The organism is Acinetobacter schindleri CIP 107287 (assembly GCF_000368625.1).
Lineage (GTDB): Bacteria > Pseudomonadota > Gammaproteobacteria > Pseudomonadales > Moraxellaceae > Acinetobacter > Acinetobacter schindleri.
Window position 1 is genome coordinate 906,639 of the sequence record NZ_KB849576.1, and the last position, 115,343, is coordinate 1,021,981.

General features: G+C 43.1%; 105 protein-coding genes and 1 riboswitch (1 of these 106 only partly in view). Of the genes, 42 read left to right on the plus strand and 63 right to left on the minus strand.

Annotated features, from left to right (window positions below; all coding sequences use genetic code 11):
• The 5 genes from F955_RS11790 to betI form a co-directional block, all read right to left on the minus strand.
• Window positions 1-1,044, minus strand: the 5' end (the start) of a protein-coding gene (locus F955_RS11790) for an OsmC domain/YcaO domain-containing protein (protein WP_004894810.1). It extends 1,158 nt beyond the left edge of the window; only the first 1,044 of its 2,202 coding nucleotides appear in the window; its start codon is at window positions 1,042-1,044; the stop codon falls past the left edge of the window.
• A gap of 341 nt (window positions 1,045-1,385) precedes the next feature.
• Complete coding sequence (locus F955_RS11795) at window positions 1,386-2,156, minus strand: TorF family putative porin (RefSeq protein WP_004894816.1); 771 nt, start codon at window positions 2,154-2,156, stop codon at window positions 1,386-1,388.
• Between the two features lie 127 nt (window positions 2,157-2,283).
• Window positions 2,284-3,939, minus strand: coding sequence for a choline dehydrogenase (betA, locus tag F955_RS11800; RefSeq protein ID WP_004894819.1), 1,656 nt, complete (start codon window positions 3,937-3,939; stop codon window positions 2,284-2,286).
• An 11-nt stretch (window positions 3,940-3,950) separates the two neighbouring features.
• Window positions 3,951-5,426, minus strand: a complete 1,476-nt coding sequence (betB, locus tag F955_RS11805) for a betaine-aldehyde dehydrogenase (RefSeq protein WP_004894820.1) — start codon at window positions 5,424-5,426, stop codon at window positions 3,951-3,953.
• Window positions 5,423-6,028: a transcriptional regulator BetI gene (gene betI / locus F955_RS11810; protein WP_004894821.1), complete on the minus strand. Its 606-nt coding sequence runs from the start codon at window positions 6,026-6,028 to the stop codon at window positions 5,423-5,425. The genes betB and betI overlap by 4 nt, the downstream gene beginning before the upstream one ends.
• 270 nt (window positions 6,029-6,298) lie before the next feature.
• On the opposite strand from betI, the gene F955_RS11815 reads away from it, so the two are divergent.
• A complete protein-coding gene (locus F955_RS11815; protein WP_004894824.1) occupies window positions 6,299-8,335 on the plus strand; it encodes a choline transporter in 2,037 nt (678 codons plus the stop codon).
• Window positions 8,336-8,363: 28 nt separating this feature from the next.
• Window positions 8,364-8,972, plus strand: coding sequence for a MarC family protein (locus F955_RS11820; RefSeq protein ID WP_004894827.1), 609 nt, complete (start codon window positions 8,364-8,366; stop codon window positions 8,970-8,972).
• A gap of 8 nt (window positions 8,973-8,980) precedes the next feature.
• On the opposite strand, the gene F955_RS11825 is transcribed toward F955_RS11820, so the two are convergent.
• The gene (locus F955_RS11825; RefSeq protein ID WP_004894830.1) at window positions 8,981-9,184 is read right to left on the minus strand and encodes a hypothetical protein; all 204 of its coding nucleotides are present in this window, start codon (window positions 9,182-9,184) and stop codon (window positions 8,981-8,983) included.
• A gap of 91 nt (window positions 9,185-9,275) precedes the next feature.
• On the minus strand, window positions 9,276-10,289 hold the full coding sequence (locus F955_RS11830) for a M48 family metallopeptidase (RefSeq protein ID WP_004894832.1): 1,014 nt from the start codon (window positions 10,287-10,289) through the stop codon (window positions 9,276-9,278).
• A 406-nt stretch (window positions 10,290-10,695) separates the two neighbouring features.
• Between F955_RS11830 and F955_RS11835 the strand changes: the two genes are divergently transcribed.
• Window positions 10,696-11,034, plus strand: a complete 339-nt coding sequence (locus tag F955_RS11835; protein WP_004894835.1) for a P-II family nitrogen regulator — start codon at window positions 10,696-10,698, stop codon at window positions 11,032-11,034.
• A 150-nt stretch (window positions 11,035-11,184) separates the two neighbouring features.
• Here F955_RS11835 and F955_RS11840 read toward each other — a convergent pair whose 3' ends face one another.
• The 15 genes from F955_RS11840 to F955_RS11910 all read right to left on the minus strand — a co-directional run bounded on the left by F955_RS11840 (window position 11,185) and on the right by F955_RS11910 (window position 28,659).
• Window positions 11,185-11,388, minus strand: a complete 204-nt coding sequence (locus F955_RS11840) for a hypothetical protein (RefSeq protein ID WP_004894837.1) — start codon at window positions 11,386-11,388, stop codon at window positions 11,185-11,187.
• Window positions 11,389-11,662: 274 nt separating this feature from the next.
• Window positions 11,663-12,865, minus strand: a complete 1,203-nt coding sequence (locus tag F955_RS11845; protein ID WP_004894840.1) for an MFS transporter — start codon at window positions 12,863-12,865, stop codon at window positions 11,663-11,665.
• An 84-nt stretch (window positions 12,866-12,949) separates the two neighbouring features.
• Window positions 12,950-13,606: an ATP-binding cassette domain-containing protein gene (locus F955_RS11850; protein ID WP_004894843.1), complete on the minus strand. Its 657-nt coding sequence runs from the start codon at window positions 13,604-13,606 to the stop codon at window positions 12,950-12,952.
• Window positions 13,606-14,292 carry a molybdate ABC transporter permease subunit gene (gene modB, locus F955_RS11855; protein ID WP_004894845.1) on the minus strand — a complete coding sequence of 229 codons (687 nt, stop codon included), beginning with the start codon at window positions 14,290-14,292 and terminating at the stop codon, window positions 13,606-13,608. Before modB ends, F955_RS11850 begins: the two co-directional genes overlap by 1 nt.
• A gap of 12 nt (window positions 14,293-14,304) precedes the next feature.
• A complete protein-coding gene (gene modA, locus F955_RS11860) occupies window positions 14,305-15,060 on the minus strand; it encodes a molybdate ABC transporter substrate-binding protein (RefSeq protein ID WP_004894849.1) in 756 nt (251 codons plus the stop codon).
• A gap of 14 nt (window positions 15,061-15,074) precedes the next feature.
• Window positions 15,075-16,322: a molybdopterin molybdotransferase MoeA gene (locus F955_RS11865; protein ID WP_004894853.1), complete on the minus strand. Its 1,248-nt coding sequence runs from the start codon at window positions 16,320-16,322 to the stop codon at window positions 15,075-15,077.
• Complete coding sequence (gene moaCB / locus F955_RS11870; protein WP_004894855.1) at window positions 16,319-17,242, minus strand: bifunctional molybdenum cofactor biosynthesis protein MoaC/MoaB; 924 nt, start codon at window positions 17,240-17,242, stop codon at window positions 16,319-16,321. The genes F955_RS11865 and moaCB overlap by 4 nt, the downstream gene beginning before the upstream one ends.
• Window positions 17,243-17,287: 45 nt before the next feature.
• A complete protein-coding gene (locus tag F955_RS11875) occupies window positions 17,288-17,854 on the minus strand; it encodes a molybdenum cofactor biosynthesis protein MoaE (RefSeq protein WP_004894857.1) in 567 nt (188 codons plus the stop codon).
• 1 nt (window position 17,855) lies between these two features.
• Window positions 17,856-18,122, minus strand: a complete 267-nt coding sequence (locus F955_RS11880; RefSeq protein ID WP_004809395.1) for a MoaD/ThiS family protein — start codon at window positions 18,120-18,122, stop codon at window positions 17,856-17,858.
• Between the two features lies 1 nt (window position 18,123).
• Window positions 18,124-19,185 (minus strand): GTP 3',8-cyclase MoaA, encoded by a 1,062-nt coding sequence (moaA, locus tag F955_RS11885; RefSeq protein ID WP_004894859.1) that lies wholly within the window; start codon window positions 19,183-19,185, stop codon window positions 18,124-18,126.
• Window positions 19,186-19,411: 226 nt separating this feature from the next.
• Window positions 19,412-20,035 (minus strand): NTP transferase domain-containing protein, encoded by a 624-nt coding sequence (locus tag F955_RS11890; protein WP_004894861.1) that lies wholly within the window; start codon window positions 20,033-20,035, stop codon window positions 19,412-19,414.
• Window positions 20,035-22,812 carry a nitrate reductase gene (locus tag F955_RS11895; protein ID WP_004894864.1) on the minus strand — a complete coding sequence of 926 codons (2,778 nt, stop codon included), beginning with the start codon at window positions 22,810-22,812 and terminating at the stop codon, window positions 20,035-20,037. Before F955_RS11895 ends, F955_RS11890 begins: the two co-directional genes overlap by 1 nt.
• A gap of 280 nt (window positions 22,813-23,092) precedes the next feature.
• The gene (gene nirD / locus F955_RS11900) at window positions 23,093-24,703 is read right to left on the minus strand and encodes a nitrite reductase small subunit NirD (protein ID WP_004894865.1); all 1,611 of its coding nucleotides are present in this window, start codon (window positions 24,701-24,703) and stop codon (window positions 23,093-23,095) included.
• Between the two features lie 24 nt (window positions 24,704-24,727).
• Window positions 24,728-27,274 carry a nitrite reductase large subunit NirB gene (nirB, locus tag F955_RS11905; RefSeq protein WP_004894868.1) on the minus strand — a complete coding sequence of 849 codons (2,547 nt, stop codon included), beginning with the start codon at window positions 27,272-27,274 and terminating at the stop codon, window positions 24,728-24,730.
• Window positions 27,275-27,309: 35 nt separating this feature from the next.
• On the minus strand, window positions 27,310-28,659 hold the full coding sequence (locus F955_RS11910; RefSeq protein ID WP_004894869.1) for an MFS transporter: 1,350 nt from the start codon (window positions 28,657-28,659) through the stop codon (window positions 27,310-27,312).
• A 401-nt stretch (window positions 28,660-29,060) separates the two neighbouring features.
• Between F955_RS11910 and F955_RS11915 the strand changes: the two genes are divergently transcribed.
• On the plus strand, window positions 29,061-29,639 hold the full coding sequence (locus F955_RS11915; protein ID WP_004894872.1) for an ANTAR domain-containing response regulator: 579 nt from the start codon (window positions 29,061-29,063) through the stop codon (window positions 29,637-29,639).
• 10 nt (window positions 29,640-29,649) lie between these two features.
• Window positions 29,650-30,654, plus strand: coding sequence for an ABC transporter substrate-binding protein (locus F955_RS11920; RefSeq protein ID WP_004894875.1), 1,005 nt, complete (start codon window positions 29,650-29,652; stop codon window positions 30,652-30,654).
• A 66-nt stretch (window positions 30,655-30,720) separates the two neighbouring features.
• On the opposite strand, the gene mtlD is transcribed toward F955_RS11920, so the two are convergent.
• Window positions 30,721-32,847: a bifunctional mannitol-1-phosphate dehydrogenase/phosphatase gene (gene mtlD, locus F955_RS11925; RefSeq protein WP_004894877.1), complete on the minus strand. Its 2,127-nt coding sequence runs from the start codon at window positions 32,845-32,847 to the stop codon at window positions 30,721-30,723.
• 308 nt (window positions 32,848-33,155) lie between these two features.
• On the opposite strand from mtlD, the gene F955_RS11930 reads away from it, so the two are divergent.
• The 6 genes from F955_RS11930 (at window position 33,156) to F955_RS11955 (ending at window position 38,392) form a co-directional block, all read left to right on the plus strand.
• Window positions 33,156-34,100, plus strand: coding sequence for an ABC transporter permease (locus F955_RS11930; RefSeq protein WP_004894881.1), 945 nt, complete (start codon window positions 33,156-33,158; stop codon window positions 34,098-34,100).
• Complete coding sequence (locus F955_RS11935) at window positions 34,100-34,993, plus strand: ABC transporter ATP-binding protein (RefSeq protein WP_004894885.1); 894 nt, start codon at window positions 34,100-34,102, stop codon at window positions 34,991-34,993. The genes F955_RS11930 and F955_RS11935 overlap by 1 nt, the downstream gene beginning before the upstream one ends.
• A gap of 11 nt (window positions 34,994-35,004) precedes the next feature.
• On the plus strand, window positions 35,005-35,334 hold the full coding sequence (locus F955_RS11940; RefSeq protein ID WP_004894887.1) for a DMT family transporter: 330 nt from the start codon (window positions 35,005-35,007) through the stop codon (window positions 35,332-35,334).
• A 68-nt stretch (window positions 35,335-35,402) separates the two neighbouring features.
• A complete protein-coding gene (locus tag F955_RS11945) occupies window positions 35,403-36,479 on the plus strand; it encodes an isopenicillin N synthase family dioxygenase (protein WP_004894890.1) in 1,077 nt (358 codons plus the stop codon).
• A 3-nt stretch (window positions 36,480-36,482) separates the two neighbouring features.
• Window positions 36,483-37,496, plus strand: a complete 1,014-nt coding sequence (locus F955_RS11950; RefSeq protein ID WP_004894893.1) for an NAD(P)-dependent alcohol dehydrogenase — start codon at window positions 36,483-36,485, stop codon at window positions 37,494-37,496.
• Window positions 37,493-38,392 carry a YncE family protein gene (locus F955_RS11955; RefSeq protein ID WP_004894896.1) on the plus strand — a complete coding sequence of 300 codons (900 nt, stop codon included), beginning with the start codon at window positions 37,493-37,495 and terminating at the stop codon, window positions 38,390-38,392. The genes F955_RS11950 and F955_RS11955 overlap by 4 nt, the downstream gene beginning before the upstream one ends.
• A gap of 65 nt (window positions 38,393-38,457) precedes the next feature.
• Here F955_RS11955 and F955_RS11960 read toward each other — a convergent pair whose 3' ends face one another.
• The 6 genes from F955_RS11960 to F955_RS11980 form a co-directional block, all read right to left on the minus strand.
• Complete coding sequence (locus F955_RS11960) at window positions 38,458-39,483, minus strand: ABC transporter substrate-binding protein (protein ID WP_004894899.1); 1,026 nt, start codon at window positions 39,481-39,483, stop codon at window positions 38,458-38,460.
• 55 nt (window positions 39,484-39,538) lie between these two features.
• Window positions 39,539-40,561 (minus strand): ABC transporter substrate-binding protein, encoded by a 1,023-nt coding sequence (locus F955_RS11965; protein ID WP_004894903.1) that lies wholly within the window; start codon window positions 40,559-40,561, stop codon window positions 39,539-39,541.
• Window positions 40,558-42,366 carry an allophanate hydrolase gene (gene atzF / locus F955_RS11970; RefSeq protein ID WP_004894904.1) on the minus strand — a complete coding sequence of 603 codons (1,809 nt, stop codon included), beginning with the start codon at window positions 42,364-42,366 and terminating at the stop codon, window positions 40,558-40,560. Before atzF ends, F955_RS11965 begins: the two co-directional genes overlap by 4 nt.
• An 11-nt stretch (window positions 42,367-42,377) precedes the next feature.
• Window positions 42,378-42,821, minus strand: coding sequence for a CopG family ribbon-helix-helix protein (locus F955_RS11975; RefSeq protein WP_004894906.1), 444 nt, complete (start codon window positions 42,819-42,821; stop codon window positions 42,378-42,380).
• The gene (locus F955_RS16995; protein ID WP_004647016.1) at window positions 42,814-42,945 is read right to left on the minus strand and encodes a hypothetical protein; all 132 of its coding nucleotides are present in this window, start codon (window positions 42,943-42,945) and stop codon (window positions 42,814-42,816) included. The genes F955_RS11975 and F955_RS16995 overlap by 8 nt, the downstream gene beginning before the upstream one ends.
• Window positions 42,946-43,434: 489 nt before the next feature.
• Entirely contained in the window at window positions 43,435-43,809 is a 375-nt protein-coding gene (locus tag F955_RS11980; protein ID WP_004894907.1) for a type III-B CRISPR module-associated protein Cmr5, read from the minus strand.
• Between the two features lie 183 nt (window positions 43,810-43,992).
• On the opposite strand from F955_RS11980, the gene F955_RS11985 reads away from it, so the two are divergent.
• Complete coding sequence (locus F955_RS11985; RefSeq protein ID WP_004894909.1) at window positions 43,993-45,855, plus strand: AAA family ATPase; 1,863 nt, start codon at window positions 43,993-43,995, stop codon at window positions 45,853-45,855.
• A 21-nt stretch (window positions 45,856-45,876) separates the two neighbouring features.
• Here F955_RS11985 and uca read toward each other — a convergent pair whose 3' ends face one another.
• The 4 genes from uca to F955_RS12005 all read right to left on the minus strand — a co-directional run bounded on the left by uca (window position 45,877) and on the right by F955_RS12005 (window position 52,135).
• A complete protein-coding gene (gene uca, locus F955_RS11990; protein ID WP_004894911.1) occupies window positions 45,877-49,482 on the minus strand; it encodes an urea carboxylase in 3,606 nt (1,201 codons plus the stop codon).
• 3 nt (window positions 49,483-49,485) lie between these two features.
• Window positions 49,486-50,148, minus strand: coding sequence for an urea amidolyase associated protein UAAP2 (locus F955_RS11995; protein ID WP_004894915.1), 663 nt, complete (start codon window positions 50,146-50,148; stop codon window positions 49,486-49,488).
• 11 nt (window positions 50,149-50,159) lie between these two features.
• Window positions 50,160-50,897, minus strand: a complete 738-nt coding sequence (locus F955_RS12000; RefSeq protein WP_026056742.1) for an urea amidolyase associated protein UAAP1 — start codon at window positions 50,895-50,897, stop codon at window positions 50,160-50,162.
• A gap of 29 nt (window positions 50,898-50,926) precedes the next feature.
• Window positions 50,927-51,038: riboswitch (guanidine-I (ykkC/yxkD leader) on the minus strand.
• Between the two features lie 203 nt (window positions 51,039-51,241).
• A complete protein-coding gene (locus tag F955_RS12005; protein WP_004894919.1) occupies window positions 51,242-52,135 on the minus strand; it encodes a LysR family transcriptional regulator in 894 nt (297 codons plus the stop codon).
• A 281-nt stretch (window positions 52,136-52,416) separates the two neighbouring features.
• Between F955_RS12005 and F955_RS12010 the strand changes: the two genes are divergently transcribed.
• Window positions 52,417-53,127 carry an HAD family hydrolase gene (locus tag F955_RS12010; protein WP_004894922.1) on the plus strand — a complete coding sequence of 237 codons (711 nt, stop codon included), beginning with the start codon at window positions 52,417-52,419 and terminating at the stop codon, window positions 53,125-53,127.
• Between the two features lie 81 nt (window positions 53,128-53,208).
• On the opposite strand, the gene F955_RS12015 is transcribed toward F955_RS12010, so the two are convergent.
• From F955_RS12015 to F955_RS16745, 5 genes are all read right to left on the minus strand, one after another.
• Entirely contained in the window at window positions 53,209-53,559 is a 351-nt protein-coding gene (locus F955_RS12015; protein ID WP_026056741.1) for a hypothetical protein, read from the minus strand.
• A 390-nt stretch (window positions 53,560-53,949) separates the two neighbouring features.
• Window positions 53,950-55,113 (minus strand): fatty acid desaturase family protein, encoded by a 1,164-nt coding sequence (locus F955_RS12020; RefSeq protein ID WP_004894927.1) that lies wholly within the window; start codon window positions 55,111-55,113, stop codon window positions 53,950-53,952.
• 27 nt (window positions 55,114-55,140) lie between these two features.
• Window positions 55,141-56,163, minus strand: a complete 1,023-nt coding sequence (locus F955_RS12025; RefSeq protein WP_004894929.1) for a flavin reductase family protein — start codon at window positions 56,161-56,163, stop codon at window positions 55,141-55,143.
• Between the two features lie 316 nt (window positions 56,164-56,479).
• Window positions 56,480-58,135 (minus strand): long-chain-fatty-acid--CoA ligase, encoded by a 1,656-nt coding sequence (locus F955_RS12030; RefSeq protein WP_004894931.1) that lies wholly within the window; start codon window positions 58,133-58,135, stop codon window positions 56,480-56,482.
• Between the two features lie 258 nt (window positions 58,136-58,393).
• The gene (locus F955_RS16745; RefSeq protein WP_004894933.1) at window positions 58,394-58,561 is read right to left on the minus strand and encodes a hypothetical protein; all 168 of its coding nucleotides are present in this window, start codon (window positions 58,559-58,561) and stop codon (window positions 58,394-58,396) included.
• Between the two features lie 185 nt (window positions 58,562-58,746).
• Between F955_RS16745 and F955_RS12035 the strand changes: the two genes are divergently transcribed.
• Window positions 58,747-60,159 (plus strand): aminotransferase-like domain-containing protein, encoded by a 1,413-nt coding sequence (locus F955_RS12035; RefSeq protein WP_004894935.1) that lies wholly within the window; start codon window positions 58,747-58,749, stop codon window positions 60,157-60,159.
• 38 nt (window positions 60,160-60,197) lie between these two features.
• On the opposite strand, the gene F955_RS12040 is transcribed toward F955_RS12035, so the two are convergent.
• The 3 genes from F955_RS12040 to F955_RS12050 form a co-directional block, all read right to left on the minus strand.
• A complete protein-coding gene (locus F955_RS12040) occupies window positions 60,198-61,532 on the minus strand; it encodes a DcaP family trimeric outer membrane transporter (protein WP_026056740.1) in 1,335 nt (444 codons plus the stop codon).
• 92 nt (window positions 61,533-61,624) lie between these two features.
• Complete coding sequence (locus F955_RS12045; protein ID WP_004894940.1) at window positions 61,625-62,995, minus strand: MFS transporter; 1,371 nt, start codon at window positions 62,993-62,995, stop codon at window positions 61,625-61,627.
• A 415-nt stretch (window positions 62,996-63,410) separates the two neighbouring features.
• Window positions 63,411-64,325: a LysR family transcriptional regulator gene (locus tag F955_RS12050; RefSeq protein ID WP_004894943.1), complete on the minus strand. Its 915-nt coding sequence runs from the start codon at window positions 64,323-64,325 to the stop codon at window positions 63,411-63,413.
• A gap of 114 nt (window positions 64,326-64,439) precedes the next feature.
• Here F955_RS12050 and F955_RS12055 point away from each other — a divergent pair, with 114 nt between their 5' ends.
• The 12 genes from F955_RS12055 (at window position 64,440) to pcaD (ending at window position 75,661) form a co-directional block, all read left to right on the plus strand.
• Window positions 64,440-65,549: a muconate/chloromuconate family cycloisomerase gene (locus tag F955_RS12055; protein WP_004894944.1), complete on the plus strand. Its 1,110-nt coding sequence runs from the start codon at window positions 64,440-64,442 to the stop codon at window positions 65,547-65,549.
• A 23-nt stretch (window positions 65,550-65,572) separates the two neighbouring features.
• On the plus strand, window positions 65,573-65,863 hold the full coding sequence (catC, locus tag F955_RS12060) for a muconolactone Delta-isomerase (protein WP_004809440.1): 291 nt from the start codon (window positions 65,573-65,575) through the stop codon (window positions 65,861-65,863).
• Between the two features lie 162 nt (window positions 65,864-66,025).
• Window positions 66,026-66,946, plus strand: coding sequence for a catechol 1,2-dioxygenase (gene catA, locus F955_RS12065; protein ID WP_004894948.1), 921 nt, complete (start codon window positions 66,026-66,028; stop codon window positions 66,944-66,946).
• A gap of 75 nt (window positions 66,947-67,021) precedes the next feature.
• A complete protein-coding gene (gene benA / locus F955_RS12070) occupies window positions 67,022-68,410 on the plus strand; it encodes a benzoate 1,2-dioxygenase large subunit (RefSeq protein WP_004894951.1) in 1,389 nt (462 codons plus the stop codon).
• On the plus strand, window positions 68,407-68,898 hold the full coding sequence (gene benB / locus F955_RS12075) for a benzoate 1,2-dioxygenase small subunit (protein ID WP_004809446.1): 492 nt from the start codon (window positions 68,407-68,409) through the stop codon (window positions 68,896-68,898). Before benA ends, benB begins: the two co-directional genes overlap by 4 nt.
• A gap of 93 nt (window positions 68,899-68,991) precedes the next feature.
• A complete protein-coding gene (benC, locus tag F955_RS12080) occupies window positions 68,992-70,008 on the plus strand; it encodes a benzoate 1,2-dioxygenase electron transfer component BenC (RefSeq protein ID WP_004894952.1) in 1,017 nt (338 codons plus the stop codon).
• 17 nt (window positions 70,009-70,025) lie between these two features.
• The gene (gene benD / locus F955_RS12085; protein ID WP_004894955.1) at window positions 70,026-70,811 is read left to right on the plus strand and encodes a benzoate diol dehydrogenase BenD; all 786 of its coding nucleotides are present in this window, start codon (window positions 70,026-70,028) and stop codon (window positions 70,809-70,811) included.
• 58 nt (window positions 70,812-70,869) lie between these two features.
• On the plus strand, window positions 70,870-72,090 hold the full coding sequence (gene benE, locus F955_RS12090) for a benzoate/H(+) symporter BenE (RefSeq protein WP_004894958.1): 1,221 nt from the start codon (window positions 70,870-70,872) through the stop codon (window positions 72,088-72,090).
• Window positions 72,091-72,127: 37 nt separating this feature from the next.
• Window positions 72,128-72,799 (plus strand): 3-oxoacid CoA-transferase subunit A, encoded by a 672-nt coding sequence (locus F955_RS12095; protein ID WP_004894960.1) that lies wholly within the window; start codon window positions 72,128-72,130, stop codon window positions 72,797-72,799.
• A 19-nt stretch (window positions 72,800-72,818) separates the two neighbouring features.
• Window positions 72,819-73,475 carry a 3-oxoacid CoA-transferase subunit B gene (locus tag F955_RS12100; RefSeq protein WP_004894963.1) on the plus strand — a complete coding sequence of 219 codons (657 nt, stop codon included), beginning with the start codon at window positions 72,819-72,821 and terminating at the stop codon, window positions 73,473-73,475.
• A 133-nt stretch (window positions 73,476-73,608) separates the two neighbouring features.
• Window positions 73,609-74,814: a 3-oxoadipyl-CoA thiolase gene (gene pcaF, locus F955_RS12105; RefSeq protein ID WP_004894966.1), complete on the plus strand. Its 1,206-nt coding sequence runs from the start codon at window positions 73,609-73,611 to the stop codon at window positions 74,812-74,814.
• Window positions 74,815-74,881: 67 nt separating this feature from the next.
• Complete coding sequence (gene pcaD, locus F955_RS12110; RefSeq protein WP_004894968.1) at window positions 74,882-75,661, plus strand: 3-oxoadipate enol-lactonase; 780 nt, start codon at window positions 74,882-74,884, stop codon at window positions 75,659-75,661.
• A 69-nt stretch (window positions 75,662-75,730) separates the two neighbouring features.
• Here the strand turns inward: pcaD and F955_RS12115 are convergent, their stop codons facing one another.
• From F955_RS12115 to ureE, 9 genes are all read right to left on the minus strand, one after another.
• Entirely contained in the window at window positions 75,731-76,618 is an 888-nt protein-coding gene (locus tag F955_RS12115; RefSeq protein WP_004894971.1) for a DMT family transporter, read from the minus strand.
• Window positions 76,619-76,718: 100 nt separating this feature from the next.
• Window positions 76,719-77,840 carry a hypothetical protein gene (locus F955_RS16890; protein WP_004894972.1) on the minus strand — a complete coding sequence of 374 codons (1,122 nt, stop codon included), beginning with the start codon at window positions 77,838-77,840 and terminating at the stop codon, window positions 76,719-76,721.
• Between the two features lie 167 nt (window positions 77,841-78,007).
• Window positions 78,008-79,708 carry an urease subunit alpha gene (gene ureC, locus F955_RS12125; RefSeq protein WP_004894973.1) on the minus strand — a complete coding sequence of 567 codons (1,701 nt, stop codon included), beginning with the start codon at window positions 79,706-79,708 and terminating at the stop codon, window positions 78,008-78,010.
• Window positions 79,709-79,723: 15 nt separating this feature from the next.
• Complete coding sequence (locus F955_RS16895) at window positions 79,724-80,032, minus strand: urease subunit beta (protein ID WP_004894975.1); 309 nt, start codon at window positions 80,030-80,032, stop codon at window positions 79,724-79,726.
• 9 nt (window positions 80,033-80,041) lie between these two features.
• Window positions 80,042-80,344 (minus strand): urease subunit gamma, encoded by a 303-nt coding sequence (gene ureA / locus F955_RS12135; protein ID WP_004894978.1) that lies wholly within the window; start codon window positions 80,342-80,344, stop codon window positions 80,042-80,044.
• A 353-nt stretch (window positions 80,345-80,697) separates the two neighbouring features.
• The gene (locus tag F955_RS12140) at window positions 80,698-81,579 is read right to left on the minus strand and encodes an urease accessory protein UreD (protein WP_004894980.1); all 882 of its coding nucleotides are present in this window, start codon (window positions 81,577-81,579) and stop codon (window positions 80,698-80,700) included.
• Between the two features lie 30 nt (window positions 81,580-81,609).
• Window positions 81,610-82,224, minus strand: a complete 615-nt coding sequence (gene ureG, locus F955_RS12145; protein ID WP_004809476.1) for an urease accessory protein UreG — start codon at window positions 82,222-82,224, stop codon at window positions 81,610-81,612.
• A 17-nt stretch (window positions 82,225-82,241) separates the two neighbouring features.
• Window positions 82,242-82,907 (minus strand): urease accessory protein UreF, encoded by a 666-nt coding sequence (locus tag F955_RS12150; protein WP_004894984.1) that lies wholly within the window; start codon window positions 82,905-82,907, stop codon window positions 82,242-82,244.
• Window positions 82,894-83,376: an urease accessory protein UreE gene (gene ureE, locus F955_RS12155; RefSeq protein WP_026056813.1), complete on the minus strand. Its 483-nt coding sequence runs from the start codon at window positions 83,374-83,376 to the stop codon at window positions 82,894-82,896. Before ureE ends, F955_RS12150 begins: the two co-directional genes overlap by 14 nt.
• A gap of 317 nt (window positions 83,377-83,693) precedes the next feature.
• On the opposite strand from ureE, the gene F955_RS12160 reads away from it, so the two are divergent.
• Together F955_RS12160 and F955_RS12165 are read left to right on the plus strand one after the other, a co-directional pair.
• Complete coding sequence (locus tag F955_RS12160; protein WP_004894986.1) at window positions 83,694-84,785, plus strand: zinc-binding metallopeptidase family protein; 1,092 nt, start codon at window positions 83,694-83,696, stop codon at window positions 84,783-84,785.
• Between the two features lie 210 nt (window positions 84,786-84,995).
• Complete coding sequence (locus F955_RS12165) at window positions 84,996-85,601, plus strand: TetR/AcrR family transcriptional regulator (protein WP_004894988.1); 606 nt, start codon at window positions 84,996-84,998, stop codon at window positions 85,599-85,601.
• Window positions 85,602-85,643: 42 nt separating this feature from the next.
• Here F955_RS12165 and F955_RS12170 read toward each other — a convergent pair whose 3' ends face one another.
• The 4 genes from F955_RS12170 to cysK all read right to left on the minus strand — a co-directional run bounded on the left by F955_RS12170 (window position 85,644) and on the right by cysK (window position 90,134).
• Complete coding sequence (locus F955_RS12170) at window positions 85,644-85,838, minus strand: heavy-metal-associated domain-containing protein (protein WP_004809486.1); 195 nt, start codon at window positions 85,836-85,838, stop codon at window positions 85,644-85,646.
• Between the two features lie 28 nt (window positions 85,839-85,866).
• The gene (gene cueR, locus F955_RS12175; protein ID WP_004809488.1) at window positions 85,867-86,298 is read right to left on the minus strand and encodes a Cu(I)-responsive transcriptional regulator; all 432 of its coding nucleotides are present in this window, start codon (window positions 86,296-86,298) and stop codon (window positions 85,867-85,869) included.
• Window positions 86,299-86,302: 4 nt separating this feature from the next.
• A complete protein-coding gene (locus F955_RS12180; RefSeq protein ID WP_004894991.1) occupies window positions 86,303-88,987 on the minus strand; it encodes a heavy metal translocating P-type ATPase in 2,685 nt (894 codons plus the stop codon).
• A gap of 148 nt (window positions 88,988-89,135) precedes the next feature.
• Window positions 89,136-90,134: a cysteine synthase A gene (gene cysK, locus F955_RS12185; RefSeq protein WP_004894993.1), complete on the minus strand. Its 999-nt coding sequence runs from the start codon at window positions 90,132-90,134 to the stop codon at window positions 89,136-89,138.
• Between the two features lie 283 nt (window positions 90,135-90,417).
• On the opposite strand from cysK, the gene F955_RS12190 reads away from it, so the two are divergent.
• From F955_RS12190 to F955_RS12210, 5 genes are all read left to right on the plus strand, one after another.
• Window positions 90,418-90,729, plus strand: a complete 312-nt coding sequence (locus tag F955_RS12190; protein WP_004809492.1) for an ArsR/SmtB family transcription factor — start codon at window positions 90,418-90,420, stop codon at window positions 90,727-90,729.
• Window positions 90,730-90,929: 200 nt separating this feature from the next.
• Window positions 90,930-92,681, plus strand: a complete 1,752-nt coding sequence (locus tag F955_RS12195; RefSeq protein WP_004894995.1) for a SulP family inorganic anion transporter — start codon at window positions 90,930-90,932, stop codon at window positions 92,679-92,681.
• 310 nt (window positions 92,682-92,991) lie between these two features.
• Window positions 92,992-94,188, plus strand: coding sequence for a serine/threonine transporter SstT (gene sstT / locus F955_RS12200; RefSeq protein ID WP_004894997.1), 1,197 nt, complete (start codon window positions 92,992-92,994; stop codon window positions 94,186-94,188).
• Between the two features lie 46 nt (window positions 94,189-94,234).
• Window positions 94,235-94,909, plus strand: coding sequence for a YoaK family protein (locus F955_RS12205; protein WP_004894999.1), 675 nt, complete (start codon window positions 94,235-94,237; stop codon window positions 94,907-94,909).
• Window positions 94,910-94,925: 16 nt separating this feature from the next.
• On the plus strand, window positions 94,926-95,462 hold the full coding sequence (locus F955_RS12210; protein ID WP_004895003.1) for a DUF2058 domain-containing protein: 537 nt from the start codon (window positions 94,926-94,928) through the stop codon (window positions 95,460-95,462).
• 74 nt (window positions 95,463-95,536) lie between these two features.
• Here F955_RS12210 and F955_RS12215 read toward each other — a convergent pair whose 3' ends face one another.
• Together F955_RS12215 and F955_RS12220 are read right to left on the minus strand one after the other, a co-directional pair.
• Complete coding sequence (locus F955_RS12215) at window positions 95,537-96,184, minus strand: ParA family protein (protein WP_004895007.1); 648 nt, start codon at window positions 96,182-96,184, stop codon at window positions 95,537-95,539.
• A 155-nt stretch (window positions 96,185-96,339) separates the two neighbouring features.
• On the minus strand, window positions 96,340-97,119 hold the full coding sequence (locus F955_RS12220) for a hypothetical protein (RefSeq protein ID WP_004895009.1): 780 nt from the start codon (window positions 97,117-97,119) through the stop codon (window positions 96,340-96,342).
• Window positions 97,120-97,478: 359 nt separating this feature from the next.
• Here F955_RS12220 and F955_RS12225 point away from each other — a divergent pair, with 359 nt between their 5' ends.
• The 6 genes from F955_RS12225 to F955_RS12250 all read left to right on the plus strand — a co-directional run bounded on the left by F955_RS12225 (window position 97,479) and on the right by F955_RS12250 (window position 104,324).
• Window positions 97,479-98,735, plus strand: coding sequence for a mechanosensitive ion channel family protein (locus tag F955_RS12225; protein ID WP_004809506.1), 1,257 nt, complete (start codon window positions 97,479-97,481; stop codon window positions 98,733-98,735).
• A 254-nt stretch (window positions 98,736-98,989) separates the two neighbouring features.
• Window positions 98,990-100,834, plus strand: coding sequence for an ABC transporter ATP-binding protein (locus tag F955_RS12230; RefSeq protein WP_004895012.1), 1,845 nt, complete (start codon window positions 98,990-98,992; stop codon window positions 100,832-100,834).
• Window positions 100,835-100,837: 3 nt separating this feature from the next.
• A complete protein-coding gene (locus F955_RS12235) occupies window positions 100,838-101,287 on the plus strand; it encodes a MaoC family dehydratase (protein ID WP_004895014.1) in 450 nt (149 codons plus the stop codon).
• 152 nt (window positions 101,288-101,439) lie between these two features.
• Window positions 101,440-102,468, plus strand: coding sequence for an AraC family transcriptional regulator (locus tag F955_RS12240; protein ID WP_004809513.1), 1,029 nt, complete (start codon window positions 101,440-101,442; stop codon window positions 102,466-102,468).
• A gap of 72 nt (window positions 102,469-102,540) precedes the next feature.
• On the plus strand, window positions 102,541-102,915 hold the full coding sequence (gene gcvH, locus F955_RS12245) for a glycine cleavage system protein GcvH (RefSeq protein ID WP_004809515.1): 375 nt from the start codon (window positions 102,541-102,543) through the stop codon (window positions 102,913-102,915).
• 230 nt (window positions 102,916-103,145) lie between these two features.
• Window positions 103,146-104,324 (plus strand): MFS transporter, encoded by a 1,179-nt coding sequence (locus tag F955_RS12250; protein ID WP_004895016.1) that lies wholly within the window; start codon window positions 103,146-103,148, stop codon window positions 104,322-104,324.
• A gap of 58 nt (window positions 104,325-104,382) precedes the next feature.
• On the opposite strand, the gene F955_RS12255 is transcribed toward F955_RS12250, so the two are convergent.
• The 5 genes from F955_RS12255 to F955_RS12275 form a co-directional block, all read right to left on the minus strand.
• A complete protein-coding gene (locus F955_RS12255) occupies window positions 104,383-105,588 on the minus strand; it encodes a PilT/PilU family type 4a pilus ATPase (protein WP_004895019.1) in 1,206 nt (401 codons plus the stop codon).
• A 410-nt stretch (window positions 105,589-105,998) separates the two neighbouring features.
• Window positions 105,999-107,177 carry a PilT/PilU family type 4a pilus ATPase gene (locus F955_RS12260; RefSeq protein ID WP_004895021.1) on the minus strand — a complete coding sequence of 393 codons (1,179 nt, stop codon included), beginning with the start codon at window positions 107,175-107,177 and terminating at the stop codon, window positions 105,999-106,001.
• Between the two features lie 244 nt (window positions 107,178-107,421).
• A complete protein-coding gene (locus F955_RS12265) occupies window positions 107,422-108,471 on the minus strand; it encodes a 3-deoxy-7-phosphoheptulonate synthase (RefSeq protein WP_004809523.1) in 1,050 nt (349 codons plus the stop codon).
• A gap of 521 nt (window positions 108,472-108,992) precedes the next feature.
• Window positions 108,993-109,523, minus strand: coding sequence for a hypothetical protein (locus tag F955_RS12270; RefSeq protein ID WP_004809525.1), 531 nt, complete (start codon window positions 109,521-109,523; stop codon window positions 108,993-108,995).
• A 205-nt stretch (window positions 109,524-109,728) separates the two neighbouring features.
• Window positions 109,729-110,841 (minus strand): S-(hydroxymethyl)glutathione dehydrogenase/class III alcohol dehydrogenase, encoded by a 1,113-nt coding sequence (locus F955_RS12275; RefSeq protein WP_004895024.1) that lies wholly within the window; start codon window positions 110,839-110,841, stop codon window positions 109,729-109,731.
• A 123-nt stretch (window positions 110,842-110,964) separates the two neighbouring features.
• Between F955_RS12275 and F955_RS12280 the strand changes: the two genes are divergently transcribed.
• The 3 genes from F955_RS12280 (at window position 110,965) to F955_RS12290 (ending at window position 113,798) form a co-directional block, all read left to right on the plus strand.
• A complete protein-coding gene (locus F955_RS12280; RefSeq protein WP_004895026.1) occupies window positions 110,965-112,521 on the plus strand; it encodes a phospholipase D-like domain-containing protein in 1,557 nt (518 codons plus the stop codon).
• A 186-nt stretch (window positions 112,522-112,707) separates the two neighbouring features.
• Window positions 112,708-113,145, plus strand: a complete 438-nt coding sequence (locus tag F955_RS12285; RefSeq protein WP_017401702.1) for a hypothetical protein — start codon at window positions 112,708-112,710, stop codon at window positions 113,143-113,145.
• Window positions 113,146-113,270: 125 nt separating this feature from the next.
• Window positions 113,271-113,798, plus strand: a complete 528-nt coding sequence (locus F955_RS12290; protein WP_051005992.1) for a hypothetical protein — start codon at window positions 113,271-113,273, stop codon at window positions 113,796-113,798.
• A gap of 143 nt (window positions 113,799-113,941) precedes the next feature.
• Here the strand turns inward: F955_RS12290 and F955_RS12295 are convergent, their stop codons facing one another.
• Both F955_RS12295 and F955_RS12300 read right to left on the minus strand, forming a co-directional pair.
• A complete protein-coding gene (locus tag F955_RS12295; protein WP_004895032.1) occupies window positions 113,942-114,526 on the minus strand; it encodes a uracil-DNA glycosylase family protein in 585 nt (194 codons plus the stop codon).
• A 35-nt stretch (window positions 114,527-114,561) separates the two neighbouring features.
• A complete protein-coding gene (locus F955_RS12300) occupies window positions 114,562-115,272 on the minus strand; it encodes an SGNH/GDSL hydrolase family protein (RefSeq protein WP_004895034.1) in 711 nt (236 codons plus the stop codon).
• Window positions 115,273-115,343 lie beyond the last annotated feature (71 nt).

Genomic DNA, 115,343 nt, shown 5'->3' on the forward strand with positions numbered 1-115,343 from the left:
CTCAAAAATTTCAGACAAACACTGTACTTGTGCTTCAGCCAGTGTATTACCAGCACTCATCCCGTTACTTAAGTAAAGGTTTTCGATCAGATTCGACGGGAAATAAACGGTTTCACCATCAGACTGACGTACAAATGGCAATGAACAGATACCGCGAGCCTTGTTCCCCGAATTAGTATCATAAAGATGGGTACCCAATAACTCATCTTCTGGATCATAAATTTCACGGGTATGTTCATCTAAAACTTCTGCTGGCAACTCGCCATTTGGACCTGGCTGGAACCATTTTTCATCTGGATAATGCACAAATTCTGCATTGGCAATATCTTCACCCCAGAACTGGTCATTATAGAAGAAGTTACAGTTCAGACGCTCAATAAATTCACCCAAAGCAGATGCCAGCGCACTTTCTTTGGTTGAACCTTTACCATTGGTAAAACACATTGGCGACTGCGCATCACGGATATGTAGCGACCACACATTCGGCACGATATTACGCCAAGAGGCAATTTCAATTTTCATGCCAAGCCCTGCTAGAATGGCAGACATATTGGCAATGGTTTCTTCCAGCGGAAGGTCTTTACCTGGAATAAACGTACTGTTTTCAGAAGCTAGACTTGGCATTAACAAGGCTTGAGCATCCGCATCAATACTTTCCACTTCTTCAATGACAAATTCAGGACCGGTTTGAATTACTTTCTTGACGGTACAACGGTCTATCGAACGTAAAATTCCTTGGCGATCTTTTTCAGAAATATCAGCCGGCAGTTCAACCTGGATTTTAAAAATCTGTTTATAGCGGTTTTCAGGATCAACAATATTGTTTTGCGAAAGGCGGATATTATCGGTTGGAATGTCACGTGCTGCGCAATAGACTTTGACAAAATAAGCCGCACAAAGTGCCGACGACGCCAGAAAATAATCGAATGGGCCAGGTGCCGAACCATCGCCTTTATAGCGGATCGGCTGATCGGCAATCACCGTGAAGTCATCGAACTTGGCTTCCTGGCGTAGATTATCGAGATAATTGACCTTAATTTCCATGTGGATACCTAAATATTCTTATGTGCCGTCACGGACAGATAAGATGCTGAATCTGAATATACAAGCCGGTTCACGGAGGAGAACTTGAATGAAAAATAGAAAATGGTCAGGTTATGCCATTTGACTAAGTGTCTGGATAACGCTGCCGAGAATGGCCGCTATTATAGAATTATTTTATGAAATTGATAATGTTTGTCTGAAATTCTGGCAGATTAAACTAGGCCCTCAGTCTTTCCTGAGCTACAGGAGCATGAATCTACTTCAAGTCATGAATTATATGATCAATCAAGGTTGCGGATGAGGCAGATTTTCACCTGCCTAGTCTGAATGATTTCATAATTTTAAAAATCATAACTCAGTGCAACTACTGCAAGATTACGCTGCTTGTCATCATAACGGTCATAACCGCCAAAGATATATTCACCAGACAAGGTCAACTTCGGCGCAACTTCATAACTCAATCCGGCATAAGCATAACGAAAGGCAACCTGCTTTTCGGTATCGCCCAGTTCACCACCCTCATATTTGCCTTCATCGTTAAAATAGCTCCCTGCTGCCGTAACGCTGGCATTCAGACGATCATTTAACTGGTGGCTCAGATTCAGCGTATAAAAGGTATCGCCCTGATTGGCATAAGCCACATCATACAGATAGGTCGATACGCTGGCGCCGATACTGGTCTGATCATTCAATGCACGACTTACATTTAAGCCCAACTCATTTCCAGTGGTGTTCTCACCGCCCGGATAATAATAGGTAGCATTCCATAAATCCCAGTCATAGTTTTCGCTGCTATGGGTATAACCCAGCAAAAAATCATGCTCGAATTTGTCTGAACGATGTCCCGAACGTCCCTGCACTTCTGCATAAGAGTATCCAAGCGTAGATCCCCAATATCCGACATAAAAATTGCCATAAGCCAGATTCAATGCTGCCTGCACAGCAAGGTCGTCATTTTCAGGTGCATTGGTTAAACCACGGGAGACGTACTTGGAGACCACACTCAAGTTTCCGCTTGCTTCTATTTTTTTTACTTCCGCATCATCGGCATAACAGTAAAGACTTGAAACAGCAGCACAGCCAAACAGCACTGCTTTATATAACATTTTCATAAAATATAAATTGTATTAAGCACAGGCTAAATAAGACCTAAACCGGTGACGGCCTTATAAAGCTTGAGGTAAAGTAAATTTTGCTTTATTCCTGTTTGCATTCGGCAACAGAAAATTAAGCTATGAGTTAAGCGTGAGATGCCTTGTAGAAAGGTGCAGATGAAGGCGTAAGAGCAGGCTTGCCACGAATATGATCTGCCAGTTTTTCAGCGATCATAATTGTAGTTGCATTGAGGTTACCGGTAATGATCAAAGGCATGATCGAGGCGTCAATCACACGCAGACCCTGCATTTCATGTACGCGTCCATAACCATCGACAACCGCCATGTCATCCTCACCCATTTTACAGCTACACGATGGATGATACGCGGTTTCTGCATGATTACGAACAAATTCATCAATTTCAGCATCTGTTTGTAGATGTTTTCCCGGACTGATTTCTTCACCGCGATAAGGATCAAGTGCCGGCTGCTGCATAATTTCCCGGGTGATCCGGATCGCATCGCGGAACTCGCGCCAGTCCTGTTCCGTACTCATATAGTTAAACAGAATACTTGGATGCTCAAACGGGTCTTTGGATTTCAGACGGACACGGCCACGCGACGGCGAACGCATTGAACCAACATGAGCTTGAAAACCATGCTCATGAATGGCATTGGTGCCATTGTAGTTAATCGCAATCGGTAAAAAGTGATACTGAATATTCGGCCATTCAAATTCATCTGAAGAGCGGATAAAACCACCTGCTTCAAACTGATTGCTCGCGCCAATGCCCTTACCCAAAAATAACCATTCTGCCCCAATCATCGGCTGGTTATACCATTTCAAAGCCGGATATAAGCTCACCGGTTTTTTGCACTGATATTGCAAGTACATTTCCAGATGGTCTTGCAGGTTTTCACCCACTCCCGGTAAATCCTGAACTACAGGAATATCCAGACTTTTTAACAGTTCAGCCGAACCCACACCAGAACGTTGCAGGATTTGCGGTGATGCAATTGCACCAGCACAAAGTAGCACTTCACGATCGGCAAACACCTGAATCGGCTGCAAGGTATTTTGCCCCTCAAAATATTCCACACCAATCGCCTGATTACGATTAAACAGAATACGGTTGGTCATAGCGTGGGTAATAATCGTGAGATTATCCCGACCTTTGGCCATATCGAGATAACCACGTGCTGTACTGGAACGACGGCCTTGCGGCGTCACAGTTCGATCCATCGGACCGAAGCCTTCCTGTTGGTAACCGTTCAGATCATCGGTACGTGGATAACCGGCCTGTACACCCGCTTCGATCATGGCATGAAACAGTTCATTATTGCCCTGTTTAGGCGTTGCCACCGAAACCGGTCCAGAATCGCCATGATAATCATTGCCACCAATATCACGGCTTTCCGCTTTTTTATAATATGGCAGACATTCGGCATAGCTCCAGTGTTCAAGCCCCTTCAGGCTGGCCCACTGTTCCAGATCCATGGCATTACCGCGAATGTAGCACATGCCGTTAATTAACGAAGAACCACCCAAGCCTTTACCACGACCGCATTCCATCCGACGGTTATTCATATGTGGTTCGGGGTCGGTCAGGTAGGCCCAGTTATAGCGTCGTCCCTGTAATGGATAAGCCAAAGCGGCTGGCATCTGGGTTCTAAAATCCAGCCGATGATCCGGACCACCCGCTTCCAGCAACAAGACTTTGATCTCTGGATCTTCCGTTAAACGCGCTGCCAATACATTACCCGCAGAACCTGCACCAATAATAATATAGTCGTAATTCATTCATCCTCCCCTTATGCGTTAAACACGGATTGGAAAGGACTCAATTCCACCTGAACTGATTTGGTCTGGGTATATTGCTGTAGTGTGACAATACCGTTTTCGCGACCGACACCCGAATGTTTATAGCCACCCACTGGCATTTCTGCTGGAGATTCACCCCAGGTATTGATCCAGCAAATACCGGCTTCGATTTGATGAATAATACGATGCGCACGTGCCAGATTTAGTGTCACGACACCAGCGGCCAGACCATACTCGGTGTCATTGGCGCGACAAATAGCCTCTTCTTCTGAGTCATAACTCAAAATACTCATGACTGGACCAAAGATTTCTTCACGGACAATCGTCATGTCGTCACGGCAATCGGTAAATACCGTGGGTAGCACATAAGCGCCTTGGGCAAATTGATCATCTTCGGCACGGCCACCACCACAAAGTAAACGAGCGCCTTCTTTTTTGCCCTGTTCGATATAATCCAGCACTTTTTCCATATGAGAGAAGCTGGACACTGGACCAAAATTGGTGTCAGGATCAAGTGGATCCCCCATACGGATATAAGGAATGCGCTGCAGAATCTTTTCTTCGAATTCTGCTTTTAAGGCTAAAGGTACAAATACGCGGGTACCATTGGTACAGACCTGACCGGAACTGTAGAAGTTGGCCATCATGGCTATATCTGCTGCCAGATCCAGATCGGCATCTTCGCAGATAATCAGCGGGGATTTTCCACCGAGTTCCATGGTGACTTCTTTCAGACTGGAATTCGCAGCTTGGGCCATGACTTTTTTGCCGGTGGCAACACCACCAGTAAATGAAACTTTAGCTATGTCCGGATGTGAGGTCAGATAAGCACCAATTTCACTGCCACCTGTTACCACATTAAATACACCATGCGGAACACCGGCTTCAGTATAAATTTCTGCCAGTTTTAACGCAGTTAAAGGTGTTACTTCACTTGCCTTAAAGATCATGGCATTGCCCGCTGCCAGTGCAGGAGCTGATTTCCATAAAGCAATTTGAATCGGGTAATTCCATGCACCAATTCCGGCCACCACACCCAGAGGTTCACGACGGGTATAAATAAATGATGTTTCTCGTAGTGGAATTTGCTGGCCTTCGAGTGCTGGCAAAATACCCGCATAGTATTCGAGCACATCAGCGCCCGTTGCAATATCGACAGTTGAGGTTTCACTAAAAGCCTTGCCGCTATCCATAGTTTCAATACGGGCCAGCTCGTCATTACGTTCACGAAGAATAGCGACAGCCTTGTTTAAGATACGGGAACGTTGAATCGCCGTCATTTCTGCCCAGACTTTCTGGCCTTGCTGAGCAGATTTTACTGCACGGTCGATATCGTCTTTGCTGCAAATCTGGACTTCCGCCAGAACTTCGCCGGTCGCCGGATTAATTGTTTCAAATGTGCTGTTGGATATAGCATCGACAAATTGTCCGTGGATATAAGGACGTTGCAGATTAAAGTGTGTCAATGGGATTCCCTCGCAGTTGAGTCATTCTTGAGTTGCTGTCGGATATAGTCACTACAAAGTTCTATCGGCATTTCAGGGTCAAGTTCTTCATTAATCAGTGCACCCCTTAACCAGAAGCCATCAATCAGCGCAGCCAGACCTTGAGCGGCTTTTTCAGCTTGTGCCTTAGGCAGCGCTTTCATGAATTCGTACTTGATATTGGAATGCAGGCGGTAATGATTGATCTGCTGTAACCGATGTAACTCAGGTTGATGCAAACTGCTAGCCCAGAACGCCAACCAGACTTTCATGGCCGCCTTGTCGGTTTGTGGAGCAGCAAAATTACCACGTACGATCGCCAGTAAGCGCTGCTCCGGTAAGTCATCAACCTGTATCTTTATCTGTGCAACAGATTTACCCAATTGCTGCAATAAGTAACGCATTGTGGCTTCAATCAAGCCATTTTTACCTCGAAAGTAATGACTTATGATGCCGGTTGAGACACCTGCTCTCTGGGCAATCTGACTAATTGAAGCTTCTGCAAAACCTAGCTCATTCACTGCAGCTAAGGTGGCATCGATCAGTTGCTGACGACGGATCGGTTGCATACCAACTTTGGGCATAGGACTAACCTGAATAACGGATGTAACAATAAAAAATCACTCTGCTAAAGCAAATAGCTGAATGATGTAACAATTCATAAACTCTTTTTTAATTGAACGTTCAATTAATAAAAATTATAGTGCCAGCTCACTCTTGATGTACAGCGCAGTTTGTTTTGGATTTGCAAAAGTTTGTAATTCACGAAAACAAGGAAGCTTTACCGCAGGCTTTTGCTTTTAAATCACACTGCACTGTAGATCATCCGGCAACAAAACGATGGTCATGGATTTATGCAAAAGAAAAACGAAGAGGTGCAAGATAGTCTGAATAAAGTGGTCTTTTATTTTTCGGCAACGCTTATTCTGCTGTTTTCTATCATCACCATTTTATTTAATGAACAGGCCAATCAGGTTATTACCAATATTTTAAACTGGGTCAGTGCGACCTTTAGCTGGTACTACCTGTTGGCGGCAACACTGTATCTGGTCTTTATCCTTTTTATCGCCTGCTCACGTTATGGCGAAATTAAATTGGGTCCTAAACATTCCAAGCCAGAATTTAGTCTACTGAGTTGGTCGGCGATGCTATTTTCTGCCGGAATCGGGATTGACCTGATGTTTTTCTCGGTGGCAGAACCGCTTTCCCATTATATGCATCCACCGGTGGGTGAAGGCGAAACCTTTGAGGCTGCACGTCAGTCCATGGTCTGGACGCTGTTTCACTATGGTTTAACCGGCTGGAGTATGTACGCACTGATTGGGGTCGCACTGGGCTATTTCAGTTATCGTTATAACCTGCCACTGACCATCCGTTCGGCACTCTATCCCATCTTCGGTAAAAAAATTAATGGTCCAATTGGACATACAGTAGATACTGCTGCGGTACTCGGGACGATTTTTGGTATTGCCACCACCTGCGGTATTGGCGTCGTACAATTAAATTATGGTCTGCATGTGCTGTTTGGTTTACCGGAAAATCTCTGGGTCCAGACCGCTTTAATTCTGGTGGCCGTGATTATTACTATTTTTTCTGTCGCTGCGGGGGTCAACAAAGGTATTCGCATTCTTTCAGAGATCAATATTTACGTATCGATCGGATTACTGCTGTTCATTCTATTTGTCGGCAATACCGAGTTTTTACTGGGTGCCTTGATCCAGAACTTTGGCGACTACATCAGCCAGTTTCCTCAACTGTCTTTGACCAGTTTTCCTTTTGAGCAGCCGAAAGAATGGATGAATAGCTGGACCTTGTTCTTCTGGGCCTGGTGGATCGCCTGGTCACCTTTTGTGGGGCTGTTCTTGGCACGGATTTCACGTGGTCGTACCATTCGTGAATTTGTCACTGGGACTTTGGTTATTCCATTGTTATTTACCCTGACCTGGTTATCTATTTTTGGTAACAGCGCCTTATATAGCGTTATTTTTGATGGTAATACTCAGTTAGCAGCGACCGTTCTCGATAACCCGGCCCACGGTTTTTATGATCTGTTAGCCCAATATCCCGGCTCTATGTTTACCGCAGGCGTGGCCACGATTACCGGTTTATTATTCTATGTGACCTCGGCAGATTCTGGAGCATTGGTATTAGGCAATTTCACCACTAAATTTAGCAATATCGAGCATGACTCTCCACGCTGGCTCAGTATTTTCTGGGCGATTGCGATTGGCTTGCTGACCTTGGCGATGCTGATGGCCAATGGCGTGACAGCATTACAGAACACCACGATTATTATGGGCCTGCCCTTTAGTTTCGTGATCTTCTTTGTGATGGCAGGTTTATATAAATCTTTGCGACTTGAAGATTTCCGTCAAGCCAGTACCAGTCTGAATGCAGCGCCTGTGGTCGGCAATGTCGATATTTTTAACTGGAAGAAACGCCTGAGTCGGGTCATGCTGCATCCCAGCTTGAACCAAACCCGAAACATGCTGGATGACGTGTGTAAACCGGCAATTCAGGCTGTAGCCAGCGAGCTGATCAGCAAAGGGATACAAGTCGATGTACAGGAAAAACCGGTTGATCATGAACCTGAACTTTATCATCTGGATCTGGTTATTCAGCTAGATGAAGAAGAAAACTTTGTCTATGCCATTTGGCCAGTACGTTATGACACGCCAAACTTCAGTGCCCGCGGGAAACGTACCAAACGCTATTACTACCGTCTGGAAAGTTACCTATTTGAAGGTTCTCAGGGCAATGATCTGGTGGGTTATAGCAAAGAACAGGTGATCAATGACATTCTGGATAAATATGAACGTCATATGATGTATCTGCATATCAACCGGATTAGTCCGGGTAAACGCCCACTGTTTCCGGATCGCGAATCTTAGGATAAGACCCATTAAAAAGGATTGAATAATGTCAGAAACTTTAAATGCCTTTGCCCTATTTTTCTCCCTGCTCAATCCTTTTTTGATGAGTATTTACATGCTCGGAATTATCCGTAATTCCGAGGCTAAAGTATTCAACATGGCATTGATTCAGGGCAGTCTGATCAGCTTTATTGTGTTCATCATTTTTGCAAAAACTGGTGAAGCCTTCTTTCAGGAAGTGCTGCATGTCCGCTTTGAATCCTTTCAGATTTTTGGCGGTATTATCTTTCTGGTGATTGGCTATCGTTATGTATTTGAAGGTGCCGATACGATTGGGGTCATGCGTGGTGCACCCAGTCATCTGGCGGGCACCATTGCCATGCCCTTTATGATTGGTCCGGGAACCATTTCGGCATCCGTGATTACCGGCATTCAGCTCAGTTTATGGCAAACCATTCTGGTGATTTTCTCTACCCTTTTTCTGACATGTAGCCTGTTAATTCTAATGAAATATTTACATGATCATTTACAGCATAAATACTCTAACTACATCGATTTATATGTCGATATTGTCGGTCGTGTTGCTGCGCTGCTGATTGGGACAATTGCGATTGATATGATTGTCACGGGCGTCAGTGGCATCATGCAGGGTTAATCCAATCATTATAAAAGCCGTCTTAACTGCTTGTTGCGCGTCACCAGCCCTAAGACTTTTCGGCGTGCCATAATATCTTCTTGACTGCATTTCAGCATTTCAATGAGTTGTTCAATAGGTAAATTATTATTTTCAATCAGTATAATGTCCTGCTCACGTGTCCAATGAGCCGTGAGCAATTTAGCGGTTAATTTCTTGGTATTTACTCTCATTCATTTCAACGCATCATCAATCAATTGATTTCAGTTTAAAACACTATAAATCATATGCTGTTGAAGTCTGGTAAATCCCATGTTTATCAAGTTATAGCACCCTTTTTACTGTGCTCAAGGCGTCTTTTGGCTGACTCACTGGACTCTGACTGGTAACGCTGGTTTGCACATTCGATTTGAGTACATAATGGAGCTTGCCTTCTGCATCCTTGGTGATCGACTCAATATCAATATTACGTACCAGTTGACCATTAATCAGTAACCTCGTATTTGGATCTTGTTTGATTTCAATCAGATTTTTAGAGCTCAACTGTTCCGTAGTGCTTTTATCATAAAGCGCCATCGGACTATCCAGATTTTCTTCGGCATATTTTAAACGCTGCTTTAAAGATGGATGCCGTTGCATAAATGCAGGTAATTTGCTTTGTATCGGGTATTCTTTCAGAAAAGTCGGATAGAACTGAGCGAATACTGCAATTCCCTGTTTAGGGTTATATCCTGCTCTTGCCATAAGTTCGAGTCCCAACAAATCTGCTTCTTTCTCCATGCGGCGCTGATAGGTACTGCCATACCCATCATGTAATACGCCCGTAATCAGTGCTGAAGTTCCTGCTGTTGCCCAAGCAGTTCCCACTAAAATTGGACTTACAATATATTTCCAGCTCTGTGTTTCGCGCTGATGCTCACGAATAACATGTGCCATTTCATGCGCCAAAATGTACGCCAGCGCTTCATCATCCAGCATCGCACGATTTACCATCTTGTAGCTCATGAAAATCATGCCATTAGCCAAGGCACCTGCATTGGATTTGTCTGAATGATAAAGATGAACGCCCCATTTAATTGTTCGATCTGCTGAAATGTAATGATCCGTATAAGGAATTATCCTGTTCATAATTTTAGCGCAACGTATTTCAGCTTCACTTAAATATTCTTTTTCGATAAGTCCCGTTTTTTGGGTAAATTTACGCTTCGCCTGTTCAACGACCTGATCTTGAGATAACAACATGAGTTGTTTACGGTCAGCTCCGTGTCCCATATGAGTGGTATTGATACAACCCGTTAGAGCCCCAACAGCAATGAGTGCTGAAAATAAATTTTTCATACAAAAAATTACATTTTATTAACATTTGATTGTAGTTTTAGCGGAGTTCTTTTGAATTGTGAAGTTGTATTTAATAAATGTTTGGTCACTATTCCATTGCTAATCACTTAGAAAATAATTTTTTAAACTAAGTTTCTGAATTAATTATTTTTATATTAAAAATGAGGATTGGTTAAGGTTAAATCAGGATAAGCAGAATTAAAGCAAAGAAATAAGATTAAAAAAAGTAACAGTACTCATTTCTAACTTAATCCTCCCTTTTATTCATATAAAAGCAATCTGAAAAATCATTCATGCGGATTTCGTGTCTATGAAGTGAATTTGAAACAGTAAATACATATTTAAATTGTATCTCTCTTCAATGGCTTCTATTTTTAAAGAATTAAGATAAGCCAAGGAGATCGAGATGAAATTAATAACAGCAATTATTAAACCATTCAGACTCGATGATGTACGTGCTGAACTTTCTCATCAGGGTGTTCATGGTTTGACAGTCACTGAGGTAAAAGGTGCCGGACGCCAGAAAGGTCACTCTGAAATGTATCATGGTGCTGAGTATAGTGCTGAATTCCTTCCGAAAGTAAAAGTAGAAGTTGCCGTCCCAGATGAAAAGGTAGATCAGGTGATTGAAGGTATCATTAAAGCGGCATGTACCGATAAAATTGGTGATGGCAAAATTTTTGTCACGCCTTTAGAGCAGGTCGTGCGAATCAGAACCAGCGAAAATGGAGTAGCAGCAATTTAGGCATCTTTTGTAGAAGTAAAAATTTATCTCTATAGAAATGCTGTTTATGAATCTATGCAAATTATATGTCAGTTAGTGGATCTATATAACTTGCAGAACAGCTCACCTATCTCATGATGGAGTGAGCTTTATTCTGGAAAGCTTAAATATTTATTTTTGAATTTTAGCTTCGACTGTTTTGGCATGTAAGACTTCGCTATCTGCTACCGTTACTTTCTTTTTCTCAAGATATTCTGCTGCCTTAGCAATATTTTTTTCTGCAAAATGCAAACCACCCTCACCTGCCATAGTGACGGTCGTAAACATGCAAATGCCGCCTAATAATGCGAGAGTAAATATTATTCTTACTTTCATCACTTCCCCTCCAAATTTGTAATTACTGAATTGATTTTTTCTTTGTTTTAGATCAAGCAATTATTATTTCAATTCTTAAATAGGATATATTTTATTTATTATAATCTAACATAATATTTATTAAATAAAGAAATGTAATATCAATCACATATTTTTACCTAATCTTCTCTTTATAAAGTTTAGATCAAATATAAAGGAAACCTCAAAAATGCTTCATCTTTGAGGTTTTAAGATAGGTAATATTCTGTTTTGAACGTAGGTCTTGATCCTGTTTTTATTTTTGAGTTTTAGGCAGGAAGAAACTCAGTATGCCCAATAATGGCAGGTATGAACATAACTGGAATACCCAGGCAATGCTGGTATGGTCTGCCACATAACCCAATCCTGCTGCTGCGATCCCACTGATGCCAAACATTACGCCAAACATCAAACCGGCAATCGTACCCACACGGCCTGGTACTGCTTCCTGAGCATACACCACCATCGCTGAAAATGCTGATGATAAAATCAGGCCAGCGAAAATTGAAAAGATACAAGTCCAGAATAAATTGGCATACGGCATGAGTAAGGCAAATGGTGCCATACCTAAAAAGGAAAACCAGATCACTGCATTACGGCCGATCCGGTCGCCGATCGGCCCGCCAAAGAAAGTGCCCAAAGCGACGGCGCCCAAAAAGGCAAATAGATAGAGCTGCGCATCTCGGATTGAGATACCAAATTTATCAATCAGGTAAAAAGTAAAATAATTACTGATGCTCACGGTATAAGTAAATTTGGCGATCATCAGGATACCAATGACACCAAGCGCACGGATTAAAGTGATTCCATGCAGTTTGGACGCTGCTGTAGCACCCATCTTTTTCAGTTGTGTCTGGCTATTTGTGATGGTCCAGCGGCTAACCTTAAATAATACAAATATGCCAAAAGCAGCAAACAGCATCAGCCATGCCGAAGACGCTTGTCCATTTGGAATAATAATCAGTGCAGCCAGTAACGGTCCTATTGCAGAGCCACTATTGCCACCGACCTGAAAGGCTGATTGTGCAGTACCGAGCTTGCCACCAGAAGCCATACGCGCTACACGCGATGCTTCCGGATGAAAAGTCGAAGAACCGATCCCGATAATTGCAGCGGAAACCAATAGCATTACAAAACTCTGAGATAGAGCTAACAGCAGAATCCCAAACAGGGTAAAGCCCATACCGATCGGTAAAAGATAAGGCTTTGGATATTTGTCAGTATAGAAGCCCACCCAAGGTTGTAATAAAGACGCCGTCAATTGATACACGAGAGAGATTAAGCCGATCTGACCAAAACTCAGGTCATAATTAGTTTTCAATAAGGGATAGATGGCTGGTAAACAGGCTTGAATCAGGTCATTTAAGAAATGTGCAAGGGCAACAGCAAAGACAATGGGTAAAACCATTTTTGAGGCAGACCGCGTTACTTCGGTCTGTGCAATATCCGTCATATTCATCCATGTAGTATCCGGTAATGGCTGAAGATTATACGCCAAGGCAAATTACTTGAAATTTATTTTATTTTCTATTTATAAGTATTCTTAAAAAAGGTATTTCAGTGAATTACTTAGCTGATGATCCTGTAATTCAATAATTTCTGCATCCAGCTGTTCCAGCTCTTCATGATGATGGGTCACATAAATCATCGGCACCTGTATTTCATCGCGGATGCGAGTAAAAAATGGCAGGATCTGCTGTTTCAGTTTGGTATCTAGGCCAGTCAATGGCTCATCCAAGAGCAGTAATTCAGGACTGGACAACAGCGCCCGCCCGATCGAAATACGCTGTGCTTCCCCACCCGATAATTGCTGAACCCGACGCTGCAATAGATGATCAATTTCCAATAATTCAGCAATCTCCTTTAATTGGAATTTTTCCTGTTCCAATTTGCCCCATTTTTTGGCGTAAAGCAGGTTCTGTTCAACATTCATATTTGGAAACAGCATCGCCTGCTGAAATACCAAGGCGATTTTGCGTTGATGGATTGAAATATGAATTTTCTGATTTGTATCAGTCAGGATCTGTTTATTTAAATGAATATAGCCAGATTGTGGTTGATAGAGCCCAAGGAGTAATTTAAGAAAAGTAGTTTTTCCTGCTCCCGAAGGTCCAACAATTCCCATGACAGAATTCTGCATCTGGACTGCTGCATCTAAACTAAAGGCATCCTTTTGATAATGAAACTTACACTGCAGCATTAGCGCTCCTGAATTTTCTGCTGATATTTTTGCATAATCCAGTAATTCGCCAATAAGGCTGCAAAAGCCAGACCTAGAGATAAAAGCACCAGTCGTAAAGCCATCTGTTCGCCAGCAGGTTGCTGTAATAGGGAATAGATCGCAATCGGAATAGTGCGGGTTTCATCAGGAATGTTGCCAACAAAGGTGATGGTGGCACCAAACTCGCCCAGACTACGGCTAAAACAGAGAATACTGCCAATCAGAATACCGGGCAACGCCAGCGGTAAGCTGATACTGCAAAAAACTTTATAGGGCTGAACACCCAAAGATTTTGCTACCTGTTCCAGTTGCGGATTAATCATCTGAAAGGACAACCGGATCGGTTGCACCATTAAGGGGAAAGCCACAATCATGGCGGCCAGCACTGCACCTTTCCAGTTAAAAGCCAGCTGAATGCCCCACTGCTGCAACCATTGTCCAATCCAGCCATTGCCACCAAAGACAATCAATAATAAATAGCCCAATACCACAGGCGGCAAAACCATCGGCAGGTGTAACAGTGCTTCCACCACATATTTCAGGCGAAACTCATAACGTGCCAGAATCCATGCCAATAAAATGGCAAACGGCAAACTGATCGCTGTGGCAAAACCTGCAACTTTTGCTGACAGATACAATGCACTGAGTTCCTCAGGTGTCAGCATACTGGAACCATCCTAGAGTTTAAAACCATAGTGCTGATAAATCTTTTTCGCCTCGGTATGCTGACTCATAAAACGCATGAAATTGACTGCATCGGTATTTTTACTGCCCTGCTGAGTCAAGGCAATTGGATAGACAATCGGGCTATGCGTATGAGCTGGAAAGACCCCAGCAATTTTCACTTTTTTACTCTGTAACGCATCGGTCTTATACACAATCCCGGCCTGACATTCACCACGTTCCACAAAAGCCAAGGCCGAACGAACACTATCTGTTCCGACAATGCGGCCTTGCAGACCCTTTAACCATTTCAGATTGGTTAGACTCTGTTTGGCATATTTACCGACAGGCACAGATTCCATTTGTCCGGTACATACATACCCCTGAAAGGACTGGGCAAAATTAAATTGAGAACTGGCCTGAAAGCTTTGCTGACGCTGTAGAGGACTGATTAATACCAGTTCATTGCTTAATAAGGGCTTTACTTGAGATCTAGCTATTTTTTGTTTTTTTACCAGATAATTCATCCAGTCCTGGTCGGCAGAGAAAAAAATATCAGCCGGTACGCCAGTTTGAATTTGTCGGGCGAGCGATGAAGACGCTGCAAAGACCAGCACTACTTTGATTGAGGGATACTGTTTTTCATAACGTCTGGCAATCTCCGTCACCGCATTGCTCAGACTGGCGGCTGCATAGACTCTGACGGTACTGCCAGCCTGGACTGAACAGGACAGGAAAACTGCACTGAATAAGATCAATCCCTTTTTCATCGGTGACATATTCCTTAAATAAACAGACCTTGCAGGATCTGACCGGCCTGGATGCTTTGCGCTGCCGGAATACGGACAATACAATTGGCCTGCATCAGGTTACTCAGCATATGCGACTGTTGCTTCGGCAAGCTGGAAAGTTTTAGCATTCCCAATTCAAAACTTACTGCCATACGCAAAAAACGTTCCCGGCTATCGGCTTGCAAGTCATGACTTATTACTGCACTAAACCATTGCAGTAATTGCTTTTGACCTTGTAACGTACTGATTAAGGTTGATACATAGACCTGCATGCCTATATAGACTGCAGCCGGATTACCCGGCAAGCCGAGTAAATAACATGGACTTTGATCGGGTCGCTCAGATTTGGCGAAGAACATTGGCTTGCCAGGTTTCTGTTTGACTTTCCAGAATAACTGTTCAAAACCCAGTTTTAGTGCGACCGGACGGACAAAGTCATAATCTCCTACCGATACACCACCGGTGGTCAGAATCAGATCGTACTGGGTTCTCAGCCTTTGAAATAGCGCGCTGACCGCCTGTTCGGTATCGGCAACATGCATGATCTCAACCTGCTGGTTTCTGGACTGGAACCAGGCTTGAATTAAAGGAGCATTGGCATCGAAAATTTTGCCGGAATTCAGGTATTCCACAGTGTCAGCCACTTCATCCCCAGTAATCACCACTGCAATTTTAGGATAGCGATAAACTGAAACTTCCCGGATACCTGCCATACTTAAGGCTGCAATTGTCCCAATACTGAGCTGCTGCCCCTGAACAGCCAGGCATTGGCCCATGCAAATTTCTTCACCGGCTTGACGGATATCAGCATCCAGTCGCAAGGCTTCAGTCAAGATAATGGTCGAGTCCCTGAGCTGTACAATTTCCTGTCGTGCCACCGTCGTGGTCTGCAACGGAATTTTCGCACCAGTAAAGATGCGTACTGCCTGACCTGGTTCAAGTATCAGATCAGCTCCCTGTCCAGCACGAATTTCACCGATCAGCTCAAAACTACTTTCTGCTGGCATGTCCATATCCATACAGATGGCATAACCGTCTACAGCACTTTGCGAGAATATCGGCAGCTGAGTTTTTGAATAAATATCTTCGGCTACGAAACGGTTCAGTGCCTGACTTAAGGGCAGTGTTTCAATGGCTAAATGATCAGTATGATCTAGAATCATCTGCAGAGCCTGATCGACAGAAATTAGGCCGGGTTCACTGCCACAGGTGGAATGTTCTGTCGTTACAGCAGAGTTCATTCATAGCCTCCTGCATGGGGAATATTTTTCTGTACATCAAACAGATGTACGAGTGCAGGTAAAATCGCCACTAAAGATTCTTTAGCCCCTTGGCGGCTACCCGGTAAGGTAAGGATCAGGCTGTTTTCAATATAACCTGCGACACCACGGCTCAGTGCTGCGTAAGGTGTACGACGTTGACCAAAACTGCGTGCAGCTTCCATCAGTCCCGGAATTTCACGGGTTAGCAAGGGTTGAATAGTTTCCACTGTCAGATCTTTAGGGCCAAGTCCCGTACCACCCACTGTCAGAATTAATGGATAATCATTTTTTTGCTGTTCAATTAAAGCTTTTAGCTGTTCAGGGCTGTCCGGAATCACCTGATACTGGATAAAGCCAAAATTAGCTTCTTCCAGAATTTCCATCACATTCTGCCCGGCTGTGTCGGCTTTCTTGCCAGATACCACGGTATCAGAAAGTACAATGACAGAGGCTGGTAAAGGTTCTTTCAAAACACGGGTGAAATGTGATTTTCCACCCTTTTTTTGCCCCAGTTTAACCTGATCCAGACATAATTCTTCCGGCTCACAATGTGGTTTCAGCATATCGTAAAGGGTCAAACCTGCCAGACTGACTGCTGTCAGTGCTTCCATTTCCACACCCGTTGGACCAATCGTTTCCACTACCGCAGTAATCACTACATGGGCTTCTTCAAGCTCATATTCCACATCGGCCCGATAAATTGGCAGTGGATGACATAGAGGAATGAGTTCATCAGTACGTTTTGCGCCTAAAATCCCTGCGATCCGGGCGGTTTTTAGCGCATCACCTTTGTCGGTATTACCATTACGCAGTAATTCAATGCAGTGTGGCGGCGCATGCAGAATTCCGGTGGCAATAGCAGTGCGGTAACTCTCCGGTTTCATGCCGACATCTTTCATGGCTTATCCTTCTTGAATCTTTTCATTTTTTACTCAAACTTCAATTTATAGCGGCCATTGATAAACAGGAACATCTGGCTGGATCAGGTTTAAAGGCAATTTTTCCGATTTATGTGCATCAGTACAGTTATGAGTATGCGCATGCTTTCTATGAGTGTGATGATCTGAACCCTGGTCACGACGAATGCAGCAACCTTCGACATATTGACTACTGCCATCCATATAGAATTCTTCTTTCCAGACCGGTACCTCATGCTTGACCCGTTCCACGGCTTCTTCGCAGGCTTGAAAAGCTTCCCTACGATGTGGTGCATAGGCCATGGCAATAATGGCGATATCACCAATATCCAATGAACCGATACGATGTACAACTCGGACATAGGACACGTCATATTCAGTCTGAATTTCCTGCTCGATCTGGCGAATCATCTTTTCAGCAACAGGTGCATAAGCGGTATATTTCAGTGCTTTAACCGCTTTACCCTCATGATGATTTCGTACTGTTCCAATAAAAATACCGATTCCCCCACATTCAGGAAAATATTGAATCCCATCAAATACGTCCTGTTGCAGCGGTGTGTCCTGAATACGGGCAAATTGTTTCTGTTCCATCTCAACCTCCTGCGACCGGTGACAGCAACACTAGAGTACTGTCCTGGTTTAATCGGGTCTGACGAGAAATAATGTCTTCACCGATGGCACAGGCACAACGCTCTAACAAGTTGAAAGCTTCTGGAAAGGACTGAATGACTTTATTGAGTACATCGGCGACCAGACTGTCTATCTGACATTGCACAGTTAAATCTTGAGGCAACTGACGTTCGATCGCACCGAAAGATTCGATTTTGACGGTAATTGATGATTGAAGTTTCGTAGTCATCTTAGCCTCCTATCATATGCATGCTGATTTTTCGGAAATTTGAAGGGGTTTTATGGGAGGGATTGAACAGTCTTTGCTGAGCCTGAATGGCATGAAAGCCAGCAGCTTTATTCCAGATATAGGGTTGCAGCTGTTGTTGCAGCATGTATTCAGCTGATGCAAGGTGCTGTCTTAACTGTTGAATACTGTTTTTGAGTTTTAGACCTTGAGTTGAGAATAAGCAGTTAAAGAATTCACCTTGAGCATTCAGTCGCAGTCGGTCACAGTTACCACAGAATGAATTGGTAATCGTTGAAATAATGCCGATCGACATACCGTCAATGTAATAGCTTCGTGCTGGATTAGCCCCCTGACCTTGTCTGATCTTTACTTCAAATGCTTGTGCCAGTTGATCCAGAATGTCCTGCTCGCTAACCACATGATCACGTGACCAGTTTTGGTCGCCATCGAGTGGCATAAACTCGATAAAACGCAATTCAACTTGTTCGCATTTGGCCCAGTGTGCCAAAGATAGAATCTGGTCATCATTGATGCCTTTGATGAGTACTGTATTAATTTTGATTTGAAAGCCAGCCTGTTGGGCTGCTTGGATGCCTTCTAATACGGGTTGCAGTTTTTTTGCAGTTAATTGTTCAAACTGCTTTGCATCCAGGCTGTCCAGACTGATATTCAGGTCATCTAGCCCGGCCTGCTTTAATTCTGCTGCATATTGTTTGAGATAATGACCATTCGTAGTCATTGAGATACGTTTCAGGCCGCTTTTTTTCAGTTGTTGTAATTCAGCAATAAAATGCACCACACCTTGGCGCATTAAGGGTTCGCCACCAGTAATCCGGATCTGTTCAATACCACGGCGAACCATGAATTCACAAAAATGATAGAGTTCTTCAAAGCTGAGTAAATCGTGTTTTTTCATCCATTCCGGATGTTCTGGCATGCAATAAACACATTTAAAATTACAGCGATCCGTCACAGAGATACGGAGCTTACGCTTATTGCGTCCAAACTGATCCTGAAATACCGGGACTGGTTCAGCCTGCTGTAAAGGATTGATGTGGTTCATTGCTTATTCCATCAGGGTCGATCATCAACTTTGTTTCTAGCCAAATTTTTGCTGACCGATGCCCTATTAAATTGCTATTGCTCTAGGGTTAAATTGCAATAAGTGTTCCAACTTTGCGCAGAAATTGCGGTTTTTTAATATTTGAGTGCGATTTATTGGAATTTAATAAAAATAAGGGTTTGAAACAGGTGTATTGCCCTACTTTTAAGCACTACTCAATCAGCACTTAGAGAAAATGCAGTTGCTGATGCTGCTGCAATTCATCAAAGGAATTAATGCTGTGAAAAAACAGTGCATGATTTTTAAATCGCGCCATTTGCATGTGCATTTTCGCAAAACAATGTCTTAAGCTGCGCTGATTTTGTTCAAGATGCTGAACCAGTGTCGGCAAACTGCTTCGTTTAAGTAAGCAGAATGGATACAACGCTATATCATTTATTTCCACTACAGCCACTTCACAAAGAGGATCTCGCTGCATGGCCCGATGTAATCCAGAAATAACCTTTTTTGGAATGTAGGTCACATCGCATGGTACAAATAGCACATAGTCAGACTGCACATGAGACCAGGCACTTTTCATGCCCATCAAGGGTCCGTGAAAGCCCGGTTCATCATCCTGAAAATAACGGATTGATGGAATAAGGCGTTCATAAATGGAGTGATCACGGTGGCTGTTGATCCAGACCTGACCAACACGCGATCTAAGCTGCTGGTGAATCTTGATCAGTTGAATTTCATCATCAAACTTTTGCAGCAGCTTGTTAATGCCATTCATCCGACGCGCCTGACCACCGGCCAGGATGACTAAATCGGTGGGTGGATAATTCATATTCTTATGGATTCTTTTCATTATACGGACTCCGTCTGACAAGCTTTAATCAGGCCACGAATTTCAGGTAAGCAGGAACCGCAGTTGCCGCCGGCTTTTAGACATGCGGTCACCTGTTTTTCATTGGTGATATTTTTTTCTTTAATCGTCTGGATGATGCGGTTTTTACCGACTTTGAAACAGCTGCACACTAGCGCACCTTCACTCTTGCTCATTGAGATCGCCTGACCAGCCAGCAACGCTTTACGGTGTATGGCACTGAGTCGTTCACGCTGAAATAGCCCCGATAACCAGTCGCGATCTGGCAACAGCTCTTTTGGTGCGATATATAGACTGGCGATCAGCTTGCCATCCTGTAATACCACGCTATGACTGATATGTGCAGTCTGGTCATCCAGATTCAGCCATTCAAAATCTTCTTCAGTAAAAGGCAATAAGTTCTTTAACTGTTGGGTTGTGGTATTGAATTTCTGACGATCCGCAATTTCATAACGTGTCGCACGAATAGCCTTTACCTTGGTCCACCAGATGGTTTTATCAATAAAGGGTTGCACATAACTTTCATAACCTTCACGTACATACAGCACACCCTGCCACTGGGTATGGAATGGCTGGATCAACACTGGCGTATGCTTAAACTCAGGCTCGCCAGAAATGGCATCGACCACCGGATTCACCAGCTTGCCGATACGTGCATCGGATGCCACCTGATCATTCCAGTGGATTGGTGCAAAGACCTGACCACGACGGATATTGTCACTAACCTGAGCACGTAAAATACATTGTCCCCATTCAGAACGAACTTCGACCAGTTCACCATCCTGAATCCCGTATTTCAGTGCATCATTCGGGTGAATTTCACAGTAAGGTTCGGCACGATGTGTGCTGAGATTGGCAGATAATCCAGTGCGGCTCATGGTATGCCATTGGTCACGAATCCGGCCGGTATTCAGAATTAAAGGATATTCACTGGAAATCTGATTTACGGGATCAATCGCAGTAGTCGTAATAAATCTCGCTTTACCATCAGCATGACTGAACTGGCCTTGGGCAAATAATCGTCCTACAGATTGAGCAGGTTGCTGTTTATCCCAAACCGGCCATTGCACTGGTTCCAGGTTGTCATATTCTTCTGCGGTTAAATTACTCAAGCCTTGCAGATTAAAATAACGGAAATATGGGGTTTCTAGACGTTGGGAAATTTCTACATTTTGACAGGCAGAGAGTCCGGCATGTTCTTTAAAAATTTCATGGCTATTGTGAAAATCAAACCCTCTGAAGCCCATTTGCTTCGCCACCTGTGCAATCGCCCACCAGTCGGATTTGGCTTCACCCGGCGCATCTAAAAAGGCATGTTGCCGTGAAATACGGCGTTCCGAATTGGTGACGGTTCCATCTTTTTCGCCCCAGGCTAAAGCTGGAAGTAATACATCAGCATATTGAGTAGTATCCGTATCCTGACAGATATCAGAGACCACTACGAATTCACATTTATCCAGAGCACGCTTCACCTGATCAGCATCGGGCAAACTGACGACCGGATTGGTTGCCATGATCCAGATGGCTTTGATCTTGCCGCTTTCGACTGCCTGGAATAGATCAACTGCCTTAAAACCCGCTTGCTTGGCAATATATGGACTTTGCCAGAATTTTTGCACCAGCTGTTGATGCTCCGGATTTTCTAAATCCATATGGGCTGCCAGCATATTGGCCAGACCACCGACTTCACGTCCGCCCATCGCATTTGGCTGACCGGTCATAGAGAATGGGGCTGCACCGAGTCTGCCAATTTTTCCGGTGAGCAAATGGCAGTTAATAATACTGTTGGCTTTATCGACGCCACGGGATGACTGATTTACGCCCATGGAGAACAATGTCATGACTTTGTCAGTCTGGGCAAATTTTTCAAAGAATTGAGTCAGCTTAGCAGCTGAAATACCGGTGCGTGCCGCAACATTTTCAATCGAAGCTTCCGCAGTACTGCTGGTCAAGGCCTGTTCCAGCCCTTGGATATGTGCAGCAACAAATTCCTGATCTACATCACCATGCTGATATAAGTACTGTAATAGGCCATTAAATAGTGCAACGTCTTGCCCTGGCAGAATAGGCAGATGCAAATCTGCTGCTTCACAGGTACTGGTAAAACGTGGATCAACCACAACCACGAACAGGTCACGCTGTTCCTTGGCTTTCATGATGCGCTGGTAGAGCACCGGATGACACCAAGCAGTATTGGAACCCACCAGCACCACCATGTCAGTATGTTCAAAATCTTCATAACTGGCTGGAACCAGATCTTCACCAAAGGCACGCTTATGTGCAGCTACAGCCGAAGACATACACAGGCGTGAATTGGTATCAATATTTGCCGTGCCGAGATAGCCTTTGACGAACTTATTCACCACATAATAGTCTTCAGTCAGCAGCTGACCCGAGACATAAAAGGCAATGCTGTCACGGCCATACTGCTCAATGTATTGCTGGAATTTATGGGCAATCGTTGAAGTTGCAGTATCCCAATCAGTAACTTCACGCTGATCTTTACGACCCAGCATTGGCTGCAGTAAACGGGTTTCCAGTCCTAAAGTATCTGCCAGATTACTGCCTTTGATGCACAATTTTCCGTAATTCGAAGGATGTTTGACATCACCTTCAACAGTCACTTTCGGACCTGACGTGGTCGGCGTTACATGTGCAGTCACACCACAACCCACGCCGCAATATGGGCATGTGGTCTGTGTGGTTTTAGTTTTTAATTCTGTGGAGCTTTCAATTTCCACAACGGGAATACTGTTCATGGATGCTCCTTAGGAGTTGAAACACAATTTAATTCTTTTCAAAAAAGGTTCATTACAACGGTGTCTTTTCAATGCAACTCATTTATTTGGATCAACCTTCGGTTCGACCTACTTTTCTTTCGGGAAAAGTAGGCAAAACCATTGTCATCCGCAAAACTCGCCCTCATCCGGCATGTATCAAAAAGGTCGCAGAAACATTCATTTTCATATTTTGTCTTGGCTCAAACAGTTGCGGATGACGTTTCCGCGGATCTTGGTTTCACCATGACAAATTGATTTTTTACCCTGCTTTCTTTAATGCAAAATCCCGACCAAAAAGCAGCTTGTTACGAATCGTTGCAATTGGGGTTTGATCTGCAATTAGCTCAGCATACCAAGCACCATCCTCAGTATCACCAAACAGCACGGCACCAATTACTCTGTCTTTTTGAATAATAATGCGTTTATAGATCTGACGTTTCTCATCATTTAGCACGATATCTTCAAAATCCTCTTTTGGCTCGAAGTCACCTGCCGAGAATACATCACAGCCACTTACTTTCAGCTGAGTCGGAACAGTTGGCGCTTTGAACGTCAGACTACCATGCTCGGCCAGATGTGATGCACAAATAAACGCCTGGCCCCAAAGTGGTTCAACCAGACCAAAAGTTTGACCTCGATGTTCAATACATTCACCCACCGCATAAATACTTGGGTCAAAAGTCTGCATGGTGTCATTCACTAATACACCACGGTTACAACGTAAGCCTGCGCTTTGTGCTAAAGCCATGTTTGGACGGATCCCCACGGCAAACACCACCAGATCAACATCCAGCACAGTCCCGTCTTTGAGTTTAACTTGAGTCACATGACCTTCTTCACCAAACAGGCATTCGGTATTCGCTGCAGTCAGAATCGTGATACCTTTCTGCTCAATCGCTGTTTTCAGCATCTGGCTGGCTTTACTGTCTAGCTGGCGATCCATGATGCGGTCCATCAGGTGCAATACAGTCACATTCATGCCTTGCTGTTTTAGTCCATACGCTGCTTCCAGACCTAAAAGTCCTCCGCCAATGACTACGGCATTTTTTCGGGTCTTGCAGTAGTCTAGCATGTTGTTGACGTCATAAATGTCGCGGAAGCTCAGTACACCTTTTAAGTCACTCCCCGGAATTGGCGGAACGAACGGCTTGGAACCCGTTGCCAGAATCAGGCGGTCATAACTGATCACTTCGCCCTTTTCGGTATATACGTGTTTACGAGGACGGTCGATGCGAACTGCCGGATCACCGGCAATCAGACGGATGCCTTTGTTAGCATACCAGGCATGCGAATGCAGCATGATGTCATCAATAGTTTTCTCACCCGAAAGTACTGGTGATAGCATAATACGGTTGTAGTTGCCCCAAGGTTCTTCACCAATCACAGTAATTTCATAACGGTCAGGTGCCATATCCAATAAATCTTCCAGACAGCGCATGCCGGCTAAACCATTCCCCACCAAAACCAGCTTCATCTTTTCCTGAGAAGTGCCGTTGTTGGTGATATAGGTTTTTTGAGGGGTCGGACTGATCCAGACTTTGCCATTTTCAATCTTGCTTGGAAATACCAGCAGCTTTTGGTCTTTATCTTCCAGACAGCGTCCGGTTGCCAGACTGAAATGCTGCTTGTAAATCGGTGAAGCAACGACGCGTTCACCTTGCAGATCACCCAAAATTCCGCGTGACATCACAAATGCTTTGCTAAATGGATCCTGATTGCTTAAAGCGTAAATACGCTTTTCATTACCCACACGAAACAAAGCAATTTGCTGATCTTCTACCAATGCCGCTACGCCAGTATTTGGTGTAATGTCATCCAGTGCACACACTTCAACCCAATTCAGTTCATTCATATCTTTAAACATTGTCATATTCTTGCTCCTTTATTCTTTGAATCAGGCTTCAACTACCGGAATACGGCTGGCATTGCGTTCAGCTTCAGTTTTTGGACGGATCTGACCACGCACTTCAGTAAATTGAACGTGCGGATCGTTTTGCTGTTCAGCCTTGGCATTAATAAAGGTTTTGAAACGTTTACGGACTTCTGGATCTTCAATCGCAGTACGCCATTCGTCCTGATAAGTACCCACCACATGCTGCATACGCTGTTCCAGTTCAGTGGCCAGACCAAGCGAGTCATTCACGATGACATCTTTCAGATAATCCAGGCCACCTTCAAGGTTGTCACGCCATACCGACGTACGTTGCAAACGATCTGCAGTCTGGATATAGAACATAAAGAAACGGTCGATATAGCGGATCAGGGTTTGAGTATCCAGGTCAGATGCCAGTAGTTCCGCGTGGCGGGGTTTCATACCGCCGTTACCGCAAACATACAGGTTCCAGCCTTTTTCAGTGGCAATCACGCCCACGTCTTTGCTTTGTGCTTCGGCACATTCACGGGTACAGCCAGACACGGCCATTTTCAGTTTATGTGGAGAACGCAGGCCTTTGTAACGGTTTTCCAGGAAGATCGCCAAGCCAACCGAATCATCTACGCCATAACGGCACCAAGTGCTACCGACACAAGATTTCACGGTACGTAAGGATTTACCGTAAGCATGACCTGATTCAAAACCTGCATTGATCAGTTTTTCCCAGATTTCCGGCAATTGATGCACTTGTGCACCAAACATATCGACACGTTGACCGCCTGTCAGTTTGGTATATAGGCCATATTCTTTAGCAATCTGACCAATCGCAATCAGGCCATCAGGCGTAACTTCACCACCCGCCATACGTGGCACGACTGAGTAAGAACCATCTTTCTGGATATTGCCCAGGTAGTAGTCATTACTGTCTTGCAAGCCAGCATGGCTTGGTTTTAAGACGAAATCATTCCAGCAAGATGCGAGAATGTTCGCTACTGTCGGTTTACAGATGTCACAGCCCAGCCCATGTCCATGTTGATGAATCAGGTCATCAAACGTTTTGATTTCATTAACTCGAACCAGGTGATACAGCTCTTGACGTGAGTAAGCAAAATGTTCACACAAATGGTTATTCACCGTTACGCCTTGGCGTTGCAACTCGGACTTCAATACTTGAGTGACGAGTGGCGCACAGCCACCACAGGCGGTTGCTGCTTTGGTGCATTTTTTCAGAGCGCCGAGTGAAGTTGAACCATCAGCAATCGCTGAACAGATATCCGCTTTAGATACGTTATTACATGAACAAATCGTCGCGCTGTCTGGAAGCAGATCTACACCGCTGCCACCCGTTTTCGCTGCTGCCTGGTCAAAGCCTGGCATGATCAGGCTTTCCGGATTTTCTGGAATTTCCAGACCATTCAGCATCATTTGCAGCAGGTCGTTATATTCTTTAGCACAACCCACCAGCACTGCACCGAGCAGTTTGGTTTTTTCTGCATTGACTACAATTTTCTTGTAGATCTGTGCCGCTTCATCGGCATAGAAGTAGCTCAGTGAACCTGGTGTCATGGCATGTGCATCGCCAACTGATGCAACATCAACTCCCATCAGTTTCAACTTGGTGCTCATGTCTGCGCCAGCAAATGCTGCACATTCTTCTTGCAGTACATGCTTTGCAGCGATACGTGCCATGTCATAGCCTGGAGCCACCAGACCAAAAATCTTGTTATTCCAGAGTGCACATTCACCAATCGCGTAAATATCTGGATGAGAAGTCTGACAATAATCATTGATCATGATTCCGCCACGTTCACCAATGGCCAGCCCGCTTTGACGTGCCAATTCATCACGTGGACGAATCCCTGCAGAGAACAGGATAATATCGGTTTCCAGTTCCGCACCATCACCAAACTTCATCACATGTTTGGCATTGGCACCGTCTTCAATAGATGAGGTTGCTTTTTGGGTATGAACTTTAACACCCAGATTTTCGATTTTTGAACGTAAAACTTTTCCGCCAAGATCATCAATCTGGACTGCCATCAGACGTGGCGCAAATTCAACCACATGTGTTTCCAGATTTAGATCACGCAGGGCTTTAGCTGCTTCCAGACCCAATAGACCACCACCGATTACCACACCAGTTTTTGCATTTAAACTCGCTGCACGAATGGCATCCAGGTCTTCGATCGTACGGTAAACAAAACAATTTTCACGGTCATTCCCCGGGATTGGCGGAACAAAAGCATAGGAACCTGTTGCCAGAATCAGCTTGTCATAAGTTAACTCTTCACCATGCTGGGTAGTCACAGTACGAGTGTGCTGATTGATTGAAACTGCTTTAGTGCCCAAGCGCAGGTTGATCCCATATGCATCCGCAAAGTCGCTACGGCAAAGGGTCAAGTCTTTTGCTGATTTTCCACTGAAATATTCAGTTAAATGAACACGGTCATATGCCAAACGTGGTTCTTCAGCCAGAATAGTGATTTCAACCTCATCGCCCGCCTGTTCAAGTACAGATTCGATAAATTTGTGGCCCACCATGCCATGACCAATCATGATAATTTTCATATGTTTACTTCCTACTAATTTTAAAATATCTGGTCTTAATTTTGCGCTTCAGCAAGGTTGCGATCCTGAATCGCCTGTTCAAACAGACGCTGTTCTTTTTCCTTATGCTCAACCGAGAAACGGATCATTAGTACACAGCTCGCAGCAATCACTACCAGCCCACCCAGCACCATTAATGTGGTCTGGATATCCAGCATGCCTTTTAATAAGAAGCCCGCTGCAACTGCGCCTACGTTACCGCCTGCACCGATAATGCCCGCCACACCACCCAGTGCATCACGGTCAATAAATGGCACTAGCGCATAGGTCGCACCGCAGGCCATGTGGGTAAACAGGGCGAATACCGTCATGGTCAGGATTGCCAGCATTGCACTGTTCATTTGTGAGAACACCACCAGGAACACACCTTCCAGCAGGATCATCAGGAACAATACTTTGGTACGACCATCCAGTCCTTTGCTTAGTGCGACTCTGTCAGATACGATGCCACCCAAGGCGCGTGCAAATAACGCCAGCAAACCAAAGATCCCCGCAGCCATACCCGCTTCTTTCAGGCCAAACTCGAAGTTTTCTACGTAGTACATTGCAACAATGTTATGAATGAAGATTTCGATACCGAAACAGGCAGCATAGGCACCAAACAGGATCCACACACGGTAGTTTTTCGCTGCATGCATCAGAATCGCCATGCCACCTTTTTTATCGCTGCCGACACTGACGCCTTGGGCACGTAATTCACTAAAGTTGCCTTGCGGACAGTCTTGAGTCAGTTTCCAGTACAGGAAGCCTACTATCACCATCATCACACCTGGCACAATCAGTGTAATTCTCCAGCCCATTGCCTGTTCAACACCGAACATCACCAGGGCAGCCAGCATTAATGGCATCAATACCTGCGTGGCGCCACCACCTGCATTGCCCCAGCCTGCAGTTGCCGCATTTGCCGTACCTACGACATTTGGCGCAAACATGATGCTGGTGTGATATTGGGTAATCACGAAGCTGGCACCAATGGCACCAATCAATAAGCGGAAGAATAGGAAGGATTCGTAGCTATTAGAAGCTGCGACACCAAAGACAGGAATACTGCCGATGATCAGTAATGCAGAATAGGTTTTACGTGGACCGTATTTGTCACATAAAGGCCCCACAATCAGACGAACCAGAATAGTGATAGCAACCGCAGCAATATTGATATTGGCGATTTGTGCTTTGGTCAGATTGAATTCACCTGCAATGACCGGCATCAGCGGCGCACAGGCAAACCAGGCGAAGAAACAGACAAAGAATGCCAGCCAGCTCATGTGGAAGGCACGCATCGCTGCGCTGGAAAAACTGAATAGACTTATTTTTGTTGCTTTTTGAGCTTGTAAATTTGAAGACATGACCATCTTCCTCCAGAACTGAACGTTATAAATATCCTGACCTATGGCTTTGGCAGGTCAGAATCGAACAGAACGGACGTCATTGGCCGTCTAAATTTTCAGGTATAAGTCGCCTTTGACTCAATACTCTTATCTTGTTAAATACTTAGCAGGATCTGTGCCAATTTTATAAAAAAGGCTTTTTTACTTATTTTTTAAGGATAAAGTGCTAGCCCAACTTATTTATAAGCATTGCCATCCCCTACGACATTGATGGAATTGCACTGTTTCAAAGCTTTTGCACAAAAAAGAATCATAAAATGCATAAAAACCCTCGCTCGACATTGCATAAAAATGGCGCAAAAATTGCATATAAATGCGTTCAAGATGTACCGATCATTGGATCAAAATAAAGCTGTAATATGCCAAAACTTAAAATTGCACTCATTGATGACAATGCCGAGCGTGCTGAATTTATTCAGGATTCACTGACTGCGCATGATTTTATCGTCGTTGCCTGCCTGATCGTCCACGATCTGAGTATGACGCATGTCAAGAATCTGCAGGCAGATGTCATTTTATTGAATATGGACCATCCCCATCGCGACATTATCGAAAGTTGCGTGAGCCAGTATGAATTACCTACGGTTCTTTTTACCCAGAACTCCAATAAAGACACCATCAAAAGCGCGATAGATGCCGGTGTGACGGCCTATATTGTTGATGGTATTGATCCGAGCAAGCTGAATAGCATCATGGAGATTTCCATTGAGCAATTCCATAAGCATAAAAAACTGCTGAATGATCTCAAGGAAACCCAAGATAAGCTGGCAGACCGCCGTGACATCGACAAAGCTAAATCCTTGCTGATTCAACTGCATTCCATGAGCGAAGAACAGGCTTTTGCCCTGCTGCGCAAAAATGCCATGAGTCACCGCATAACTTTGGGCGAAATGGCAAGACGTCTGCTGGATGCACAAAAACTGTTATCGGGCGAATAAGGAAAAGCATATGTCCACATTAGAAAAAACTGAACTCAATATTGGCTTTATTCCTTTGCTCGATTGTGTCGCGATCTTATGGGCGGAAAAACAGGGTTATTTTCAGGAACAAGGTTTAAAGGTGAACTTGATCCGGGAAGCTTCATGGGCCAGTCTGCGTGACCGTCTGGCTTATGGCTTCCTTGATGTCGCGCACTGCCTGTCTGCAATGTTGCCAGCCGCAGCACTTGGTCAGGATCAACTGAAAGCCAATCTGCAAACGCCTTTGGTACTCAGCATTAATCAGGCCTTTATCAGTCTGCGCCAGGATCTTTGCTATGCACTGGATTTACATCCGGATGTCGATGAAAAAACCAGTTCGCAAAAAGTCGTGCAAGCACTGAAAGAAAATAAACGTGTGAATCTGGCGCATGTATATAAATATTCGATCCATCATTTCTGTTTACGTGAATGGCTGGCATTGACCGATCCAGATTTGGCTAAAAACTTTCATATGCTAACCTCGCCACCGCCCTCGATGGTGAAAGGTATTGCCCAACATGTCTTTGATGGCTTTTGTGTGGGTGAGCCGTGGAATATTCAGGCGCAGATTGAAGGTCATAGTTTTATTGTGGCCTCCAGCCCAAATATTATTCCTGCAGTGGCAGACAAAGTATTAGCAGTCTGTCAGGAATGGGCAGAACAACATCCACTGACCTTAAAAGCTTTGGTGACTGCGATTCAAAAAGCCCAAGCTGATTTGCAACAGAGAACTGACCTGTCTGAAGTCTGGAAGATGCTGGTCGATTATAAGATTATCCAGTTTGAATGCTCTGATCATCAGCATGTTTATGACTTCCATAAGATTCAGAAAATTATCCGTAATATGCATGGTGCAAGTGCCCAACCCAAACTGGAAGATTTTAGCTGGCTCTTGCAGCAAATGGAAAAATGGGAAGATATTGAAATGACCGCAGCCGAGAAAAAACAGATTGCGCAATCCTGTATTTATCAGCAAGAAGCGACTGCTGTGTAACACATTATCTATTCTCATAAAAAAAGACCCAGAAAAATTCTGGGTCTTTTTAATTTAATACTTTATTTAGCTGAATGCCTGCTGTAAATCCAGTTGCATGAATTTCTGCAAAGACAATTTCCCAGCTATGATCTGATTGATGAATTGTGACATTTCATCATACAACATCTCATAGAGCTGCGGTTCTAAGGCCATATGTCTTAACTGGATCTGTAAATGCATCAAAAGCTCCTGCTGCTCGCATTCACCCTGCTCCAGAGCATAGACATAACCGAGCACTGCGCCTTTTAAAACCACATCAAAAGGCAAGCTATATTTGAGCAAGGTCGCCAACGAGCCCATCACACGCTCATTGTGCTCAAGTTTTCTGAGGGGTTCACGACCTACACGTGCGCATGGGTCCTGATAAGCATGGGCACAAGATTCACTAAAGCTTTGAGCCAGACGTTCCAGATCTGAGGCATGTTTTGGAATCTGGTAGCAGAGACCATGCTTCACCTGAGCTAAGGACTGGTGCATAAATTTTCTGACTGCCTGATCTGACATGGCAATCCCAATAGTCGGATGTCCACGCAGGCTGGCATACCAGGCCATCATCGCATGTACGCCATTCCATAAGCGGTTTTTAATCAGCTGGATATTGGCAATATCATCCACCAGAATCATCTGTCGCATTTTCGCCAGTAAGGGACTGTTATTTTCCACATAAATCGGCATATCCGTTTCAGCATTAAACAGAATCAGATCCATAGACTGCAGGATATGACTCGGCTGGAAGTTACGGCGCAGGTCTTCTATATATAGACCTGCCTGATGTTCCTGCTCGGCATTCAATGCGGTTGAATCATCCAGATCAACGGTGGACAGATCTTCATCTAGCTGGTACTGCTTGAACATGTTGTATTTAATGCGCAACTGACGATACAGTTTCTGGTCTGATAGCTTGGAAACCATGCGGTTGACCACAGTGTCACAGAAGTAATGCTGATCCATAATCTTCTGTGCAGTCTTTTCATCGGTAATCCGTCGCAGACTGTTCAGAATCTGCTGTATCACCTTCTGTTTAGCACCGATTTTATTCAGGATAATGAGCACTGTGAGTGGCTGATCCTGCTGCTCATAAGCCAGATAACGTGCGTATAAACCTTGTGCAATGACCTCCGCTTCAGAAACCAGTGCTTCCTCTGGTACGCAAATGGCGACCAGACTGGATTCAATATACATGTTCTGCATTTGTTGCAGATCATGTGCATCAATCACGCTCATATTTTCAATACGCTGGTCAAACGAATTCTGGCCATAGCGAATACAGTAAGTACCAAAAGCATTGACGCTAGATTGATACAGTGGATTACGTGTCGAAGCAATAATTTTGCGCGGACGTGTGTATCCATCCCAGTGTGATAATACCTGAGCCAGATAACCGCCCCCAATTGCACCAAAACCGTGAATCCCGACAGTCAACTGATTCAGTGTTTGCGGAAAAGCCGTCTGTAGTTCTGGCATGTCCAGAACGGGCACAAACTGGTTCAGTTCCGTCAAGAAATCTTCGACCGTTTCATAATAATACTGGGCTTGTGCCAGCATCGACTCGTTCGGTGTTTTGATGTCTTTGAAAAGCACCGTCATCCCGCCTGCATCATAGGCAGAGCGCAGACCATTTTCAGAATCTTCAAACATCAGGCACTGGGCCGGACTTAAATTGATTTTTTCCGCTGCACTGATAAAAATTTCTGGATGAGGTTTCCCCTGTTTAATCTCATCGCCACAGACCAGTACATCAAAAAATTTATAGACATTGGCATTGATCAGATATTCTTCTGCGATCGCACGTCGGCTTGAGGTGGCTACCGCCATTTTCAGGCCAGCTTTGCGCAGGCGTTCCAGCACTTGTAATAGCCCTTTTTTAATCGGAACGCCGTACTGACGCACGTGCTCCAGTTCCAGCACATCGGCACGTTGACGAATCTCGGCATAAGGTACATCTTCTCCATAACGCTCTTTAGCCAATTGCTCTGCACTACGAGCACTAAGGCCCAAACACTGCATTAAATAACTTTCAGAAAATTCAATGCCAATCAGCTCACGTGAAGCTTGTTGCAAGGTTTGAAAGCGCAAGCGTTCGGTATCAAACATGGTTCCATCCATATCGAAAATTCCGCCGTGTACGATTTGATTTTTAAATTCTAGCATTGCTCCCCTTTATAATTCAATGAGTTAAGAAGTGAGCAATACCTTAAAGAAAAGCTGGGTCGAATTAAACCGATGTAAAGATATGAAATAGTTTTGATTATAAAACAACCAATAAAGACTAAAATGCCATGTTTTATGTTTTTATACGTAACCAGAAGGTTAATTTAAGTAAGTCAAAAACTTTATTTTTTAATGATTTTTGAATATCAGATTCTTTCATCATCCTGATGATTTCAGCCCATCATGGCATCCATTTTGCTTAGTCAGTATTACATTTTATAAAAAACGTAATATTGGGGGGCAGCAAGATGAGTTACGTTGCAAGCGAACTCAGTCAAAGGAACAAACTGTTGTTTGGCTTGGGGTCATTTTTAATACCAATTCTCATTTGGTGTGCGGTAAGTTACTTACCATTTATATGGCATCCGCAAGTACAGATTACCCAATCGGGTAGTGTCAGCTTTTTACAAGTCGATAGTCGTGTGCACAAAGATGTGTTTTATGCAGAGGCACAGAATGCAGTGGATCAAGGCCTAACACCACCGCAAGGGATTTTAGTTAATCCTATATACCTACCTGCACCGCATGAGGTTGCTAAAGCCTTGATAACAGCGTTTACCACCCCGCCTGCCCAAGCCAATGCGCCATGGTTTCACGAAAGCCTTTGGCACAGTATTAAATTGGTATTTACTGCATTCTTTATTTCTTCCTTAGTCGGTGTCCCACTCGGAATTTTATGCGGTTTTTCAAACAAGCTATCCCAACTGACCGAGCCTTTTGTTGAATTTTTCCGTTATTTGCCTGCACCTGCATTTGGTGCCCTAGCCGTTGCAATTTTAGGGATCAACGATGCACCAAAAATTGCCATTATTGTGATTGGCACTTTGTTCCAACAAATTCTGATTATTGCCAATACCACACGCTTGGTTGACCGTAGCTTGATTGAAGCCGGTTTTACTCTGGGCACAAATAAACTCAAAAGTCTGTTACATGTGGTGATCCCTGCAGCATTACCTGAAATTTACCGTAATTTGCGTGTACTGCTCGGTTGGGCATGGACTTACTTAATTGTGGCTGAACTGATTGGCAGCACCTCTGGCATTACTTGGTTTATCACCCAGCAAGCACGCTACCAACATTTCGACAATGTCTTCGCTGCAATTTTAATTATTGGGATGATCGGTCTGATCTGCGATGTCGTCCTGATGAAAATCGGTCAACGTTTATTTAAATGGAAAGCGGGAGCACACTAATGACACAGCTTGAACATACTGATGCATTTGATTCACGTCACTATTTTGACAAGATTTACCAACGTCCCGTGATCTTAGAAGCAAAACAACTCACACAAAAGTTTAAACATGGCAAAACAGAACGCACGGTCTTAAATGCATTAGATCTCAAAATCCATAAACGTGAATTTATTTGTGTGATTGGACCCTCTGGGTGTGGTAAATCGACCTTTAGCCGTGTGGTTGCAGGTTTAGACCCATATAGTAGTGGTGAGATTTTAGTGGATGGCACACCGATTACAGGCCCAAGTCCTGAGCGTGGCATGGTGTTCCAAGGCTATACCCTCTTTCCGTGGAAAACCGTCAAAGAAAATGTAATGTTTGGTCCAAAAATGAAGGGCCAAAGTCATTTAGCAGCCGAAGCCCAAGCACGCGAGTGGATTAACATCATTGGCTTAGAAAAATACGAAAATCAATATCCACACCAACTGTCAGGTGGGATGAAACAGCGTGTCGCCATTGCCCGCGCCTTAGTCAATGAACCGAAAATTCTGCTCATGGATGAACCTTTTGGTGCACTTGACCCACATACGCGCCAAAAAATGCAACGTCACTTAATGGATCTTTGGAAAAACATCGACATTACCATCATTTTTGTTACCCATGATATGGACGAAGCCATTCTACTTGCCGACCGTATCGTGGCACTGAAAGCCAACCCAGGTGAGATTAAAGAAATTATTGAAGTCAACTTGCCACGCCCACGTCATCCTGACCTCATGCTGACACCTGAGTTTAAAAGCTTACGTCAACGTGTCGATCAATTGGTGCATGCCGAAGAAGATGAACTTGATCCTGCTTTGGCAGATTTACCGGTGATTCCTCGTATGACCAAAGTCAGTACTAGCAAGTAAGTGAGATCAATATGGCTTACCTCTATTTAATGATTGCAATTGTGGCAGAAGTGATTGCGACCTCTGCTTTAAAAGCATCGAATGGTTTTAGCCAATGGATTCCATCCACGATCACTGTCATTGGCTATCTGATCGCAATTTACTTTCTAGCGCTCACCATGAAAACCATCCCCGTGGGTATTACATATGCCCTGTGGTCGGGTGCAGGCATTATTTTGATTTCATGCATTGGTTGGATTTTCTATAAACAGCATTTGGACACGGCAGCGCTGATTGGGCTGTCCTTTATGGTGCTTGGCATCGTCATTATTAACGTCTTTTCAAACAGTACTGAAATTTAAGCAGACATTAGTAAATTCACAAGGCACGCATTGTTCCACACCATACGTGCCTCATTTTAGGGGGTAACATGAGCATTCAAACGATTGAAAAAGATTTCAGTGAAATTCCTGTCATTGATATTTCAGGGTTGTACAGTGCAGATCCTGCAGATCAACAACAGGTTGCGATAGAACTCGGCAAAGCGGCTGAGCATGTCGGTTTTTTATATATTAAGGGTCATCGCATTCCGAGAGCACATATAGAAGCATTACAAGCCCAAGCTAAAGCATTTTTCGCCTTACCCTTTGAAGAAAAAATGCAGTATTACGCCGGCAAATTTGGCATTAAGCATCGTGGATATGTGCCACCGGGTGAAGAACGTGTTGAAGCGATTGATCGTCCTGATTTGGCAGAATTACCCAACAAAACAGACAATAAAGAAGCTTTCGATTTGAGTTGGGATTTACCTGATGATGATCCTGACGTGATTGCTCAAAAACCGATGCATGGCTCGAATGTATGGGCCGATCTCCCGAATTTTAAGCAAGATGTTAGCGCTTATTATGAAGATGTGATTGCCTTAGGACGTGTGCTGCTGCGCGGTTTTGAATTGGCCCTTCAACTTGAACCCGATGCGCTTAACCGTTTAGTCACACGACCCACCTCTCAACTACGTTTAATGCACTATCCACATGATCTAGAAGCAGAAGATATCTTTGGTTTTGGTGCACATACCGATATGGAGCTGTTCACCATCTTGTTACCTACTGCAGCAGGACTCGAAGTGGTGAACTCTAAAGGTGAATGGATTGATGCACCTCCCATTGAAGATGCATTTGTGGTCAATATTGGCGACATGATTGAAGCCTTAAGTGGCGGTCGCTTTACTGCAACCTCTCATCGTGTTCGTAAAGTCCGTGATGAACGTTATTCATTCCCGCTATTCTTTGCTTGTGACTATGATGTCGAGATTAAACCGTTGCCTCAATTTGCAACGCCAGAAGCTTTAGAGAAATATCCGCCTGTGATTGCAGGTCAACATCTATTTGAAGTCAGTGCGCAAGGCTTTCGTTATATGCGTGAGATGGTCAAACGTGGCGAAATTCAACTGACTGGTCCAAATGTCCATTTTGGTAAACACAATTATGATGACTTAGGAGCATAAGTGATGCCTGTATTTGCTTATGCCGCACATGCGCCTAAGCAAGCACTTCAACCTTATCAGTTTGAGTTTAACGACTTAAACCCCGATGAGGTTGAAATTGAGGTCATGTACTGTGGCTTATGCCACTCTGACCTCTCTATGCTTTATAATGATTGGCAACAAACACAATATCCTTTCGTTCCGGGTCATGAAGTCATTGGACGTATTTCAAAGCTTGGTAGCACGGTAAAACATCTAGTCCCCAATCAAGTGGTCGGTTTAGGTTGGCAATCGGGTCATTGTCAAACGTGTCATCCTTGTTTGTCGGCCAAACCTAATCTGTGCAAACAATCTGAATCCACGATTGTAGGACGTCATGGTGGCTTTGCGAGTCATGTCCGTGCGCAAGCCTCTTGGGTGATTCCTATTCCTGAAAATATGGATCTCCAAAGTGTTGGACCATTACTCTGTGGTGGTTTAACGGTATTTACCCCTTTACTGCAACATGGTATTCAAGCGATTCATCATGTGGGCGTGATTGGTATTGGTGGCTTAGGACATATTGCAGTGCAACTTTACAAAGCTTGGGGCTGCAAAGTCACTGCGTTTAGTTCAAACCCTGCAAAATATGATGAACTAAAACAATTAGGTGCAGACCAAGTCCTTTCCTCGACTCAGCTTGATGATATTCCCCCACAAAATTTTGATCTGATTGTGGATACGGTCAATCAAGCACTCGATTGGGATGCATACATTCTCTTATTGGCTCCTGAAGGAAAGTTTCATGTGGTCGGTTTGGTCGAAGCTCCTCTTAAAATCTCAAGCTTTCAGCTAATTGATCAACAAATTAGTCTAACAGGTTCACCCACAGGTACACCGATTGCCATGCATCAGCTCCTCGATTTCTGCTCACGTCACCATATACAGCCCTGGGTGGAGGAATTTCCCATCTCGAAAGTCAATGATGCGATTGAGAAGTTACGTCATGGGAAACTGCGCTACCGTGCTGTCATCAATATGCAGGAGTTACATAGATGAATCATGCTGTTTTGCTTGAATCAAATGAAGTACCCATTGAACATCTTGCGCTACAAACTCGGCATGTTTCCGGTTTTGTCGACTTTATGGCGAGTAATGGCCGCTATATTTGGGCCACCAATCAGGATGTCTTACAAAAGTTTTCGGCTCAAGACAATCAGGTGGTGGCTGAAATTCAAGTGCCTAAGGCTGCAGGAATTCCGGTGTGTGCATTTTCAGCAGTATGGGTGGCGAGTCTAGAAAATCAATCCATTTATAAAATAGATCAGATTAGTAATGAAGTTTTAGCCATCATTCCGACGGGTCTTGCGGATTTAACGGGTGAATTTAGTTTGGCGGCATCCGATGATGCCATTTGGGTGGTCTCCGCAGAAGGATTACTCACCAAAATTGCACCGTGTCGCGGTCAAATTGAACAACATATTGAAGTCTTACCGAGCTCTTATAATGTTTGCTATGGTGCAGGTGCAATTTGGCTCACCAACACTCAACACGCCTCCGTACAACGGATTGATCCTTTCTTAAACCGTGTAACACATGTGATTGATGTTGATGAAACCCCTTGGTTTATCTCGGCCAATGATCAATATGTGTTTAGCCTTAATCAAAAGCATGGCACGGTTTCAAAAATTGATGCTCTCTCCTGTGAGTGTGTTCAAACCATTCAACTCCCTGAACATGCACGTGGCGATGGTGGGGATATTTTTGCATCTAAAAACAGACTTTGGGTCAGAACGACAAATCTATTGTTAATCGAAATTGATTTGATTTCTGGCAAGATTTTAAGGCAGATCACTGCACAAGAGAATGCTGGAAGTGGTGCGGTAATGCAGTGTGGTGATGTGTTATGGGTCACTGCACATGATATTGAGAAAGTTTGGCTGATTGAAGCATGAACTTCGCTTAAATCGTGAGTCATAAAAAAGGGCTAAAAAGCCCTTTTTTATCAAGCTTAGATGGATTATTCAGCTTGTGCAGCATTGACCAAATGTGGATAGATGGTATTTTCGACAACAGGGCTTTCTGAATAAATTCCGACACGCATATTGAACTTGTTGACGTTATAAGAAGAACCATACAGTGAGTCCAAGCCATCACCTTTAACAAAGACTTTTTTATTATCTTCTAAATCGAGCAAGGTCGTACCCGCCATCAGGTTTTCAAGCTGTTCAGGTTTAATCTCGGCACGATCTGCCATGATTTTAATACCATCTGCACGTGTCGCAGGGTCTTCAAGATATTTCACAATCTTGTCCCACACCACGATCAATTTGGTCCACTCATCTTTACATTTTTCAATGTTTGGCAAGTTCACCGAAAGAACATCGTAAATTAATCCCGGTGTTTTGCTTGAATCATAAATGACTTTAGAACCCGGTACAGCTTTAAGGGCCTGTAAACCAAATGGATGCCAAAGCGTGATCGCATCAATCCCTGGTGTATTAAAGACTTGTGATAGTTCTTGGGTCACCGCATTAACGACTTTGACTTTGCTCGGATCTTGACCTTCATTCTCCATCGCGGTGGTAAAGAACAATTCACTGACCAAGCCTTTCTCGAATGCAACGGTTTTCCCTGCAAGCTCTTTAACAGACTCAATGCCCGGTTTCGCAATAATGATATCATTTCCGGTCGACATACTATTGACCAAAATAATGCTCCCGTTCACACCTTGTGAAGACAGCATAAAGTTATCGCCATTGGCGACACTCGCCCCATCAATTTTGCCTGCCAAAAAGGCTTGAATTGATGCGTTATAGTCGGAGAACCATTCAAGTTGTACATTTAAGCCTGCCTCCTCAAACCATCCTTTTGCCTTTGCCACTTCCCAAGCGAGTGAACCCGGCCATTCACTATAGGCGATACGGATCGGAGCAGTACTTGAATTGACTGCTTTTGCTTCAGTTGTGGTATCTGATGATTTGCTACAGCCTACGAGAATTAAGCTTGCAGCAACCAACACAGAAAGAGATAATTTTTTTAACATACAGCCCCCTTAACGAAAAAAGGCCTTTCGATACGAAAAGCCTGTATAAAAAAGATTATGGTAAAGATTGTACAAGTTCGGGATAAATGACCCCATCTACATCGACTTTTTGGGTATATAAACCATTTTTAAAGTTAAATTCATTGACGTGATAGCTTGAACCATAGAGTGAATCAAAGTTGTTCGATTTTTCAAATACCTTTTTATTGGCTGCCAAATCCAATAAATGCGTCCCTTCAATAAACTGTGCATACTGATCGGCTTCAAGACCAACGCGTTTTGCCATAATGGCTAAGGCATCAGGACGTGTGGCTGGATCATTAATATATTTCACCGTTTTATCCCACACTTGAATGATTTTTTTCCATTCTTCTTTGTGTGCAGACAAATGCGTCATATTGACCGTTAAAGTGTCATAAATCAGACCAGGTTTATCTTGAGAGGAATAAATAATCTTGGAACCTGCAACGGCTTTCAAGGCTTGATTGGCCACCGGCTGCCATACCGCAATCGCAGCCACATCAGGACTTGAAAAGACTTGTGGTAGTTCATTGGTGACCGCGTTGACCAAGTTCACATCAGTATGTGCAATACCCGCATCGCTTAAAGCCGTATTTAACAAGTGATGATCAACTAAGCCTTTTTCGACCGCAATTTGCTTGCCCTTTAGTTCTTGAATCGAATTTATGCCATTTTTAGCAATAATGACGTCATTCCCGGCTGAATAATCGGTCGCCATGATCATGATGCCCTTGGTACCACCGGATGCAATCACCAAGTTATCGCCATTGGATACCGAAACGGCATCAAGTTGATTGGCCGAAAAAGCACTCATCGATGCTGAATAATCGAACCACTTAAACTCAACATTGACCCCTGCCTCTTGAAAGAAGCCTTTTTCAATCGCGACTTGCCATGCCACCCACCCCGGCCAATCACTGTAACCGATCGTAATGGGCTTGGTATTCACGCTGCCTTCAGCTTTGGCTTTTGGTTCCGGTACTTTGGCTGTATTGTCACAGCCTGCTAATAAAATCGTGGTCAGTACAGATGCTGACAACAAGGCTTTTTTAATCATCGTGCGACTTCCCCTATGCATTCACATTTAAATTTGGTATTTGAAAGTTGTTTAGATTTTATAAATTCGCGCCAGCCACCGAAATGACTGATATCTGTTGCATCCTCAAGTGCATAGCCTTCACAGATAAAGCCTTTGACCCAAGTACCATCAATCAGCTGGACATTACCGATCCCCAAAGGTGCCGGAACTTCTGCAACAATGTCCCCGAACATTGCACGCGGAATGTCCCAGACCTCTACTTCAATTGAACAACCTTTCGCGTTGTATTGCAGGCCAGGTTTTGGCGGTGTGGTATTTTTTAAAGCGTAGAGTTTGTAATGCGAAGCAGTCCGGGTCTGCTTGATCAGGGTGCCACCACGTGTGGTCAACTGAAAATTCAGTGGCATTCCGCTTAGATGTGCACCGACGACAGCCAGTTTGACGCTGTGACCCGATGAGATTTCAGTTGTTTTTTCATAGCTAAGTTCAGAGGTGCCCAGTTTTAACTGGCTCGCCTGCTGCCATTTTTTCCCGAATTTGGCCAGTGCTTCATCCATCCAGGCTGGCGCAATAAAGGTCACGCCCGTTGGCAAACCATCGGCACGAATGCTATTGGGTAGCGCTAAAGCCGACAGATCGGCAAAATTGACAAAATTGGTATAAGCGCCCATGTGACTGTTTTTGACCAGAGGATCTGCTTCTACTTCTGCAATGCGATAAATGGCGGGTGCCGTAGGCACCATCAAGGCATCATAATCTGCCAGTGTAGTTTGAATAACACGGCTCAGGCGGGCGCGTTCATATTCATCCTGCATGACATCGACCGCACTGAACCGGTCTGCCTGTGCAATAATCTGGCCAATTACCGGATGGGTCTGCTCGCGTTGCACCATTTTTTCCACGGCACTGGTACGTTCAGCTACCCAAGAGCGGTTATACAAGGCCGCTGCCAGTTGTTGAAATGGAGCAAAATCAATCGGCTCAACCGTATAACCCAAGCTTTGTACACGTGCGATCGCCAGTTGAAATGCTTTTTCAGTTTCGGCATCATAATAAAATTCCAGTGTATCCGGAATGGCAATTTTCCCTTTTGAAAATTGGCTCGGTACATTTTGAGGATGCCTTCTGGAATAATCATCACTGGCATCATAGCCCTGTATGACTTGCGCCACCTGCCAGGCATCATCCACAGTCAAAGCAAAAATCGAAATCACATCGATAGTGCGACAAGCCGGAATCAGGCCTGTAGTTGAAAACCAGCCTTTGGTCGGTTTGAGTCCGACAATATTATTGTGCCCTGCTGGTACACGTCCTGAACCTGCAGTATCTGTACCCAGACTGAATGGCACTTGTCCATTGGCTACAGCAACACTTGAACCGGAACTTGAACCGCCACTGATGTATTCAGGATTAAAGCTGTTCTTCACCGCGCCGTATGGAGAACGCACACCGACCAGACCCGTTGCAAACTGATCCAGATTGGTTTTACCCACGACAATCGCGCCGGCAGCTTTTAATTTGGCTACTGCTGTTGCATCGGCAGTCGCCAGATAAGCTGCTTCTTTACAAGCCGCTGTGGTATAGAACCCCGCAACATCAATATTGTCCTTGACCGCAAATGGCACCCCATAAAGTGGCAAGCTTGCGCTATCTGCACCAGTCAATGCATCAATTTGTGCCTGTAATTGTGCTGGTGTTGCAATTGATATCCAGGCATGATCGTCATTATTCAACCCGGCAACATACTCAATCAGGTCACTAAGCTGGATATTGTTATTCTGGTAGGCGTGTTGCCAGTCCTGTACAGTCCATAAGTTGTGCACAGCTGTTCTCCTTAAGTGTGTTCGGTATTTTGTGGAATAGGCGGCATGACGGCATCCATCAGTTCGAGATGCCCTTTAATCACGCCTTTCAGTGCAATAAATTGTTCGCTAATTTCTTTCAGGTCACTGCTCGCGCCCTGCATCAGCATGACTTGCAGAATTTTTTCATCATCCAGCTGGATATGCAGTGAATTGATCACTTGTGCCAGATACTGCTGTTGCAGATCGACCAGCTGACTGCGCAGCGGTTTCAGGCTGACGTCATAGAGCAAGGTAAGCGTGCCAACCATGACTTCATCGCGAATCACCAGATCATCAATCAGGTGGCGGTTAATCATGTCGACAATGGCCTGTGAACGGCTTTCATAGTGTTGCTCGACAATTTTTTGATCCATTGCCTGAAGCGTTGTTTCTGGCACGGTGATACTGATCCGTGCCAATTTTTGTTTAGGCACGATGTTGATCCTTGGGTTGATATTGGGAAGACTGTTTAATGTGAAAGCCTGCGCGTACGCTGAGTAGCTCAACCAGAAAGTGAAGCCATGGATGCATTTTTTTATTTGATGTCGGATTGTTCACGTGCATCTCCTGTGGATATTACAAAACCAGAATTTCGTATTACTTAGAAAAATGCAGAAAGCGTGCCAATTTTTAGTTATTTGGATGAGGTGAATAAACTTATATAAAAGGGCGAAAAAAAGCCCCATAACATTGAAATGGGGCTTGTTCTAAAGCAAAAGTAAGTTTTGTATTTCACCGGTTTATTCCATTTTGATTGCTCATGTCCTTGCTATTCTTTTTATACATGAATGGTTAACCGATGTTTGTGATTGTGAGTGATCAAGTGTATTGCTCTCCTCTATTTATGTTGTATATAAATAAAAGCATAAAGCATGCCACAATATAAAATTGAATAGATTTAAGCACAATGCTTTTAAAATCTATCACATACATATAGTGAGCTAGATTAAGGAGGATTTACTTTTTTAAGTATGCCTAAAAAATAGACCATTTTGCACCATGAGGGTTCGAGAGTGCATCAAAGTGTGGCTGAACATATTAAACTCTTTAAGCGCGGTTTTTGTGAACTCGAGCTCGTAGGTCATTAATACTTATCTTTACAGTTTTTTCAGTTTCAACTTCTTCTGCAATTTTTAATAATTGACGATCTTCTTGAACAAGATTATTTAAAATTTCATTTGCCTTTTCTAAAATTCGTTTTTGACTTTCAAGGCTACGCTTTCCTAAAAGTTCTTGTAAATTCTTTGCCATATTCCATTCATCCCTGAAAATTCCTGTTTTGATTTTAACAAGAAAATTATTCACCTGATGTAATTTTAAGAATGATATTGTTTTGATAAAACCATTAGTGACCACTTCCATTGGGTTCTTTTTAAGGTCTGAAAAGCTTGCGACAAAGCGTGAGTGGATAATATTGTTCATATTAGTCGAGGTCCTAGATATGCAAGTAATCGTCAAGTAATTACCGTTTTAAAGATCTTTTAAAAGACTAATTAGTAGGTCTTTTAGTTAAGTCATATTTATCTTTTAATCACAAAAACAAAATGTTAAAGTTTAATTGGATTAATTTTTAAACTAAAAATTCAACTACAGATAAATATTATTATGAAATTAATAGCACTTAAATTAGAAAATTTTAGGGGATATCAGGGCGAGAACTTGATATATATTGATTCAGATTTAACAGGAATCATTGGTAAAAATGATGCTGGTAAATCTACTATTTTAGAAGCACTAGATATTTTCTTTGAAAACTCTTCTTTAGATAAGAGTGATAAATGTGTGAACTGTACAGAAGAGGATAATATTTCAATAACTTGTATTTTTGATGACATTCCAACTTCTCTAACACTTGATGCAACGTCTGTCACAACTTTACAAGAAGAGTATTTATTAAATTCAGAAGGTTACTTAGAAATTAAAAAAACATTTCGAGTAAATCAAAAAGTCTCTACTGACTTATGTCTCCTTGCTAAGTATCCAGATAATAATGGTTTAGATAATTTGATCATTTTGAAAAATGCAGATTTAAAAGCATTGTTTAAAACAAAAGGGTTAGATATATCTCAAGTACAAGATCAAAGATCTAATACATCTTTAAGACAATACCTTTTTCAATCTGAACCTTTAACATTCAGACTTAAAGAAGTTCCCCTAAATAAAGAAGATGCTAAAAATGTTTGGGACGCCTTAAAGAATTTTTTACCAATTTACGCTTTATTTAAGTCGGATCGAAATAGTAGTGATCAAGACAGTGAAGTCCAAGATCCTATGAAATTAGCAATTAAGCATGCGCTCTCTGAAATTCAACCACAATTACAAAAAATCCAAGAACATATCAAAACTAAAGTTGAAGATGTAGCTGGGCGAACTCTAGAGAAATTAGCCGAAATGGATTCAAATCTAGCACAAGATTTGATCCCAGATTTTTCCAAAGAACCTAAATGGGAATCTATTTTTTCTATGGCGTTAAGTTCAGAACAAGGAATACCTATTAATAAACGAGGAAGTGGTGTCAGAAGACTTATCTTATTAAATTTTTTTAGAGCTGAAGCAGAGAAAAAATTCCGGGAAGCAAATGGCCGATCAATAATCTATGCTATTGAAGAGCCTGAAACCTCACAACATCCTGATTATCAGGAGATGTTAATAAAAGCACTTCTTGATTTATCTATATTGCCAAAAACTCAAATATTAGTAACTACTCATACCCCAGCCTTAGCGGGACTGATGCCTATTAGTAGTTTAAGATACATAACTAAGGATGAAAAAAATCAACATGTGATAGCCCATGCTGATTGTAATCACATTTTAAAATCAATCAGTTCAGATTTAGGCATACATCCTTTTGATGATATTTCTAATCTTCAATGTCGTGGATATATCTTTGTTGAAGGTGTTTCAGATGTTGTATTTTTAAAGCACATATTTACAAAATTTGCAGAAAATGGATTGATTCAAAAAGATTATATCGCTGAATTAGATGTACAACTTCTGATTAGTGGTGGAAGTGACAACTTAAAACATTGGGTAAATTATAAACTCATAGAATCTTTACAAAAACCATGGGCTGTATTTTTTGACTCAGACAATGATGGTCAAAAATGTCCTAAATATCAGCAAAATTTAGCCATAAAAGCAAAATATCCGAATATAATTTTTCATCTAACAAACAAAAGAGAATGTGAAAACTATTTACACCCAAACCTAATACTTAGGGTAACAAAAAATGAGGTTAATCATTCACCTGATGACTTTTCTGACCAAAAGGTAATATTGCAACCACTCTTGTTGCCATATAAATCAGTTAAGCAAACTAACATTATTGAAAAATTGTGGGACTTAACTACATGCGATGAAATCATACAAAGCTGTACAGACCAACAAGGAAATAATGAATTCCTTAAATTCATTAACCAAATCGAGGAAAGATTTGGTTTAGTGGAATTAGAAAAAAAGACCGCCTAAGCGGTCTTTTTTTCTAATTCCTCAAGCCACTGGCGCTAACGTAAACAACACCTGCCCCGTTTTCACCGTTTGCCCTTTTTCAATGGTAATCGCTTCAACCTTCATACGCTCAGGCGCAATAATCGGAATCTCAATCTTCATCGCTTCAATCACTGCAAGCGTTGCACCCTCTTCCACAATATCCCCCGACTGACATTCAATTTTCCAAATTGAACCCGGCATATGCGATTCCACTGCACACCCCCCCTCAGGCACTTCAACACCCTCACCATCATCCACGGCATCCAGGCTTTCAGAGACATATTCTGCAAGCCCTGCTTCATGCCAACGTTTACGCTCCGCATCAAAGTTGGCTTGTTGTACCGCTTTAAAGGCAGAAATAGATTCTTGATTTTCCGTTAAGAAGTCATTGTATTCTTTGAGGTTCAATACACCTTCTTCAATACGCAGTTTTAAACGACCCGCTTTAAAGTCCTCACGCATCTGCATCAACTCGGACTCAGACACTTCATAAAACTTAATTTGGTCAAAGAAGCGTAATAACCACGGCATACCTTGCTCAAAATCAGGGTTTTTACGGTAGCGTGACCACATTTGCGAAGTACGACCCACAAATTGATAGCCACCCGGACCTTCCATGCCGTACACGCACATATATGCACCGCCGATCCCCACAGCATTTTCAGGTGTCCATGTCCGTGCAGGGTTATATTTGGTGGTGACTAAACGCTGACGTGGATCAAGTGGCGTTGCCACAGGCGCACCCAAATACACATCACCCAAGCCCATGACCAAATAACTTGCGTTATAGACCACATCTTTCACGGCTTGTTTGTCTTTTAAGCCATTAATACGACGGATAAACTCGATATTGTCAGGACACCACGGTGCATCAGGTCGCACAGTTTGCATATAGCGTTCTGTTGCGAGTTGGGTTTGTGAATCTTCCCACGCAAGCGGTAAATACACGGTGCGTGATGGCACTTGCATCTCGGTCACATCAGGCAGTTGTTCTTCTGCGACTTGAAGCATACGCAATAAATCAATTTGATCAAGCTGAGTCGAATCAAAATGAATTTGCAGTGAACGAATACCCGGTGTCAGGTCAATAATGCCTTGAATATTTTGATCTTTGACCCATTGCATCAGCGCATGAATACGGAAACGTAGGTTTAAATCTAAAACCAATTCGCCATATTCAACGAGCATATAGTTATTGCCCGCAGGGCGATACACCACGTCAGGCGTACCATTTTGACCTTTTAAAGTATCTAAAATCGCAGATTTCAACGTGCGGATTTCAGGATAGAACGACTCATCAAATGCCACAGCTTGCGTATCTTCAGCAGTTAATTGCGCATGATATTTTTCATTCAGCAATTTTGCTTGATGGTAACTCACAGGCACAAATTTCACTTTATCGCCTGCTTTGAGCTGACCAAGTTTCCACAGTTCAGAATTGATCACCACCGCAGGACAGACAAAACCACCAAGGCTTGGACCATCTGGACCCAAGATAATTGGCATATCCCCAGTAAAGTCGATGGCACCAATCGCATAAGCATTGTCGTGAATATTGGATGGATGCAGACCTGCTTCACCACCGTCTTGACGTGCCCATTCAGGTTTTGGACCAATCAGACGGATACCGGTACGGCTTGAATTAAAGTGAATTTCAAACTCGTTGGCAAAGAAGGTATCTATGTCGTTTTTGGTAAAGAAATCCGGTGCACCATGTGGACCATACATTACCGCAATTTCCCAAGAATTGGAAAATGTCGGGATTTGATCTTGGCTTAATGCTTTCACTTCATCCGATGTAAATGCTGTGATTGGAAGCATATCGCCAATCAACAAGTTACGACCTGCATGACCGCCAAACTGACCCAAGGTAAAGGTTGCTTGTGAACCTAAGTATTCAGGGACGTTTAGACCGCCTTTGATGCCAATATAAGTACGGCAACCTGTGGCGATCTTGCCACATTTCAGCACCTGACCTTTACGTACATTCACGGTTTGCCACATCGGAACTTGAACGCCATCCAAAGTCGATGGCATATCGCCACCTGCGAGTACAATTTGGCTATCGCAATGGAATTTTAAAGTTGGCCCTTGTAGCGTACATTCTAAACCTGCGGTGTTATACACATTGCCAAGCAACTGGTTTGCCACATTTAAAGACAATGGATCAATCGCACCTGATGGCGGAACACCGACATCCCAATAGCCCAAACGTCCTGTCACATCTTGCACGGCGGTTTGAATGCCGGCTTGAAGCACTTCAATTTTTTGAGTTTTCCACTCAAAGGTATTTAAGAAACGTGTGGTTTGTGTGCCTGCTTTAAATACATCGCAGTCGATAATGTTTTGTAGATATTCAAGATTGGTTTCAATCCCGGCAACTTGAGTCTTTGCCAACGTGGCGGTCATGGCTTGAATCGCTGATGCACGATCATCCGCAGTCACAATGATTTTGGCAATCATTGGGTCATAGAAAGATGAGACATTTGAGCCTGTTTCTACCCACGTTTCATTACGGGCATTCTCATCGAATTCGACATGAGTCAGTAAGCCTGCGCTTGGTTGGAAGTTTTTAATTGGGTCTTCGGCATATAAACGCACTTGAATCGAATGACCTTTAGATTCAAGCTGTGCTGTTGGCGGCGTCCAATCACCACTGCCTAAAGTCACCATCCATTCTACTAAATCGACACCAAAGACTTGCTCGGTGACACCGTGCTCAACTTGCAGACGAGTATTCACTTCCAAGAAATAAAATTCTTGCGTGTCGGTATCCATGACAAATTCAACGGTACCCGCAGAACGGTAATTCACCGACTGCATCAGTTGAATGGCGACATTTTGGATATAGGCACGTTGCGTATCATTGAGATGCGGTGCTGGCGTTTCCTCAATTACTTTTTGGTTACGACGTTGTACCGAACAATCACGCTCACCGAGCGCAATCACTTGACCTTTGCCATCACCAAAAATTTGTACTTCGATGTGACGGGCGTTTTGCACGAATTTTTCAAGATACAAACCGGCATCTTTAAAGTTGGCTTGGGCTAAATAGGATACGGTTGCATAGGCATCTTTCAGTTCAGCTTCGTTCCATACCAAGCGCATGCCGATCCCACCGCCACCTGCGGTACTTTTTAGCATCACAGGATAGCCAATACGTTCCGCTTCTAGCAGTGCTTCGGCTTTATCAGCCAACAATTGACTGCCCGGAAGTAATGGCACATTGGCTTGAATTGCCAATTCACGTGCGGTGTGTTTCAGACCAAAGGCTTTCATTTGTTCGGCATTTGGCCCTAAGAATACAATGCCTTGTGCTTCACACAGATTACAGAATTCGGCATTTTCAGAGAGGAAGCCATAGCCCGGGTGAATCGCTTCTGCACCGGTTTGTTTTGCGACTTCTAAGATTTTATCGACATTTAAATAACTTTGGCTCGCAGGTGCATCACCAATGAAAACAGCTTCATCGGCTAAAGTCACATGTAATGAATCACGGTCGGCTTCTGAATAGACGGCAACCGATTGGATGCCTAATTTTTTAAGGGTACCAATAACACGACACGCAATTGCACCACGGTTGGCGATGAGAACTTTATTAAACATGGCTTATTCCTCGCCTTCACGGACAATCAATTGAATTTTTGTTGGGTTATAGGCATTACATGGGTTATTGAGCTGTGGGCAGTTTGAAATGAGGACGATTAAATCCATCTCCGCTTTAATCTCCACATATTTCCCCGGAGCAGAAATACCATCATCAAATTTCAAATGACCATCTGAAGTTACAGGTACATTCATAAAGAAATTAATATTTGGACCGATATGGCGCACATTCAAACCATGCTTTTTCGCAATCGGATGTTGTGACAATGCAATCATGAAATTGTTACGGCAACTGTGCATTGGGTATTTGTCATGGGCATAACGAACCGTGTTACTTTCACATGAACACGCACCGCCTAAAGTATCGTGACGACCACAGTTATCATCATGAATAGTGGCGATTTTATTAGCAAAGTTTGTGTATAACGCTGTGCCTTTTTCTAAATATATTTGACGATTCATCGCCAAGGTATCGGTTGCGCTATAACGCTCTTCTGGGTTTGATGCGGAAATAAATAAGGTATCTACCGCCTGGTTGCCTTCTAGATCTACAATACGGAAATACTGTCCTTTTTTGACTTCGCACATCCACGCTTCACCGGCAGGACAAACTTCGCTGAGTACTGGTTTTTCATGATTTTGTGTTGGGTTTACGAGTGCAGTCATGATCATTCCCCTTAAGCAGTTAAAGCGTAGTAGCGGTTATTATTTTGGAATGCACGCTGATTTTGCGGGCATGAATCACGGCAGACATCTGTCTCGCCTAAAGGAAGTGCTTTAAAGAGTGATAGTTGAATATCAGCTGGTGCATATTCAGATGAGTTATCTAAGGCATGTGGTGCGCTGGATAAAAACACCAAACAATCCATTTCAAAACGCAGTTCAATCACTTGATCGGTATTATCCGATGCCACATAAGACAAGTTGCCATTGTCATCAGGTTGAACTTTAGAAAATAGGTTTAAGGTGCTGCTGAGGTCGGTTGCGGATAATCCAAATTTGGTCATCTCAAGTAATAAGCTGTCTTTGCCGTTGCGGTACATCTCGTTACGGGCATCTTGAAAGGTCTTTTGACCAAATTGATTTTCAATTTGCTGTGCAGTACTTGGTGCACAAAAAGCATCATTCCAACCGTGATCATCTTTGACAATCGAGACCATGGCACGACCCAAATCAGAGGTTAAAATATGCCCAGTACTTAAAAATGCCGTGTGTTGCCCTTTTAAGCTGTCTGGCATGTTATAGCGTTCAAGTTTATCTCCGCTATTCACGCAGTACAGTGAAACATTGGCATTTGCACCTAAGGATTTGAGTTGTAAAACTGCGCCACGCTGAATGCGTGCTGACCAGTGGTGTCCACCCGGTAAACGTTCAGTCCAAAGGACTTGATCTTCGTGATAAGTTGTTGTGCTCATTTGCATCTACCCCAAGCTTTTAACGGTTTACCTCCCGGGCTTTTATCCCTCCGTGTAGCGATCAGTGTTTCCTTTCGCCGTGAACTCTCGGTCTCAGACATACATGAAACTTCATGTATCGGAACCCTAGATCACTTTATGATGAGCTTGATAGATGCAAAGGCTGTGCCAATTTAGTAATACTGTTTTTCTATTTAGTAATACTTTTTGGGGTTTTAACTGATCAATTCAGGTGCAAGAATCTGTTATAGGCATCAAGATGCACCAAAACACAAAAATCCCAGCATAGGCCGGGATTTTCAAATCTATAGATGAGGACTAAGTCCGGGTCTATAGCTGCAGGATTATTTACTTAAAATCTCATGCAATATATTGCGTAACCATTGATGACTGGTTTTATGATGACAGGACATGTGCCAATACTGCTTCACAGAATAGGTCGGGAATGCAATCGGCGCATTAAAAATCTTGAGATTGCCACGCGATAGTAATACTTCACTCAAATAATAAGGCACAGTCGCAATTGCATCGGTTTCCTGCACCACCAGTCCTACGCCTAAATAGCTTGGCAAGCGCATCAGAATGTCTCGCTTGAGTTCTAGATTCAGCAATTCGTTTTCAATATGGTAATGTCCCATCCCGGCATCAATATCAATATGCGTTTCACGCAAATACTCTTCAATAGTCAGGCTGTCGCCAACCAGCCGTGGATGGTCTTTGGCTGCAATCACCACATAATACTGTTCAAACAATTTCTGCTGATAGAAACCATTTTCCAGATTCGGCAAAAAACCTAAAGCCAGATCAATTTCTCCATTGGCCATTTGATAGCTGGTTTCTGAAGTAATTGGACGCACATTCAGACGAATATGCGAAGCGTGCTGTTTTAAATATTGTGAAATTTTTGGCAACAGGACCAGATGCGATACATCGGTCATTGCCAAGGTAAAGCGTTGCTGAGAGGTGGTCTGATCGAAATCAATAGTAAAATTATTGATGGTTTCGACTTTACTCAGCGCTTCACTGACCAAAGGAAATAGCTGCTTTGACAGATCCGTCGGCAGCATTTCATTGCCAATACGCAAAAATAAAGGATCATTATAATGCTGACGGATTTTATTGAGCAGATTACTCACCGTCGGTTGGCTCATATCCAGATAATCGGCTGCATGGGAGACGTTCTTAAATTTGTAGACATAATAAAAGATGCTGAGCAATTTACAGTCAAGTTCAAACACAGAAACACATTTCCTTCAATTTTTTAATCATTTTGGTGGATCTATCATCCGCGCAATTTGATCTAGTGCCAATGTCCAAATATAACACTTTGTGACTATCTGTATGATCATTCAGGATGTGTTTTGCAATAAAAATACTGTTTACCCGATCTGTAACTCTGTCAAATACCACTTCATGTAAAATGGATAACCCTTATCTTTTATTTCAGCTGAAACACTTAAGTCGCATGTTATATACTCAGCCGCACAGAATAGACTGTGGAAATTAAGGGAAAAGTGTCATGTTTCAGAACAAAAAATTGGTATGTTTTGACCTAGATGGCACCCTGATTGATTCAGTCGGTATCTGGAACCAAGTTGATGCAGCTCTGATTCATGAACTTTCCGGTATAAAAGCCAATTTAAAATTGATCCAGCAGCAGCGGGATCTACAGTTGACAGCCTTTCGACATTTGCCTGATCCTTATCTGGAATATTGTGGTTATTTAAAAGAACTATACGGTTTTGAACTAAAAAAAGAAGACGTTAAAAACCGCCGTTACAGTATTTCACGACATTTTCTGGATCATGTGGTCGAATTAAAACCTCAGGCGGAACTTATAATCCAGGCCCTGAAAAAGCAAGAGATTCCACTGGCCTTAACCACAACCACCAGTTTATTCAATGTGCAGCGTTATCAGGACAATAATCAAAATATTAACGCTAAAATCAGCTTTGATGATGATTTTGCCTTAATCCTCACCCGCGAAAATGTCCAGAACATCAAGCCACATCCAGAAATTTATCTGAATGTTCTTGAGCATTTTAAAATTGAAGCCAAAGATTGCCTGATTATTGAAGATTCTTTAATTGGTGTAGAAGCTGCGAATAATGCAGGAATAGAGGTAGTGGCAATTTATGATCAGTATTCTGCTCATGAAATCGAGCTGATTAAAGCTAGAGCAAATTATTTTGTGCAGGATTTTACCGAATTATTAAGGCATATTGCTTAAATATCTATATAAATAAATGTCATGAATAATTCCGTTTCATGACATTTATATTGTTATTTCTAAATGGATTAGATTAGAGCATTATTTGGCTTTTTTGTAGACTGAACCTGACCCTACAAGGTTGCCAGTTTTCTCATCAATTACAAAATCGACTATTCCCGCCCCTGCATTCAACTGAAGCATGCCATTTTCATTCACAGCCGCGGGCATCGGGTTCTTTTTCTCTGTTTTACCGGTTTCCTTATCTTTGATGGTATTGGTAATCAGATAATTTTCACCATTTTTAGCAATTACCAGGATATTTTCAAGTTTTGGATTTTCCAGAGTGTTCTTCCAGTTGCCCTGATAATCTGGAGCTGGCGCTTCAGTGGTGTTACAAGCAGTTAACAGCAATAATAAGGAGATTCCTGAAAAATATTTAAGATATTTCAAACCTAAGACCTTGAATGTTACGACGCCGCCATTATAAAAAGAACTTTCCTAAAGTTTAGCGAGTTGTTGTAGACAAAGCGTTTCAGCCGTACCAAGTCTGTTTTGCATGAGTGTTTTTTTGAAAATAATTCTTCATATTTTATCCATAAAATATGATGTATTACTTAATTATTCTAATGAATCAAATATTTTAAAATACTTCAGTTTGATAAGGTATTGGCATTTTTTAAGCTTATTTGGAATTAATATCCCTAGATTCAATACAATCTACAACCAAGTTGATATGTATAAGAAGCTCAGATAAAAAAATCCTCAATAACCCATCTAAAGTTATTGAGGAGTACCAAACTGGTTAAGAAACATCAATATAATGCTGTTAAAGAAAAGTGATTAAAAGAACTTGGCTTTTACAGCATTCAATATAGATTTTGCGCTTTGCACTTTTTCTGCAATTTGTGCATGCCATTCGTTTGGTACAGAGCATTTTGCAACGCGAACCCAAACGGTCGAAAACTGCTTCATAAAACTGGCTTCGTTATAGTGGATACCATATTCAGCACATAATGCTTTGATTTTTGGTGCCACTTCTGAATAACGGTTCGCTGGCATGTCCGGGAATAAATGGTGCTCAATCTGATGGCTCAAGTTACCACTTAGAATATGTAGCCATTCGGTACCACTGAAATTACTCGAACCGCGGATCTGACGCAGATACCATTCCGCACGGGATTCATTTTCCGTATTGTCCATTTCAAAAGTTTCAGCATCTTCCGTGAAATGACCGTTAAAGATCACAGCGGAAGCCCACAGACTACGAATCACATTGGCCACTGCATTGCCAGTAAATACTGGAATGGCATTTGGGCTGGCAATAATCGGGAAGAATACATAATCTTTCAGTACCTGACGGCACATCTTTTTACGTAGTGGCGCTGCTTCATCCCAAACCTGTTTCCAGGTTTTGGTTTTATAGGCAATGACATCTTCCAGATGCAGGCGCTGTAGACCCACGTACCATTCGAAGAACACCATCAACTGAATTGTTAGTGGAATATTAAACAGAAAACGGGGTTCCCATTTTTGCGATTCACTGACACGAATCAGGCCATAACCCACATCGTGGTCCATGCCGACAATATTGGTATAAGTATGATGAATATAGTTATGGGTGTATTTCCAGTCATCACCGGTGGCAATGGTATCCCAGTCATAAGTCGAACCATTCAGACTTGGATCATTCATCCAGTCAAACTGGCCATGCATCACGTTATGACCAAGTTCCATATTTTCTACGATTTTGGAAATACCCAATAAGCCTGTACCGAGTAGCCAGACTGGTGGCAACCAACCGGCCACCATCAGCATGCCCCGAGAAGCAATTTCGCTATAGCGGACAAAATTACGGATTTTATAGATGTATTCAGCATCTTTTTCACCTAAATCATCCATCACCTCACGTCGGATCGCATCCACCTTGGCACCAAATTCCTGAATCTGTTCAGGACTTAAAAATTGGGTCTTACTGTGCCGCTTAAAATCAATTTGCATATTCATGGGAGTACCTTCTTATTTTTCTAGGGATTAAAGATTAATCACCACAGGACTAACGGCCTGGGAGATACACAATTTGATCGGGGTATTGCTCTCGTGATCGATTTCACCAGTCAAAATATTTTTTACTGAGCCACTGACTTTGGTGCAGGAACAGGTATTACAAATTCCCATTCGGCAACCATGTGCAGGACGCAAACCTGCTTGTTCAGCACTTTCCAGAATGGTAGAACTGGCCTGAAACTCCTGATGCGATCGCTGGAATTGCACAGGTTGTGCTTTAACTTTTTCATCCACCACGATCTGGAAGTATTCAGAATGGAAACTGGATTTCACGGAAAGCTTTTCAGCAATACGGTGTGCTGTTTTCATCATGGCCGCTGAACCACAGGCATAAATTTCACGTTGTTCAAAATCAGGCACCAGCTTGTTGAGTAACTGTAGGCTGAGATGCTGCTTATGCTCCACAGTATTAAAATGATGATATTTCAGATGTGGATGCATCAGTGCCAAGGTTTTGATTTCAGCATGAAACGCATCATCACGGGTGAAGTAGATCAGATCAATCGGATGCTGAAACTGCACTACGGCTTTTTGCAGCAAGGAGTAAATTGCAGTGATACCGCTGCCTGAGGCCAGCATTAAAATGGGTTTAGGGGAATTCAGCAGGGTGAATTCGCCCTGTGGCTGTGAAAGCTCTACCACAGCACCCAGTTGTGAGGAGCTCAAGGCACGGGATACTTTACCCTGCTGTTTAACAGCGATAATTACATCACCATTTTTTAGCATTGTAACGACAGAATAATGACGCTGATGCAAAATACCATCCAGCCTTAAAGTCACAGCCACATTCTGTCCTAGTTGAAATTTTTTAGCCTGAAAGTTGAAATTTGGACGTAACTGGATCTTATAAAAATCATTGCCAATAAGCTGGATGCTGATCACTTCTGCCTTCACTTTTTTCAATGCCAAAGTTGGATGAACTTTTTCAGCAATGAAATCAATGAAGTCTTCTCGGATCCAGTGAGGCTTGTAGCTTTGCATACTTGTCATTTTTATTACCTCATACAGAAACAGAATTAATGTACATCTGTCTATTTATTATGCATTCAGAATATAGGCTTTTATAATTCGTTCCATGTCAATTCGGGTCAAATCATGTTTCTGTCGGTAGAATTCCTGTTTTTTGTCGGACAAAATGATGTACTTTGATTAAAGTTAGTTTTCGGCATGTAAATCGGAAAGACATTTCATGCCAGTTCGCCTATATGGATTGACTATTTTTCTATCAGCTTTATGGCTATAAATATGCAAAAGGCTGACCACATTTCTGTAGTCAGCCTTGTTATTTTGGCAGAGTTTATAGGTATTATTCTACAGCTGGGCTGAGCTCTGTTTGCTGATCCAGCAATACTGTTCTGAACTTTTCACGCAAGTCTTTTTTCAGCATCTTGCCAGTACCACTCAGTGGAATTGCATCGACAAAAATTACTTTGTCTGGCACCTGCCATTTCGCCACTTTGTCAGCAAAATAATCCAGCAGTTCTGGCTCGGTGAGCTGACTGTCAGGTTTTTTAATCGCAATCAGGATTGGGCGCTCATCCCATTTCGGATGCTGTGCAGCAATGACAGCTGACATGGCTATTTGTGGATGACCCATGGCCAGATTTTCCAGTTCCACCGAGGAGATCCATTCTCCGCCCGATTTGATCAGATCCTTGGCACGGTCGCTGATTTTCATAAAGCCATCTTCATTCAAGGTGGCAATATCCCCCGTATCAAACCAGCCATCAGCAGTTAAAGAAGATTCTTCCTTGCCAAAATAGTTATTGATGATCCAATGACCACGAATCTGTAGATTGCCTGTGGTTTCACCATCGCGAGTAATTTCATTCGATCCATTTTCTTCATCAGTCAAGCGCAAGTCGACGCCAAATGGTGGACGACCTTGAGAAAGACGAATTTCTAAACGCTCTTCTTCACTCAAATCCAGATGCTTGGCTTTAATCTGATTGGCTGCGCCAAGTGGACTGGTTTCCGTCATACCCCAGGCATGGATGGTTTCACAATCAAACTGTTCTTTAAATACTTTTAGCATTGAAGGCGGACATGCCGAACCGCCGACGACATTGCGTTTTAAGCTTTCTAACTTGGAACCCGACTGTTGTGCTGCTGCAATCAAGCCTTGCCAGATCGTTGGTACACCTAGAGCAACTGATACTTTATAGCTGTCAATTAAATTGACCAGACTCGCGCCATCCAGCCCTGGGCCTGGCAATATCAAAGTACAGCCGACCATCGCTGCTGCATACGGTGTCCCCCAGGCATTGACATGGAACATCGGTACTACAGGCAGCATGATATCTCGTGCGGATACATTCAGTGAATCCGGCAAACTGATCGCAAAACTATGTAATGTCGTTGAACGGTGACTATATAAAACACCTTTTGGATGACCTGTAGTTCCAGAGGTATAACACAGTGAGCTTGCTGCATTTTCATTGAGTACAGGCCAATCAAAATCATCAGATTGATCGGCAATCAGCTCATCATAGAATTTCACATCTGGAAGAGCTTCAAGGATGGCCTCATCTTTTGCATCCAGACAGATAAAGTGGTCTATCTTGCTTAGCATCGGTTTGACGGCTTTAATTAATGGTACAAAGGTTTTATCAAACAGGATTACACGGTCTGATGCATCATTAATAATAAATACCAACTGTTCCGGGAATAAACGCGGATTAATTGTGTGGCAAACAAAGCCACTTCCAGAAATGGCATACCAGGATTCCAGATGACGATGGTTATTCCATGCAATGGTCGCGACACGGTCGCCATGTTGCAGTCCCAGCTGATTCAGCACATTGGCGAAACGTTTGGCATTGCTACGAATTTCGCCCCAGGTCGTATGGGTCATGCTGAGATCAGTATTTTTTGAAATCACCGCAGTATCTGCATGATAGCGTCCTGCATGTTCAATCATGCTGCTGATCAGTAAGGGCTGAAACATCATATTTCCAAGCATGTTGTGCTCCTTTATCCTTGTTATACGTCCATATTGTTGTCGAGATTTTTAAATATTTTTATTTAAGCATGATGCGCAGATTAGCAGACACTGCAAAATAAACGCATCACTTGCTTGAATCTAGCAAGGAAAAATATGAAAGCAAGTAGCAAAATGTGACAAAAACTACGGCGTCTATGAAAGTATCAAAAACTATCATTTTTTATAATGGAATAATTATATGAGTAAAAATCCCAGTCATTAAACCGGGATTTTTTATTATTTGAGTCCTGAGAAGAACAGGTTATCAGCGTTGACCACTAAAACCACCCCCAGACAAAACAACCCTGCATAAATAGCGAACCAAATAATCATCTTTTTGAAAGCTTCATCAGAAATACTGCTGTCTGCATATTTCGGTGCTTTTTTCTGTTCGTCTGGAGTCATATGCTCACCTGTCGCTGGATTTAGGGACTATCCTTATTTTCAGCCCGATTGCAAAAAATGAGTAGATACAAATACTGCCTAAAAAAATATAACAGATAAATCATAACTGCCCTAACTGTTATATTTAACCTGACTAAATATGCTATATATGCAGATAAAATTCCATTTTTTATTTTTCTTAATGTATGTATAAATTTGAAAAACTCGCACTCAGTATTCGCCATATGATTGAAGATGGCATCTGGAAAGCCCATAACAAACTCCCTTCATTGCGTGAGCAGTCCGAACTTTCCGGTTATAGCCTGATGACAGTGTTAAATGCCTATCAGGAACTCGAGGCACAAGGCTGGCTGTACGCCAAAGATAAATCCGGTTATTACATTGCTGAACGTGCTGATCTTGCAATAACTTCCACTAAAGAAACATTAGCAACTCACGAGAAAATACAGATAAATTCGGTAGTCTTTAACTATCTCAAAGATACCCAAGCAGCAGATATGATCCCGTTGGGATCGGCATTCCCCAATCCGGAACTGCTATTTAATAGCAAATTTATGCAGTTATTATCCCAGCATTCCAAACGTAAAAACAGCTATCTGAATCATCCAAATATGCCGCCGGGTAATCTGGAGCTGCGCCAGATCATTGCCGGACGTTATCAATTACAAGGTATACCATGCCATTCAGATGACATTGTCATTACATCCGGTGCACTAGATGCTCTAAATTTGTCTTTACAGGCACTCACCCAACCGGGTGATTATATTCTTTTGCAGGAAACCGTATTTTATGGGGCCTGGCAGGCTGCTGAAAGACTGGGACTAAATGTCATTACTCTTCCTGATGATCTTGAACGTGGTTTTGATCTGAAAGCTTTTGAAAAAGTCCTGAAACAATATCCGATCAAAGTCTGCTGGCTGATGTTGAACGCACAGAACCCGATTGGCTATACAGTTTCTACAGAAATCAAAGAAAATATTGCACAGTGCTTAGCTCAGTATCAGGTGCATCTGATTGAAGATGACGTTTATCAGGAACTGAACTTTGGCAAGGAAAAACCAGTTCCAGTGAAATATTTCGACCAGCACAATCTGGTACTACACTGTGGTTCATTTTCTAAAACGCTAGGCATGGGTGCACGGGTCGGCTGGGTCTTTGCAGGCCCATATTCCAATGCCATTCAACATCTACAGTTGATGAGTACTCTGAGTGTGAGTCCGCTTTTACAGAATACATTGGTAGATTTTGTTGCGCATCATCATTATGAAAAGCATTTGCGTAGTTTGCGCCGTCATTTAAATCAGAACAAAAAACGTTTTTATCAGGAACTCAAAGCCAGATTACCTGAAGACTGTAAGATTCACTATTATCCAACGGGCTACTTTTTATGGATAGAGCTGCCTGAAGATATGGATTCGCAGCAGCTCTATACAGATTTGCTTGAACAGAAGATTTCCATTGCACCGAGTCTGCTGTTCAGGCCTAAACATGCAGCGCAAAACTTTATTCGATTAAATTGTTCTTTTGAATGGACAGATGAACTTGCTCAAGCTGTAGAACAGATCATCGATCAAATTGAACACAATAAAAAAGCGTGAACTGGCTTCACGCTTTTCAAAATATAATCTGAGACGTATTAAAAGCTATAGATCGCCACGGCGTTAATCCGGTTATCTTCACCTTTATTACTGCCATTCGTGGCTGCACCTAATGCCTCACGTTCACCATAGACATATTCCAGACCGAAACTTAAAGGCTTGGTTGGGCTATAGAACACGTTAGCCCATGCCTGCCAAAGGTCCTTGTTAATTGCTGTTGGATTCGTGGTAGCAGTAACATATCCATTATCTTGCTCGAAATTCATATAACCATAGCCCAAGGTACCGCGCAATTTGTCATTAAACTGCTGGGTTAAACCGACAGTAATCGAGTCGAACTCACTCTGTAAAAGATCCCCGTTCGTCGCTCTGATTACACCAGGATTAGCATAAGACACAAAGCTGCTATCCCCTTTGACATGATAATAGTCGGCTTTTAAAGTAGTACCGGGTACGACTTCATATTTTGCACCAAGCCCTACACCCCATGCCATTTTTTCATCTTCATTTACACGCTTTTCATTCCCCATGGCACGGACACTGACGGAAAGATTATCAGCAAACTTATGATTTAGACGTGCTATCAAAGCCGGTAGACGCTGTTTAATACCAGTAATGGTGCCATCTTTTGGATCTTCTACTGCAAGGACCAGATTGGTAGCAGGACTAAAGGTACTGGTATGACGAACCTGAGGCGTACGCTTTACTGCACCACCTGCATAAGCCAAAGCATCGACAGTTTCTGGCATATAATCTGGTACAGCAAAGTTTGACCAGGTCTGACCAATCAGCCAGTTGGCATAACTCATATAAGCATGACGGATACGTAAATTATCAAGACCTGCACCACCAAGGAAATCTACTTCAACTTTAGCACTCAGGGCTTTGTCCTCAGCACCTACAAGGGCTTTAAAGTCCATCCCTAAACGGGTTGCAGAAAGTGTTGATTTGAATTCATCACTACGCTCGCCTACACCTTCAAGTGGAACAGCATTAATCTGGTTGTACATACGTGTAGCTGCACCACCTTCAGCCTGATAAGAGGCATCGGCACGGACATTCCCGTAAAGATTGAATTCAGCACCACTAGTAAGTTTCATGACCGGTTTGGCTGCTGGTGCTATAACTGCCGGTGTTGTTGCCTGTGCTGTATATGTAACTTGTCGAAACTGCTGCTGTTCAATCATGGCACGCAAGGCTTTAACTTCTTGACGTAACTGCTCAATTTCATCCTGACTGGATTGAGCTGTGCTTTGCGCTATAGCTGACAGGCTGATACCGCCTATACTTATTGCCATCATGCTCATTAAAACTTTTCGTTTAAAAGTTGAATTGTTGATTGATTGTTGATTAGTGAATTGCGACATGTTCATCCTAAACTCGCTTTTTTATTGTGCAATTTGATTCCAGCAACCGATCACCACCATTTATGATGGTGACCTATTCCATTGAAATATTTACTTTATTAATTCGCTTCTTTGGCAAGTATGGCTTCGCTCGATCCAGAGGTTTCAAGCACTTCACCATCTACAGAAGCTCTCAGGTTCACCAGAAAAATGGCCAGCGCTGCAATCACGCCCGGAATCGAGATGGCAAAGAAGTTCATTTGGTGTGGTAGTTCCATTGTCAGCAATGCACCTGTCAAAACGGGCCCAACGATGGCACCAATACGACCAATTCCCGATGCCCAACCCATTCCGGTAGAACGCACAGTAGATGGGTAATATTGTGCAACAAAGGTATATAACAATATCTGTGAACCGATCGTTGCAGCACCAGCGATTGCAATCAGGGTATAAAGTACAAACTGCGGGCTGTTAAAACCAAGCAGAATTAAGGCAGATGCACCACACAGGAACATAATGGTCAGCACTTTTTTGATATGGAATTTATCAGCCAGGTAACCCCCACCAATTGCGCCAATCATGCCGCCAATATTCAAGGCGAACAGGAAGATCATACTGGCACCCAATGAGTAACCCGCTTGAATCATCAGCTTTGGTAACCAGCTTCCCAATGCATACACCATCAAAAGACACATAAAGAAAGCAATCCAGAACATGAAGGTACTGAATGTACGACCTTTCTGAAATAATGCTTTTAATGGTGCTTCATCACCCTTTTTCACTTCATTCAGGACAAATTGAGAATTTTCTGTAACATCTTGAGCCGGTGAAATCTTTTTAATGATGTTTCGCGCTTCTACAGTCTGATTTTTGACGGTTAGATACATCAATGATTCAGGCAGGAATTTCCAGATTAACGGTAAAGCCAATAAAGGAACACCGGCAATATAGAACATGATCTGCCAGCCAAACTGTGGTACCAGCCATGCACCTAAAAGTGCAGACGTCATACCGCCAATCGCATAACCACTAAACATCAGGGCAACCAAGGTGCTACGGATACGTTTTGGCGCATATTCGGTCATTAGCGCTACAACGTTTGGCATAACTCCGCCAATGCCGAGACCAGCCAGAAAACGTAAAATTCCAAACTCTACCGGTGAGCTGGCAAATGGCCCCAGGAAGGTAAACCCGCTAAAAATTGCCACACAGAGCATAATAGTTTTCTTACGCCCGATTTTGTCGGACAGTGTGCCGAAACTCATGGCACCAAACATCATGCCGAACAAGGCAGTACTGGCTAACATGCCTGCCTGTACCGCTGTTAAAGACCATTCCTGCATTAATAATGGTAAGGCTACTCCATAAATCACCAGGTCATAGCCATCAAAAATAATAATGATCAAACACCAGATCAGAACACCCCAGTGAAATGGTGTAAATTTCGCTTCATCAATTAATGTATTGATATTGACTTTGGTTGCTTCCATCTTTGCCTCCTGCAAATGCAACGTTCCAATTTATGGAGCAACAATGCAGCATGGCTGGATAAATGTCCAAAACCGAATATATCTATATCTATACCTTCAAAGTTGTTTACAGGCAGAATCGACCTTCCAGGACCGATGTTTTCATCATAAATCGGATTTAATGACTGAAATACCTGGTTTCTATATAGGTTTAGGGTATGAAAGAACCTAAAAGGTTGAATGTCAGAGCACTTTGATCAGCAATCAAACAAAATAGGTATAAAAGGAAGATTTAAAATTTTCTTCTTTATCAAAATTTCCCGATTGCACTAAAGTCGTAGATCGCTGCATACTTTTTTTAGAGGGTAAGGAGAAAACTCCGCCCAAGCCTTAAACTTAAGTCTAAGGCGCGGTATAGTCAGGGATAAATACATATCTAAAAACTGTTTCTATCATATTTAATTGCTTCCAAATCATACACTTGGTAAATACAATCAAATAAGGACATGATGTCTTCACTCTCGTCCATATTGCGCATAGTCAGAAAAACCGGGCTGACTGCACTCTCGTCCAGAATCGGGATATAGTTAAGGTGAGCTAACTGAATCGAATGAGCACTTTCCGGTACAATACATACACCCTCACCCGCTGCGACCAGCCCCAGCGCCAGCTGAATTTCCCTTACAATCCGGACATGTTGTGGTTCCAGATTATATTCTGAAAATAATCCCTGTACCTGGGTGGCGAAACTTGGAGAGGTATGATTAGGATAGAGAAATAATTTTTCATCAACAATATCAGCAAGATATATTCCTTTATTATGGAAAGATAAAGGATGGCTGGAATGTACACCGAGTACCAGACGTTCTTCACGCAACAGCACCCGCTTTAATGCCGGATCAGAAATGCGTAAACGCCCAAAGCCAACATCTATACGCCCTTCTTTCAATGCCTTAACCTGTTCCATGGTGGTCATTTCCACCAGTTCAATTTTCAGGTGTGGCTGTTGCTGCCTATATAAGTAGACAATGCGCGACAGCAATCCATAAAGCAGAGATCCAACAAAACCCATGGTAACCGTGCGTTCTACCATACCAATACGCTTGGTCATGGACTTCACTTCTTCAGCATTGGCCAGAATTTTTACCGCATGTTGGTAGAAAAAATACCCAGCCTGAGTGGTTTTAAGTGGTCGACTGCCACGCTCAAATAACGCAATACCAAGTTCTGCCTCAAGATTTTGAATCTGGCGGCTTAATGGGGGCTGGGCAATAAAAAGTTTCTCTGCAGCTTTAGTAAAACTTTGCTCTTCAACTACTGCTACAAAATACCTTAAATGTCTGAGCTCCATAACGTGCATACCTTTTAAATATAATAAAATGCAAAAATGGTCTTCGACAGCCATTTATGATTCTTTTAAGGTATATCAAGTCAAAGCATTAAAGCAAGAATGTGAACCCGTATTATGTATAAGTCAGTTGAAACCTTGCTGGTAGAAATTCCAACCATTCGTCCTCACAAGATGGCAGTGGCGACGATGCAAACCCAGACCCTGGTATTGGTCAAAATCACCACTGAAGATGGTTACATCGGTTGGGGTGAAGCAACAACGATCGGTGGCTTAGGTTATGGTGATGAAAGCCCTGAAAGTGTCAAAGTAAATATTGATACTTATTTTGTACCGCTTTTAAAAACATTATCAGGCTTAAATGTTGCACAGACATTACAAGCAATCAAAAAAAATATTAATGGCAACCGTTTTGCGAAATGTGCCATTCAAACTGCCCTGCTGGATATTCAGGCGCAGCGTTTAGGTTTACCACTTTCTGAACTGCTAGGCGGTCGTTTACGTGATGGCGTACCGGTCCTCTGGGTACTGGCTTCTGGCGATACTGAAAAAGACATTGCTGAAGCACAAAAGATGCTGGCTGCAAAACGCCATAACTTCTTCAAGCTAAAAATCGGTTCACGTCCAGTAGAAGCAGATGTTGAACATGTTCTGGCAATTAAAAAAGCATTAGGCAACGACGTTTCGATCCGTGTGGATGTAAACCGTGCCTGGTCAGAGCTGGAAGCGATAAAAGGCATTCAGTTATTGCAAGATGGTGGTGTTGATCTGATTGAACAGCCATGTGCCATTGACAATATTGATGCCATGCAACGTCTGACCCGTCGCTTTGATATTGCCATTATGGCCGATGAATCACTGATGGGGCCAAGCACTGCCTATAAGCTGGCTCGTACTAATGCAGCTTCGGTATTTGCAATTAAAGTGGCGCAATCAGGTGGTTTGCTGGAAGGCCGTGATGTCGCGACAGTGGCTAACCTTGCAGGGATTGACCTGTATGGTGGCACCATGCTGGAAGGTTCAGTAGGAACAATTGCATCCGCTCACCTGTTCTCGACCTTTGAGAATCTGGCATATGGTACTGAACTATTCGGCCCGCTACTGCTGACTGAAGAAATTCTGAAAACACCACTGCAATACCAGAATTTTGAGCTGCATCTGCCGCAAGGTGCCGGTCTGGGTATTCAGCTGGATGAAGACAAGATCGACAATTTACGCCGTAAATAAGCAATTAGATTGAGGAGTGAGACATGCTGTTTCATGTACGTATGGATGTAAATATCCCGCTGGATATGCCTGCCGAGAAAGCCAACGAAATCAAGGCTGTTGAAAAAGCCTATTCACAGGATTTACAGCGCCAAGGTAAATGGCGCCATATCTGGCGCATCACAGGCCAGTATTCAAACATCAGTATTTTTGATGTGGAAAGTAACGAAGAGCTGCACAACATTTTGCAGGGCTTACCACTGTATCCATATATGGATATCGAAATCATGGCACTAAACCGCCACCCTTCTTCAATCCGGGAAGATGACACCTGATCACAATGACCCAGACCTGGAACATGCCAGGTCGGTCAAATCTGAACACATCCGATGAGGGTATTCAGAGGGTAATTAACAAAGGACTGTGGCAGCCAAGTTTCAGCCATAAGGATTGAAACAACAGCCACCAATAAACAGACATACTTAAGGAGCAATAGTATGAACCGTCAACAAATTGATGCATTAGTTAAACAAATGAACGTGGATACAGCCACAGGCCCTGTAGACGAGCGTGTACAGCAAATCGTTGTGCGCCTGCTAGGTGATCTTTTCCAGGCGATCGAAGATCTTGATATTTCTCAGTCAGAACTGTGGAAAGGTCTGGAATACTTTACCGATGCCGGTCAAGCCAATGAATTAGGCCTACTGGCTGCAGGTTTGGGTCTGGAACACTACTTAGACTTACGTGCTGATGAAGCAGATGCTAAAGCAGGCATTACGGGCGGTACGCCACGTACAATTGAAGGTCCGTTATATGTGGCGGGTGCTCCTGAATCTGTCGGCTTTGCCCGTATGGATGATGGCTCTGAAGAAGGCAAAATTCCGACACTGATCATTGAAGGTACAGTTAAAGATACTGACGGCAATATCATTGAAGGTGCCAAAGTTGAAGTTTGGCATGCCAACAGTCTGGGTAACTACTCATTCTTTGACAAGTCACAGTCTGACTTTAACCTGCGCCGTTCTATTTTCAGCGACCAGGATGGTAAATATGTGGCTTTAACCACTATGCCAGTAGGTTATGGCTGTCCTCCAGAAGGCACGACTCAATTCGTACTGGACAAGTTAGGCCGTCACGGTAACCGTCCATCACACGTGCATTACTTCGTTTCTGCACCGGGTTACCGCAAGCTGACAACTCAGTTCAACATCGAAGGCGACCAGTACCTGTGGGATGACTTTGCATTCGCTACCCGTGAAGGCCTGGTTGCAACTGCGGTTGATGTAACTGATGAAGCTGAAATTGCAAAACGTGGTTTGAAAGGTCCTTTCAAACATATTCAATTTGATATTGAACTTGTGAAAGAAAAAGCAGACGCACCTTCTACTGAAGTTGATCGTCGCCGCGCAAGCGCTTAATGCAAAATGGATTCGGGGTGTAATCATTAGATTCATCCCGATGACTTCCCCTCCTTGGAAAGTCGGAGAACGGACATGCCTCGTATTCCTGTAATTAACACCAGTCATCTTGATCGTATTGATGAGCTTCTAGTTGACGATTTTGAATCTGGTGAATTTAAACTTCACCGGTCTGTATTCACAGACCAAGCTCTGTTTGACCTGGAGATGAAATACATCTTTGAAGGCAACTGGGTTTATCTTGCACATGAAAGCCAGATTCCAAACAATAACGACTTCTATACTACCTATATTGGTCGTCAGCCGATCATCATTGCACGTAACCGTCAAGGTGAACTGAATGCCATGATCAATGCCTGTTCGCATCGCGGTGCACAATTGTGCCGTAACAAGAAAGGCAATAAAGCAACTTATACTTGCCCATTCCATGGCTGGACATTTAATAACTCAGGTAAGTTATTAAAAGTCAAAGATCCGGCTGAAGCGGGTTATTCAGACTGCTTTAACAAAGACGGTTCACATGACCTGAAAAAGGTTGCCCGTTTTGAAAACTATAAAGGTTTCCTGTTCGGCAGCTTGAATCCGGATGTTCCTTCTCTGGAAGAATACCTGGGCGAAGCGACCAAAATCATTGACATGATCGTGGGTCAGTCTGAGCAAGGCCTGGAAGTTTTACGTGGTTCTTCGACTTATACCTATGAAGGTAACTGGAAGTTGACTGCTGAAAACGGTGCCGATGGTTATCACGTGTCTGCAGTACACTGGAACTATGCTGCAACGACTCAGCAACGTAAAGAAAAAGAAGCTGGCGATAACATCCGTGCTATGAGCGCAGGTTCATGGGGCAAGCAAGGCGGTGGTTCTTACGGCTTTGAACACGGTCATATGCTGCTTTGGACGCAATGGGCTAACCCTGAAGACCGTCCTAACTTTGCCAAGAAAGATGAATACACTGCGCAATATGGCGAAGCTATGGCGAAGTGGATGATCGAACGTTCACGTAACTTGTGTATCTATCCAAACGTTTACTTCATGGATCAGTTCGGTTCACAAATCCGTGTCTTACGCCCGATTTCTGTCGATAAGACTGAAGTGACGATTTACTGTATCGCGCCTGTAGGCGAAGAGCTTGAAGCACGTACTCGTCGTATCCGTCAGTATGAAGATTTCTTTAATGCTTCAGGTATGGCGACACCAGACGATCTTGAAGAATTCCGAGCTTGTCAGGCAGGTTACGCAGGTATCGCGCTGGAATGGAATGACATGTGCCGTGGTTCTAAGCACTGGATCCAAGGCCCGGACGATGCAGCCAACGAAATTGGTTTAAAACCAAAACTGTCTGGTATTAAAACTGAAGATGAAGGTCTATACCTGGCTCAGCACCAGTACTGGCTAGAACTGATCAAAAAAGGCATCGCGACTGAAAAAGAAATTGCAGCATCTACTGAAGGAGAAAACGCATGAGCGACATCACTTTAGAAAATATTGCGCAATTCCTGTATCAGGAAGCCCGCTTTTTAGATGATGAACAATGGGATGACTGGTTGACGTGTTATGCCCCTACTGCGTCTTTCTGGATGCCAGCCTGGGATGACGACGACAAACTGACTACAGATCCACAGTCTGAAATCTCGTTGATTTACTATCCAGACCGTCAAGGTTTAGAAGACCGTGTGTTCCGTATCAAGACTGAACGTTCATCTGCAACCATGCCGGATACCCGTACCAGCCATAACATCAGCAATATTGAACTTGTTGAACGTGATGGCGACAAGGTCACTGTACGTTTTAACTGGAATACCTTGAGTTTCCGTTACAAAAACAGCTACAGCTACTTCGGTATGTCACGTTATGAAATCGATTTTTCAGGCGATAAACCACAAATTTTAAGCAAATACGTGGTACTGAAAAATGATTACATCAATCAGGTTATCGACATCTATCACCTTTAAGACTGTTTTTATTACAGCCAGGTAAAACCTTTCAGCCAGATGGAAAATTGGCTGAAAGGTCCAGTTACAAAGATTTATATAGGATATTCAGCCATGTCAAACCACAATGTTGCACTTCAATTTGAAGATGGCGTTACACGTTTTATTTCTGTTGCCCAAGGCGAGACCCTGTCTGATGCAGCTTACCGTCAAAAGATCAATATTCCTTTGGACTGCCGTGATGGTGCTTGTGGAACGTGTCGTGCGTTTTGTGAATCAGGTTCATTTGACATGCCTGAAGAAACTTATATTGAAGATGCATTAACCCCAGAAGAAGCAGCTGAAGGCTACATTCTTGCTTGCCAATGTAAACCGACCTCAGACGCCGTATTTCAGATCCAAGCTTCTTCGGAAGTATGTAAAACTGAAATTCACGCATTCCAGGGTACTTTGGCGCGTGTCGAAAACCTGTCTGACTCGACCATTACCTTTGATATTCAGTTAGATGAAGGTCAACCAGACATTCACTTCCTTGCTGGTCAATATGTGAACGTGGGTATTCCAGGTACAACTGAAACCCGTTCTTATTCATTCAGCTCTAAACCAGGCAACCGTTTAACCGGCTTTGTGGTACGTAACGTACCGAACGGTAAAATGAGTGAGTTCTTGAGTGTCAATGCCAAAGCTGGTGATAAAATGACTTTCACCGGTCCATTTGGTAGCTTCTACCTGCGCCCTGTGACCCGTCCAGTATTGATGCTGGCGGGTGGTACAGGTATTGCACCATTCATGTCGATGCTGCAAGTGCTGGAAGAAAAAGGTTCAGAACATCCAGTGCGTTTAGTATTTGGTGTGACCAATGATTTCGACTTGGTAGCGATTGAAAAACTGAATGAACTACAAGAAAAATTCTCATGGTTCGAATACCGTACAGTGGTTGCTAACCCGGAATCGGCACATGAGCGTAAAGGCTATGTGACCGGTCATATCGAAAACGAATGGCTGAATGGCGGCGACGTAGACATCTACCTATGTGGTCCAGTACCAATGGTAGAAGCGGTTCGCGGCTGGTTAGATGCTGAAGGCGTTAAACCTGCAAGCTTCCTGTTTGAAAAATTCTCTGCCAACTAATAGAGGGAATTTGTTCAATGTCTAACCGTCAAAGATTTGAAAATAAAGTTGTAATCGTGACGGGTGCCGCGCAAGGCATCGGTCGCGGTGTCGCGCTGCAAGTGGCGAGCGAAGGCGCCCAAGTCGTCATGGCTGACCTTTCCCCTTATGTAGAAGAAGTTCTGGCTGAAATTGAAGCGACTGGCGGTGATGCGATTACGGTCAAAGCCAATCTGGAAACGTTTGCCGGTGCTCAATCAGTCGTTGAAAAAGCGCTAGAAACCTATGGCCGTGTCGATGTCCTGATCAACAACGTCGGTGGCGCGATCTGGATGAAACCTTTCGAAGAATTTTCTGAAGAGGAAATTATCAAGGAAGTGAACCGTTCATTGTTCCCGACACTTTGGTGCTGCCGCGCAGTTCTTCCGGAAATGATTAAAAATCAGAAAGGTACCATTGTAAACGTATCTTCTATTGCGACACGCGGCATTAACCGTGTGCCATATTCAGCATCCAAAGGTGGTGTGAACGGCCTGACCGCTTCCCTTGCATTTGAACATGCCAAAGACGGCATCCGTGTCAATGCAATCGCGACGGGTGGTACAGAAGCACCGCCACGTAAAGTACCGCGCAATGCCAATCCACTGACTGAATCTGAAAAAGAATGGATGCAGCAAGTGGTTGATCAGACCATTGACCGTACTTTCATGGGACGCTACGGTACGATTCAGGAGCAAGTGAATGCGATTGTATTCTTGGCTTCGGATGAATCATCTTATATAACAGGTACAGTGGTACCGGTCGGTGGTGGTGATCAGGGCTAATCCTGATCATCACGATTTTTAACAGGCTCATGGTTCGACGCAAGGAGGCACATCACCAATGAACACCCTGTTTCAGACATTAAAAAATGATTGGTCAATTTCAGCAACTGTTGCAGGATTTTTAGCAGTGCTGATCTCCTATTCGGGGCCACTGATCATTTTTTTCCAGGCGGCACAGCAAGCTCAAGTTTCCCCGGACATGATGATTTCATGGATTTGGGGAATTTCTATTGGTGCTGCGCTAGCAGGTATCTTTTTATCCATTAAATACAAAATACCTGTCGTCACCGCCTGGTCTGCGCCCGGAACGGCTTTATTAGTCACGCTGTTTCCCGATATTTCGCTCAATGAAGCGGTTGCTGCCTATATCACCTCTGCTGTGGTGATTTTTTTCATTGGGATCACCGGTTATTTCGACAAATTGCTGTCCTGGATTCCTCAGGAAGTGGCTGCCGGGATGATGGCGGGGATTTTACTGCAGTTTGGTTTAGGGTTGTTTACCGCGACCGATACCATGCCCTATATCGTCTTTGGCATGCTGGCGGTATTTTTACTGGCCAAGCGTTTCAGTCCACGCTATGCCATGGTCTGGGTGCTGGTTGCTGGTGTGGTTTTAAGCATGCTCCTGGGCAAGATTAACCCGGTCACGGCAGATTTCAGTCTGGCGATTCCGCAATTTATTGCACCGGAATGGACCTGGAGTTCCACCCTGAATCTGGCCCTTCCCCTTATTCTGGTCAGTCTCTCTGGCCAGTTTTTACCGGGAATGGCGATTATCAAACTCAGTGGTTATGACATGCCAGCCAAGCCGATTATTAGTGCAACCAGTATTGCCTCGCTTGCAGTCGCCTGTGTGGGGGGTATTACCATCGTACTGGCCTCGATCACAGCTGCATTGTGTTTAGGCAAAGACGCACATGAGCTAAAAGAAAAGCGTTATATCGCCGGTGTGGCGAATGGGCTTTTTTATATTTTGGGCGGCTTATTTGCCGGCAGCATTGTCATGCTGTTTAGCCTGATGCCCAAAGAACTCATTGCAGCTTTGGCAGGACTGGCATTACTGGGTGCGATTGCTACCAACATTTCCGTGGCCATGGGCAAAGAATCACAACGTGATGCAGCATTGATCACCTTTTTAGCGACTGCTTCCGGCATGCATTTCTTAGGACTGAGTTCAGTCTTTTGGGGAATTTGCATTGGCTTGGTCGCACATTTTCTGCTGTCACAGAAAAACCGTAACGCAGTTCCGGTTACAGCATCAGATTCAAAACGAGTTTAAAGACATCCATCAGTTTAGGATATGTAAGGACCAGATTATGATAGATAAAAGTTCATTATCATTGAAAGAAGCACTCTCCCAGATCAAGGACGGTTCTACCATTATGATCGGTGGTTTCGGTACAGCGGGTCAGCCTGCTGAACTGATTGATGGTCTGATCGAATTGGGTATTAAAAACCTGATTATTGTCAACAATAATGCCGGTAATGGCGATTACGGTCTGGCGAAACTGCTTAAAGCGGGCGCTGTGCGTAAAATTATCTGTTCTTTCCCGCGTCAGTCTGATTCCTGGGTATTTGACGAACTCTATCGTGCAGGCAAGATCGAACTGGAACTGGTGCCGCAAGGTAATCTGGCTTGCCGTATTCAGGCGGCTGGTATGGGCTTAGGTCCAATCTATACCCCTACCGGTTTTGGTACTTTGCTGGCTGAAGGCAAACCGACCATGAACTATGAGGGTAAAGACTACGTTTTAGAAAATCCAATTAAAGCTGACTTTGCTTTAATTAAGGCCCATCAGGGCGACCGTTGGGGCAATCTAGTGTACCGTAAATCTGCACGTAACTTCGGCCCAATCATGGCAATGGCAGCAGATGTGACGATTGCTCAAGTTTCTGAAGTGGTTGAACTGGGTGCACTGGATCCAGAGCACATCATCACCCCGGGAATTTTTGTTCAACACGTTGTTCAAGTTAAACCTGCACAATAATTGGCATCGGAGATAAATAATGAGCTATAGCAAACTGACCCGTGACCAGATCGCTGAACGTGTGGCACAAGATATTCCTGATGGTGCTTATGTGAACCTGGGTATCGGCCTGCCAACCAAAATTTCCAGCTACCTGCCAAGCGATAAAGATGTCTTTCTGCATTCTGAAAATGGCCTGCTGGCTTTCGGTCCTCCTCCTGCTGAAGAAGACCGCGATCCTGAACTGATTAATGCTGGTAAAGAATTCGTGACCTTACTTGAAGGCGGTTCTTTCTTCCATCACGGCGATTCTTTCGCGATGATGCGTGGCGGTCACTTAGACATCGCCGTACTGGGTGCTTTCCAGGTGGCTGAAAATGGTGACTTGGCGAATTGGCATACTGGCGCACCAGATGCAATTCCTGCAGTCGGCGGTGCAATGGATCTGGCTGTGGGTGCCAAGAAAGTTTTCATCACCACAGATCATGTGACTAAAAAAGGTGAGCCAAAAATCGTAGCTGAACTGTCTTATCCTGCGACTGGCCTAAAATGTGTCGACCGCATTTATACCGACCTGTGTGTGATTGATGTCACGCCTGAAGGGATGAAAGTGATTGAGAAAGTCGAAGGTCTGTCATTTGAAGAATTGCAGTCATTGACCGGTGCCAAACTGATTGATGCGACTCAATCAAATTAAGGGGAAGTCCCTCCTTTATTAAAGGAGGGATTTAGGGAGGATTTGAGGATTAAAACTACTTCATTAAATCCCTCCCAACCTCCCTTTAAAAAGGGAGGAGTTTTCTTCTTTTAAATATGTGAGCAAATACACAATGAAAAACGCATATATTATCGATGCCATCCGTACTCCATTCGGCCGTTATGCCGGTGGCCTCGCGCCTGTCCGTGCAGATGACTTAGGTGCTTTGCCAATCAAAGCCTTGATGGAACGCAATCCATCAGTGAACTGGGAACAGGTTGATGACGTGATTTATGGCTGTGCCAACCAGGCCGGTGAAGACAACCGTAACATCGGTCGCATGTCATCCCTGCTTGCAGGTGTGCCTTATCAGGTGCCGGCAACGACCGTGAACCGTCTGTGTGGTTCATCGATGGATGCAGTCGCGATGGCAGCACGGGCGATTAAAGCGGGTGAAGCCCATCTGATTATTGCCGGTGGTGTAGAAAGCATGTCGCGTGCCCCATTCGTGATGGGCAAGTCAGAAACAGCGTATGGCCGTAGCCAGAAGATTGAAGACACTACCATGGGCTGGCGTTTCATCAATCCGAAACTGAAAGAAATGTACGGCGTAGAAACCATGCCACAAACTGCTGAAAATCTGGCGGAGCAGTTCAATATCAACCGTGAAGACCAGGATAAGTTTGCCCTGACCAGCCAGCAACGTACCGCAGCAGCGCAGGCCAATGGTTTCTTTAAGAATGAAATCGTACCTGTGGTGATTCCGCAGCGTAAAGGCGATGCAGTGGTTGTCGATACCGATGAACATCCACGTGCTTCAACTACCGCAGAAGCATTGGCGAAACTGAAACCAGTGGTTAAAGCAGACGGTACGGTAACGGCGGGGAATGCATCGGGTATTAATGATGGTGCAGCTGCCCTGTTGATCGCATCTGATGAAGCGATTGCTCAACACGGCCTAAAACCGCGTGCCAAAATTATTGGTTCTACTGTTGTGGGTGTTGAACCACGCATCATGGGCTTTGGTCCCGCACCGGCCATCAAGAAACTGTTGGCACAAACCGGTCTGACTTTAGAGCAGATGGATGTGATCGAACTGAATGAGGCTTTTGCAGCACAAGCTTTAGCCTGTACCCGCGACTTAGGCATTGAAGATGGCTCGGAAAAAGTCAATCCGAATGGTGGTGCAATTGCTTTAGGTCATCCACTCGGTGCATCTGGCGCGCGTCTTGTGACGACTGCACTCAACCAACTGGAACAAACTGGCGGTAAATACGGTCTTTGTTCAATGTGTATTGGTGTCGGTCAAGGCATCGCTTTGATTATTGAACGTATTTAATTATTAAATGCTCTCTCGATCCTCCTTTCGTAAAGGAGGGATTGAGGGAAGATGAAGGATTTAAAAAATGCCAACATTTACATCGAATGATGCACAGATCAACTACCAGACCTTTGGTGATGCATCTAAGCCAGCCTTGATTTTTTCTAATTCACTGGGCACCAAATTCAGCATGTGGCAACCACAAATTGAATTTTTCCAGCAAGATTATTTTGTAGTGTGTTATGACACTCGCGGTCATGGGGCTTCATCTGCACCGCAAGGTCCGTATAGCCTTGATCAACTGGGTCAAGATGTTGTAAACCTACTTGATCATTTAAAAATTGAGAAAGCTGCGTTCTGTGGTATTTCAATGGGTGGTTTAACCGGTCAATGGTTAGCAATCAACAAGCCCGAACGTTTTAGCCACGTGATTATCTGCAATACTGCTGCCAAGATTGGTCAGGAACAGGCCTGGAATGACCGTGCCGCGCTGGTGCGTGAACAAGCTTTACAACCGATCGCATCGACAGCAGCATCACGCTGGTTTACCGATCCCTTTATCCAGAGCAACGCAGCGATAGTTGCAGAGCTTTCAAACGACCTTGGAGCTGGCAGCCCGGAAGGTTATGCGAGTTGCTGCGAAGCTTTGGCTAAGGCGGATTTACGCGAACAGATCAAAACCATTTCTGTGCCGGTACTGATTGTGGCTGGTCAGCAAGACCCTGTGACAACCGTTGCAGATGGTCAAGCCATGCAAGCTGAAATTGCACAAAGCCAGTTGTTTGAAATCAATGCATCGCATATTTCAAATATTGAACAACCTGATGCTTTTAATCAGGCAGTGCAAAAATTTATTGCAGCTTAAAAGCCCATTGTAATAATAGAAAAGCCACTGTTCATCAGTGGCTTTTTTCTGGAACATATAAAATAAAAACTAGGCCCAGATCACTAAAATTGCCGCAATCACCACCAGCACCAGTCCCCAATGTTCAGCCTTGGCCAGTTTATCTTTAAAGAAATACGCCGAGATCAGCATACTAAATAAAATCTCGATCTGCCCTAAGGTTTTCACCACCGGTACACTCATCATGCTCATGGCAGTAAACCAACCAAGGGAGGCTGTGAAACTACAAAAGCCTACTTTCATAGTCAGTCCCATACGTTCGCGCATAGCGACGAGTGTTTTACGGCTAAATAGGCTTAGGTAAATGAGCATACTGATGCATTGGAAGCCAATGACTGAAATCAATACCCAAGATGCACGGTGTAATACAGGTAAATTAGTTAATTCTAGACTGGCTTCACGAACCAATAATGAAGTAATAGCAAAACAAAGCCCACTACCTACCCCAATCATCAGTGTTTTAGCAGATAGTCCACTCAGTTGATTACCTTTACTCAGTAAAAATACTGCATAACCGCCAATGAGTACGCCAATCCAGGCTAAGAACGATAAGTGATTTGATAGAAAAGCCACGCCAATAATCGCGGCTAAGATGGCTTCACTCTTGGCAAGTCCGACACCAATTGCATAATTTTTTTGTTTAAACAGTTGCACCATCAGTACAGTGGCAAGAATTTGGCTCACTCCTGCAATGAAAATATATATCCAATACTTTGCAGTAAAATGAACTACTTCTATGACTGGGTAAAAATGGTACAGCAGTTGGATATAGATAAATGCAAGTGGAAAACCAAACAAGAAACGCGCAAGCGTTACACCCCAAACGTCGACAGTTGAACTCAGTTGTTTTTGAAATGCATTACGCCATGCCTGCATGAATGCAGCCATTAAGGTAAAGAAGATCCAACTGATTGCCATGTCTCATCTGCTGTTAGGTTAAAAGTGAAATAATTTTAAGCCTTTGCAGATGAGATGACTAATTAAAAAAGGGTTTGAAGTTGATAGCGGAAAGTTTGGATTACCTTCTAAATTCACTCACTAATTTGGCAAGTTGTTCTATGCCATCAAAAGTGGTGGGAATTTTATCGTCTGATGAAACTAATGGTGAGAAGATAATATTTTCAAATTTCTCAAAACCTGCTTTATTTTTAGCATGCAATTTTTCAGAGTCTTCTGCATAGTTATGAATAAACTGACAGAGTGCCATTCGAAGTTCAAGTTGCATCATTTGAGATTGAACTGAACGCACATGTTGCAATCCTACTCGAGTAAAATAAAACAGAAACAATATTAATGTCGTAATTGGTATTGCTAAAAACCACATTGATGCTAATTTAGCTTCGTAGCCTGTCAAAATTAAAATAATGATTGCAATAATTACAGCTAATGGCACACATACTAGGGTAGCTCCAAATTGCGAATAACCTTCTCTTCTTTCTTTTAACTCTAATTTTTTCTGTTCATAAAGCTCCTTAAAACCTTTATTTAATAAGACAAAATCATAAGTCTGCTTACTTTCTTCTAATTGTTTCTCTAAATCTAAGACTGCTTTATGTTTAAGTTCAAAGGACTCATTCCATTCATCTACTTTTGAAATAAAGTTATCTATTATTTGGAATTTTTCCTCAGCCTGAATTAACTGAGATTTTTTATACCTATCTTCTATAATATTAAAAATAAGATGGTAGATGCTATAACTAATTTTATCTCCTGCATATTTAAAATTATTTATTTTCCATCGACCAACATTTAAATAATTTTCAATTAACTCATAAGCTTCCATTTTTTCTAAATTGGGTTTCCGTAATTTATATTCTGTCAAATAAGCAAAAATTATCGAATAGGCAAGTTCAAGCAGTTGGTTTTCTAAATCATCTATATTTTCATCAAACTTCTTTGCTCCCAAATAACGAGTCATATAATTCATTAGTTGGTGCTTAAAATCAAAAACAGGTAATACAGACACATAAGTACAAATTTCATTTAAGCTTTCACTTTCTACAAAGGCTCTAATTTTTAAAATTTGTTCAGAAAGCGCCCCTCTTAATTCATTTTCAAAACCAGATGAATATTTCTTAGCAATTTTCCTTATCTCTTTGAAAAATTCTTCGCTCACCTCATCATTTAAATCTAAAACCATTTTTTTCCATTTCAGTCATATTTTTATTTATACCCATATTCTTTTAAATCAAAAACTAAATCAATACTCTCATCCTAACCTTCTCCCACAGGGAGAAGGAACATAGCAGCAATTAAATTAATAAAGTATTTCCCTCTCCTTCTAGGAGAGGGTTAGGGAGAGGTAAATCAAAACAAGAAATACCTCTGCGCCATCGGCAACACTTCCGCAGGCTCACAGGTCAACAACTTCCCATCCGCCCGAACTTCATAAATTTCAGGATCAACTTCCATCACAGGACAGTAAGTATTCAACTTCATATCTTTTTTATGAATATCCCGTGTGCCTTTACATGGACTAATCAGCTTTTTCAAATCGAGCTTTTCATGTACACCCGCTTCAATTGCCACTTGCGACAAGAAGGTAATACAAGTGTTATGCACACCACGGGCATTTGCTCCAAACATCGGACGATAATGCACAGGCTGCGGTGTTGGAATAGACGCATTAATATCGCCCATTGGCGCAGCTGCAATCATCCCACCTTTAATAATCATCGACGGTTTAACGCCAAAAAATGCAGGCTTCCATAAGATTAAATCGGCAAGTTTACCTACTTCCACCGAACCAATTTCATGACTCAAACCATGGGTAATGGCAGGGTTAATCGTATATTTGGCGATATAACGCTTTACACGATTATTATCATGCGTGGCATTGTCACCTTCTAAAGGTCCACGCTGCACTTTCATTTTATGTGCCGTTTGCCACGTGCGAATCACGACTTCACCGACACGCCCCATTGCTTGCGAGTCTGATGACATCATGGCAATCGCACCCAAATCCTGCAAAATATCTTCCGCTGCAATAGTTTCACGGCGAATACGACTTTCCGCAAATGCCACATCTTCAGAAATTGCAGGGTCTAAATGATGGCACACCATCAACATATCCAAATGTTCATCAATCGTATTGATGGTATATGGACGGGTTGGGTTGGTCGAAGATGGTAATACGTTCGGCTGACCAATAGCTTTTAAAATATCAGGCGCATGTCCGCCACCAGCGCCTTCGGTATGGTAGGTATGAATAGTACGGTTTTTAAATGCTGCCAAAGTTTCTTCTAGAAAGCCGCTTTCATTTAGTGTGTCTGTATGAATCGCCACCTGTACATCATACTGATCTGCGACGGTTAAGCAGTTATCAATAGCTGCTGGCGTTGAACCCCAATCTTCATGCAGTTTTAAACCCACCACACCTGCACGTATTTGCTCGGCAATCGGTTCAGGTTGACTTAAATTGCCTTTACCGAGTAAACCAATATTCATCGGTAAATCGTCAATGGCTTGTAGCATGGTCGAAATATGCCACGGCCCTGGTGTGACTGTGGTTGCTGATGTGCCTGCCGCAGGTCCTGTACCACCGCCAATCATGGTGGTCACACCTGACATCAAAGCGGTTTCCACCTGTTGCGGGCAAATCCAATGAATATGCGTATCGACACCACCTGCCGTTAAAATCTGCCCCTCACCTGCAATGACTTCGGTTGCAGCACCCAATGGAATAGTAATATCAGGCTGAATATCAGGGTTGCCTGCTTTACCAATTTTCCAGATGCGGCCATTTTTCAAACCAACATCTGCTTTGACAATACCCCACCAATCGACAATCAGCGCATTGGTAATCACAGTATCAGCAACGTCATCGGCTAAAAGCTGAGATTGCCCCATTCCATCACGAATGACTTTACCGCCACCAAATTTAACCTCTTCCCCATAAGTGGTGAGGTCTTGTTCCACTTCAATAAACAGTTCGGTGTCGGCTAAACGAACACGATCGCCAACTGTTGGACCAAACATTTCCGCATAAGCGCGGCGTGACATTTTCATTTTATAAGTATTCCTTTAGTCCAACTTGCCCATGACCCGACCTGCAAAGCCATACACTTCACGCTTACCGGCTAAAGCCACCAATTCAATATCACGGCTTTGTCCAGGCTCAAATCGAACGGCTGTTCCTGCTGCAATATTTAAGCGATAGCCATGAGCTTTTTCGCGGTCAAATTGCAAAGCATCATTGGCCTCGGCAAAGTGAAAATGTGAACCCACCTGAATCGGACGATCACCCGCATTGGCCACGGTCATCCTTAAGGTTTGTCTGCCCACATTCATTTCAATATCAGTATCTGGCGTAAAAATTTCACCCGGAATCATATGATGCTCCTAGACAATCGGTTGATGCACAGTGACGAGCTTAGAGCCATCGGGAAAGGTCGCTTCAACCTGAACTTCAGCAATCATTTCAGGTATACCTTCCATCACATCTTCACGTTTCAGCAAAGTCGTGCCGTAATGCATCAGTTCGCTAACCGTCATTCCATCACGTGCACCTTCCAGTAAAGCAGCAGAAATAAAGGCAATGGCTTCCGGGTAATTCAATTTTAGCCCGCGTGCCTTACGACGCTCTGCCACCAGTCCTGCAGTAAAAATTAGCATTTTGTCTTTTTCAGTCGGATTTAGTTCCATGTCTATTTCCTATTTCTTCAATATTTTTAATGCAAAATGTGTGCAAATTCATTCAGTGTTCCCTCTCCTGAACGAGCTTTTAAGCATTGCTTTAAAAGCGACGTACAAGTGAGGTTTAGGGTGAGGTGAACCTTCATTGTCATAAACCCTCCCTCTAGCTCCCTCCCAAAGGGAGGGACAATGAAAATAAATTTCCTTCTCCTTTTAGGAGATGAGTAACACTGCTACACAAAGGAAAGGTAAAAATAGTTGATCCTCTCTTTTACGAGTCGAACGATTCTTTAATCTCCCTAAATCCCTCTTTGAGAAAAAGAGATTTTCTCCTCCCTTTATCAAAGGAAGGTCGGGAGGGATTACGTTCGCCAAATCCTCGGAAACTCTTCATCTAGTCCAAACCAGTAACGACGCAGTCGTGCACGCATCGCAGCAAATGCATCATGACACTGGCGCACGTCATCCCCGAGATAACGCGCCGTCAGCACATCATCCAGTAGTGTTAATGTCACCGGCACATCCATACGCATGATGAGTTCACGAATCAGATCGATGTGCTCATCCAGATAAAAACTTGCACGATATTTTTCAGGCGGTACAGCCCATAGACTGCCCATCACAGCATGTCCATTCATACCCAGACAGGAGTTTAACCAGCGATCCTGTCCGGAGAATTTCAACTGATCTGCAACCAATAGCTTTGCACCGCGATACAGTAGAAAACGGCTGCGATAACCACCCTGCTCAAACTGCTCGTATCTTGCCTGACGGCCAATCACCAGCATGTCCCAGCCAATAAAACTGGCAGTTTGATCTAAATGAATGGTGGTGGACGCATGTGCATTGGCACCATCAAATAACATGGTTTCCTGCGGCAGCCATTCAAAAATCCCCTTTTCTTCCACACGAATATCAATATGCTGATAGGCCTGTTTCAGATTGGTCTTGTACCATTTACCTGCACCTGGTGTGGTCACCAGTCCGTGCGCATTTGCTCCGACGCGCATATCGAAACTCAGGTGATCTCCTCCGGCAATTCCGGCAGGTGGATGTACAATAATTGCATGACAGACTCCGGTTTTTTCAGGCCACAGCATTTTTTGCACACGAACCGGCCCCTCATGCTTGCGATGCTGCAGAATGGTTCGTCCATTACTGCAATCTGCCTCGAAACCCAGTTGCAAACGTGCAAACCAGAGTTTTGCTGCTGAGCCGCGTTCTGCTTCTACCACGCTATTCATTTCGTTGTGCACTTATCCTGACTAACCACCCTAAGCCTTAAACAGACCTTGTTTTTCGATAAATTCAATAATTTGCTCAAGACCATCTTTGGTTTTCATATTGGAAAATAAAAATGGTTTCTCGCCACGCATACGTTTTGCGTCTTGATCCATAACATCCAGATTTGCACCCACCATCGGTGCTAGGTCGGTTTTATTAATGATCAGTAAGTCCGATTTGGTAATACCCGGGCCACCTTTACGTGGAATCTTTTCACCACCCGCAACATCAATCACATAAAGCGTTAAGTCTGAAAGTTCTGGGCTAAATGTCGCGGCCAAGTTGTCGCCACCACTTTCAATAATGATCAGCTCCAGTCCGTCAAACTTTTCACACAGGTCATCAATTGCAGCGAGGTTAATCGAGGCATCTTCACGAATCGCAGTATGGGGACAGCCACCAGTTTCAACACCGACAATACGGTCAGGCGACATCGCTTCATTACGGGTCAGGAAGTTCGAATCTTCCTTGGTATAAATGTCATTGGTGACCACGGCCATGTTGTATTTATTTCGCAAGGCCTGACACAAATTCAGGGTTAAAGCAGTTTTACCTGAACCCACTGGGCCACCGATTCCAACGCGTAATGGACTACGTTCTGACATAATTTTTCCTTTAATTTTTAAGATCTAAATAAACGGGAATATTGATTTTCATGGCGCATACTCAGCATGGCGTAATTCGGCAAAGCGCTACTCATCTCATCATCACTCAGGTTAATGGCACGCTCGATAAGTGCCGGAATTTCTCCATGCAGATGCCAGAGAATCCGCTGGCCACTCATTTGCCCCAAAGGCACTGTTTTCACAGCGGCTAATACCTGATTTTCCAGCACAGCAAATGCATAAGCAGTCAGGACATCATCGACTTCTAAATGCAATTCGCCACATAACTGGGCATAGACTGGAACGTAGCCATACTGTTTTTTGACTTTTACTGGTCGCTTGAGTACATCGCGAATCCAGGCATTTAGTGAAAATGCCAGCTGCTGGGATTCTGCCAGTAATTCCTTACTTTCACGGCTTGCCCTGTAAATTTCAGCCCAATGTTGAAATATGATTTCATCGTCATAGCTTTGCATTAAGCGTTTTAAAATTGGCAGTTCGAAACGTAGCAATAGCATTTCCAACACTTCATTAAAGTAGGCAATGCTGGAAACTTCGTCATGAATCAAGCCGGTATCAATCGCGCTTTCAACCCCTTGTGAATAGCAATAAGCGCCGACCGGTAGTGCCGTCGAAGACAGGGTTAGCAGGCTGAGTAATTGAGAAGCCTTAATGTGCGACATGATGCAGTGACTTGATTGGACTTAATCGGTGATCATGCTGGTGCTGTGCATAAGCGCCGCTCTCTGGTTCAAACGGATGTTGTACGGTATCTACACGTAAACCCAAGCCTTCGACCATTTCAGCCAGCACATGATCCGGTTCAAAATACAGTGCCGTTGGGGTCAGCATCAGCGGCACATGACGGTTACCCAGGTGATAGGCTGCCTTTAAAAGATCAAATTCATGATCTGCGGTGACCTGCATCAAGGTTTCTGGCTTGGCATTGACACGCAGCAATTCACCATGATCTGTGGCGATGACTGAACCACTACGTAAAATCCCGGTACGTGGCAGATCTGCACCAATATCGGTGCCATTTTTTAGCGTAGCGCGGAAACGGCTTTTTTGACGCGTATCAAAGCTGAGTTCAATGCTTTCAATATCAGTAGAGTGACTGGCATCTTCCAGACGTTGGGTAAAAATCTTCATCTTGGCCCTATATGCATCAATTTGATTCATCACGTTCCAAAGCGGAACAATTGATCAAAAAACAGAAAATATTGCATCAAAATAAAGCATTTATCGTGCCAAGATATTGGATTCAATTTTCTTACATAAAAATTACGAATGACATTTCACCTATCTTCAACTGCGGCTAAAATATAAGAGCAGCCAGCTGAGTTAATAGTTTAGTTAGTTTGATTTAAATAGCTGAATTATTTAATTTTATTTAAATGATGTGCTAGCAACTGGATTTAAGTAAAACTACTTGGGCTTAGCGGTTCCACGCTTTTCACGGAGTGAAAATGAAATATTTTGAATGTCCCAAATGTGAGCATCAGATCTTTTTTTATTCAACTGAATGCCATCACTGCAAATCTCCGATTGGCTATATCGCATCGGAAAAGGACATGTGCACTTTTGAAAAAATCAGTGAAGATGAATGGATTCCGCTGAAATCAGAATATCGTGCCACGCACTATAAGCCTTGCTATAACTATACCCATTATCAGGTCTGTAACTGGATGATTCCGGGCGATTGCGATGAGGACTACTGCGAGTCCTGTCAGCTGACCCATATCATTCCCAATCTGGATGATCCTGACGTTATTACCTACTGGCGGCGACTTGAAGAGGCCAAACGGCGCTTTTTATATCTTACCCAGCGCATGAATATGATGCCGCGTCCAAAACGTACAGATGATGATGTATTTGGTCTGCGTTTTCACTTTTTATTGCCTATGGATGGTAAGCCAGTGTTAACCGGACATGCCAATGGCCTGATCACCATGAATGCCATTGAAGCAGATGTGGTGTATCGGGAAACCACGCGTATTGATATGGGTGAAAATTATCGCACTCTTTTAGGTCACTTCCGCCATGAAAGTGGGCATTTTTATTTCAGTATCATGCAGCATCTTCATCCAGAACTAATTGAAGAATTTAGACTTTATTTTGGTGATGAACGTCAGCATTATGCCACTGCGTTGCAGCGCCATTATGAAGAAGGTGCGCCAGAAAATTGGCAAGAAAAATATATCAGCACCTATGCGACGGCACACCCATGGGAAGATTGGGCCGAAACCTGGGCGCATTATCTGCATATTATGGACACTCTGGAAACCGCTTTTTATGGTGGCCTGCGTGTTGATGGAAATGGTAAAACCTTGGCCAGCATGTCCTTTAATGAATGCCCGATTGGCGGCAAAGACATTGAACACATTCTGGATAACTGGATCACTTTAACGTTTAACCTGAACGCCCTGAATCGTAGCATGGGACTGGAAGATGCCTATCCGTTTACGCTTACCGAAGTGGTGAAAAACAAGCTGCGCTTTATTCATAGTCATGTACTGGACAAAGCATTTAAAGAAGCTGATTCAAAATTACCCGGCTAAAATCGCTGCCCCGTCACGTTCTAAAACGCTGAGAATTATCTTCTAAATTGCCGTATAGCTACCAGATCCTGGTCATTTTCATGAATTTAGCCAGTAAATGATCAATTATCAGACAATTTTATTACCATGCACGACCATAGTTTGATATTCATTTAATCTGAAAATAATTAGGCTGTTATTGTTCTTTTTCGACACGTTAGTAAAGATAAGATGAATAGTGTAAGACAACAGAACTTTCTTCTACGTAAAGAAAAAATTCTGAGCATGGCCGAGAACCTGCTTCTGGATAATAACGAAGACATTACGCTGAATGAGCTTGCCAGTGAAATGGATATTGCCAAGGGGACCATTTATAAGCATTTTAAAAGCAAAAACCAGTTATATCTGGAACTGATTATTTTAAATGAACAGCGTCTTCTAGAGATTTCCAAACGTTTTAATACTGACTTCCGGACTTATGTATCGGAATATATGCTTTATCATTTGCACAATTCCAATCGAACCATTTTGCTGCATATGATTGAGGAGCGCCTGACCAATACTGAAAAAGGTCTGAAAGAGCTGTTTCAGGAACTGTATCAGGTCCGTGAAGAACGGATTCTGAGTATCCGTGACCTTACTCGTAAATATCTGAATACTAATAACAGTAGTATGTCGATCCGGGATTATCTGTCTTTTATCTGGACAGTGACCTATGGCGCTTCCCTGTTACTGAATTCAACCAGTTATCAAAAAGCTATCGGTTCTCGTGAACGATTGATTGAACTCTATGTCAATCAAGCTTTAATGATTGCACCCAACAATACCTCTGCATAAAAAAGCCTGACACACAGGTCAGGCTTGCTTTCGTAGCACTACTTATACTGCTACAGGTGGAAAACCGTCTTCAGTCAGTGCGGCAACGATTTCATCCTGATGTACGCCAGTTTCTACTTCAACCAGCTTTTGCTCTACGTCGATTTCAACACGTGCATGTTCATCCAGATCCTTGATGGTTGCAGTAACACTACGTGCACAACCGCCACAGGTCATATTTTCAATACGAAATTTCATGCGCTTATCTCCTTAGGAATGATTTATTCTAACTTGAAGTTGAGTGATGGCTGGAGGGTGGATTTGTATCCAGTCCCTGCTCGATATCTTTTAAAATTGCACAATCGGCACGCTCATCACCAGCACAACGCGCGACCGATTGCTTCAAAATTTTGACCATGGCCTGCATATCCTGAATTTTCTGTTCCAGTATAGTGATATGTTTTTGTGCCAGCTGTTTAACTTCACTGCTCTGTCGCACTTCATTCTGCCATAGGCCTAACAACTCTTTCATCTGTTCCGAGGAAAATCCCAGCTCGCGTGCATGCTGGATAAAACCGAGCATACGGATATCAGCATCACTATAGTCACGATAGCCACTTTCACTACGTTTCGGCGCAGGTAACAGACCAATCTCTTCATAATAGCGAATCATTTTGGCCGAGATACCGGATCGTTTGGCGGCTTGTCCAATATTCACTGATTTACTCCTGTGCTGATAGTGGCTGATACAGCTTTAAACGCAAGGCATTGCTGACAACAAATACCGATGATAAAGCCATTGCACCTGCGGCAAACATTGGCGAAAGCAGGATGCCAAAGAATGGATACAGGATACCCGCAGCAATTGGGATCAATGCAATATTATAGACAAAGGCCCAGAACAGGTTCTGTCGAATATTCTTGATGGTGGCCTGACTGATGCCAATACCGGTGGCGACATGCTGCATATTGCCAGACATCAGTACTACATCTGCCGCTTCAATTGCAACATCAGTCCCCGTACCAATCGCCATGCCGACATCTGCTTGCGCGAGTGCCGGTGCATCGTTAATACCATCACCCACAAAGGTTACAATGCCATGCTCTTTTTGCAGCATTTTTACGGCATCGACTTTTTCATGAGGTAAGACTTCAGCAATCACATGATCAATCTTGAGTTGTTGTGCTACCGCATTCGCCGTATATGGATTATCACCCGTAATCATCGCGACTTTCAGACCTTGACGATGCAATTCTTCAATAGCTTTAAAGGTAGTATCTTTAATCGGATCAGCTACGGCAATAATAGCTGCCAGTTTTCCATTGAGCGCTGCATACAGCGGTGTCTTGCCTTCTTGTCCCAATTTAGAGGCTATTCCAGCAAAGTGCTCGGTATTTAAACCCAGCTGTTGCATCAATCGTTCAGCACCAATCTGGATATCCTGATTATTGATCTGTGCTTTAATCCCGGCGCCAGTAATCGAATCAAATTTACTTACTTCGATTAATTCGATCTGCTGCTCTTTTGCTGCCTGCACAATCGCATAGGCAATCGGATGTTCAGACTTGGCTTCTACCGAGGCGATCAGTTGTAAAACCTGCTGTTTATTAAAACCTTCTAGCACCTGAAAATCAGTCATGACAGGTTTTCCTTTTGTCAGTGTTCCGGTTTTATCGACTGCCACAACTTTAGTTTGCTGCAATAACTGTAGAGCTTCGCCTTTACGGAACAGTATCCCCATTTCTGCCGCACGACCGGTACCGACCATAATCGAGGTCGGTGTTGCCAGGCCCATGGCACATGGACAGGCAATTATCAGAACTGCCACGGCGTTAACCAGTGCATAACTCAATTGTGGCTCAGGACCAAGCAGGAACCAGACCATAAAGGTCAATAAGGCCAGACCCATCACCGCAGGCACAAACCATAAGGTAACTTTATCTACAGCTGCCTGAATCGGCAGTTTGGCACCTTGCGCCTGCTCGACCATTTTAATGATCTGCGCCAGTACTGAATCTTCACCCACGGCGGTCGCACGGATTTGCAAGGTTCCATTCTGGTTAATAGTGCCGCCAACCACTCTATCATCAGTATTTTTGGCCACAGGCACCGGTTCACCCGTCACCATCGCTTCATCGACATAGCTATGACCGGAAGTCACTACACCATCTACTGCGACTTTTTCACCCGGGCGAATTTCGATGATCATATCCTGCTGGACTTCGGAAATGGGCAGGTCCAGCCATTGTCTATCCTGTAAGACACGTGCGGTTTTAGGCTGCAGGCCAATCAGGTATTGAATCGCCTGTGAGGTTTTACCTTTGGCACGTGCTTCCAGGTAGCGACCTAACAGGATCAAGGCAATAATGACCGCTGCCGCTTCAAAATAGACATGTACGGTGGCTTGCGGCAATAAAAATGGGAAGAATGTTGCGATAACGGAAAACAGATATGCTGCCGCTGTACCCACCGTTACCAGCGAGTTCATGTCAGGTGCCAGTCGCAGTAAGGCTGGAATCCCATGCTGGTAGAAACGCCGCCCCGGAAACAATAATACCAAAGTGGTCAGTACAAACTGGATATACCAGCTGTTCTGCGTACCAATATTATGCACAACAAAATGATGGAAGGACGGAAGCAGATGTGATCCCATTTCCAGAATAAATACCGGTAATGCCAGCGCCAGGGCAACCCAAAGATCACGATACAATGAAGCTGTTTCTTCAGCTTTTTTCTGCTGGAAGGTCTGCTGCTTGGCAAAATTCACTTTTGCGGTTTTTAGCTGTGCCTCATAACCGGCTTTTTTAACCGCTTGGATCAGATTAGCAATATTCAGGTTTGAACCAGAAACCTGTGCCGTTTCAGTGGCCAGATTGAGACTGGCCGCAGTGACGCCTTCCACTTTATTGAGTGCTTTTTCCACCCGAGCGACGCAGGATGCACAAGTCATCCCTTCAATGTTTAGTTCAAGCTGATCTGCTTTTACATCAAAACCGGCTTTCTGAATTGCTTTGACCAAGACCTGTTGCTGTAAAGAGCTGACTGCAGTGACATAAGCCTTTTCGGTAGACAGATTCACATTGGCTTCCAGCACTTCTGGAATTTTTTTGAGGGCTTTTTCAATTCGGGCAGCACAAGAGGCACAGCTCATGCCTTTAATATCCAGTTCGAATTTCCGTTGTGCCACCTTAAAGCCAGCACGCTCTATTTTCTGGATAATCTCCGCACAGGGAATCACATGATCGGCACTAATCGATACCTTTTCCGTAGACAGATTGACATGAGCCGAAACTACGCCTTCAATTTTCTTTAAAGCCTTTTCCACCCGTGCCACGCAAGAAGCACAGGTCATGCCTTCAATCTGTACAGTCGTTTGATACAGTTGAGTATTCGACAGTTCCTGCATGGCACATCTCCTTCATTTTATTGGTGGTTTGAATCTAGCTTATAGCTTAAACCTTCCCATAGTTGGAAGGTCAAGTCTTTATGTGAAAATAAAAAAGCCCGGATCATAAACCCGGGCTTTTAACGTATTGCCAAATACTTGCTGAAAATTATTCTGCAGAAATATCTTCAAACAATATCGATGACAGGTAACGTTCACCACCATCTGGCAAAATTACCACAATGTTTTTACCTGAATTTTCAGGACGTGCTGCAAGTTGTGCAGCCGCAGCCATCGCAGCACCACTTGATATACCCACCAGAATACCTTCTTGCGATGCCGTTTTACGTGCCCATTCCACTGCCGTAGTACTGTCAATTGCAATGACTTCATCTACCAGATCAAGATCAAGGTTACCAGGAATAAAGTTCGCACCAATCCCCTGGATTTTATGTGGTCCAGGCGTCAATGATTCACCGCGTTTCGCCTGAGCAATGATTGGTGACTCAGCTGGCTCAACGGCAACCGAATAGATCGGCTTATTACGGACTTTTTCGAAGTAACGTGAAATACCTGAAATGGTGCCGCCAGTTCCTACACCAGCAACCAGAATATCAACATTACCGCCAGTCGCTTCCCAGATTTCTGGGCCAGTCGTTTCTTCGTGGATTTTCGGGTTAGCCGGGTTTTCAAACTGTTGTGGCAGGAAATATGTTTCAGGCTGTTCAGTCACCAGACGAACCGCTTCATCTACTGCACCTTTCATGCCTTTCGCAGGTTCAGTCAGGATCAGGTTGGCGCCAAAGGCTTTGACCACTTTACGGCGTTCGATACTCATGCTGGCTGGCATGGTTAGTGTAAGTGGATAGCCTTTTGCTGCAGCAACGAAAGCCAGTGCAATACCGGTATTGCCACTGGTTGGTTCAACAATGTGCATGCCTGGTTTTAACTTACCAGATTTTTCAGCATCTGCAATCAGCGCTGCACCAATACGGCATTTCACCGAAAATGCCGGATTACGGCTCTCAACTTTCGCGAGTACAGTTGCTCCACCTGTGATGGCACGGTTAATGCGCACAAGAGGTGTATTGCCAATGGCTTCTGCATTGTTACTGTAAACCGCTATTCCCAGATTGTTGGGCATAGGAAATGCTGCATCTGTACTCATTAGTATATCCCTGATGTTATTAGCTCGAAGTGCACTATCATCATACAAGTATTTTCAGATTTTGTAGAAGAAAGTGGAATCTGCACTCTATTATGGCAAACCAACTGTTGTATAAGTTATTAATATACAATAAAAATAACTGATTATTTAATGTCAAATATATAATTTTTATTGATATTTAAATTCACAAAAAGCCATAAAAATAAGTGATTTTTACCAAATGTTTAAGGATTCAGACCTTTATAATCATTCGCGCTGTATTTTATCTCTATGGACATTCTGAATGAATACCGATCTTGAAATCACCACTATGCGTGATTCAGCTGATCAGGTGGTTGGCATCCTGAAATCTCTTGCAAACACTGACCGTCTCATCATCCTATGTCATCTTTCCCAAGCGGAACTCAACGTTTCCCAAATTGAAAATCTCACCCACATCCAGCAACCTACACTTTCCCAGCAATTGATGATGTTACGTAAAAGTGATGTGGTCAGTACCCGCCGCGATGGTAAGCAAATTTTCTATTCTATTAAAGATCAGAATCTGGTGGTCATCCTGAATACGCTGTATCAATTGTACTGTGCAAAAGCTTAAGCATTTTATCTAGAGTCTAAACATTCCTCTTAGCACTGGAGATGATCTTCAATATGTAGATCATCTCTTTGAGACAGAATCATTGCTAAGAACTGGTCAGGTCATTTTTTATATGAGGGTTGATCAAGCTCCACTTTTATCCATGATTTCTTAGCAGAAAATGTGCATAATATATCTATATTTGTGATTTAGACTTTTATATGTCCAATTCGAAGCCAAAACTGCTGCAATTATTACCGGCCTGGTCATGGTTAAGCCATTATAGTCCGGTTAAATTCAAGTCCGACGTGCTGGCTTCGTTAATTGTGGTTGCCATGCTGGTGCCGCAAGGTATGGCGTATGCCATGCTGGCTGGATTGCCGCCGATCATGGGGCTATATGCCAGTATCCTGCCTATGATTCTGTACGCTATGCTAGGTAGTAGCAGTACCTTGTCGATTGGTCCTGTGGCCATCATTTCCATGATGACCTTCGCCACGCTGAATCCTTTATTTGAAGTCGGTTCACCCGTCTATATCGAAGCAGCAACTTTATTGGCGCTGATGGTCGGAATCATTTCCCTATTATTAGGCTTAATGCGTTTTGGTTTTTTGATTCAGCTGATTAGCCATCCGGTAATTCAGAGTTTTATTATTGCTTCTGCGCTGCTGATTGCGGTTGGACAGTTTAAGTTTCTGGTCGATGTGCCATTACAAGCCAATAATCTTCAGCAATTTGTGTTTAGCCTGTTGGAATATCTCCATCTGATTCACTGGCCAAGTCTGGTTTTTGGGCTGCTGTCCATTGGCCTGCTGATCTATCTTCCAAAAATTCTGAAATCCCAGTCTGTACAAAGCCGGATTGGATCGACTGATTTTCTGGTGCGTGCTGTACCATTAATGCTAGTCGCTTTAGGTATTTTGGCTGTGGTGTATCTAAATCTGCAAACACAAGGGATCAAAACGGTAGGTGCAATTCCTTCCGGATTTCCACCTTTAAGTTTTCCACACTGGAACTGGGATTTAGTGCTCACCTTGCTGCCAGGCGCGACCATGATTGCGATGATCAGTTTTGTGGAATCACTGTCTATCGCGCAAGCAACAGCATTACAGCAACGTAGCCAGCTAAACAGTAACCAGGAACTGATTGCACTGGGTATTGCCAATATTAGTGCCGGAGTCAGTTCTGCCTTTCCAGTTACTGGTAGCTTGTCACGTACTGTGGTCAACGCAGATGCTGGTGCCAGAACGCCAATGGCGGGTGTACTGTCTTCCCTGCTGATTATTTTGGTCAGCCTGTTTTTTACTGGTTTCTTTGAAGAGCTGCCACTGGCGATTCTTGCTGCCACGATCATTGTATCGATCTGGAAACTGGTTGATTTCCAGCCCTTTATGAACGCTTGGCGCTATTCCAAAGCAGACGGGATTGCCATGTGGGTAACTTTCTTTGGTGTGGTGCTGATTGATATCTCGACAGGTCTGATTATTGGCATTATTTCCACCTTCGTGCTGATGCTGTGGCGTATTTCCCGTCCGCATATTGCAGTAGTCGGCCTGATTGAAGGCACCCAGCATTTCCGCAATGTGCAGCGCCATCAGGTGCTGACCTCAGATCAGGTGCTTTCCTTGCGTATTGATGAAAATCTAAGCTTCTTGAACGCTAATGCCTTTAAGGGCTTTTTGATTAATGCAGTCAGTGGTAAAGACCAGCTTGAGCATGTCATTTTGAACTGTTCCAGTATCAGTGCCATTGACCTTAGTGCTCTGGAAATGCTGGAAGATCTGAATACAGAACTGTCCAAACTCAATATTCGTCTACACTTTGCTGAAGTGAAAGGACCAGTCATGGATCGCTTACAGGAATCCAAATTGCTTAAACATCTCAGTGGACGGATTTATTTGACGCACTATCAGGCAATTCGGGATCTCTCCCCCGATCTGTTTAATGATCACAGTAAAGATTATTCCATTTAACTCATTTGACTGTTCCAGGAACAACGTGATTAATTTTGAAGGCATCTCGTAGTATCAGCAAAATTGATCACTTTTTTAAGAGCATTTCTATAATAAATATATGGTATACATTTTCATCTTAAAATTTTGTCCAAAACCTGATTTCGATTAAATTATAGACAAAAAGTATAGGTGGTTTTCTATAATTATTATTTATTTTCATAAACTTATATTTAAACTGAAAATATATTTTAAGCACATAGAATTTTAAGTATAAAATAACGCAAATTTTTTCCGCATTTAGCCCTCGTAATTTACACAAGGCAACCTTATGTTCTCTGCCCTTTCGCGTATGAGTTTAGTCTCCCGAATCATCATTACCATTATACTTGGTATTGGTGTCGCGCTGGTTTTTCCAGAATATGCGCCCTACCTCAGTCTGCTAGGCGACCTTTTTATTAAAGCTCTTAAATCTGTCGCTCCTGTCCTCGTTTTCATTTTAGTTCTAGCTTCCATTGCTAACTTTAAAGTGGGTCAAGGCAACTCCCGTATGCGCCCGATCATGTACATGTATGCGATCGGCATGTTCCTGGCCGCAGTGAGTGCTGTAATTGCCAGTATCATGTTTCCAAGTACGCTGTTCCTGGACGTCGCTACACAAGGTGACTTACAGCCACCAGGCAGTTTAAGTGAAATCCTAAAAAATCTGCTGCTTAGCTTTGTTGCGAACCCGGTGGTTGCAATTGCTGAAGCGAACTTTATTGGTATTCTGGCTTGGGCAGTGGCACTGGGTATTGCATTCCGTCATGCATCTGAAACCACTAAAACCGTATTAAATGATGCAGCAAATGCCATTAATCATGTGATCCGTCTGGTAATTAGCTTTGCACCTGTCGGTATTTTTGGTCTGGTAGCAGTTACTTTTGCCGAAGCGGGTCTGGAAACTTTAGAAAGCTACGGTCATTTGCTGGCAGTATTGCTTGGTACGATGGCCTTCGTAGCACTGGTAGTGAATCCATTACTGGTTGCACTGGTGACACGTGCCAATCCTTATCCACTAGTCTTTACCTGCTTGCGCGAAAGTGGCATCACTGCATTCTTTACCCGTAGCTCAGCTGCAAATATTCCGGTAAATCTGGATTTGGCGAAACGCTTAGGTGTGTCTGAATCAACTTCAAGTGTAGCCATTCCACTAGGTGCAGCCATCAATATGGCGGGTGCATCTGTGACTATTACCGTGTTGTCGCTTGCAGCGGTAAATACGTTAGGCATCCATGTTGATTTAACCACCATGATTATTCTGTCTGTGGTTGCAACTGTTTCTGCGTGTGGTGCCTCTGGTGTTGCCGGCGGCTCATTGCTGCTGATTCCAGTTGCATGTGGCCTGTTTGGTATTTCTTCTGATATCGCAATGCAGGTCGTTGCAATCGGTATGGTGATTAGCGTGTTGCAGGATTCAACTGAAACTGCGCTCAATTCATCAACTGACGTTTTATTTACTACAGCTGTAGACCGCGCATCTAATTGATCTTATATTGATAATTCAATATTTTGCCAATAGATGTTGAGTTCTTATGCCATTACAGCGTTTACCCATCTGGGTTCAACTGGGTGCATTTTTTCTTGCCGTAAATGCCGGCATGATTAATGTACTCGGTCTGGTTACTCTCCTGCACCAATCCGTTTCCCATATGACCGGCAATATCAGTATGCTGGCCATGGCACTGGTGCAATGGCAGCCTGAACAGATTCTCTATCTGTGCCTGGTTACTGCGTGTTATGTCATTGGCTCAATGTATAGCGGTCTTATCTTGGGAAATAGTCACTTTCAGCTAGGCCGCCGTTATGGATATCCGCTCAGTCTGGTGGCTCTTTTTATTATCCTGTGCTGGATCTTGTTACCATATTTTCCTCATTATGGCTTGCTGTGGGCCTGTGTGGCGATGGGGGTGCAAAATGCCATGGTCAGTCACTATAAAGGCACGATTATCCGCACTACGCATTTATCTGGTGTATTAACCGATCTTGGGCTGTCGTTAGGCTATAAGTTGCGTGGACTGGAAGTTGAATCTCGACGGACTATCCTTCATTTACTGATCCTGATCGGATTTTTAATTGGCGGTGTTCTTGCCAGCTGTATTTATCCTTATTTAAAATTAAACGCATTCCTGATCCCGGCAGCACTCAGCCTTAGTCTAAGCCTGATTTACTGGATCATTTATTTACGTTATCGACGCTTACAGCATTAATTCTCTGGAAATACTCATGGTTAAAAACGCACTACAGGCACAATTGTTAAAGGCAGGTCTGGTCGATAATAAGAAAGCAAAAAAATTGTCAAAGCAGGCCATTCATGAAAAGCGCACTGGTGATAGCAGTGAAGCTGAAATCAAGGCGAAAATTGAACAGGCCAAACAGGAAAAGCTGGCAAAAGATCAGACCATTGAACAAGAGAAAAAGGCAGCACTGCAGGAAAAAGAACTCAAAGCTGCCATTATGCAAATGATCAATCAGCATAAAATTCGCGATACTGATGGTGAGATTTCCTATCAGTTTATTGATGATTCTAAAATCAAGAAAGTCTATCTGAATCAGCAAATTTATAATGCCCTGGTTGCAGGCAGTTTGGTGATCGCCCGCGAAAATGACAGCTATGCTTTCCTGCCTAAAGCGCTGGCGGATCGTATCAATGCCAAAATGGAAGGCTTTATCATTGTGAATAATTCCGAAAAGAATGAACAGACCACCGATGAAGAAGATCCATATGCAGCATATGTGATTCCGGATGACCTGATGTGGTAATCCATGAAAGCCAAAAGCTCCCTATTTCGGGAGCTTTTTTAAGCACTTTTAACATAATGATTCGAGGCAGACAATCAAACTGGCTGTGCTGTATCAGCCATCAGCTCCTGAATAAATTGATCAAAACGTTGCCCTTGTGCTGGTGAATGTTCCCAGATGCTACAGCCCAAGTTCTTTGCATCATCAAAGGCTTCATCCTCATAAATAATAGTATTCAAAAAATGTGCACCAGGAATGTCTTTGAGCAAATTCTGATTTGCTTCAATTTGCGAGATTTCGATCTGCTGAGGTACACGCATCAGTATTCCATAGACTTTTAACTGGGTATTGAACTGTGCAACACTGATGGCCAGTTGCAGCATCTCAGTATACATCTCCTGCTCTTCAGCCTCTGCTGACATAGGAATAATCAGTTTATCTGCTCGCATTAACACCGAGCGCAATGCATAACTATCATGCCCGGCGATATCAATCACGATATCATCATATTGAGTTTTGACCTGTTCTACACGCCGCATTAACTCATCTGGATGGTCTTTTAAAGAAATATGTTCAAAGCCAAAACCTGTACGATGCAAAGCCACCCATTCAAAATTCTGCTTGTCGTCATCAGTATCAATATAGAGTGTTCTGGCTTGAAGACGCAGATATTCTGTCAGATTCATCGCCAAGGTACTTTTACCTGACCCTCGTTTCGGGCTGGTCACCACAAAGATCGTCATGTTATTCCCGCATTTTTAATCAAAAATATTATTAAACACTTAAAATAATTATGGTTTTAAAATGAATGATTTAATTTGAAAAGTCAAAACTCATTTTCATTAGACTGTAAAAAAGCACCCTCAGATGCTTTGTTTAAAAAGCTTTCTGACTAAGATCAATTTTGAGTTTTCTGTCCAATAAACAGAATTGCATCCTGCTGATTGCTGTTCTCGGCCATCATATAAATTGACTGGCTATCAATCTGATTCAGCAATATCCCATCTACTTGCTGTGCCCCATTCAAACAGTCGGAACTTGCAGAACCTGTTAAGACCAGATGAATATTAAAATATGGTGCATTGTTTTCCGAACTCACTCTTCCTGCAAATGCACATTTGTCCTGATCGCCGACAATTCCTGTCACCACTCCGCTACGGTCGATATTGACTGTAGTAATTACATTATTGGTTAAAGTTGTAGTTCGACCGCTATAGCGCCCTTGCAGGCTGGATATACTGGTATTGTCACGACTGTAATCTCTATTATAAATAAGGTTAAAAGGCCGATTATTGGTATTATTGACATTTCCCTGCAGGTTCTTTTCCGCCGTATAATGACCATTCAGGGTTACACTAGCAGTTTGATTGAAGGCAAAATTATAGTCGCGAATGTTGGTCGCACTAAAGCGATTGCCCGATAAAGAAAACTGCCCACGCATGATACCGGTATAACCATTATCTGCTGGCAGTGAATACAATAACCAGAAATTACTGTTTTTCTCGATCACACCCAGAATAGAGCGCGGACTCAGATTTTCATCTGTAAAACTGCCGAGATAAACACCTGTCAAGCGGCTTGAGGATGAACCATCTACACCTCTAAAAATATCATCATTCCCATCACCGCAGGCATTCAGCGCCAAGGCTAGACCGACAATTGCTAACTGTTTTTGCATAATTCTACCCTTTGTATTTTTGTAGGAGGGTGATCTTTGATGTGCATCTTTGTCATAGCTGGGCTACTTAGAAGCTGATATGAAATGCCGATAAAGTCTCCTGTTCATCTGATGTAATTGACAGTTTTAAATACCTTACTGATCCTTTCAACGACTCATAAAGATGTCCGCTGGTTAATCAAATTCTAAATAAGCAGAATCTGCTTCTCTATCTGTTTTTGTATCTTTTTATAAGCATAATATTGATGGATCAAAATGCTGTAACGGGACAGATATGTTTTAAAACGTTATTCAAGGTTAATAAATAATTTCTAAGCCTATAAACTGTATGGCATTTTTACATTGAAGAGAAAGATCAGTTGGAACAGTTTAGATTTATTCAGAACATTCAAGATTGGGCAGATCAATACCCTTGGCTGGAAATGCTGTCTTCTTTAAGCATTGTGATTGCGGTGGCTTTTATCGCCAATCTGTTTGCCAAACAGGTTGTTGTTCGTGGAATTCGTAAACTGATTTCCAAATTACCTTTTGCTAACAACACGATCTTTGCGGAACACAGTGTAATTCGCCGTATTGCCAATATTGTACCCGCCATTGTGATTATGAATGGGATCAGCACGGTTCCACACTTGTCAGATAAAGTGCAGACCTTTGTACAGATGGGCGCTCAGGCTTTTATTTTCCTGACCATTGCCCTAGCACTGGGTGAATTGCTGAATATTTTTAACCTGATTTATCAGCGCAATCCCAAATCACGTAATAAACCGATTAAAGGCTATTTGCAGCTGGTGAAGCTGCTGATTTTTATTGTCTGTGGATTAATGATTCTGGGTACCTTCCTGAAAAAGGATGTATTTACCTTGCTGGCCGGTTTCGGTGCAATGGCTGCCGTGCTGATGCTGGTGTTTCAGAACACGATTCTTTCATTGGTAGCTTCAGTACAGATTTCTTCTTATGACATGGTGCGTATCGGTGACTGGATTGAAATGCCTTCACTGAATGCGGATGGTGATGTAATTGACATGTCATTACATACCGTGACCGTGCAAAACTTTGACAAAACCGTTACGACCATTCCAACCAATAAGTTAGTGACGGATACGTTTAAAAACTGGCGAGGAATGCAGGAAGCTGGTGCGCGTCGTATCAAACGTTCGATTCATATTGATCAAAGCAGCGTGCATTTTATGAGTGAGGAAGAACAGACCAAACTGAAAAACTTTATCCTGCTCGATCATTACCTGAATACCAAGACTGAAGAACTGGTCAAATTCAACCAGCAGTTACAGCATAATTCCCAATATAATCAGCGCCGTTTAACCAATTTAGGAACGTTCCGCGCCTATCTGGAATTTTATCTGCAACAGCATCCGGGTATTACTAAAGACTTTTCTCTGATGGTGCGTCAATTACAGCCGACCAGTGAAGGCTTACCGCTAGAAATCTATGCCTTTACCAATACCACGGTGTGGACTGAATATGAGAATATTCAGTCTGATATTATGGATCATGTATTGGCAATTATTCCGGAATTTGGCCTGAAAGTGTATCAGGCACCTTCAGGCAGCGATTTTAAGGAAGTATTTACAGCGCCTGCTTCGCCAATTATTACTTAATTTAAACGCAGTTACTCCAAGCCTGAAATGATACGTCATCTCAGGCTTTTTTTATTGATATAGCTATGCAATTTCATCGATGTTTTTTTAAATTTTTTATTTACCTGAAATCAACTTTTCTAGGTTTTAAACTTTGCAACCTAAAGTTTGATTTAGTTAATCATTTTGTGGCAATTTCACCTTAATTCAGCCTTATAAAAACAGAATCCTTTATAATCCGTGAAAAGCAAAATGCATGAGAAAAGAGCACACTAATGTTTCGATGGCTTGAACGGCTGGTAGATCCCTATCCCACCAAAAATCTGAACCAACCCTTGCCCACCAGTTTTTTCCCTTTTGTCTGGCAAGCGGCTTATGGCGTACGCCGTTATCTGTTGATTCTTGTCCTTTGTACTGCCGGTGCAGCCAGTTTCGAGGCCTTGCTGTATGCTAAAATTGGCGATCTGGTCAATTGGCTCAGCCAAAGTCAGCCAGACACCTTTTTGGAGCAACATGCGGCCAACCTGACTTTACTCACTGTAGTCCTGCTGGCCAATATTTTCTTTGCCAGTGCGCAGTCCTTGATCAAGCACCAGATTTTATACAGTAATTTCCCAATGCGTTTGCGCTGGCGTTTTCATAATCTGCTGCTCAAGCAAAGCCTGGATTTCTTCCACAATGACTTTGCCGGTCGTTTATCTGCCAAGGTCATGCAGACTTCACTGGCGATCCGTGAATTTTGGGTCATTCTCGGCGATATGCTGGCCTATGTAGTGATCTATTTCATTACCATTAACATCGTACTCGGTTCAATTTCTGCTTATCTGATTATTCCACTGATGGTATGGCTGCTACTGTTTATCTGTGCTGCCAGCTATTTCATTCCCCGTCTCAGCAAAATCTCGCATGAACAGGCCGATGCCCGTGCGGTAATGACTGGCCGTGTGACCGATGCCTATACCAATATTCAGACCGTTAAACTTTTTGCTCATGCAGGCCGTGAAAGCCAGTATGCCAAAGCATCCATGCAAGAGTTTATGGTGACGGTTTATAAACAGATGCGACTGGGTGCCCAGTATGAAATCAGTATTTTGCTACTGAGCCTCGTACTCTATGGCGGTGTATTAGGAACAGCGATCTGGTTATGGATGGAAGGTCAGGCTCAGCTCGGCATTATTGCTGCAACTACAGCGATGGTACTGAAACTGAACAGTATTGCCGAATTCCTGATGTGGCAAACCTCGCAATTGTTTGAAAATGTCGGAACCATTCAGGACGGCATGGGAACTCTGGGTAAATCAATTTCGATTCAGGACAAGCCGGATGCCAAAGAACTGGAACTGAGACAGGGTGAAATCAAATTTGATAATGTTTGTTTTGCCTATAATGACAAAAACGTGATTGATGGTTTGAACCTGACCATTCGACCGGGTGAAAAAATCGGTGTGGTGGGTCGTTCTGGTGCCGGTAAGTCTACCCTGATTCAGCTATTGCTGAATTTCTATCGTATTGACCAAGGTCGTATTTTAATCGATGGGCAAAATATTGAAGATGTGACTCAAGATAGCCTGCGCAAGAATATTGCCATGGTGACACAGGACACTTCACTGCTACATCGTAGTGTGGCTGAAAACATCAAATATGGTCGTCCGAATGCGACGGATGAAGAAATGTTTGAGGCGGTGCGTAAAGCTGAGGCAGAGGAATTCATTCCGCAACTAAGCGATATGCGCGGTAAGCGTGGTTATGAGGCCTATGTTGGCGAGCGTGGCGTCAAGCTGTCTGGTGGTCAGCGTCAGCGTATTGCGATTGCCCGTGTCTTTCTGAAAGATGCACCTATTCTGATTCTGGATGAAGCAACCAGTGCACTGGATTCAGAAGTTGAAGCGGCAATTCAGAGCAGTCTGGATGAGCTGATGAAAGGTAAAACTGTGATTGCGATTGCTCACCGTCTTTCTACTATTGCGCAAATGGACCGGTTGATTGTGCTGGATCAGGGTAAGATTGTTGAACAAGGCACACATGATGAACTGGTGGCATTGAATGGAATTTATGCGCATCTATGGCAACGTCAGACTGGCGGATTTTTAATAGAACACGACACAAAAGAACAAGGATAGAACATGTTATATCTGGAAGACCTACAGATTGGTGATGAGTTTAAAAGTCGTTCTTACCGCATGAGTAAGGACGAAATTCTAAAGTTTGCTCATGCCTATGACCCGCAACCGTTTCATGTCGATGCGGAACAGGCCGAACAGCATCCGATCTTCCGGGGTCTGGCCGCCAGTGGCTGGCATACTGCTGCAGTGGTCATGCGTTTATGGACCGAATGTTTCCCGGTTGCTTATGGTCTGATTGGGGCGGATTCGCATGTGCGTTGGCCCTGCCCAACCCGCCCTGATGATGAAATCCGGGTGATTGTGACCATCACTGATATTCAACCTTCCAAACGTAAACCTGATCGTGGCATTGTTCGCTATGAAACCCAGGCCTTGAACCAGCAAGATCAGGTTCTGTTTAATTCAACCACAAATATTCTGGTATTTAAGCGAGAATTTACAGCAGTTTAGTTTGATTTTTACCCACATTTCAGGCTAATCTGCTTGAAGTGTTTGAGTAAGGCTCAGCATTTTGTCCAACAATTTTAAAGATAAAACTGGCTAGTTCATGCCAATATGGGCACATAAATAGAAAAAATTTGACTGAGTGCAACGGATCGCGCATGAAGATGATTGCTCCACGCCAAGACCAAGGCATCCCGGGTGTTTATGGTCTTTTGCTTCTCGACGTTATCTCCCGCTGGGGCTATAACGATGAGTCGCTATTCAAACCTTTTGGGCTAACCAGCGAACAGCTGGCAGACCCTGAGTTCCGAATTCCAACTGCCATTGCCAATGATATGGTTAAACACGCACTCAAGCTGACGGGTGAACCGACCTTGGGCTATCACCTCGGCACACAGATGCGTATTTCTATTCATGGCTTTATTGGCTATGCCATCATGACGGCAAACAATATTACCGAAGCTTTGGTGCTGGCCAACCGTTTTATTCAGTTGCGTTTGCCCTTCCTGCAACTGTTCTTCTCGACCTTTGGGGTCAAGGCCACAGTACAGCTACAAACTGATATTCAGATGGAACCGCTGCGTACTGAAATTTCAATCGCCCTGATGATCGGTCTGATCAGTATGGCTAAAGCCATTACCGGGATCAGCGATGCAACCGGAGAAATCGATTTCGATTTTAAAAAGCCGGAAGGTTTTGAACGCTTTATGGTGAAATTCCCTACGCATCAGTTCCGTTTTGAACAGCCACATCTGTTACTTAGCTTTGATAAAAGCTATCTGATGAACAAACTGGTGCATGCCGATCCAATCGCCAGCCAGATTGCGATTAACCAGTGTGAAACAGAACTTTCTGCCCTGGGTGAACGACATCGTATTGCCATGCGGGTACGGGATATTTTGACCAATTCAGAACAGCATTATCTTAGTATTGAAGCAGTCGCCGACCGTCTGCATATGTCGGATCGTACCTTGAAACGTCAGCTGGCCGCAGAAGGCACTTCTTTCTCGACACTGGTCGATGAAGTACGTTATCGTCATGCAACTTCCCTGCTTTCACGAACAGACTTCACTCTGGAACAGATTGCCGATGAACTCGGCTATAGTGATGTCGCCAACTTCAGTCGTGCCTTTAAACGCTGGAGTGGTCGCAGTCCAAGCAACTGGCGTAAAGATCCGTATCTATAAGCCTTTTGTTTTGCAGCAAAAGAATGTATAAATCATGTCAAAAATGAACCTAAGCGATTTAAGGAGTTATCAATGAATCATCCTTCAGAATTAAAGTACGCAAGTACACATGAATGGGTACGCATTGAGGGTGATCTTGTGGTGACCGGTATTTCTGACCATGCACAGGATGCTTTAGGTGACCTGGTCTATGTTGAAGCGCCAGATCTTGATTCACACGTGACCGCAGGTCAGCAAGCAGGTGTTGTCGAATCTGTAAAAACTGCGTCAGATATCCATGCGCCTGTTTCTGGTATCGTTGTTGAAATTAACCCGGCACTGGAAGATGATCCGGATTTCATTAATGATGACCCGTATGGCAAAGGCTGGATTTACAAAATCAAGCCAGATAATATCGCGGATGTCGAAAAACTGCTCAGCAATACTGAATATGAAGCAGGCCTTTAATTTAACCTGTTTTAAGAATCAGCCTGCGGGCTGATTTTTTTATACCTAAATTTTTAAGACCTTTTACATATTAAAATGACCCCACATTTGTCGGTTTTTATTGTATTATTCACATAATCTCCCATATAGTCTTCGTGACGCGCTTTGTTGCTGAATATCGCATTCAGCATGTTCCATAAAAAAAATACTAATTTTGGCCTAGCGTTTCACATTAAAATTTCTGGATCATGATGAACGCAACTGTAACGCCGTTGTGGACAAAGTCCTTTTTGCTTTGTCTGGCAAATAATCTGTTTTTGTTTATTTTTTATTTTGCCCAAACTACGATTTTACCGATTTATATTCTTAAAGAACTTGGGGGCAGCGTAACCCAAGCCGGATTAACCCTGACGCTATTCATGGTTTCTGCGATATTGATCCGCCCATTTAGTGGTTTGATTATTGATAAATTGGGACAGCGCCGTACTTTAATTATCTCGGCGACGATGTTCTGTTTCATTGCTTTTGGCTATTTATTTATTAGCAATATGACCAGCTTATATATCCTGCGTTTATTCCATGGGGTCTGGTTTAGTATCCTCACTACCGTTTGTGTTCCTGTGGTAAACCAGTTTATTCCGGATAGTCGGCGAGGCGAAGGCATGGGTTATTATGCCATGTCGGTGAATCTCGGAATTGTACTCGGTCCCCTCATTGGCCTAAGTCTTATTCCTTATTTAAGCTATACCATGGTGACTGCTGTACTGGTAGCCATGATCTTTATCGGTTATATCTTCTGCTTTCTAATTCCGGTGCAAGAAGTCAAACAACCAGACAGTGGAGCTGAAAAAACCAAGTTGGGTTTAAGTGATTTTGTTGAGAAAAAATCCCTGACTGTTGCCTTAATGGTCATGATGATATCCTTCTCTTATGCCAGCATCATGTCCTTTATTGCCCCCTTTGCCAGTTCAATTCATCTGATGCAGTACGCAGGCTTATTCTTTGTGGTTTTTGCCATTTCCATGATGAGCTTACGCCCGATTACTGGCAAAATTTATGACCGTAAAGGTCCACAATATGTAATTTATCCTGCGGTTCTTACCTTTAGTCTGGGGCTATTGGTTTTAAGTCAGATTCATACCCTGACTGGATTTATGCTGGCAGCCGTACTGATCGGATTAGGTTTTGGTAGTGCTCAACCTTGCTTGCAAACTCTCGCCATTCAACGTGCTCCCAAGCACCGGATTGGCTATGCCACTTCGACTTTCTACACCTGCTACGACATCGGCATTGCCATTGGCTCATTAGTCGTTGGGATGATGATTACCAAGCAAAGCTTTAGCTTCGCCTTTATTATTTGTGCCGCTCTAACAGCCTTGAGCCTGCTGTATTTTAAATTCGTGGTTCAACGTACAACTGTTATAGCTTAATCCAGCAATAAAAAACCGACCTTATTTCATGTCGATTTTTAGTTTAAATGCATAATATTTATGAGCTTTGTTCTGTACTACTGGCATCTTCATCTGTTTCATTATCCGGCTTTTTCTCTTCCACCATACTAAATGCGGTGGCCGTATTATTCATGGCTGGATTAGCACGTGTACTTTTCAGTTTGATTTGCAGACGAAGTTCATTGGTCGAATCAGCATTACGCAATGCTTCTTCATAAGAAATCGCACCTTCATTATAAAGATCAAATAATGCCTGATCAAAAGTCTGCATGCCAAGTTCGCGTGATTTACCCATAATTGCTTTTAATTCATGGAAATCACTTTTCAGAATCAGATCCGACACCAATGGTGTATTTAGCATAATTTCGACTGCGGCACGACGTCCCTTGCCATCTTCAGTACGGACCAAACGCTGAGAGACAATCGCTTTCATATTAGAAGACAGATCCATCAATAACTGATTACGGCGTTCTTCCGGGAAGAAGTTAATAATCCGGTCAAGCGTCTGGTTGGCATTGTTGGAATGCAGCGTCCCCAGACAGAGATGCCCTGTTTCGGCAAAGGCAATTGCATGTTCCATGGTTTCCGTATCCCGGATTTCACCAATCAGAATCACATCGGGTGCCTGACGCAAGGTATTTTTTAAGGCATTATGCCAAGAATGGCTATCTACACCGACCTCGCGATGGGTGATCATTGACTTCTTATGTTTATGTACATATTCCACCGGGTCTTCTACGGTAATAATATGGCCTGCTGAGTTTTCATTACGATAATCAATCATCGCAGCAAGCGAAGTCGACTTACCTGAACCTGTACCGCCCACGACGAGTACCAGACCGCGCTTTTCCATAATCACATGCTTGAGTGACTCTGGTAATTTTAACTTCTGGAAATTCGGAATTTCTGCAGTGATGGTCCGGATCACCATGCCGACATTGAGCTGCTGCTGGAACACGTTGACACGGAAACGTGAAACGCCCGGTACAGTAATGGCAAAGTTACATTCTAGTTCTGCTTCATATTCTTTACGCTGCTTTTCGTTCATCAGTGCATAGGCAAACAGTTTGGTTTTTTCTGGGGTGAGTTCCTGTTGCCCAAAAGGTTTCATTAATCCTTGATGTTTGATACTCGGAGGAAAGTCTGCGGTAATGAACAAGTCTGAACCACCATATTCAACGACCTTGGTGAGCATATGATGCATAAACTTACGTGCTTCTTCTAATAACTCTGCCGTAAACATATTTTCCTCTGTAATGCACAATGGTATAAATCTTCAAAAAAAGACTCATATCAATATATTTTGATTTTATTGTGCAGCGTTTTTTCAAAAGGCTCAAACACATTTGATTTATAAAGATAATTTTTTAAATAATTCTGTGACCTGATTCAAAGAAAATAAAAATAAAGGGAAATGATCTTAATGAAATTAAAATCTAATAGTTATAACTATTGATAAACTAGAGTTCAGATTTTAGAAAAGTAAATTGGAAACTCATCGAAATGAATCCGTCCACATATTTTTTTAAATAAGGAAATTAAATTAAAAATCTTGGTGGCTAAAGCTTTATGATCTTTAAACCACCGTGGACAAACTTATCATCCAACTCAACTGCATTTGAATGCAGCTTGGTTTCAGCAAAATGCAGTATGTCAGTTTCTGGAAAGTGTAGTTTCCTTGGATTGTTCCAGTATCGTCATTTTATTTCCTTCTTCCTGAAGAGCTGGATTGATGCGACTGCTCTTTAATTTGATCTGCAAACGCATTTCATTACTTGAATCTGCATTACGCAAGGCTTCATCATAAGAAATAATTCCCTGGTTATACAAATCAAATAATGCCTGATCAAAGGTCTGCATGCCGAGTTCACGCGAACGCGCCATAATAGTTTTCAGCTCGTAAAAATCTCCTTTACGGATAAAATCAGACACCAGCGGCGTATTCAATAAAATTTCAACGGCAGCGCGACGACCTTGCCCATCCTCGATACGGATCAAACGTTGCGAAATCACAGCTTTCATATTGGCGGATAAATCCATTAATAGCTGATTGCGGCGTTCTTCCGGGAAGAAATTAATAATTCGGTCTAAAGCCTGATCGGCATTATTAGAATGCAGGGTGGCCAAACACAGATGACCGGATTCAGCAAAGGCAATCGCATGCTCCATACTTTCGGTATCCCGGATTTCACCAATCACGATCACATCCGGTGCCTGACGCATGGTATTGATCAGCGCGTTATGCCAGGAAACACAATCTACGCCAATTTCACGTTGGGTAATCATGGACTTTTTATGTTGATATACGTATTCCACAGGATCTTCTATGGTAATAATATGTCCTTCAGAATAGGTATTGCGGTGATCAATCATGGCTGCAAGTGTGGTAGATTTACCAACACCTGTCGCACCTACAATCAGAACCAGCCCACGTTTTTCCATAATCACTTGTTGCAAAGAGTTTGGTAGTCCTAATTGCTGAAAGCTTGGAATCTCCGTAGTAATGGTTCTGATTACCATCCCAACATTATGCTGTTGCTGAAAGACATTGACCCGGAAGCGTGATACACCCGGTACACTGATACCGAAATTGCATTCCATCACTGATTCAAATTCCTTGATCTGTCGTTCATTCATTAAAGCATAGGCAAACAAACGGGTTTTATCCGCTGCCAGTTTTTGCTGACCAAAAGGTTTCATCAAGCCCTGCTGTTTGATACTTGGTGGAAAATCTGCGGTAATAAAAAGATCGGAACCTCCATATTCAACCACTTTGGTCAGCATATGGTGCATAAATTTACGTGCTTCATCGAGCAATTCGGGTGTATACATATCCAGATCCCTCAGATCATGTCCATCGCGCGATATAAAACGGTTTGATGCAGATCCTGAAAAATTATTGTTATTGTGAAATCACTTATTTTTTGATGTATTTATAAATATATTTTTAATGATTATTATTCTGTATGTTCTACATAGTAACGGTGCTGATCGAAACTTTATAAGCAGTCTTCCTCTCAGTAGCATTCACTCATGCCTTTCCCCCAACAGTGTGAGGAAAGGCATGACCGTAAATTTAAGCACTACGCTTTAAACCTTCCAGTCGCAGTGAATCTGTCATATTTAACAACAGTTGTTCGGTTTTTGTCCAGCCCAGACATCCATCTGTAACCGACTGTCCGTAAACCATACCATCTGAAATTTTCTGATTGCCATCAACCAGATGACTTTCCAGCATCACACCGCGAACATTGGTCTGTAGGCGTTCTGCCACGATCTGCTCTAAAACTTCCGGTTGTAACATCGGATTTTTGGAACTGTTGCCATGGCTACAGTCAATCACTAATGCTGGCAATTCCGCTGAATGTTTGGCTTTGATTTTCTCGATTTCAGATAACTGGTAGTTCGGACCACTATTTGATCCACGCAGAATCAGATGGGCTTTTGGATTGCCTTTGGAATTTAAAATACATGGTAAACCCGATTGGCTCATGCCCAGGAACTGATGCGGATGAGAAGCTGACTGAATCGCATCTAAAGCAATCTGAATCGAACCATCAGTGCCATTTTTGAAACCGATGCTGTATGGCATTTGGCTAGAAATTTCGCGGTGGATCTGAGATTCACTGGTACGTGCACCAATCGCACCCCACGCCAGTAAATCATCAAAATACGCCGTCGCCATTGGACTGAGGATCTCCGAAGCAATCGGTAAGCCCATGCCAATAATGTTCAGGTAAAGTTCGCGGGATTTTTGCAGACCCAGCTGCATATTGGATGAACCATCCAGTGCAGGGTCGTATAGAAAACCTTTCCAGCCGACTGTGGTACGAGGCTTTTCAATGTAAGCTCGCATGACCAGGAAAATCTGATCAGAAATTTGAGCCTGTAACTGTTTTAATTTTTCTGCATATTCAAGTGCGGAGGCTTCATCATGGATGGAGCATGGTCCGGTAATCACCATCAGACGGTGATCTTTACCCTCTAGAATGTTCTGTATGGTTTGTCGCTGTCCGGCAATCTGTTCAGCCAATTGTGGAGACAATGGCAATTGTGCTTTCAATTCTGCCGGCAGGCTTAATAGAGTTTCAGTTTGCTGTTGTTGTGATGTAATAACGCTATTCATGACTTTCATCCTTTGGACTGATCAATACAGTCCGAACTTTTATTTGAGCTTTATGGGTCTATGTGTCTGTGTGCTAAGGTTCATCAACTGGTTAAAGTAGAACCAATAAAAGTTGCTAAAGTATGAATAGTTAAAGTAAGTCATGGCTGTCTCCAAAATTAGTAAATATAACAAGCATAAAAAAACCTGATCAGGGTTGCCGATCAGGTATAAACTGGGTGGGCAACCTTTTACTTGCCCGAACGCATTCAGGCAATCATCTAAACTGCCAGAAATAATAATAAGCGTTTAAGTTTACAGGTTGCTTGAGCATGTTATGTAATTCATAAAAATGTGAATATGAAATTTAAAATACGCGGTATATCAGTATTTGACAAGTAAAAATTGTAAAAAAAATATTTATTAGTGTGGCTATTTTTATTTATCAATCCACCTATTTGTCATAGCTATACCAAAGTTTGACAAGATCTGAAGCTACCTCAGACCTTGTCAAGATTCAGTGACTCATTATTAAAGCAGAATCAACGTGAAACACGGTTCCAGGCATCGCGGATCGCATATTTAGCCTGCTCCCAGTTCAAACGTGACTCGCCTTTTACCTGTTCCCATTTGATTCTTAAATCGGATTCGGCATCTTCAAAACGGGTGTTAGCATCATAATGGGCACGATTTTCATAACCGACCTGATACGCCGTATGATAATCACGATCATAATCCAGATCGCTATAACTTGTACGTGCTTCAGTATAATAAGGCGTATTTAATGAATTTTCACGCCAATATGCTTCTTCTTCGGTTGGGTTTACCACTTCACCTACACCATGACCCGCTAACCCGCCAACCACTGCACCGACTACGCCACCGACAGCAGTTCCAACCGGACCAGCAGCAGAACCAATTGCTGCACCTGCAGCTGCACCGCCTGCAGCACCGACACCTGTACCTACCGGATGCGCACCCGGTTCACCAGTAATTGGATCGGCATTTAAATCATCACGTACTTCTTTCGGAGAATTCTTGATTAAATCACGATCAAAATTATCATTCGACATAGAGTTTATCCTTATTGTTGAAAATGGTTTTCTTAACGCATATCAATATGCTTTCATCACTATAAAGCTTTGAACTAAAATGACTTTAGAAGGCTTGTGCGGATTCAGTTAAGCTCTGTGAGGGTTTAAGAGGCAAATGTATCCAATTTAAAATAAATAAACATAAAAAAGACCGGTATTTACCGGTCTTTTAAAATTAATCCGCTTAGTCAAAATGAATCACTGTACGGATCGACTTGCCTTCATGCATCAGATCAAATGCTTCGTTAATCTGCTCAAGCGGCATGGTATGGGTTACAAATGGTTCCAGCTGGATATCACCTTTCATGGCCTGTTCAACCATTCCTGGCAATTGTGAACGACCTTTTACGCCACCAAATGCCGTCCCCATCCATTTACGACCAGTCACGAGCTGGAATGGACGGGTCGAAATTTCTTTACCTGCACCAGCGACACCAATAATGACTGATTGACCCCAGCCACGGTGTGCACATTCCAGTGCAGAACGCATTACGTCGACATTACCGATACATTCAAATGAATGATCTACACCCCAGCCTGTCATTTCCACAATGACTTGCTGAATTGGCTTGTCATAGTCTTTTGGATTTAAAAAGTCGGTTGCACCGAACTGTTTTGCCAGTTCAAATTTGTCAGCATTGGTATCTACTGCAATAATACGGCTGGCTTTGGCTTGACGGGCACCTTGTACTACTGCCAACCCGATACCACCCAGACCGAATACTGCAACCGTATCGCCTTCCTGTACTTTTGCTGTGTTATGTACTGCACCAATACCTGTAGTGACACCACAGCCTAATAAGCAAACGTGTTCATGATTTGCTTCCGGATTGATTTTCGCCAGAGAAACTTCAGCAACCACGGTATATTCAGAGAATGTTGAACAGCCCATGTAATGGTAAATTGGCTCGCCATTATAAGAGAAACGCGTGGTGCCATCCGGCATTACCCCTTTACCCTGAGTCGCACGTACAGCAACACACAGGTTAGTTTTTCCAGATTTACAGAACAGACATTCACCACATTCAGCAGTATATAGAGGAATCACGTGATCACCTGGTTTTAAGCTGGTGACACCTTCACCTACTTCAACCACCACACCTGCACCTTCATGGCCCAGAATTGCCGGGAATACACCTTCAGGATCTTCACCAGATAAAGTGAAGGCATCAGTATGACACACGCCCGTATGGCTAATTTTTACCAGAACTTCGCCAGCTTTCGGTGGTGCGACATCAACTTCAACGATCTGTAATGGCTCGCCTGGACCGAACGCTACCGCTGCACGTGATTTCATTTAAAACTATCCTTTGTTTGCTGATTTAACAGATGACTAACAGTAACCTCTTTCTATTCTGAGATTCAACCATTAACATCCTTAATATGGGAAGAATAAAGCCAAATAATTAATGGAAACTCAATGACTCACCGAACTAAAATACTTTGTATCAGTTTTATTAGCTTATCCATTTTTTTGACAGGCTGTGAGTTAGATCCAAACACATCGACTAAAGCAAAAATTACACCGGTACAATCCCAGCACTGGATTCAAAAAACCGAAGCCCGGGAAAATGTTCAGGAAGGTTTAACCGCTTATTTACCGCTATATGACGGTTTCATGAGTATTGCAGCACGGCTACACCTAATCAATCACGCCAAGCATCATCTTGATTTGCAATATTATATCTGGAACGATGATTTTATTGGCAATCTGGTATTGTCCCAGTTGCTGAATGCCGCCGATCGCGGAGTTAAAGTCCGGCTATTAATTGATGACCAGAATGGTACTCAGCTGGATGATAAACTGCTTGCGCTGAGCCAACATCCTAATATCGAAACCAAATTATTTAATCCTTATAAATTTCGTCACTTTCGCGCCCTAGATTATGGGCTGCGTTTAAAGAAAGTGAATCACCGTATGCACAATAAATTGATCATTGCCGATGGCAGTGTGGCTGTCACCGGTGGCCGTAATATCAGCAGTGAATATTTTGAAGCCAGCAATGATTTTCAGTTTACCGATGTCGATATTTTCTTTGCCGGCAATGCGGTCACAGATGCCAACCAGTCTTTTATCGACTTCTGGAATGATACGCTGAGTTATGATATCCAGCAGATCTTAGAGGAAAGGTCTAAACCGGATGATTTGGTTGAATTAAGAAAATTATTTGCTCAAACCCGTTTGGATGCCAAGGAAACCCAGCGTCGCGTCAATATTGCCGAGCAACAAATTGCCAAACAATTACAGTCACAACCTGTGCAATGGGCCAGTGCGCACTTTGTTGCCGATTCCCCCAGAAAAGCACGTCACACGATAAATGATGAAGACTTCATCTATACCCAGATGTTAGATCTGATGGGTGAACCAAAAAATCAGTTAGACCTGGTGTCTTCCTATTTTGTTCCCACCCAATGGGGAACGGATTATCTGAGCAAGCGTGCCCGAAATGGCTTGAAAATTCGGGTAGTCACTAACTCATTTTTGGCGAATGATGTGCCTGTGGTACATGCCTACTATCAGCAATACCGTAATCAATTGCTCAAAAATGGTATAGAAATCTGGGAATTTAAACCTTATATCGAACGTCGGGAACGTACCTGGTATGAAAAAATGACAGGTAATGTGATTCCAGCTAAAAATAAAAACAGCTCCAGCCTGCATGCCAAGTTTTTCCATGCGGATGGCAAAGTCTTTATCGGCTCTTTTAACTTTGATCCCCGTTCAGCACGCCTGAATACTGAAGTCGGACTGGTGATCGAATCAGAGAAACTTCAAAATGAAATTGCAGCATCGTTAGATAAATATCTGCCACGTATTGCTTATCAACTTAAGCTGAATGATAAAGGGGAAATTATCTGGCTGGACCAACAGAAAGACGGAAAAATTTTAAAATTTACCCATGATCCTGAAACAACCCGATTCCAGCGTTTTATGATGCATTTGGTCACGACTTTTCCGGCTGAATGGGCAATGTAATGACAAACAGATGACAAAATTGAATTTCCACCTCATTTTAGAGATTGTTAATTTTAGGATTAATTGAAAATCGTGCAGGTTTTAGACGTTTATTCGATCAATGCTGTCATGATCTGTACCACAGCTCTAGATTGCCTTAAAATTACACTTTTCCAGTTTTATGCGAAGTTTTTTCGCCACACTCCCATGCAATTTTTTGATTTAAGCCGCCAGTTTAAGTTAAGTGATATCCTCACACCAAACAAAACCCTTCAAGAATTATCCGCTCAGGAATGGTTTCTCGCCAAAATCCGTGTAGAGCATGATTGTATTTCTGATACAGAAGTGATTGAAGGTCAGGTTATCATCCAGTCCAATGAAAATATCCAGATTGAAATGGAATGGCTGATTCAGGATTCTGGCTATGATCTGCAGGTGCTCTTTAAAGGTGTAGAAACTGAAGTCAATGAAGAAACTTTGGTCGTCGTCAAAGGTGCGAAACTGGTTGATGAGCAGCAACAATTACTATCTTCACAAGCTTTGAGTTTATGGATCGATGGCACGCTGTTGCCTTTATTACCGAATATTCGTCGTGAAATTAAATCTCGTTTAAATCTTTGGGATTATGTGGAATATGATGGTTAATATTTAAAGCCATCACTAAAACATTTAAGGGCGATTCAATCGCCTTTTTTATTTTAAAATTTCTATAGAGATGAATGGTAAGTCGTAATGTCTCGGCAATTTTATATATGCTCTATGCTATGTTAATGAAAATAATAAAAAATGAAGATAACCTTATGATGGTAAATATTCAGCCTCAAGATTGGCTTAAGATCCGGAATGTCTTTGCTGATGCCCAGCGTGCTGCCATGCACTGCTCGGTATCTACAATCACCTCTGATGGATTTCCTACAAGCAGTCCCATCGGCACTTTATTTTTACATGAATATAAACCCACAGGCTTTTTCTTTGACCGCTACTGTACCAGCCTGAAACAGAACCTTCCACATAGTTCGAAAGCGTGTATTCAAGCAGTAAATAGTAGCCAGTCATTTTGGCTAAAATCTTTAATGAGCGGTAAATTTAGCAGTTATCCAGGAGTACGTTTATATGCGGAAATCAGTGAACTGCGACCTGCAACTGAAACTGAACTGGAGCTGGTCCATCGTAGAATAAAACTATTAAGATGGACCAAAGGCAGCCGCCTGATCTGGTCTGACTTTAGCCATGTTCGGGATTTTCAGGCGCATGGTTTTAAATGGGTGGAATATCCACAAATGATGCCGGATACATAGATTTAATACTTACTATTAGTTGGTAATTAACTATAAATATGCATGCATTTTATTTTCTTAATCCCAAAATGAAATATGTGCTTCAATCAAGATAGATTTAACGTAAACAGTATAAGTATTGCATTCACCTTTATTGCTAAAACCTAAATCAGTCCAGCATCTCTAAACAATTGCCGATAGGCTTCCGCCTTTTTCTCCAAAGCCAATGGATAGGCTCGTGATGATGATGGCATTCGATAGAGTTTTAGTTCACGTCCAGCAAAATGTGCTTTACTCGGCTGCCCGATAGCAGGTTTTTCTGTGCCTTCAGGCATGGATAGCATCAGGGTTTCGGTCGCTTTATCGCCTGTGGTCATAATGCTATGACATAAAGGCATCTGAACAAGCAGTTTGTTGAGGTCAGTTGGCGTAACAATTTCCAGAAATTTATCTGAAGCATTCCCTTTCAATCGCCGGATCTGATACGCCGTATCAAAAATCGCAATACCTTTTTCCAGCAAAAATTCCCGAATCAGCATCTCCTGAAAATTCTTATTGGCAATATCCAGAAAGTAATCTTTATTATGAAAGAAAATTAAACCAAATATCCGCCACATATCATTTTGATAATTTGGATAATAGAAACGCATTTTCCAACGTGTTTCTGGTGGCGGAAAACTGCCCATCATCAGAAGTTTGGAATTTTCCGGTAAAAAAGGTTCTAGAGGATGGGTTTCAATATCCGACATAAAATTCCACTAAATTAGTGTATAGAAATTCTATTCTAAAATTTTTGGCGGATTTTTGTAGCAACTTCCTGTCCCCAAAGCGTATAAACTTCTTTACTCGGGTGAAAACCGTCTTTGGCCATTTCCAGATTGAGTGCCTGATATTGTTTGATATCGTACTCAATCCACTGCATATTGGCTTTCTTGCTGACAAATTTCTCCAGCTCAGAGTTCATGGCTTTGGCATAATGACCAAATAACCAAGCTAATGGATTTGGTAAAGCCGGGAACATGTTCATTGGTGGAACACCGGCCGCGATAATTAACTCAGGACTAAAGCGACTTTCAATCGCCTGATAAAGTTTCTGCTGCTTTTTAATCCACACATCTGCGGGTATCAGCTTGGTAACATCATTTACACCGACTGAAGTCACTACAACATCATAGTGTTCAGCCGGAATTTTTTCTAATACGCGAATGACGTTGGAAGTCGCATCTCCCGTTTTCGCCTGAAGTTTCCAGCGAATCTGATAATCTTGCTGGAGCTGACTTAAGATTGCCCCAGTTAATGCGTCTTCTTGATGATCTACCCCGACACCGGCTGCTGCCGAATCTCCAACAATCAGGATGGATAAAGGTTTCCCTTGCCCAATCAAACCTTCGCGTTCCCCAGCAGGTTCTGGTAATCGTAGCGTTTTTTTCTTGACGCGATTACCCTGGATGACTAGAGCAGGTATTAAGGCAATCGTAGCAGCTTTGAGCAACATAATGGATTAATTTATATAAGGATAGGATTAATTTTACCCCAGTTTATAATCTTCAAGTAACAACTTAATAG

Coding starts and splice junctions, on each gene's coding strand:
- F955_RS11795 (WP_004894816.1), bottom strand. CDS start 2,156: ATGAAAATGTTATATAAAGCAGTGCTGTTTGGCTGTGCTGCTGTTTCA.
- betA (WP_004894819.1), bottom strand. CDS start 3,939: ATGAATTACGACTATATTATTATTGGTGCAGGTTCTGCGGGTAATGTA.
- betI (WP_004894821.1), bottom strand. CDS start 6,028: ATGCCCAAAGTTGGTATGCAACCGATCCGTCGTCAGCAACTGATCGAT.
- F955_RS11815 (WP_004894824.1), top strand. CDS start 6,299: ATGCAAAAGAAAAACGAAGAGGTGCAAGATAGTCTGAATAAAGTGGTC.
- F955_RS11820 (WP_004894827.1), top strand. CDS start 8,364: ATGTCAGAAACTTTAAATGCCTTTGCCCTATTTTTCTCCCTGCTCAAT.
- F955_RS11825 (WP_004894830.1), bottom strand. CDS start 9,184: ATGAGAGTAAATACCAAGAAATTAACCGCTAAATTGCTCACGGCTCAT.
- F955_RS11830 (WP_004894832.1), bottom strand. CDS start 10,289: ATGAAAAATTTATTTTCAGCACTCATTGCTGTTGGGGCTCTAACGGGT.
- F955_RS11835 (WP_004894835.1), top strand. CDS start 10,696: ATGAAATTAATAACAGCAATTATTAAACCATTCAGACTCGATGATGTA.
- F955_RS11840 (WP_004894837.1), bottom strand. CDS start 11,388: ATGAAAGTAAGAATAATATTTACTCTCGCATTATTAGGCGGCATTTGC.
- F955_RS11845 (WP_004894840.1), bottom strand. CDS start 12,865: ATGAATATGACGGATATTGCACAGACCGAAGTAACGCGGTCTGCCTCA.
- F955_RS11850 (WP_004894843.1), bottom strand. CDS start 13,606: ATGCTGCAGTGTAAGTTTCATTATCAAAAGGATGCCTTTAGTTTAGAT.
- modB (WP_004894845.1), bottom strand. CDS start 14,292: ATGCTGACACCTGAGGAACTCAGTGCATTGTATCTGTCAGCAAAAGTT.
- modA (WP_004894849.1), bottom strand. CDS start 15,060: ATGAAAAAGGGATTGATCTTATTCAGTGCAGTTTTCCTGTCCTGTTCA.
- F955_RS11865 (WP_004894853.1), bottom strand. CDS start 16,322: ATGAACTCTGCTGTAACGACAGAACATTCCACCTGTGGCAGTGAACCC.
- moaCB (WP_004894855.1), bottom strand. CDS start 17,242: ATGAAAGATGTCGGCATGAAACCGGAGAGTTACCGCACTGCTATTGCC.
- F955_RS11875 (WP_004894857.1), bottom strand. CDS start 17,854: ATGGAACAGAAACAATTTGCCCGTATTCAGGACACACCGCTGCAACAG.
- F955_RS11880 (WP_004809395.1), bottom strand. CDS start 18,122: ATGACTACGAAACTTCAATCATCAATTACCGTCAAAATCGAATCTTTC.
- moaA (WP_004894859.1), bottom strand. CDS start 19,185: ATGAACCACATCAATCCTTTACAGCAGGCTGAACCAGTCCCGGTATTT.
- F955_RS11890 (WP_004894861.1), bottom strand. CDS start 20,035: ATGAAAAGAATCCATAAGAATATGAATTATCCACCCACCGATTTAGTC.
- F955_RS11895 (WP_004894864.1), bottom strand. CDS start 22,812: ATGAACAGTATTCCCGTTGTGGAAATTGAAAGCTCCACAGAATTAAAA.
- nirD (WP_004894865.1), bottom strand. CDS start 24,703: ATGACAATGTTTAAAGATATGAATGAACTGAATTGGGTTGAAGTGTGT.
- nirB (WP_004894868.1), bottom strand. CDS start 27,274: ATGAAAATTATCATGATTGGTCATGGCATGGTGGGCCACAAATTTATC.
- F955_RS11910 (WP_004894869.1), bottom strand. CDS start 28,659: ATGTCTTCAAATTTACAAGCTCAAAAAGCAACAAAAATAAGTCTATTC.
- F955_RS11915 (WP_004894872.1), top strand. CDS start 29,061: ATGCCAAAACTTAAAATTGCACTCATTGATGACAATGCCGAGCGTGCT.
- F955_RS11920 (WP_004894875.1), top strand. CDS start 29,650: ATGTCCACATTAGAAAAAACTGAACTCAATATTGGCTTTATTCCTTTG.
- mtlD (WP_004894877.1), bottom strand. CDS start 32,847: ATGCTAGAATTTAAAAATCAAATCGTACACGGCGGAATTTTCGATATG.
- F955_RS11930 (WP_004894881.1), top strand. CDS start 33,156: ATGAGTTACGTTGCAAGCGAACTCAGTCAAAGGAACAAACTGTTGTTT.
- F955_RS11935 (WP_004894885.1), top strand. CDS start 34,100: ATGACACAGCTTGAACATACTGATGCATTTGATTCACGTCACTATTTT.
- F955_RS11940 (WP_004894887.1), top strand. CDS start 35,005: ATGGCTTACCTCTATTTAATGATTGCAATTGTGGCAGAAGTGATTGCG.
- F955_RS11945 (WP_004894890.1), top strand. CDS start 35,403: ATGAGCATTCAAACGATTGAAAAAGATTTCAGTGAAATTCCTGTCATT.
- F955_RS11950 (WP_004894893.1), top strand. CDS start 36,483: ATGCCTGTATTTGCTTATGCCGCACATGCGCCTAAGCAAGCACTTCAA.
- F955_RS11955 (WP_004894896.1), top strand. CDS start 37,493: ATGAATCATGCTGTTTTGCTTGAATCAAATGAAGTACCCATTGAACAT.
- F955_RS11960 (WP_004894899.1), bottom strand. CDS start 39,483: ATGTTAAAAAAATTATCTCTTTCTGTGTTGGTTGCTGCAAGCTTAATT.
- F955_RS11965 (WP_004894903.1), bottom strand. CDS start 40,561: ATGATTAAAAAAGCCTTGTTGTCAGCATCTGTACTGACCACGATTTTA.
- F955_RS11980 (WP_004894907.1), bottom strand. CDS start 43,809: ATGAACAATATTATCCACTCACGCTTTGTCGCAAGCTTTTCAGACCTT.
- F955_RS11985 (WP_004894909.1), top strand. CDS start 43,993: ATGAAATTAATAGCACTTAAATTAGAAAATTTTAGGGGATATCAGGGC.
- uca (WP_004894911.1), bottom strand. CDS start 49,482: ATGTTTAATAAAGTTCTCATCGCCAACCGTGGTGCAATTGCGTGTCGT.
- F955_RS11995 (WP_004894915.1), bottom strand. CDS start 50,148: ATGACTGCACTCGTAAACCCAACACAAAATCATGAAAAACCAGTACTC.
- F955_RS12000 (WP_026056742.1), bottom strand. CDS start 50,897: ATGAGCACAACAACTTATCACGAAGATCAAGTCCTTTGGACTGAACGT.
- F955_RS12010 (WP_004894922.1), top strand. CDS start 52,417: ATGTTTCAGAACAAAAAATTGGTATGTTTTGACCTAGATGGCACCCTG.
- F955_RS12020 (WP_004894927.1), bottom strand. CDS start 55,113: ATGAATATGCAAATTGATTTTAAGCGGCACAGTAAGACCCAATTTTTA.
- F955_RS12025 (WP_004894929.1), bottom strand. CDS start 56,163: ATGACAAGTATGCAAAGCTACAAGCCTCACTGGATCCGAGAAGACTTC.
- F955_RS12030 (WP_004894931.1), bottom strand. CDS start 58,135: ATGCTTGGAAATATGATGTTTCAGCCCTTACTGATCAGCAGCATGATT.
- F955_RS16745 (WP_004894933.1), bottom strand. CDS start 58,561: ATGACTCCAGACGAACAGAAAAAAGCACCGAAATATGCAGACAGCAGT.
- F955_RS12035 (WP_004894935.1), top strand. CDS start 58,747: ATGTATAAATTTGAAAAACTCGCACTCAGTATTCGCCATATGATTGAA.
- F955_RS12040 (WP_026056740.1), bottom strand. CDS start 61,532: ATGAACATGTCGCAATTCACTAATCAACAATCAATCAACAATTCAACT.
- F955_RS12045 (WP_004894940.1), bottom strand. CDS start 62,995: ATGGAAGCAACCAAAGTCAATATCAATACATTAATTGATGAAGCGAAA.
- F955_RS12050 (WP_004894943.1), bottom strand. CDS start 64,325: ATGGAGCTCAGACATTTAAGGTATTTTGTAGCAGTAGTTGAAGAGCAA.
- F955_RS12055 (WP_004894944.1), top strand. CDS start 64,440: ATGTATAAGTCAGTTGAAACCTTGCTGGTAGAAATTCCAACCATTCGT.
- catC (WP_004809440.1), top strand. CDS start 65,573: ATGCTGTTTCATGTACGTATGGATGTAAATATCCCGCTGGATATGCCT.
- catA (WP_004894948.1), top strand. CDS start 66,026: ATGAACCGTCAACAAATTGATGCATTAGTTAAACAAATGAACGTGGAT.
- benA (WP_004894951.1), top strand. CDS start 67,022: ATGCCTCGTATTCCTGTAATTAACACCAGTCATCTTGATCGTATTGAT.
- benB (WP_004809446.1), top strand. CDS start 68,407: ATGAGCGACATCACTTTAGAAAATATTGCGCAATTCCTGTATCAGGAA.
- benC (WP_004894952.1), top strand. CDS start 68,992: ATGTCAAACCACAATGTTGCACTTCAATTTGAAGATGGCGTTACACGT.
- benD (WP_004894955.1), top strand. CDS start 70,026: ATGTCTAACCGTCAAAGATTTGAAAATAAAGTTGTAATCGTGACGGGT.
- benE (WP_004894958.1), top strand. CDS start 70,870: ATGAACACCCTGTTTCAGACATTAAAAAATGATTGGTCAATTTCAGCA.
- F955_RS12095 (WP_004894960.1), top strand. CDS start 72,128: ATGATAGATAAAAGTTCATTATCATTGAAAGAAGCACTCTCCCAGATC.
- F955_RS12100 (WP_004894963.1), top strand. CDS start 72,819: ATGAGCTATAGCAAACTGACCCGTGACCAGATCGCTGAACGTGTGGCA.
- pcaF (WP_004894966.1), top strand. CDS start 73,609: ATGAAAAACGCATATATTATCGATGCCATCCGTACTCCATTCGGCCGT.
- pcaD (WP_004894968.1), top strand. CDS start 74,882: ATGCCAACATTTACATCGAATGATGCACAGATCAACTACCAGACCTTT.
- F955_RS12115 (WP_004894971.1), bottom strand. CDS start 76,618: ATGGCAATCAGTTGGATCTTCTTTACCTTAATGGCTGCATTCATGCAG.
- F955_RS16890 (WP_004894972.1), bottom strand. CDS start 77,840: ATGGTTTTAGATTTAAATGATGAGGTGAGCGAAGAATTTTTCAAAGAG.
- ureC (WP_004894973.1), bottom strand. CDS start 79,708: ATGAAAATGTCACGCCGCGCTTATGCGGAAATGTTTGGTCCAACAGTT.
- F955_RS16895 (WP_004894975.1), bottom strand. CDS start 80,032: ATGATTCCGGGTGAAATTTTTACGCCAGATACTGATATTGAAATGAAT.
- ureA (WP_004894978.1), bottom strand. CDS start 80,344: ATGGAACTAAATCCGACTGAAAAAGACAAAATGCTAATTTTTACTGCA.
- F955_RS12140 (WP_004894980.1), bottom strand. CDS start 81,579: ATGAATAGCGTGGTAGAAGCAGAACGCGGCTCAGCAGCAAAACTCTGG.
- ureG (WP_004809476.1), bottom strand. CDS start 82,224: ATGTCAGAACGTAGTCCATTACGCGTTGGAATCGGTGGCCCAGTGGGT.
- F955_RS12150 (WP_004894984.1), bottom strand. CDS start 82,907: ATGTCGCACATTAAGGCTTCTCAATTACTCAGCCTGCTAACCCTGTCT.
- ureE (WP_026056813.1), bottom strand. CDS start 83,376: ATGAAGATTTTTACCCAACGTCTGGAAGATGCCAGTCACTCTACTGAT.
- F955_RS12160 (WP_004894986.1), top strand. CDS start 83,694: ATGAAATATTTTGAATGTCCCAAATGTGAGCATCAGATCTTTTTTTAT.
- F955_RS12165 (WP_004894988.1), top strand. CDS start 84,996: ATGAATAGTGTAAGACAACAGAACTTTCTTCTACGTAAAGAAAAAATT.
- F955_RS12170 (WP_004809486.1), bottom strand. CDS start 85,838: ATGAAATTTCGTATTGAAAATATGACCTGTGGCGGTTGTGCACGTAGT.
- F955_RS12180 (WP_004894991.1), bottom strand. CDS start 88,987: ATGCAGGAACTGTCGAATACTCAACTGTATCAAACGACTGTACAGATT.
- cysK (WP_004894993.1), bottom strand. CDS start 90,134: ATGAGTACAGATGCAGCATTTCCTATGCCCAACAATCTGGGAATAGCG.
- F955_RS12190 (WP_004809492.1), top strand. CDS start 90,418: ATGAATACCGATCTTGAAATCACCACTATGCGTGATTCAGCTGATCAG.
- F955_RS12195 (WP_004894995.1), top strand. CDS start 90,930: ATGTCCAATTCGAAGCCAAAACTGCTGCAATTATTACCGGCCTGGTCA.
- sstT (WP_004894997.1), top strand. CDS start 92,992: ATGTTCTCTGCCCTTTCGCGTATGAGTTTAGTCTCCCGAATCATCATT.
- F955_RS12205 (WP_004894999.1), top strand. CDS start 94,235: ATGCCATTACAGCGTTTACCCATCTGGGTTCAACTGGGTGCATTTTTT.
- F955_RS12210 (WP_004895003.1), top strand. CDS start 94,926: ATGGTTAAAAACGCACTACAGGCACAATTGTTAAAGGCAGGTCTGGTC.
- F955_RS12215 (WP_004895007.1), bottom strand. CDS start 96,184: ATGACGATCTTTGTGGTGACCAGCCCGAAACGAGGGTCAGGTAAAAGT.
- F955_RS12220 (WP_004895009.1), bottom strand. CDS start 97,119: ATGCAAAAACAGTTAGCAATTGTCGGTCTAGCCTTGGCGCTGAATGCC.
- F955_RS12230 (WP_004895012.1), top strand. CDS start 98,990: ATGTTTCGATGGCTTGAACGGCTGGTAGATCCCTATCCCACCAAAAAT.
- F955_RS12235 (WP_004895014.1), top strand. CDS start 100,838: ATGTTATATCTGGAAGACCTACAGATTGGTGATGAGTTTAAAAGTCGT.
- F955_RS12240 (WP_004809513.1), top strand. CDS start 101,440: ATGAAGATGATTGCTCCACGCCAAGACCAAGGCATCCCGGGTGTTTAT.
- gcvH (WP_004809515.1), top strand. CDS start 102,541: ATGAATCATCCTTCAGAATTAAAGTACGCAAGTACACATGAATGGGTA.
- F955_RS12250 (WP_004895016.1), top strand. CDS start 103,146: ATGAACGCAACTGTAACGCCGTTGTGGACAAAGTCCTTTTTGCTTTGT.
- F955_RS12255 (WP_004895019.1), bottom strand. CDS start 105,588: ATGTTTACGGCAGAGTTATTAGAAGAAGCACGTAAGTTTATGCATCAT.
- F955_RS12260 (WP_004895021.1), bottom strand. CDS start 107,177: ATGTATACACCCGAATTGCTCGATGAAGCACGTAAATTTATGCACCAT.
- F955_RS12265 (WP_004809523.1), bottom strand. CDS start 108,471: ATGAATAGCGTTATTACATCACAACAACAGCAAACTGAAACTCTATTA.
- F955_RS12270 (WP_004809525.1), bottom strand. CDS start 109,523: ATGTCGAATGATAATTTTGATCGTGATTTAATCAAGAATTCTCCGAAA.
- F955_RS12275 (WP_004895024.1), bottom strand. CDS start 110,841: ATGAAATCACGTGCAGCGGTAGCGTTCGGTCCAGGCGAGCCATTACAG.
- F955_RS12280 (WP_004895026.1), top strand. CDS start 110,965: ATGACTCACCGAACTAAAATACTTTGTATCAGTTTTATTAGCTTATCC.
- F955_RS12285 (WP_017401702.1), top strand. CDS start 112,708: ATGCAATTTTTTGATTTAAGCCGCCAGTTTAAGTTAAGTGATATCCTC.
- F955_RS12290 (WP_051005992.1), top strand. CDS start 113,271: ATGAAAATAATAAAAAATGAAGATAACCTTATGATGGTAAATATTCAG.
- F955_RS12295 (WP_004895032.1), bottom strand. CDS start 114,526: ATGTCGGATATTGAAACCCATCCTCTAGAACCTTTTTTACCGGAAAAT.
- F955_RS12300 (WP_004895034.1), bottom strand. CDS start 115,272: ATGTTGCTCAAAGCTGCTACGATTGCCTTAATACCTGCTCTAGTCATC.